The organism is Haloferula chungangensis (assembly GCF_042664875.1).
GTDB lineage: Bacteria > Verrucomicrobiota > Verrucomicrobiia > Verrucomicrobiales > Akkermansiaceae > Haloferula > Haloferula chungangensis.
Genome location: NZ_JBHTBS010000001.1, coordinates 287,398 through 402,740, shown reverse-complemented (window position 1 = coordinate 402,740; position 115,343 = coordinate 287,398). Strand labels below are relative to the sequence as shown.

Here is a 115,343-nt window from a genome sequence, read left to right as displayed (position 1 = left end):
GAGCATCGAGGTGGGTGGCTGCGATGTTTTCCGTGATTCGATCGGCGCTCGCCGCAAAATCGGCTACATGCCCGAGAACGTCCCCCTCTACGACGACATGCGGGTCCGCGAGTATTTGAAATTCCGCGCCCGTCTCAAAGGGCTCTCTAACCGGGATGCCCGGCGTCGTGTTGGCGAGGTGATCGATACCTGTGGTCTCGACAGTGTTCGCCGGAAGATGATCAAGGTCCTGTCGAAGGGCTACCGCCAACGCGTCGGACTGGCCGATGCCCTCGTCCACTCGCCCGAGCTCCTGATCCTCGATGAACCGACCAACGGACTTGATCCCAATCAGATTCGGCAGATCCGCGAACTCATCAAGCGACTTGGGGAAACCCACACCATCCTTCTTTCCACGCACATTCTCAGCGAGGTCGAAATGACCTGCGATCGGGTGATCATCATCGATAGCGGTCAGATCAAAGCCGAAGACACCCCGCAGGCCCTCGTCACCGGCATGCGCGCCGCCGGAAAGGTCGTGGCCGAGATCACCGGTGACCCCGAAGTCATCAGCGGAGCGCTTTCACGCATGGATCACGTCAAGCGAGTGACCCACGAGCCTCTGACAAACGGCCGCTTCCAGTTCGACATCCTCGTTGAGTCCGGCACCGATGCCCGCGAGCGCATCCACGAACTTGTCGCCCAGAACGGCTGGCCCATGCGCAGCCTATACCGCCGGAAAGCCACGCTCGAAGACGTCTTCGTCGAGCTTACCCGCAAGGACTAGGCTCAGTCGTCGAAGCGGAAGTCGGTCTGGCGCTTCTTTTTGAAACGCGTCCGTCCCCCATTGGCTCGGCGCAGTGGATCGAATACCGAATCCATGCCGCACTCCTTGACCTCCCAGATGATCGCCAGCAGTTCACCGAGCCGGCCTTTGGGAAATCCCCGCTCCTTGAACCAGGTCAGGTACTCGAGCGGAAGATCCATGATGGGATAGCCGTGAGGTGGATGCTCGATGCGTCCATACTTCCCGTATGGCATCCGAGTCCGGGCAATCTCCTCAAGCAGATTGCGGAAGTCCTCGCGGTCGATTTCGTTCATTCCCCCATCATGACTCGATCCTCATGGGGATCAAGCAGGAGCCTCTTCATTGGCTGATCGAATCGGCCTGCTCCGTCTCAAAAAAACGGACGATCTTTAGGAAAAAGATCGTCCATCGAAATGATCGGGCCACTCGCTCCCCGCCTCCTGCGTCACGGCAGGAAATCCAGCCGCTGCTCAGCGACTCGCGGTGGCTTGCTGTGGCGTGTTGCGCTTGAGGAACGACTCGGACTCGCCCTTCGCCCACTCGCGGTAAGCGCTGTCGGAGATCACCTCCATCTGGCCAGCCATGTTGCCATGACCTTCGCCGCAGAGCTGACCGCAGACCACGGACGTCTCAAGCTTCTTGTTAGGAGTGAACCACATTGGAATCTCGCGGCCGGGAATCGCGTCCTGCTGGATGCGCATCGGGACAATGGCGTAGTTGTGAATCACGTCGTTGGTCGTGATGTTCAGGATGGCCGGGCGACCTACAGGAATCTTGAGCACCGAACTGGTGAAGTCATCCAGACCATTCGGGTCATCCAAATCGATGCCTGCATCGGTGTTGCCGGTCTTGAGACCGTGATCGATGCGGCCGAAAATGCCATCCTCGCCCGGATAGTGATAGGTCCAGCCGAACTGGTAGCCGATGACGCGCACCCGGACAGGATCGCGCTCTTGAACCGTCTCCCAAGTGTCGGTGCGGTCCTTCCAGAGCGGAAAGGCAAATCCGAGAAGAAGTACGGCTTCCAGAATCACGATACCGATCTCCAAGTGACTCGAGATGTGATTCTTCACACCGGTGTAACAAGCCTTGGGATTCGCCGATTGGCGGAAGCGAACGAGACAAAACAGGAAGAACAGGGTCCAACCGACGAACAAGGCAATCATCAACCAGTGCACCACATCGATGAGGTGATCGACCTGGCCACCGTGGGCGGAGAAGTTTTCGGGAATGCCGAGGAATTTCGAGGGACTCAGAGAGTTCATGGATCGTGAAAAATGGAAATCAGCAGAAAATTTGTCTTAGGCGTCGGCGTCGAAATCGTCGCGCAACTCAGGGTCAAGGGTCGAGCCTTCACGGCGGACCAAGCGGATCATGCAAAACACCACACCGCCCAGCATCGGAACGATCACTCCAAGCATGAAGAGAATCGACCAACCGGCCGCATTTCCGTCACCACGGAAATTGTTCGCGCAGGTCGCGCAGGCGAGGAGTGAATCAAGCATGGGATCAAAGGAGGATATTGCGGGCCTTGCGATAGAAATAGACCCCGTAGATGGGCATACCGAGCGTTCCGATGGCCCCCATCACTCCCAGCGCGGTGATCACGCCGGTGCGGTCCGCTGCAAATCCAAAGACCCACACGGCAAAGAATGCGCAGAGCAAGGTGCAGACGGTAACGAAAACGATGTGGAAGGCGCGAAGTGACATGGCAGCGGAAATTTACAGCCCAATCGACTTGATGCAACCCGGCAGAAGCACCCCACCGGTATTGAACTTATCGTAGTGAATCGGATCGCTCTTGGCGAGGAAGGTCAGGAAAGCGAGGAAGAAGGCCATGATGACGCCAAGCACCAGTGAGCCGTAAACCCAGGCACGCTCGTGATTAAGGTGCATGAAGAAATACATCACCAAGGCAACCTTCACCGATGCGATGCAGAGACCAAGGATCATGTCCGCAGTGTCAAAGCCATGTTTGCCAATATCGAGCCATGGCACGGTCGCAACCGCCACCGTAACGATCGTGCCGATGAAGAGACACAGTCCGACGCCCAGATAGAGTTTCTGCGATTTCTTAATCGCTTCAGGAGTATCAGCCATTTCTTAGGAAGATTAGGGATTGGGGAAATTTAGACGGTTCAGGTAATTCGGAGATTACATCAGGTAGAAGATCGGGAAGGCGAAGATCCAGACAAGGTCCACGAAGTGCCAGAAGAGACCGCCAACCTCCACCCGGTTGGCAAGCCACTCGGGGTTGGAAAGATACATCTTCCGTCCGCAGAACAGGTAGTAGCCGAGGACGACCGCACCGCCGATGACGTGAAGACCGTGAAGACCGGTGATGGTGAAGTAGATCGCGTAGTAGGTGTTCCACTTTGGCTTGAACTTGGAGTCGAGCATGACCTGCTCACGCGGCACGTGGATGTCGGGGAACTTCCGAACATCGTAATCCGGGCCCTTGAAGTGTTCCTTGAGCGTCATCGTCACCTTGCGGGGAGCTCTTTCACTCTCGATAATCGTGACGTCCGCCAGTTCGGTCTCCATGTAGTAGGCGATTTCCTGCCAACCCATGCGGTAGCGATCCTTGTGCGTGGGTTCGCGACCATCCTTCGCGAGCAACTCTTCAAGTTGACCGACGACCTTCTGGTGCTTGACCCACAAATCGGCCACCACAGGATTCTCTTTGATCAGCCAGGTGTTCTCGATCGCAATCAACGGATCCTGACCTTTCTCTTCGGCCTTCATCGCGGTGTGCTGGAAATCAATCCCGTCCACATAGTGGAAGGCAATCGAACTATCCTCGTATTTGCCTCCGATGACCGTGCCGTCGCGCACCGTCACGCTGGTCGCATTCGGATCATACTTGGAAATCACGTCGTGGCTGGTGAAGCGGACGGTGAATGGCTCATCGATTTCAAACGTCGCCGTGCCTTGTTCAGGAAGAACGAGGTCCGCGTAGTGAGCCTTTTTGCCGTCGACCTTGAGAGTGACATTGTTCAAGTCCACGCTGGTAGCCATGCTCGCGCGCTTGCCTGCCTTCCAGCGGGCATAAGCGAGCCTCCGTTCATCCGGTCCCAACTCGAGACCTTTCGGGAAATCGGCGGCAAAGGCTCCTTCACCAAGCTCATCGTTGGCCTTCACTTCGGCCCACTTCAGATCCCAGGCTTCGGAGAGGAATTTGGTCCGCCAGGCAGCGTTGTCGTTGCGGTTCGCGATGTGCGCCTTGCTGATTTTGCTGATCAGATCGTAGCTGAGTTCAGTCCCTGCCTTGAAGATCTTGCTTTCGTCAGACTCACCTTCCGCATTGAGGTCGATGTCCGCACTGAGCGTCACCTTGGTTCCTGCCCTCGCCGCATCACCAACGAGGGTTTCAACCCAAGGTTTGTAGGCACGAAGCACATCGAAGGTCACGGAGCTGGCCGCGATCTTGTAGTGGTTGTCTTCGATCTTGTTGCCATCGGCATCCTTAACAAACTTCGGCTCTTCGTCATGACCGTGACCATGGCCTCCTTCAACCTCATATCCGAGGTGACCTTCCAGGACTGAATAATCGGTCAGGCGGGCTGCCTGGTGATGGAACTTCACGTTGTACTCAAGGCCCTTCAAGACCATGAAGACTGCCGCACACGCGACGGTGATTCCCATGAAGATCTGGAAGCGGCGCCAGTTCCGCATCTTGAGCGAGGCCCAGGCGAAAACGACCGTCACCGACGAGAAAATCAGGATGAAGGTGTTGATCAGACCCGGCAGCACGGGAAGCGTCCGCTCCGGCCATGGGTAGTCCGCGCCGATGCGCAAGAAGACGTAAGCCGAAAAGAAGCCGCCGAAGAGCATGACTTCCGACGCGAGGAACAACCAGATGGCGATCTTCGAGTTGAAGAGACCAGTGTCCTTGCGCGGGGTAACAATATAGGGAATTTCCATTTCCTGAGAAAATAAAGTCGGTGATCAGTGGGAGGCAGGGGTGCCTGGCTGCGTTTCGAGGTCGGGCTTAGGTTTCTTCGGAGCAATCCACTGCGGAAGGTAGTCTTCCTCGCAGTCAGGACGGCTGTATTCGTATGGCCCGCGATAAACGGCGACATCGAAGGTGAAGTTGCCGTGACCCGGAGGTGTTGGCGTCGCCCACTCCAGCGTGGTGGCATTCCATGGGTTGTCGCTCTCGACCTTGCGACCTGCGAAGGTGCTGATCACCAGGTTGATGATGAATGGCAACTGGGCCAGAGCCATCATCCAAGCGGCATTTGACATCAGGATGTTCAGGTCGATGTGCTCGGCAACGGTCGAACTGAAGATGTTGGTGCTGTCGGGCGACTTCGCCAGGTAAGCATCACCACCATTGTACCAACGGCGGTGGAAGCCTGCCATGCCCTGCGTGAGCATCGGGAAGAAGATCAGGTTCATGCACACCAGGCTTGGCCAGAAGTGCAGGTGGCTGAGCCACGAGCTCATGTGACGACCGGTGATCTTCGGGAACCAGTGATAGATGCCGGCGAAGAGACCGAAGAGAATGCCGGGAGCCACCACGTAGTGGAAGTGACCGATCACGTAATAAGTATCGTGGAGGTGAAGGTCGACGAGGTTGAAGGCGAGCGGCAGACCGGTGAGACCACCGATACCGAACATGGGCAGGAATGCGCAGGCCCAGACCATTGCCGGCGTGAAGCGGATCGACCCGCCCCACAGCGAAATGATCAGCGAGGTCAGCAAGACCACCGAGGGCACCGAAATCAGCACCGTCGTGGTCTGGAACCATGTGGAAACCACAGGTCCCATGCCGGTCAGATACATGTGGTGAGCCCAGACGATGAACGAAAGGAAGCCGAGCACGAGCACGCTGTAGACCATTGCCTTGTAGCCCCAGAGCGGCTTGCGGGTGTTGGCAGGAATGATTTCCGCAACACAGGCAATCGCAGGAAGGAGAAGCACGTAGACTTCAGGGTGACCGAGGAACCAGAAAAGGTGCTGGAAGAGCAGTGGCGAACCGCCGCCGGAGAGCTCAAGCAATCCTTCCGCCTTGGTGTAGAGACCCGAAGGCATGAAGAAGGAGGAACCGGAAACACGGTCCATCAGCTGCATGATGCCGGCCGCTTCAAGCGGTGGGAAAGCGAGAAGAAGAAGGAAACCGGTGACGAGCATCGCCCACACGAAGAACGGCAAGCGCATCCAGGTCATACCACGCGCCCGAAGGTTGATGATCGTGGTGATGAAGTTCACCGATCCGAGCAGCGACGATGTGATGAGAAGGACGAGACCGACGAGCCACTGCGTCTGACCTGCGAGCCATTGATTCACGATCTGTGCATCGGCGATGCCGGCCAGTGGCGAGTAGTTCGTCCAACCGGACTTGGCCGCGCCAGACTCCATGAAGAAGGATCCGCACATCACCAAACCACCCACGAGGTAAATCCAGTAGCTCAGCATGTTGAGCTTCGGAAATGCCATATCGGGAGCGCCAATCTGAAGCGGTGTCACGAAGTTACCGAAGGCACCGAAACCAAGCGGCACCACGCCGAGGAACACCATAATCGTTCCGTGCATCGCACCGAACATGTTGTAGGTATCCCCCGTAACCTTGCCGTCCTGAAGCCAGCGCGCCTGCCAGTTTTCACTGAAGAAAAAGCGCATCCACTCGGGAAGTGGCTCATGGGGATAGGCGATGCTCCAGCGCATCACCATCATCAGGAAAAATCCGAAGAGAAGGAAGGCACCGGCGGTGATTCCGTATTGAATACCGATCATCTTGTGATCCGTCGAGAAGACATACTTCTGGATGAATCCCGGATTGTGGTGATCGTGACCGTCGTGGTGATCGGCAGTGGCAGCGTGGGCGCTCATGCTAAATAAAATGGATTGGGTGTTACTCTGCGGCGGCAGTTTCCGCAGGTGCGAGGGTTACGGGATCGACCATGGCGGCCGGATCGATGGGCTCGCCTGGCAGTGCTTTCGCGTGGTCAGCACTCAGTTCATCTGCGGTCACCGGAGATCCGGGATTCGCGCGGGCTTCAGAAATTTTCATGGCTTCGGCAGCCATCTCGGTTGTGACGACGTCACCCGTGGAGTTGCCGAAGGAGTTGCGGACGTAGGTCATCACCGCAGCGAGGTCCGTGGGACTCATGCCGACACCCTGAGCAGGCATCACGCCCCAGGTTTTGCCGGTGCTGCTCGGGCCGCTCAGACCGTTGAGCACGATCATTGCGAACTTCTCGGTATCACCGAGCGCCCATTCGGAGCTGGCAAGCGCCGGGAACGCTCCCCCGCCCTTACCATCAGGTGCGTGGCAACCAATGCACTTACCGTAAATTTTCTCACCCTTGGTCATGTACGCCTTGAGCGCAGGAACCGGCGGCAAGGCACCACCATCATCGGTGTCGAGCGTTTGACGGACGTAGCCCGGACGCACCGTTTCATCATAGTTGAAGAATGTCCCGGCCTTGCCAAGAGCACCGCCGGCAACCAGCGCCACCGCGGCACAAGCACCGAAGATCCAGAGCGACATGGGCTCCTTGCCTCCTTCGTCTACGTGCTTCTCACGCACGACCGCAGCCGCCTCGCGCAGCATCGGGTCGTGAGACGTCGTCACATTGAGTGACTCATCGAGATCAGGCTTGTTGGAATCTTGCATCGAATTATCGGAATCGCGAAATGGTTTCAGCCTTCAGTGTCACCCTTCTTGTCGGCGGGCGAGTAGTCCATGGAGGCAGGCACGGGGTTGTCGTGCTTGAGAGACATCAAATAACTAACGAGGGCACGTGCCTTGTCACCTGGAACAATCTCCATTCCCGGCTCGGTCGCCACTTCAAGGGCATCATCGGAACGCTGACCGGTGATCTCACGTTCTTCGAAAAGGAACGAGTAGGACGGGCAGCTCGACCAGTCGCGCAGCTCAGGACTGAGACGCGGATTGTAAAGGTGGAGGTAGAGCCAGTCGCGGGCAGCACCATCCACTTCACCGGCAGTCGCATCCGGTCCAGCTGCTTCGCGGATTCGTGCCGGGATACGGCGACCGACATTCATCAGGTCCGGACCCAGACGAGCCACCCCGATCGGGGCGAAATCGAGACCCGCGTAGTCAAAGACGTTCGATTCACGACGCGTGTCCTTGCCGGTGTCGGCATCCAGTTTCAAGCCACCCCAATCCGGACGGCCAAGATCATTTCCGGCGTCGGTATTGCGCACCACCTGTGTGTGGCACTGGTAGCAGCCATTGGCGGCATAGACCTCGTAACCATTGGTGACGCGTCCTGCACGCTTTGGATGATAGATCCCTGTATTCTCATCGATTCCTTCAGTGTAGGAAACGGGCGAGGGATTGCGCAGCTTGAAGAATGGCACGACCACCACTGCCAGCCAGGCGATGCCGAAGCTGAGAGTGAGACCAAGGGCGAATTGACGGAAGTTCATCGGGTAAGGAAAAATGTCAGATCAGTGGGCGGCGGCGGGACCGACGTTGTCGATATCACCTTCGGGACCGTGCGGGCTACTGTGGTGAGCCTCGATCAGCAAGGTCGGATGCGAGCTGCGGCGTCCCAAACGGAGCCACATCAGGGTCAGGTGAATGAAGAAGAAGAAGTTGGAAAGCGAGAGGATCGCCCAAGCCATCGTCGTGAAGACAGCGTATGGGAAGGCACGGCCAGCGGCATCCTGCCATGGCTGCGCGAAACTTTCCTGACCCACGCCCTGCATCAGACCACCGAACAAGGCGATCAGAATGATGCCGCCGACACCGTAGACCGAGAGGAAGAAGTGCATCTTGATGAGGCGGCGCGACAGCCACTCGCGACGAGTGATGCGCGGAACGATGAAGTAGATCGCGCCGAAAGCCACGAAGCTGAAGAAGCCGTAGATTGCCAGAAGGTCGAAGCCGTATCCGGAGATGGTGAACTGGGTGATTTTCAGAACGCCAGGGCTATTGAGAAACACGGCTGCGAGTCCAAGAACGAGCAAGCCGATGATACCGGTCACTGTGAAACGCAGCGTGGGACTCTGGGCCACCGTGTCGCCCGCGGCAGCCGCGGTCTTGAGGAGGTTGACGCCGGAAATCGCGGCAGGAATGCCGAAGAGGATCGTCGCGAATGCTCCGAGATAAGGAAGGAAGTTCGGGATTGGAGCTCCGGTGAGGCGCTGAAGACCGGCCCACGGCACGATGATCGCAAGCGTCCAGAAACCCGTCAGGGAGAGTGCGTAGTTGTAGACCGGACGACCCGTGACTTTAGGCACCAGGTAGTAGGCCATGCCGATGGCGACGGGCACGAAGAACATCAGTGGAAGGGCCGAGTGGAACCAGGCGCTGACACCGGCGGCACCCAGTGGGCTTCCCTCAAACCCGTGAATGAGAATGTTGGCGGTGGCAAAAACCCATGGGAACCAGATCATCGCCGCGAGGAGATACCACTGGGAGATGTAGGTGTGACCGACGGGACGAACCTTGAACTGCACCATCGACCAGATGGTGATGCCTGCATAGGCCAGCAGCATCGGGATCCACGCGAAGGATGGCATTTCCATGAAAGGAATCCCCGTTCCACCACCTGCGAGAATTCCGATGATTCCCAGTGAGATCGCGAGATTCCAGATGTGACCCGCGACAAGGATGAAACCGGCCGCGCGGCATTCCTGACGGGAAAGACGAGCCATCAGCCAGATGATCATGCCAAAGGCCGCCTGGCATCCCCAGCCATAGACGAGGGCACTCTGGTGAGCGGCGAAGACACGGCCGTAAGTGAGCCATGAACAACCGGCCAGGAAATCCGGACTGTGCACCTTGGCGGACGATACGATTCCAAGGAGAATCGCCACGGCCAACCAGGCTGCACCACTGGTGAAGAAGAACATCACCGGGTGACGGAGCGAACGGTCGATCGACGCACGCAGCACGTCGTCATGTTCGAGGTATTTATCAGAGTCGCTGGACATTGCGGAAATCAGTTATTTCACAGGAATCAGATCGGCCTCGGTGAGAGCGGGCTTGCCGATTTCACTGCGGAGTGCCTTGACCTGCTCGGGAAGGACGGGAGGAGCGGAGTTACCGAAAGAATTTCGAACGTAGGTGAGAACGGCAGCGACGTCTTCGTCGGAGCTTGCGGCACCCATGGCAGTCATCGGAGCTGCCGGATTGTAAACCTTACCAGCAACCGTGATCGGACCCGTGAGGCCGCGCATCTGGATGCGGATCAGGTTCGAAACCGGACCCGTCACCCACTCCGAGCCGGCAAGTGGAGGACCGACGGTGATGTCACCTGCTTGGACACCCTTGCCATCGGGTCCGTGGCAGGCCGCACACAGGAGGTAACCTTGCTCACCTTTCGCCAGAAGCGCCGCATCCGGAGCGGTTCCTTCCGCAGGCGTCAGGGCATCCACTGCCGCGTAGTCTGCCGATGGTCCGCCCGCGAGCTTCTCAGCGGTCGGCGTGTTCGGAATGACCTGGGCCGGATCTTCGATCTTGCTTGGCTTGGAAGCGATCAACTGAGCGCCGACCATTTCAAAAGCAGCGGTCGGAGGAACCTGAACGGTCGAGCCCTCCTCCACGACTTTCCAGGAATCAAGACTGGCTTTCTGCGCAGCGTCGATGCTGGCACGGACCTCATAGCGCTTGATCGCGGCGGCTTGCTCAAGCGGCTCGATGCCACTGTTGCCGCCACTGCGGAGCCAAAGGATCAGCACAAGCACGCCAAAGAGCGAGATCACGCTGATACCCCACCAGAAGGCGGAGAAGCGGATGAGCGGGTTGTCGCGGGATGGTTCCATTTTTTGGAAAACTGAAATTCTGAAATTTAGAAACTGAAATCCGGGTCAGTTCGAAACGTTGGCGGATTCGAGAAGGCGGGGGTCGCGGTTCGGGTAGAGGTTGTTCTGACCGAGTGCGCGGAGGTAGAAGAAGACGAAGCCGGAGCCAATCGCCACGAAGGCGAGGATGTCACCAATGAAGGCACCGGGAACCGTGGTGGTCACGGGATTTTCCGAACCAGCACCGTAGACATTGGGAAGGATGTTCATCAGCGAGATCGAGCGTTCCGGAGCAACGATCAAGTAGTGATCGAGGATGTGCATCACCAGCGTGTAGATACACATGATGCTGATCATCTTCGGGTTCCGCTTGAGCCAGGCTTGAAGAAGAATCACGAATGGCACGACGAAGTGGCCGAAGACCAGAGCGATCATGCCGGTGTTCCATCCTTCCGTGTTACGGATGAGGAAGTATTTCGTTTCCTCGGTGATGTTTGCATACCAGATCAGGAAGAACTGGGAGAAGGACACGTAGGCCCAGAAGATCGTGAAGGCGAGAAGCAGCTTGCCTTTGATGTGGAAGTGCTCGGGAGTCACCACCTTCTTCATGTAACCAGCCTGGGTCAGCAGGGCGCAGGTGATGATGATCACGGCCATCGAGTTGAGCGCGGAACCGGCGAAGAGGTAGACACCCCACATCGTCGAGAACCAGGTGTAGTCGAGTCCCATCAGCCAGTCGAAGCCGGCAAAGGTGATGGTGATCGCGAAGATGATCAGCGTGTAAGTCGAGTGGTAACGAGCGCGGAAGAGACGCGAGGTTCCAGGATTCGGATCGCTGTCCTGAGCGACCGAAAGCTTGCGGAGACCGCGGATCACCAGGCTGAGTCCGACGAAGTAAAACGCGAAGCGGAAATACCAGAACGGGATGCTCATGTACCAGTATTTCAGGTAAAGCAGGTGGTCGTGAGGATTGTGGCTGTGATGAAGGGCCTCCTTCGCACCAAGACCGAACCATGAACCGGAGATGTCGCGGTGCATCGTCATCCACTCGTAGAGATACTGCTGGACCTGTGGGAAAAGCAGCGGAATCGCGAAGATGAACAGGTAAGGATAAACCGAACCGAGATTCTCCATCACGCGGCGGACCGAGGTCCCCCACCCTGAGTTCGAGACGTTGTGAAGCAGCGTCCAGAAGCACCCGCCGACGGCGAGGGTGAAGAAGAAGAACAGGGCGAAGAGCCATGAGTAGGCGTAGCTACCCGCAATGGCTTCCCCTGCTCCGAAGAGAAGGAAGAAGCTGATCAAGGTGAGGATCAGCGAAAGACCGCCGGCGAGCATTTTGATCTTATCGACCTTGCTGCTCTCGAGACGCTCCCCGTCTGCGGGAATGTCGGCTGAGGTGACAATGTGGGATGCCATGGGAAAATGAAGTTATTGAGCCTGTGCGGGGTTAGCAGCCTGGTGGGCGTCAAAGGCAGCCTTGATCGACGCGTCGGATAGCGGAGCCTTGCGGGCGACCTGCATGGCGCGGACGTAGGCCACCACAGCCCAGCGATCACGGATCGAGAGGTTGTGCTTATAGCCACCCATGTTGCCTTTGCCGTTGGAAATCACATCGAACATCCGACCGTCCGGATAGCTCGCCTGCCCGTAGTTGTCCAAAGTCAGATTCGCCACGCCGGGAACACCGAAGCTGGTGGCGATTCCCATCCCGTCACCCGATGCGCCGTGACATGGCATGCAGTTGATGTTGTAGCGCTCCTGACCGCGATTCAGGAAAGCCTGGACGTTCTCGGCATTCAGTCCGAGTTCCTCAGGCATGCCGTTGGAGTAGTAATCATCGATGCCACCAGTGTAGTAGTAGCCGGTGCCACCGCCGAATTCGTAGACGGGGATGCCGCCAAGTTCGGTCTTGCCGTCCGGCTGGAAACCCAGGGGATGAGTGCCGGTCACAGGATGACGCGAACCGGAACCGTCGGCGAAGAAGTCATCGTGGGCCTGGCCCATGACTTTGTCCTGATCGTCCATGTCCGGGAATAGACGGAGCGGCGTTTCGGCCCGCTTCGCACCGCGGATCGGCATGAGGCCGACAAACAGAACGATGACGATGGCGTATGCTAGAAAGAAGTATTTCACGGGATGAAAAGGAATCAGTCTTCTTCTTCGACGAGTTCGATGCTGGTGCCGCCGATTTCCTCAAGCAGCGCGCGGGTACCTTCCGGGCTGAATTTTGGATCTCTGGCTTCGATGGCGATGAAGAAAGCGTCGTCAGTAGTGCGGTGGAATTGCTTGCTGGCGAAGAGAGGGTGATTGAGGCGTGGCAGCTTCATCAGGGCGAGCAGACCGAAGAGCGTGGTGAATCCTGAGAACAGAATCGTCAACTCGAACATGATCGGAAAGAAGGCCGGAACGGTGAACACGTTCACCGGCTTGGCCTGCACCACCGTCGGGTAAAGAAGCACCTGCGTGCCGTAGGCCAGGGCGAAGGCCGTCGCGGTGCCGGTCGCACCACCACAGAAAACCAACCATGGAAGAATCGAACGCTTGAGGCCCATCGCTCCATCGAGACCGTGGATCGGATACGGCGAGTGACAGTCCCATTTGCGGAAACCGGCATCGCGCACCTTGGCGGCCGCCTTGTAGAGGGCGGAGGCGCTCTTGAACTCGGCCAAGTAGCCGTAAACTCGTTTGCGGGTAGTGCTCACTAATGAAGTTCTGTTAGAGGTAATTAGGCTTTGCTGGCAGCGGGATCCTGAAGCTCCTGTTGGTAGGCGGCTTCGACGACAACTCCCTCATCCGGATGATCCTCGTGATCATCAAAGTGCGGATCGGATTCCAGCAGGGTCCACTTCACCTCGGCAATGTTGATGCAGGGAAGGAAGCGGAGGAAGAGCAGGAAGAGCATCAGGAACATTCCGATGGTGCCGACGAAGAGCAGCTGGTCCTGACCACTCGGTGAGTAGTATTTCCAGTCGCCCGGCAGCCACATGCGGGCCAGCGTGGTGACGATGATGACGAAGCGTTCGAACCACATGCCGATGTTCACGAACATCGCGACGATCATGACGACCCAGAGGTTCTCGCGCATCTTCTTCATCCAGAAGATCTGCGGTGCGATGACGTTGCAGAACATCATGCAGAAGTAAGCCCAGTTATATGGACCGGTGATCCGGTATTTGAAGGCCTCCATTTCATACTTCGCTCCCGAGTAGAAAGCGACGAAGAGCTCCATCAGGTAGGCGTATCCCACGATCGTGCCGGTAAGCAGGATGATCTTCGCCATGTTGTCGATGTGCTTCATCGTGATCAGGTCCTGGAGACCGTAGATGAAACGCGCCGGAATCATGATGGTCAGCACCATCGCAAAGCCACCGAAGATCGCACCTGCCACGAAGTAGGGCGGGAAGATCGTGGTATGCCATCCAGGCACCACCGAGGTGGCGAAGTCGAAGGAAACGACCGAGTGCACCGAGAGCACCAGCGGCGTGGAAAGCGCGGCCAGAAGGAGGTAAGCCATTTCGTAGTGGCTCCACTGACGGTTACCACCGCGCCAACCCATGGCGAAGAGGCCGTAGAGCATCTTGCGAAGGCCGGGCTTGCAGCGATCACGGATCGTTGCGAGGTCGGGAACCATGCCGAGATACCAGAAAATCAGCGAGATGGTGAAGTAAGTCGAGACCGCGAACACGTCCCACAGCAAAGGCGATTTGAAGTTCTGCCAGATCGCATTCGAGTTCGGAATCGGCGCGAGGAACCAGGCCATCCAGACACGACCGACGTGGAAGGCCGGGAAAATGCCGGCGCACATCACGGCGAAGATCGTCATCGCTTCCGCCGCTCGGTTAATCGAGGTCCGCCAATTCTGACGGGTCAGGAAAAGAATCGCGGAAATCAGGGTTCCGGCGTGACCGATACCAATCCAGAACACGAAGTTCACGATCGGCCATCCCCACATCGCGCGGTTGGTGTTTCCCCAGACTCCGACACCGGTCGAGACGAGGTGGAACAATCCGCCACCGACACCGATGGCTGCGATCAAGGCACTTGGGATGAACAGCAACCACCACAAGAATGGCTGACGGTTCTCAAGCACGCCGCAGATCCGATCGGTGATCCAGTGATAGGAGCGACCGTTGAGGATCAGTTTTTCACGCTTGAGGACCGGAAGTTTCGGACCTTGGCGGGTTGGGGCATTTTCAGTGGCTGTGGCCATTTCAAAAAAGAGTCGTTAGATCGCCGGATCAGTGCATGTGGATCGTAGCTCGGCCGATGTGCGGAGCATCAGCCATGGCAGGATTCGGATTCTTCACGCGGGCCAGGTAGCTGGTGCGTGGAGCAGTGCCGATGTATTGAAGGAGATCGTAATTCCGCTCGACACCCTTGGCGCGCATCATGCGGCTCTTGGTCTCGTCGAGCTTGTTACCGAAGGTGATCGCGTCGGCCGGGCAGGCTTCCTGACAGGCGACTTTTACGGAGTCCACCGGGATACGCAGGGTGTGAACGTTCACTGTGTTGGCTGTGGAGTCGCCGCTTTCGAGCGCCTCCTGCTTCTGACCGCGCTTCTGGCGGATCTTGGCATCCTTGAGGCGCTGCACGCAGTAGGTGCACTTTTCCATCACACCACGCATCCGGACGGAAACGTTCGGGTTGCGCTGGAGGTGGGCAGCCGTGCCGACCTGCTTCTCACCGAGGGGACCACGGTAGAGGTTGTGGGCAACGAGCGGGTTGCGCTTGTTGTAGTCGAAGAAGTTGAAGCGACGTGCCTTGTAGGGGCAGTTGTTCGCACAGTAGCGGGTGCCGATGCAGCGGTTGTAAGCCATCGCGTTGAGGCCGTCCTCGGTGTGAACCGTGGCGTTGACCGGGCAAACCGTTTCGCAGGGAGCGGACTCACACTGCACACAGGCGACCGGCTGAGGAATCATCTCAGGATTGTCCTGATCACCGTTCACGGCGGCGAAGTAGCGATCCATGCGGATCCAGTGCATTTCACGGCCCTTGGCGAGCTGTTCCTTGCCGACGATTGGAATGTTGTTCTCCGCCTGGCAGGCCACGAGGCAGGCGTTGCAGCCCATGCAGGACGAAAGATCGATCGACATCGCCCACTGGTGAATCTTGTCGCTGATCAGTGGCTGACCGTCGCGGTCCTCCTGCTTGTAGAGCGAAACGTTCGGAGGCATGTGGGAGTCGATCCCCTGCTTCTTGACGTTGGCGAGTTGAGCGTCGAAATCCTTGTGGGACTTCTCGTCCGTCATCGTCGAAATCTCACGAGCGAGCGAACGGCCATACATCGAGTGGTGCTCCTGGGTCGCGGCGAGCGAGTATTTCACGCCGGTCTTCGCAGGCTTGTCCGCAAGCACGGCGAAGTACGGTGCAGCGGAAGTCCGCAGCGGGTAGGCGTTGAAACCTGAATTAACCCCTACCAGGCTGACATTGGCTTCACCGGAAGTGTCGCGGCCAAGTTCGTCATCCGCATTGTAGCCCTGACCGTAGCCGAGCGAAACGATGATGGTATTTTCAGCCTGACCGAAGCCGATCTGAACTGGAATCTCGAGAGTCTTGTCACCAACCTTGATCGAAATCAGCTTACCGGTGCGGTGCTCGCCTTCTTTATCAGGTGGAACGGCAGCGGTGTCCGTTTCGAGCGGCACGATCTCATTGTAAAGTCCGAGTTCTTTCGCGGTCTTCGGAGCGATGAGGGCGACGTTGTCCCAGGAAATCTTGCTGATCGGATCAGGAGCTTCCTGAAGCCAGCCGTTGTCGATCCAGCGACCATCGTAAACCGAGGCGTCGGTCGCAAAGATCACTTCAAGCTCACCACCTTTCGGCGCAGCCTTGATGGCGGCATCGATGCGGTCGGCGACGTTGATCACATCGTCCTCATACTTCGAGTCCGCGAGGAAACCGTCGTGAAGAAGCTTTTTCCAAGCAGCCTCCCCTTCTCCAGCGATGCCTTCGAAAGTCTTGCGCACGGCGGTGTAAGCAGGAGACGCGGCGCCTTCCTCCCCTTCTCCAGTCAAAAGCGTTCCATCTTCGGAAAGCAGCGCGGTGAGCACTTCGATCTCACTCGCACACTCGGAGTAGAGTGGGAAAATCATCGGCTGGACGATGGTGTAGACACCCGATGCCGTGCGGGCATCAGCCCAACTTTCAAGATAGTGGCTCGCAGGAACGTGCCAGTTGCAGGCGCGCGCCGTCGCATCCGTCCGGAGACCGAAGTGAATGCTGGTCGTGGCCTTGGCAAGAGCATCGCGGAATGCCAAATCCGAAGGTGCGTCGTAAACCGGATTCGACGGCGTGAAAAGAATCAGCGTTTCGATCGAACCCCCATTGAGGTCAGCCACGAGTTGGTCGATTCCAGCCAGAGCGCCGGCATCGGTGCGGGCAACCTTGAGAGGCTTGTCATTACCGACGTTGTCGAGCTTGGCATTGATCGCCGCGACGATGAGATGAATCGCTTCGGGAGCGCGCGAACCGGCGAGCACCAGCGAGCGGCCCGGCTTGAGGTCCGCGACCATCGTCGCAACCCACTTGGCGGTATCGGCATCCGGAGCCTCGACATCACCGACATTGACACCAGCGCCCACCTGACGGGCGATCTCGGCAGCCACGACGAGCTGCTGGCTCGGCTTCACGCGCAAGCGGTGATCGGCCATGCCGCCGGTCAGCGAGAAGGCGCTTTCCACCGCGTAAAGGCGGTTCATCGAGTCGGCGCTTGGCTTCTTGTCGTAGCCGGCACCTTCCGGCTTGCGGCGCGAGAAGAACGGAGTGACCGGCCCCACGGGATCGATCCCGGCAAAGTCACAATCGAGCGAAACGATGCGGTCCGCTTTGGAGAAATCCACGACCAGCTTCTGACCACCGTCGAAAGCTTTCACCGCTTCACCTTCGAGGGCTTCGTAGGCGTAGAACTTGGCATTGCCGTTGAACTTGGCGGTCAACTCCTTGACCAGACGGGCACGCGTCGGTGAGTCATCACGTCCGAAGACGACGCCCACCTTCGCCGAGCTATTCTTCGCAAGCTCCGAGAAAACCTTCTCAAATTCCTTACGCGAAGTCGGCTGGCCATCGCGCAGCACCTGCTTGGAGCGCGCGGGGTTGTAGAGATCAAGGACGCTGGCTTGCGCAAAAGCGTCGGTTCCCGAGTTGTCCGGGTGAAGCGTGTTCGGACCCAGCTTGGTCGGACGACCCTCGAAAGTCGTCACCACCAGTGGCGTCGCGCCTTCCGCACGTGGGAAACTAGAAGCATAGTAGGTCGCCTTTCCTGGAATCACCCACTCGGGAGCGTTCGCATAGGGAAGAATGTAGCTTTCGGGGCGACGGCAGGCGGCCATCCCGAAGCCTGCAAGCGCGGTCGATGCGCCCATCAGCTTCAGGAAGGAACGACGCGATGTCTCGGCGTCCTCATTGTCCGCCATTTCGGCGGCACCTCTTGGGAATTCACGCTCCAGCCAGGTGCGGAACTCAGGTGTATTCTCAAGCTGCCCGACACTGCGCCAGGAGACGGTATTCTCGTCTGCGGGGACTTCGGGGTGTTGCCAAGTGCGTTTGCTCATGGGTCGGCGAAAAATAAATCAGTGGTGGCAGGTGGCGCAGGACTCACGCGGCTGAACCTGCCACATTTCCTTGAGTTTCAGACCGAGGTCTTCCTGAGTTTTGAGGTCCTTGAATTCCTCGCGATTGCTCTGTGCCAGGTAATCCTCGGCATCGAACTTCAAATTGAAGACCTCCTCAAGCGGGCGAAGGTGCTTCTCGGGAGCGCGGTGACACTCAAGGCACCATCCCATCGAAAGATTCTGATCCTGATAGACCACTTCCATCTGGTCGACCCGACCGTGACAGCTCACACAGGAGACGCCACGGTTCACGTGAGCGGAGTGGTCAAAGTAAACGTAGTCCGGCGCCTTGTGGACACGCACCCATTCGATCGGCTTGCCGAAATCAGGATGCTTGAGCGCCGGATCCATTCGGTTGCGCAGCGGCTGAAGCTTCGGGCTGTCCTGCTGCACGTGCTGGTGGCAGTTCCAACAAGTATTCGACGTCGGCACGTTGGAATGACCGGACACGTCCACAAACGAGTGGCAGTATCGGCAATCCAATCCGAGCTGATCGGCGTGAATCTTGTGTGAGAATGGAATCGGCTGTGATGGCTGGTAGCCGACCGCTTGGGTCTTCGGCGTGCCATACCACGTAAAAGCCGCAACCGCACCTGCACCGAGCGCGCCGGCACAAATTGCGATCTTGAAAGGAAGTAGGTTAGTCCAGCGCGGGAAAAAATTGGCCATGACGGTCGGCGTCGGGGTGCTCGGCGGGGTCAAATTGGGTGCTTGTGAAATTTTTCACAAGCTCTTTTACGCTCCCAGCCGAAAGGGTTCCGGCTGGGGCGCCGATGTTGCAAAGACCGCTCGAACTGGCAACCGGAAAAAAGGATTTTCTTTAGATTTTGCGAAAGAATCTTTGCGAAGCACCCCAATCAGGCAGGTTTGTCGCCTGATCGTCCATCTGAGCTCCAATTCAGACCCTTTTCCCGCCGCCATTTTCGAAAGGCCGCGAACTGCTCCTTCTTCGGCAGCTCGCTGCGTGCCGGGTCTTCATCGAGGAATTCCTGAAAGATGAGGTACTGTTCCTTTTCGTCGGCACTTCTCTCGTCCTCACTGCGCTGCGCGCGACTTCTTTGCGCCCCTTCTTTCCTTCCCCCTTCCGCCATCGCCTGCTCGATCCGCTTCAATCGCGCACCGAGACGTAGCTGACCAATGAAAATCAGCAATGCAAAGAACAGCAGGATCCCCAAGAGGATCCACAGATTCATCGGAATTTCCGTTTCAAGAGGCATGGGCGCAAAATAGTTCCCTGCTTCAAGGGGTCGATCAAAATTCCAGCAGCCCTGCAGCCCTCATGGACTCGGCCAACACCGGGCGTTCGGTGCATCAGGCATCCACTTCCCCTGTCAGACCCAGCGAATCTCATCACTTCTCATATCGAAAGCGAAGGAAGCCTTTGGAGTTAGGCAGAACCGGAAGCTGGGCTTCGACCGTCTCCACCCCATTGACACTGCTGAGGATCCGCTCTTCAAAATCGGGAGCCGTCCACTCGGAGAAGCTTCCCCGCGTGGCCTCGCAGACGATTGAATACTCCCCGGACAATCCCGCATTCCGAGTGTAAATGATCGAGTAGTAGCCGCCCCCCATTCCCTGACGGATGATCCCTCTCGATTGGGCACTCTGTGGATCAGAGCCATGCAAATACTCCTTCCAGTTCGCGAGTCCATCATTGTCAGGGTCGGCATCATCACCCGAAACCAGCAGGTCCGGCAGTTCGGCCTCGTCAAAATGCAGTGACTTCCATGAATCCATCGGTAGGACAAAATGCGCCGTCAGACGCTTCGATGAATCCATTGTCACCTGAGCCGAGGGCATCACCCCGTCGGCCGCTCCGCTCCAGTGGGAGAAGTGCCATCCAGCCGCAGGAGAAGCGGTAACCGATGCCGATTCGCCCACTCCATAACTCCCCAGATCAGCCAGCCCTGTCACTTCACCACCTCCGCGCACCAGAACCTGGAGACTGACTCGGGTTGAGAAGAACGCTTGGACGGTTTTGTCACCATCCATCAGGATCGTAATCTGATTCTCTGCTCCAAGCGCATCCCCTCCCCAGCCCGCGAACGCCGCGCCCTTGCCCGCGCTGGCGGCGAGCGAGACGCTTGCCCCATGGGGATAGAACGAGGTGGCGAAATCACGTGCCACCTCACCGTTGCCGGTCGTATCCAGATTCAATCGGTGGCCCTCCACCTGAATGTCCGCCGATCCGCCAATCCACACATTGTTCGCCTTGTTCGTTTCCGTCAGAAGCTGCTGAGTATCGAACTTTATCACCAGATGGCTGCTTCCCACCGGGATCTCCCTGGGCAGTCGGAAGCTCACCGGAATCTCCAGGCCTTCACCCGGCGCGAGCCCGGGCAGGCTTATCACTTGTTCCCCAATCGGAACATCGTTGCCGTCGCCAATGAAGCGATCGGGAGAAAGCCATCCTCCAATCCGGAAATCCCCCGGTGCCGACGCCGTCGAACCACGATTCACCAATCGAAGCAAATGGTGAATTTCCGATTCCACTCCGGCCACGGTCGTCTCCAGCGGATCAGCCTCCACCGCCAGGTCCACACCGGTCCATTCAAAAATCGAATCGATGCCAAACAGGTAGATCCGATCTTCCAATTTCTCGGCGTCCATCACGCCCGTCTGAATCGGCACGATCTCTGCCCATTCGCTTCCTCCCAGCGGAAACAGCCACATGCCATAGCGAGAACCGTTTGCGAACATCGCCAGATAACCTTCAGGTATCTCTACAATCTCCTCATAGTAATTTCCGGACGAATGGCGGGGCGCGCGAGCTCCCATTGGCTGCCAGTTCATGCCGTCGCTGGATTGATGGGGCACCATGTACTTTGACCCGACCACCAACTTGCCATGAGCCTCCCGATAGACCTCTGATCCGAGATCCCCTTTCACTCCATGGCTCATCCATGTCTGTCCATCGGCTGAACTATGCACCGAGCCCTCCGCTGCGATACTGGTCGTTCCGAAGACCACCCAGCGATCCGCAAATCGGGTGATCCCCAAACCCTTCACCAAGGCAGGGCCAGCTTGAGTCTGCCACCTTTCACCACCGTCATCCGAGCGGAAAAGACTGCCTGTTTTGCCGACCGCCATCACCTCATCGGACGAAGCCGCCAGCTCAACAATCCCTTTGTCCGAGAGACCCTCGACCTCAGTCCACTCCAAGCCGTCGAGACTGCTCCATACCTCCTGCGCGTAGGATGATCCATAGCGGGCGAAATTAATCGTCGCAAATACGCGCTCGCCGATGGAAATCAAGTTGGTCACGCGGTCATCCTTGGAAAGATTCGCCTGACTGATCGTAACCTGCCTCCAGGCCGGTGCTCCTTCCGCATGACTGACGTAGAGTCCGGCAAGTCCTCCCGCAATCAGCATATCGCCATGGCGGGCCATGGTCTTGATCGAGCTGACCTTCGGAACTGATGGATTCTTCAAAACCCAGTCCACGCCATTCGTCGACTCCAGCACCCCACCCGAAATCCTATCTTGAAATCTCAGGACTCCATCGATTTTGATGAGAGAACCGCCGTCGACACTGAGGTTTACCCCGGGGATCGCTGTCCATTCCACTCCGTCTTCACTTTGAACGGTGCCTGAGCCAGCACCTAATAATCCCGATCCAGTCGATGAGATCCCATTGCGGGGAAGGTTGCCGGTGGTTGCCGTCCACGAAGAACCATCGAGGGAAACATACCTCATGTAGCCGTTGGGTTCGCTGAGCCAGTAACGTCCTTCGCGATACAGAATCAGCGGATCCACCCAGAAATTCCGCGAAACCGTGGCCACCAGTTCCCAAGCGAAATCCCCGTTCAACGCTCGGTAGACGCGGCCGTCATTGAAGGTCACAAAATACCCGTCGGGGCCCGCGATGGCACTGATCTTGCCCACGCCATTTCCGCTGCCACCGATCTCACCGGAAACACTCCAGGTGCCGTCGTGCAGTAGCGTTGCCACCAGATTCTTTCCATTGCCATCACTCTGATCGGTTCCTAACACGATAAAGCGACCGTCAAACCAATCGATCACCTTCCCGGCTAGTATCCCGGGAACAACGCTCGCCGTCCACGAATCGCCAAAGTCGTCCGAGCTCCAGATCCGCCCGTCCTTGCCGATGGCGATGGCCTTTCCGTCACGGGACTCGAGATCCAGGATCTCGGCTTCGTCCAATTCCCTGATTCTTGTCCAATCCCGACCATCCCTCGACACAAAAACACTGATGCCCGAGACATTAGAGAAGGATATCAGATAAATCGCGCCTTCTCCTGAAACGAGTTGTTGGGTCGACCCACCGATCATCGGTCCACTGCGAAGAGTCGACGCCTTCCACGTCAGTCCATGATCCTCGCTGTATTCCAGATTGGAATCGGTGCGACTCCTAACAAGGAGATCACCAAAGGCCACTGTTTCAATAACCGCCCGATTGGACGGATTCGAAAGTTCAGGAGCCGCGCCCGGCACCAGCAGGTCCCAGGCGACACCATTTCGAGATCTCCAGATTCCTCCATTGATGTCGCCGACCAAGGCAAATCCATCAGTCGACACCAAGGTGTTGGAAACCACATTCAGTGGTCCCTGGCTTGCCCGTTTCCAATCAAGCCCATCCTGACTCCAGACAACGCCACCAAACCCGGAAGCGAGATACCGACCTGCTGAAACCACTACCTGGCCTTCTTGAATCGGTTCCCCGGTAAGCTCCGTCCATACCACTCCATCATCCGAAGTGAAACCCCATGCATCATTTGTGGCGCCGAGGAAGAAGCGTCCCGACAGGTAACTCAGACTCAGGGGCTTCGATTGCGTTCCCCAGCTGCTAGGCAAGCCTTGAAGGGTCGTCGCCAGAACCCAGCTCGCACCATCATCCGCAGTCGTGAAGATCCTGCCATCCGCCAGCGCCACCACCGTGCTGTGTGGACCGGATTCGATATCGATCGCGTAAGCCAGGGACCCCTCGATCTCAGGAACCTCAAACCAGTTGTTGCCGCCATCGACCGATCGCCGGACATCCCGGCCATTATAGATCCCCATCATCACCCCTCCCGGAGTTCTCAACAACGATATCAGTTCCGCATCAGGACTGGAGGCACCTACCACCCAGTTCAATCCATCTCGGGAAAACATCACCCTCGTTTTCGAATAAAATGAATCCCTCAGACTCGAAACGAGCCATCCATTGGATTCCCTGACAGGGGTCCGCGGAGTCCCCACAACCGGATCGAACAGCATCCAGTTCACGCCATCGAGGGTTGTTGCCACCTGTCCATTGCTGAACTGCATCACCAGCGACTCGTCATTGGCCGCCAGCCCGCGGATCTCCCCCCCCACCACCGGGATCTCGACCCTGGTCCATTCACTTCCATCGGTAGTTCTCAGCAAATCACTTGCTCCTGCCGCGTAAACCGCTCCTCTGAATTCGACCCAGTAATTTGAAGGAACAAAGTCCACCCCTGCGATACTGCCAAGCTGGCTCACGGTCGCTGCCGTTGTCGACTGGATCATGATCTCGTCCGAGCCGATCAAGCCTGCATCGTCCGCGACACGGACCACCACCACATGTCCGTCCACGTTTTCCACGGGAAAAGCGAACTCGAAATCCCCGCCAGAGCCGCTTCCCAGCAACTGCCCGTCGAGCAGGAATTCAAGACTCAGAGGTGAGCCTTCAGCATCAAAAGCACTTCCCCTCACCGTCACCGTCGAGCCCGCAAGGTGGGTGCTTTCATCCGGAGGATAGGCGATATCGACCGATGGCGCGGCCCCGCCCGGATGTTGCCGACCCGAATGAACAATCCCGCCGTTGGCGGTCAGGGCCACAAATTGTCCGTTGGCCACTTCGATGTCCCGAATATTGCCAGGAGTTCTTGCCAAATGCCAATCAGAGCCGTCGTTCGAGAATAAGACTGCAGGCCCCTGCCCATGGGTGCCGACACCAAGCGCTACAATGGTGTCTTCGAACAGCTTCACCTTCTGAACCACCCAGCCGAACGACAGCCCGCCTGGTAGGTTTGGGGAGAGGTTCGTCCAGTTCACGCCATCCGAACTGCGGTGAGCGCGCAGGGCATCATCAATCAGATACATCTCCCCTCCCTTTTCAACCATGTGGCTCCCGGAAACTCCGGGAATGAGCGTCCATGTCTGCCCGTCGCTCGATCGACACACCTCCTCTGACCCGAGGTTCTCGCCAGTCAAAAACCACTGGCCGTCGAACCTGTAAACCTTGCTGCGATTAGTCGGGGTCAGGGGAATGACCTCACTCGGAATTTCCGTCCATTCCCACAACTCCTCGTTGACCTTGAATACTTTCGCCGCTTGTCCGGACGATTGCGGCGCGACCGCCATGGTAACCCCCTCACTCATCGCGGAGGAATAGACCTTGCCAGGAACACCGTCGATGACGGGACCTTCAGCGGCCAAATGAGCCACTGACCAGCCCGCAAATGCAGGCTGATGAAGAAGGTTGCTTCCCCCGATGTAGCGTCCTCCAATGAACGCCATCAACGAATACGTGTCCCGATTTCTCGAACGAGTTTCCCGCCAATGAACCCCATCACCGGAAACCACTACTGGAAGTCCTTCGCCAAACCATGAGTAACTGTTCCCCGCCACTCCTGTCGCCACAAATTCGCCATTCAGGAATGAGATACTGCTCAGAGCGGAACTGTTGGACTTTGCCAACCGGAACTCCTCGGGATCGGACACCTGCTGCAGGACACCGTTCTCTGTGCCGTAGATCAATTTCCCGTTAAAAACGGTCGCTGAGGTGAATTTCTGGACATTCTCCGAGCGCAGTTGCCGCCACTTGATCTGATCCACTGAAGATCCCCATCCATAACTTACCGAGTCGATCGGAATCGAGACCGCTTCCCCGGACAGCTCCATGCCGATGCTTTCTGGCGCCCATTGGTTGGCATACTCCGCAAACGACTCCAGCTCCTCCCACGACACCCCATCTGCACTGCGATGGATCCCGTTGATTCCATAGTCGCCCATGACATAGTAGAAGCCGCCGATGTAACTGGCTGCCCCGAGGTAGAAGTCATTGCGCTCGGCAAAGGCTACACTGTTCCACGAGGTGGCATTGCCGGTATAAACGATCATCGGCCCGGATGGAAACAGCAGCTTGTCGGGACCGACCACCATCCGTGATCTGGATGTCAGAGCCTGACCTCCCGCCAGTTTGACCGAACTCCAATCGAAGCCATTGTCAGAGACCAACACGTAGCCAAGCGCACCCCGACCGCTATTCGAATTATCATCCCTGGCCCAGGCCACCAAACGGCCACCGAAGACCTCCATCTGTCTCATCGGAGGCGCGAAACCCGCGTAAATCCTTTCGACGCCGGTCACGTCAGCCGGGGGCTGCCAGATTTCTCCGTCGGTTGAAACCACCATCTTGGCCACTTCCCCCACGGACCCGCTGCAAAACCACTTCGTTCCCAGCTTTGCGATACTCGTGCCCCGGAATCCGGCCGGAAGGAACCACGGCGTCCAGTACTCACCGTCTTCCGACACCAGAATCCGTTCGCCCGCAACGGCATAGACCTTGCCGTCGATCACCTTGAGATCGGTGATGGCATCATTGGGGACTCCTTCCCGCCTCCACTCCCAGCCCTCGAAGGGCGAAGCAACCACGGTCACCCTGATCGTCGCTTGTGCCGATCCAACATCATTCGTAGCCGTAAGGACATAGCGTGCTTCGTCACTCTCGGAAACCTCTGGAAAAGCCAGGTTCGGAGAGGCCTGGTTCTCCATCAACTCGCCATCCTTGGTCCAGGCAAAGCTCATCGGTTCCGACCCGGTGACTGTGGTCACTAGCCTCAAGGGGTCACCGCTCACGACCACCTGATTACCGCTACTCTGCGCAATTGCCGGAGCCGTGCGCAGTTCGGTAAGCGTAACGGCGTCGCTGCGGATACTACTTACCTCGTTGCTCACCTCCACCTCATAGGATCCGAAGTCCGACGACGTGACAGGATCGATGCTCAGACGGCTCTGGGTGGCACCCGGAATTTCCTGGCCCTCAAAAAACCACTGATAGCTCAGACTGCCTCCCGCCAGTGCCACCACTTCAAAGCCAATTCTGTCGCCCAAAGGTGCCGTCACCGAGGACGGTTGGCGGACCAGTTGAATCACATCGCCTCTGAATCCACTCAACGCGATCGTTCCTGCTGCGTCATCTCGAAAGCCATCGACAGCGATCAAATACTGAGTCCCTCCAACCGCCGGGAATTCGACCTGGCTGGTCCAATCCAATCCGCTCCGATCGTCGTTCGACGCGATTTCCGTGAGACTCGCATTCCCCTCGTTGACGTAAACCGCAAGCACGGTGTCGAACGCACTCCCGTAAGTTGTCATCACGAAGTCACCATCAAATTCGGGCGTCCAGTTCCACCACAGGGATTTCCCCTTACCCACTCCCGCGTGCGGGCGATCGAGTTCAAATGGCTCGGCAGTCGCCGTGCGATTGTCAGCAATGGTCTCGAATCGGTCGCCCAAAAGAGCCAACGACTTTGATCGCTGATCATTGACCGGTCTGAGCGCCAGGGTCACCAGAAGATTCTGGCCCGTTGGGTGGGAGCTATCGACAAGCAAGCGGTACTCTTTTCCAACCTCGCTGTAAAACCGTAGCGTCTGCCGCTCTTCCGTCTTCGAGCCTCCTCCATCCCACACCAGCGATAGCTGGCCGTCGGGCCCGGGTGAAAACGCTGCCAGACGAACTCCTTCATCGCTGGATTGCACCTCAAACTCGACCAAGCCCTGATACGGCGCATTCCAAGCGAACCAGAGACTCCTCGATCCTGTGCCTGCCAGCGAAAAGGAGTCCTCATCCGGCTCCCGGCTCGCCTTGCGGTTCGAACCACTCCAGTAACCCTGGACCCCTTCGAACCTGAGCGCATCGGCGAGATCATCGCACACGACCGCAGCTGAGGAGGCACCGAGAAGCTTGTGGAGATTGAGGCGACCACCAGTCGCCACTCTATCAGAAAGCTGGGGGAGCTTGTCGACCGATGAATACAAGCGGGCAATCAGGTCCTCCGCGTCTTCATCGGGGAAATGAGCTTTTGCCAAAGCAAGCGCCCCGCTGACGTGAGGGGTCGCCATCGAAGTTCCATTGAGTGACTTGTAGGAATTGTTCGAGCCGATATACGAGGACCAGATTCCGCTCCCAGGTGCCGCGATATCGACCGAGTAGCGCCCGAAACATGAAAAATACGACAAGTTGTCCAGACTGTTGGTCGACGCCACGGCGACGAGCGATGGGAGATCATAGCTGGACGGATAATGAGGGGTCGAATCGTTGTCCGTGCCGCTGTTTCCTGCGGCAGCTACAAACGGGATGTCGGCATTCCCACATGCCTCGATGGCCTGATAGAGCCCTTTGGAATATCCCCCGCCGCCCCAGCTTGCACTAATGATATGGGCTCCATTCAGACGGGCGTAGTTGATCACTCGGATCGCGTCCGACGTCGTCCCTCCGTTCGGTCCGAGAAACCTCAGTCCCATCAGCTGAACATCCCAGGCGACGCCGCTCAGCCCGACAGCATTATTGCCCTTTGCACCGATTGTCCCGGCACAATGAGTTCCATGCCCGCCCACATCCATCGGATCCTGGTCATCGTCGTAGGCATCGAAGCCATGCTTCCCTGCCTCATTGGTCCAGATGTTCGGCACCAGATCCTCATGATTGTACTGGATGCCAGTATCCGTCACCGCCACCACCACCTGACTGGCATCGTGGCGGATGTCCCAAGCTTCAGGAGCATCGATGTCGGCATCAGCGATACTTCCGGCCTGCACCCCTGGATTGTCCAAACCCCACATCTTGCCATTTGGAAATGAGATATCATTGGGAATCACACTGGGAAAAACCAGATAGTCCGGCTCGGCGTAATCGATGAACTCCTCGAGCCCTTGAAGTTTCGCGATCGCCTCCTCTTGAGCTTCGACCGTGAGAAATTCCGGAATCTCTACGAGGAGATACGCATCGGACTCCACCGCACGCAGCTGGAATCCGGAAGCTTCGATGGCCTCGATCACTTGATCCGAGTCCATTCCTGGCTTCACTCCCACCATCACGTGGTCCGCCACCGAGGCTTTTACCAGCACCACCGACTCCCCATTCCCTGCTCCGTCATCCACCCAGACTTCCTCCTCCAGACGCAGTTTCGGGTACTTGAAGTTGGCCTCGACAATCCGGATCCGGCGGCGGCCTGCCTTTTCAGGAGCAGCATCCTGCCAGGATTCGAATAGAACTTCCCGGACGAGATCCTCACTTGAGATGCCCCCGCTTGAGTCCGCCGGAGCGCCTCCCGGGTCCGCAACAGCTTGTCGAGCCTGGACGGGCGGCATGGGATCGTTCGCATGCTCCGCGGCGGCGTTCTCTGCGGACTCCCGAACCCGGGCTTGCACCGGAGCCGATTGCTCGGTGAGAGGATTGGCGCGGTCGGGCGTTCGAAAAGAAGTGATCCCCTTCCAAGCGATAACCAGAACGAACAGGAATAATCCAAGGATAAGGAGCTTCGGTGATGATCGACGTGGAACCAGCATGCTTCCTTTGACCCTGAAAATTCGGTTTCAGAAAGTCCAGTTGCAAATCCTCGGCAGCGGGTCACCCGAGATATCAACTCGTGCTCTCCGCCGCCCAGGAAACCCGTCAGATCCACCTGCCCTACTCCTCCCAGCAATCCCGCCATTTCGCAGTTTCCGCCGGGGTGACCAAGCGCCGCCTGACCACCCGATTTTCCCGTTGCGGCATTCCATTTCCATCAGGCGGAAAGATCACGTACTTGTAGCCCACGGCCTTCCCAGCGGATTCATCAAAGGGCAGCTCGCCGAACCAGGTATTGGCGTTGATGCACTCGAGATCGTAACATCGCCTGAGGTCCCAGTTCCCCAGCTCCTCGCTGTCCCCAATGATCGCCAGGCGATCTCCAGGTTGCGTGGGCGCTCCGTTGACTTGAATTCTCACGATCGTGGGACTTTCCACCTGCTCACCGCGAATCGAAAGAACGAGGCATTCGTTGAGTCCGAGCTTCACGGAGGTTTTGCCCTCCTCCACCCGGACCTTTCTTCCTGAAATCAGACATTCGTGTTCCCCATCCGGATACTCCAGGTCGGCGACATCCAGCACCCGCTCGGGTCCCTTGTTGAGAAATACCAGACAACGGGCGTCGCGGTAGCGCCGGAGATACACATAACTTTCCGCATCCACCCACTTCGGCCATTGCCCGCCCCACTGAATGGCGCGATTCCGCTTTCGTTCTTCCGAAAGGATTCCAATCAGGCGCGTCGCCGCGGTCGGCTCCCAACTCTCCATCATGGGGCGATTGTATGGGTCATCCCCACCGTCCGTATCGTTGTGAAGATACTGCTCGCAGCCGTAGTAGAGGCAGGGAACGCCACGCGAAGTGATGAGCAAAACCAGCGCCAGCTCCAGAACCTGATCCGGGGCGCCCAGCGATTGCAGTCGGGGCATGTCGTGATTCTCGAAAAAGGTCACCAGCTCGGTGGCCCCGTTGTAAACACCATCCAGATCCAGCAATGACTTGATGCACCCGAATCCCTCGGGATGACCCTCCGCCAGACAGGCTCTAATCGCCTGGCAGAATCCGAAATCCAGCAGAGTCATTCCGGCCTTGTTGGCGAACTCGACGGACTGGCCGTCTTCCGGGTGGTTGTAGATCCACTCGCCGAAGCGGAATACGTCCGGATTGACCAAGCTCATGTCCGACGTGAACTCCTGCCAGAACCAGATGGGCATGTGCTTGACGGTATCGATCCTCAGGGCGTCCACCCCTTTGCGAATCCACATCGAGATCGATTCCTTGATGTGATCCCTGAATAGGATGTTGTTCTCGTTGAAGGTGGCAAGTCCTCCCAACTCGCAATTTTTCACCTGCCACTCGTCATCCCAGTCCAGCGTTTCACCGTAGTGGTGATACCAGTGATCGACGTCGTTATCGAAGTCGGCAATCAGCTCACCGTCGTCGTAGAGCTTGCCTTTTCCCTCCGTGGTGTCCGGCGAGCTGTGGTTGCACACGATATCGAGGACAAACTTCATGTTCCGATCGTGCATCGTGTTGAGAAGAACATCGAAGACCGTGTCATCCCGACTGAACAGCCGCTTCTCCGATGGATCATTCATCCAGCGGGGATTGATGCGTTTGAAGTCGCTTGTCCAGTAGCCGTGGATTGGAGCCCTCGGACTATCATCCCGGGTCATCGCCCTAACCTGCTCGAAAAGTGGAGTCGTCCACACGGCCGAAATGCCGAATGACTGAAGATAATCGAGGCGGTCGAGTACGCCCTGAAGGTCTCCGCCCCAGTACTTCCCCCAATCCTCATGCTCCGCATCGAACATTTCATCGTCCTCCCGCCCCTTTTCGGGATTTCCGGCGTGGAACCTGTCTACTACCAGAAAGTAGATCGTCTCCGCGCGAAATTCCACATCTGATCCCGCGAGAACACCGAGTTCCACTTCATCTCTCCCATTATCTTCACTCATGATTTTTCCAGTTAAATTTTTTACATCTCTCCAAGTTAGGAAATCCTGATCCATCGGATCAATCCGTCGCGCCCTCTTTCGATACGGAATGCCCAGGTGATCAGAGGGGTGCACGAGGGAATCTGGTGGACGGGATCGATCGCGATCTGTCCGGGAATCACAAAATGATGGATGGTTTCCTCAATGTGCCAATCGGGCACCAGCGAGGACTCCAGCCAATCTCCCAGGTCACATTCTTCTGCCGATACTCTCACGCATGGTAGATGGGTTTTCATGGCGATGGTGGGTTTGTTCAGTGTCTTCCGCTTTCTCGAACAAGCCTCGAAACTCTTTCGATTCTCGGCCCATACTTCGGATGACTTTCATACTCCGAAAGCGGGAGATCGAGCCGGTCACTCCATGTCCCCCGACCATAGCTGCCCGGAAGATTGAAGCGCAAGGGAAGGCCAAGCAGGTCGCTGCACATCAGCACGGCCAGACGGGCGCTGGTACCGAAAAGGGCCTTTTGAAACGCTTCAAGATACTCGTCGTCAAGATGCTCAGGCGGCGGCGCATTCTCCAGACCGGCAAACTTTCTGAGTGCCTTCAGATCCGAGGCCTCCGGGCCACCGGGGTCCTTTCGGCTTGCCTCCAGAAGATGCAGATACAGCAGGGACAAGGGCGCATTGTCGTGGTTCGCGTAAGTTACGAGACTCAATTCACGGAACGCTTCCGCCTCAATGATTTCACCGTCAGGACGGCGCAGCAGTTGAGGAAATGACAGGTTGGCAAGTTTGAGGTCCTCCAGGGTTCTCGACATGTATTCCGGCATATCACCCATGATCTCGGCCACGAGATCCATATCTCCAGCGGCGTCGATCAGATGCCCGATGATCTCGCGCCCCTGAACCTCGTTGATGGCTGCCGCGGCCGGATCTTCATCAGGACCCGGCACGAAGCGAGGCAGGCGCCCGCCCGTTCGTTCGAGCGCTTCGGCCTCCGACAGGTTGGCAAATTCGGCATGTCTCGCGCCGCCATCCCACGGAAACATGTAGACCCGAAAATATCCCCGCAAATGGTCGAGCCGACAGCCGTGAAAAAACTCTGCCTCCCAGGCAATCCGACCGCGTAGCCAGGCGAAGGAACTGGATCGGTGGTTCTCCCATCGGTACGGAGGAAAGCCCCAGTTCTGTCCCCACGATTCCGACTCCGGAGTGGTGTCGAAATGAGCCAGAGGACGAGTGCCAATGCTCCATTCAAGATCGAACAACGATGGCTCGGCCCAGACGTCCGCACTGTTCTTTCCCACACCGAAGGACATCTCCCCCATCAGCCGCACTCCCTGCTGGTCGGCGTAGGCTTTCAATTCCTTCCACTGCCTCCACGAGACCCATTGAATGAAGGCGAAGCCCCGTCTCAGCCGCTCGAGATCCTCGCGTGCGGGATGACGCAACAGCCAGTCCTCAGCGGCGGACCAACTCTGGTTCTCCGGTCTCCAATCACTCCACTGTGTGTTCCCCTCGTACTGCCTTAGTAGTAGTCGGAACAGGGTGTAAGGTGCCAGCCACTGATACTGATCTTCCTGGAAGCGATCAAATTCCGCCAGCTCCTCCTTACTTCCGTGCTCCTGAAAGCGAAAATACGCATTGATGAGGATCTGGTTCTTCAGAGGATGCACGACCTCGTTTCGCACGTTTCCTTTCCTCAGCTGAGCAACCCAATCCGCGGGTGCCGCTCGCTCGACCATCTCGCGCGTCAATCCCGGCACCGACTCGGGTGACAGCGAAATCAGGGCTGGTGAGTGAGCCCGCGAACTGATCGGGTTGTATGGACTGTGATCTCCAAACGTTTCATGGATCGGGAGAAGTTGGAGGACTTCGATGCCGTGACGCACGCAAAAATCGATTGCCTCGCGAACCGCCCGGGTGTCTCCGATGCCCAGGTCATGCTGGTGCCGCAGCGCATAAACCGGAGCCAGCATTCCAGATCGTCGATGATTCAAAATCGTACTATTCATATCCGAGGTCGTTCGCCCATTTCAGCGGTCCTTTGGTCCATCAAGGTCCAAGCCGAATCCTCTTCGCAAGAAACGGACCATTTCGATTTCCGCTGGAAATGCCCACTCGAGCTCAAACTCGGTGCCTCAATCCGATGCAGAATGCCGGAAGCAAAATGCATTTTGCTCCGATGGGAGAAGGGCTGCAGCGCCTGGCACCCATCGCCAATCACCCCCCTGCCATGCCCCAAATGGACTTGCCGAATTGCCCTCAAAGCTCCATTTCTAGGTCGTTGAATCCGACCCCTTTCCCATCGAACGAATCAAGCGATATGGACGACTCATGGATCGCTTCCCGCCTTCCCGGCTTCCGGGATCTGGTGGCCGTGATCGACGATTATGCAATCTACACCTTGAGCCCGGACGGTACCGTTCTCGATTGGAACAAGGGAGCCGAGAAAATCACCGGATTTTCCTCAGAAGAGGCCGTCGGCAGAAACTTCGCCACTTTCTTTACCACCAAGGACCAGACATCAGGCCTCCCGGCATCCTGCCTATCCATATCCGCCAGAGATGGCGATTATGTTACCGAGGGTTGGAGACTGCGCAAGGGAGCCCACCTGTTTTGGGCTCATACCACTCTAACCGCACTGCGCTCCCCTTCAGGCCAGTTGCAGGGATATCTCCAGGTAACCCGCGACCTCACCGAGCGAAAGACGACGATGGAAGCCCTGCGTGAAAGCGAGACCCGCTTCAGGCTTCTGGTCGAAAGCGTTCAGGACACCGCCATCTTCCTCCTCGACCCGGAAGGACATATCATCAGCTGGAATTGCGGCGCGAGGAGGATCAAGGGTTACGAGAAAGACGAGGTCATCGGTCGCCACTTCTCCCTATTCTACCCACCTCAAGCCATCGCAGCAGGCCTCCCCTCGCGGATTTTGCAAAGCGCACTCCGGGACGGCCGGGCTCAGCTCGAAGGATGGCGACTGCGCAAGAACGGTGAGCGTTTCTGGGGACATGTAACCATCAGCCCCCTTTACGGCCACGAGGGCGACCTGCAGGGATACGCCAAAATCACACGCGACCTCAGCGTCAGGAAACAAGTCGAATCGCTGCAAGAGTCCGGCAAACGCAAGGACGCGTTCCTCGCCACCCTTGCCCACGAGTTGCGCAATCCATTGGCCCCCATTCTCCCAGGCCTCGAAATTCTGCTGAGCTCTCCCGACGATGCCCAGACTGTCACGAAGATCGCCACCATGATGCGCAGGCAAGTCGACCAATTGGCTCGCCTCATCGAGGACCTTCTCGATGTTTCCAGAATCAGCAGCGGGAAATACAAACTGCGCAAACGCGTGGTCCCTTTCAGCGAAATCCTCGAGCGGGCCCTGGAAGCTGTCGGTCCCATGATCGAGGAAAAACGCCATGACCTGGTGGTCGATTTCAGTCAGTCATCGCTGCAAGTCGAGGCGGACCACCATCGGCTGTCACAAATCATCTCCAACCTGGTCGCCAACGCGGCCAAATACACGCCTGATGCCGGCCGTATCGAAGTCAAGGTCGAGGCCAGCGAGTGCGGAATGCTCAAGGTGACGATCCAAGACAATGGGATCGGAATTCCACCTGCGATCCAGGAATCCATTTTCGAGCTCTTCAATCAGGGAACCTATGGTGAAAGTCAGGGCTTGGGCATTGGTCTCACCCTCGTCAGGTCCCTCACCGAACTCCACGGGGGAACCATCGCCGTTGCGAGCGCAGGGGAAGGAAAAGGAAGCTGCTTCACCCTCCATCTCCCCATCGTCAGCAGCCTGAATGAGAGCGATAAGCAAGTGACAACTGGCGACGAACCCACGAGTTCGGACAGCCATTTGCTCAAGGTGCTGGTTGCCGACGACAGCCGCTCCGTCGCCGATGTGATGGCGATGTTTCTCGAGATGGAAGGGATGAAAACATTCGTCGCTTATGACGGTGTGGAAGCGGTTGAAATTGCGACCAAGGAAAATCCCAATCTGGTGCTTCTGGACCTCGGCATGCCACGGATGGACGGCTTCGCCGCCTGTCTCAAAATCCGCAAGGCTTGCCCGGACACCTACGTCTTTGCCCTCAGTGGTTGGGGCAGCCGTGATGATCGGCGAAGATCGGCCGCCGCAGGCTTCGACGAACATCTCGTGAAGCCCGTCGTTCCTGATGACCTCCGGAGACTCCTCAAGGAATATCTGAAGCACAACCCGACACAGAACGTCGGAGGTTCGTGAGTCAAGCACCGCGAGGAGCGTTGAATCCAAGCAGAGCTATTAATGGACGATGGCCGTCATTTCCGGTCATCAGGCCTTTGCTCCATGCCGAGTAGGGCGCGGTCGGCGGAATCCGGATCCCCATAGAAATATTTGTCATGGGTCATGTCGGCGAAATGCCAATAGGTACCAATGAAGCATCCTATGGCATGAATGATCGCCAGGCCGAAAAGCCAGTAGATGAGCTTTTTCTCATGATTCAAGTGCATGTAGATCAGCGCGACGGCCGACACTTTGACACTGGCGATGGCAAGCCCGAGAATGGCGTCCCACTTGTCGAAGCCGTGCGCTCCCACATCCAGCCAGGGAACCGTGGCGACCGCATAGGTTGCCCCCGTGGCCACGAACAGAAACACGCCAACGTAAAGATAGAGCTTTAGCGATCTTCTAACCGCTTCAATGCTGGCCGCACTTGCCTGATTGTGCGGATGCATCTCACCCGCCATAGGCTCTGAAGCTCTCCCTTGAGAAGCGGCTTCATTCTCTTTCGAGGGAACAGTCGTCTCCATGCTCAGGCTTTTCGCAAGCCGCGTGCCAGATCTGCTTGAGCGCTACGCACGTGATTACCTTTTTCCCGTGCGACCACCATCGAAATGCTCGATGAGCCACAGCAAGCGTCTTTCATCGGCCTTCAACTTCGAGCTATCATCAGATTTTCTCATCCTCGGCGCCGGCTTCGACATTTTGGTTCGCAAGACTCCCGATCGGTAGGCGTCAAAAACAGCCGGATGGATGTAGTATTTACGGCATACCGCCGCAGTGTTGTTGAGGACCTCCGCCGTGTTGCAGATTGCCTGCCGCTCGGTGCGTTTTATCTCCGCAACGGACTCTGGCGGATCCTCCTTGGCAAGCTCCCGGGCGCAATGGAGCGAGGCCCGCCATGTCCTGAAATGCTTCGCCGTGATATCGCCTCCAGACACCTCCTTCAACCAGTGGTTAACGTCCGTAGAGCCGATCGGCCTCCACCGGCCATCGATCTTGTGACAGAAAAGATACTGCCCCGGGAGATCCTGAAGGTCATCGATCAGCTTCGCTATCCGCGAATCATCGACAATGGCCCGATGAAGTTTCCCGGACTTTCCCCGGAAGCGCATTGTCCATCCCTCATCGCCCTTTTTCACGTGCCGGGAAAGGAGCGATGCCAATCCGTAGGTATGGTTCTCGTCGGCGTATCGACGGCTCCCAATCCGAAAGCCCGTGCGATCTAACAGACTGACAATGCCTGCGATGACGCGGCCCCTGGCGTCTCCATCTTCCTCTAGCGCCGCCCTCGCCCTCTTCCTGATCTTCGGCAGCGCCAGAGCGAACTCGGGCAACTGGCTGAATTTCCTCTCGGCGGCGAACCTGTGCCACCGGGGGTGATAACGATACTGCTTCCTCCCCCTTTCGTCCATCCCGGTCGCCTGGAGATGACCGTGAGGCTTCATGCATATCCACACCGAGTCGTAAGCCGGTGGTATGGCCAGGGATTTGATCCGGTCGATCTCAGGCTGGTCCCGCAGAACGGCACCTTTCGGAAGAAGGTAACGAAAGCCGCGACCTGCCCGACGCCGTCGATAACCCGGCATCCCATCATTCGTATAGACCAAACCGGGGACCCGTCGACATCGCGCGGACTTCGCTTTCTTCATCCAGATCGTTTCGCAGGACACGTGCCATGCGTTCCAAACGAAAAGACACCGACCTGACCTGACCACTTGCCCTGATCTCCTAACAGGGTTGTTCCATGATTCTGATAGGATGCTCTCCGGGATCAGGAAGCTCAGTCTCCCGACCTCAAACCACGTCCGTACTTCACCACTCAATTCCCACTCCCTCTTCGGGAATGAGGATCTTTTCACTGATTCCCAGTCGGTCCGCTTCCTGAAGCAAGCGGTTCACCGGTTCTTCCAGCGGTTCATTTCCCAGCGGAAAGGTTCCGTAGTGCATCGGAATCATCACCTTGGCGCCAATCTCGGCAAAGGCTCTGACCGCCTCCTCAGGATTCAAATGCACATCTCGTCCGCTGGGAGCTTCATACGCACCGATCGGCATCAGTGCGACATCGATGCCAGGAAGGCGCCGCCCGATTTCCGAAAAGCCATCGAACCACGCGCTGTCGCCGCAGTGGAACACGCTCTTCCCACCCGCTTCAATCAGGTAGCCCCCGAAATCACGATGCGTATCATGAAGGTAGCGAGCGCCCCAATGGTGGCTCGGCGTGTGGGTCACATGCAGCTCGGCGAACTCCTTGCGATCCCATATCTTCATTTCGTGCACGCTCGGAAATCCAAGCCGCTTCACCAGTGAGCCGCTGCCTTTTGGCACCACGATACCCTCCCGCGCCTGCAGCACACGCAAACTCGGCTTATGCAGGTGATCAAAGTGCGCATGCGTCACCAAAACCAGATCAAGCTCTGGAATATCCCGCAGCGGGAGCCCCGGTCGACGCTGCCGCCGTACAAAGCCATGCCAGTTCGCCCAGTTCGGGTCGACCATCAGCGAGTGATCGGCAAACTGAATGTAAAATCCGGCGTGGCCCACCCAGGTGAGCCTCACCTTGCCCGCCTCCGGCGCATCAAAGATGGGCGCCTGCTCCGCACCATCCGGCCTGCGGAACATTCCGGGAACTATTCGATGACGGAAGAACTTATAATTCCGCTGAGGCCAGCCTTTTTGCGGCTTCAACCCTGAATAGCGGGTTTCTACCCGTTTCTCATTCGATCCTCCGTCCTTCATCATGGTTTCTCCTCAGTGACGAGCCAAAGCTCACTCGTAGGCCTTCGAAATTTTCTCAGCCCAGTCCCTGGCCCGCTCGGAAAAACTCCGCTCATCACCGGCATAAGAAATGCCCCGGGACACATTGATCACATCCGGGGCCTCACGCCCGGCCGAGGCCAAATCCGCAAGATCCCCACCCTGAGCGCCGAGACCCGGCACCAGCAGCGGCGAGTCCGGAATCTTCGCGAGCACACCAGCCGCATTTGTCAGCCCGACGACATAGCCGGCATCGGTCGCCTTCCCTTCCGCCTTCGCGCGTTCGCCAAGCGCGGTCACCAACTCAAATACCGAGCGCCCGTCGGCCAGCTGCTGGCGTTGGAAATCCGCGGAGCCCGTATTCGACGTCACCGCCAACAAGTAGATCCCCTTCCCTTCCCAACCGAGGAAGGGCTCGATCGAATCGTAGCCGAGAAAGGGATTCAGCGTCACTGCATCGACATTCCAGTGACTGAAATAACTATGAGCATAGTACTTCTGCGTCTCCCCGATATCACTGCGCTTGGCATCCAGAATAATTGGCACCTCCTTCGGCATCGCGCCGAGCAGTTCCTCGAGAATTTCAATCCCGCGAAGCCCCATCGCTTCGAAGTAAGCCATATTCGGCTTGAAAGCCGCGGCCTGCTCCCAGGTGCCATCGATGAGGCGTTTGAGAAAATCCGGCACCGCCTCGATCCCGTCGTCTCCGGGCCGCGGGTCGATCCCGACACACAGGCGGGAGCCCGTCTCATCAATCCGTTTCTGAAGTCGTTCTGCGTAGCGCATGGCCGAATAGTGGCGCGTGTTGCCACAGGGAGCAACCCGAGATCCGTGTCAACCCGGAGAAGATGCCGCATCCAGCACCCCGTTCGTCGCATTCTCAGAATTCGACTGCGGCTCAGGACCGAGTGATGACCTCGCATTCAGGTTTCTCACCCCACCCCGGAGCGCAAATCCCGCGCCGACCAGACCGTTCCCGCCAACTCCGCCAGCGCGCCACGCGGTTTTCTTGCTCCATCCATCCGCCGCAATCCAAATCGCTCACGGCATTCTCGGAAAACCTCATCAACGAACTCCCGCCCCCCTATCGCCACACCGTCCGTGAAATACCTCACCCGATGGCAGATCACCCTCGAGATCGCCAAATCGCTTCCCCGCCCCTCCATCGCCGCCAACTCCTTATGCACCCTCTCTTCCTTCATCCCTTTCCGCTTCACTTGGCCGTCGATCCTCACCTCGGCAGCCGCAGCGAGCAACAAAGCCCGATACTCCTTGGCGAGCCCTCCCTGAGCCCAGGCCCGCGCCGTGCCCACGTGGCCATCCCCGAGCTTCAGCGCCCGCACCAATCCACCACGCGCCCGCTTTCCTCCCGCCACCGCTTCCGCATAGCCACTCCAACGGTAGTCCGCCGGATCTTCACAAATCCCTGCCCGCACCGGATTCAAATCGATGTAGGCTGCCATCGTCCGCGACGCAACACCGTTCTCGACCATCACGCTTGTGAATCGCTGCTCCCACAGCCGCCCGGTCCGATCGTGTGCCTTATTGAACCAGTGACTGAAGCGCTGCAGCAGCACCTTCATGAACTCGCTCAAATCCTGCATCCGGTAGCTGTAGGACTTCTTGAGTGCCGCCTCCGCCACCTTGTTCCCGCGCTTCCTCAAATCCGCCAACTCCTCCGCCACCGCCGCCACGCGGCCCTTGGAATACAGCGCCCGAAGCCGCTCGAACAAGAGTTCATCCGATAGCCCCTCTTCCGGCATCGGCGGCACTTCCAGCAGGATGTGAAAGTGGTTGGACATCACGCAGTAAGTCAGCACCCGGCAGCCCGTGAAGTTCTCCGCCATGCGCATGAACATCCGGAACTTCTCCTTCTCCTCCGGCCCGAACGCAAAACGCCGCTCCACCACCCGCGAAACCACATGGTAGACACTCGGCTTCTCTGTCGAATCCTTCCAAGGGCTAATCCACCGCTTCTTCGCCATAACGGGGAAGAGCTTGAACTCCGCAAATCACAGCGTCAATGGGATTCTGATAAAGGGTGTGTCCTTTTCTACGCGAGGGCAAATCCACCGCTTCTTCGCCATAACGGGGAAGAGCTTGAACTCCGCAAATCACAGCGTCAATGGGATTCTGATAAAAGGTGTGTCCTTTTCTACGTGTCCTTTTCTACGGGGAGGCGGGCAAAGCCGCCGCACGCCCGGCCGGGTGGCATGTGCGGGGGAAATTGAGCGCCAGCGAACCAATCGCGTGCTGGCGCGGGGGCTGCCCGGCCGGAGGTGACTTGTGACTGCGCGGTAATGCGGAGCGCGGGCGGCACGGGGGGACCCTTTGGGGGGACCCGTGACGGGGGCGGGCACTCCGCATTACGCCGCGCACGTCACAAGCTCACCGCAGGCCAGCAGCTCGCGTGACAGCACGCCGGTGGGGGCTTTTGCAGCGGCGCGGAGCGTGACCGACATCTACTGGAATTGCCGTAACCACCTCAACGATTGCAAGATTTATCACCGGAAACCTTTTTGCTGCAACCGTAGTAATCATCTCGACGGTCGCGCCGTTCTTGACGTTAAAGCCAGTTACAGAGCCGGATTAGTCTTCATCATCTGAAATTCGACGCACGACTCGCTCTGCCACTATTGAGGGGGCAATCACCGAAATAAGCGATGCCACCAATAGCTCGACCATTGCCAGGACTCCTTTATGCTGAAACTTCTCAAGAACCAACCAAGCCGAGAGAGAAATGAGGCCTATGCAAACAATGGCCAAAACAATCCGAACTACGACGATCATTTGATTAGCTCTTTGCCGATGTCCCGCAGAAGCCGATAGGCACTAGGAATGAGCGTTGGTGCTTTTTCAACCGATTTTGTGGACACCTTGATGCATACCTCAGTGCTTTTTGCGCCCATCCATCTCGCGATTCGGGCGCTGTTAATCGCGCTCACATAGACACCCTTTCCAAAGAGCCCTCGGCCCGCATTGATTACTCCCTGTGTTCGAATTGAAGCTGCCGCCGCACTTGACGTAAAATGATACATCGTATTGGGCGCTAAAGCCACCAATCCCCCTCTTGCTGCAAGGCCTCCATGAATACCCAACGCGAAGGTCACACCCGGACGAGTCATTTCTCGGAACTCGTCATCCTCCCTGACGCATCTCGCAAATGCCTTGGTGTAATGAAAAGGATCCCATTCTTCCCCCCGCCGCTGCGCGGCGTTGTATTGCCCCATCCCCCATGGACTGAACGGATCGTATAAACCTAGCGGATCCATACCATTGATTGGATCATTCCCGACGTAGGCGTAGAGATTCGGCCCCTCGGGAAGCATCTCCGCCATCTCCCCGGTGACGTTTTCAAGCGGATCCGGTGATAGCCACCTACCAAGGTTCGGATCATACGCGCGGTAGTGCGCCAGCACCAACTCCGTCTTGCCAGCAACCAGCGCCGCCCGCGTGAAGTGCCCTGTGTAGCCAAAGTCGCAACCGCCGAGATAGGCGGGAACCTGGGTGATCGTCGTGCGTTTGCCGTAGGCATCGTAGTCGTAGCGGGCTTGCAGACTGCCGTCCTGTTTCACCACTTCACGCACGCTTCCGAGGTGGTCACGCGTGTAGAAGTAACTCCCGGCATCCGCTCCGCCAACCCGCAGCTCACCATCTCCATAGAACTTCTTCTCGATCACTCCAGCCGCGCTTCGCTGGAGCAGCAGCTCAACGCCGTCCCAATGGAACTTCCGGCTCAGAGTCCCATTCACGCTTTCGCTGACCTTCTGGCCCATCGCGCTGTAGGTCCATTCGATCCGCTGGGCACCCCAGTTCACCGCTTTCAGACGATCCGCCCCATCCCATTCAAAGCTTCTAACCACCGTGCCGCCGGGATCCTTCTCCCAAAGCAAGTTGCCGTTCAAATCGTAGCCGTAGGTCGACTGCGTGCCGCCGACCTGAACACTGTAAGTCTGCTCGGTCTTGTTGCCGTTCGCATCGGTGGCGGTGATGCCGAAGGTATTCGCGCCCTCCTGCACCGCGATCTCCCGGCGGAACGTGAAGTCGCCCGTTCCAGGAATGCCTGTCACCGTGGCAGGCTGACCGTCCACATTGACCGTCGCCGCTTCATCCATCTCACCCTCCACCACCGTGCGCCCTGCGCCGCCGATCTTCTGCAAGCGGTTCATCGCATCGTTGGTCCGGTGGGTAGTGCTGCTGGAATCCCCCACCGCATACCAGTTCCCGGCAGGATCATAGCTCCAGCTCCCGCGCTTCGTTTCGCTACCCAGCGCGTTGGTCTCCACCAAGCCCGTTAGTTCACCTGCTCGTGAATAGCCCAGCTTCCAGCTCTTCCCATTCGCTGGGCTCGCATCAAGCTGCCGCGACCATTTGCTGACCCGACCTCCAAGGTCATACTCGTAGCCGAACTTCGATACCGTTGTCCCGGCACGGCTGTGGTGGATTTCCTTCAGCCCAAGCGCGTTCGCTCCCGCGTTTGCCGGATACCAGTCGAACTGCGTGCTCATGCCATTTGGCCGGGACAAAGCGTTCATCTTCCCGGTCAGATTACCCGGATTGTAAGTGGCATTGAAAGTGCCAAGTTCGTTGACCGACTGGGTCAAGCGACCGAGCGAATCAATCGTCACCCCGCTGGAATGAAGCACCGTGCCCGCATCGCTGCGAACTTGGCGGAGATTTCCCCTACCGCGCCAGTCATACGCTTGGCGGATGGTGTCATCGGCAAGCGGACCATTTTGTTCGTAGAGCTGCCCCGCACCATTCGAGCCATTGAGAGCGATGTAGCTGTAACTCGTGGTTCCAATGCTGTCCGTCCACGAGGTCATTCTGCCGAGCGGGTCTGGCTTTCCGCTCCCGTCAAGGTAGCTGAAACTCGCATCCGGGGTATTGGCCGCATGGTAGTCGACCAGCGATGTCATGCCATCCGCTGTGTAAGTGAAGGTCACGGTGGGGTGCCCGCTGCCCTGATCATTCGGCCGGGTGACGCTTTCCAAGCGTCCCGAACGGGGCTGGTAGGAATAGCTCGTCTTGGTCCCGTCATGGGCGATCTTTTCAAGCACTCGGCCATCGGTGGCCCGCTTCCACTGGGTGACGGAACCGCGCGGATCGATCAGCTTTCGCATGTCGCCGCATCGACACCACTCATACGAGGTCACTCGACCCTCCTCCCAGCTGATATGCAACCCGTGAGAGTATAATCTGCACTTGTGACATTGCTGCTTGCACCTCCTAACCACGCTTTTGCCTTAAGCGTTTGTGACTTCGCGATGAAAATGGTGGATCCTGAGATTACTGCTGCATCGGCCGTACTTGGGTCGATACCATTTGTCGTATAAAAAATGTCCGCACCTGGAGTGCCGCAGGTCACTGTAACCTCAAAGCCTACCGCAGACTCTAGGGACCCCGGACTAAATGCAGGCTGATCAACAGCGCTCACTAGGGGCCAAGACAAAAAAAGATAACCGACGATTGGCCATACGAGGCCGGAGGCACTTTTCATTTTTATATGTGTAGCTATCCATTGGAGTTAAGGATCGCCACGTTCAAGAAAATTCTTCAATCCTAACAAAAATATCGCTCCGACCTCTCCTTACTTGAGCGAATTCGGATGCCCCTCATAAACGTGAACAAACCCGTGATCCGTGTCACTTTTAGGGCAGCCGCATTTGCGAACCGCTGAAAATCTTCCGATTCATCCGGCTCTCCGTGGCGATGACGAACACCACTGCCACCAACTGCGCCACCAGCAGTGCCATTTTCGAGCCGTGATCGAGAGTGAAAAGCTTCCCGAAGCAACCGCAATCCGCATCAAGTCCGCGAACCCACGCCTGTCCTGAGACGAAGATGAAAAGGAAGGTCAATGCCGCAGCACCTCGCGACGCCCCACGAGCCAGCCACCCCGTCATCAGGCAGAGCCCGACGATGATCTCAAACCACGGCACAAAGTAGGCGACCGGAAGGTTCCAAGGGTCTTTCAGGATCTCGAACTTGCCCACCTGGCGGGAGAAGGCGGGGATTCCCCCGGCCTGAAACACCTTCAGCGCGCCGAAAACCAGAAACCAGAATCCCAGCCCCACGCGGACGGTGAGAATGGTGTAATCCCATGGGGTCTTCGGCGTCATTGTTCCTGCGAATTTAAGCACCGCTCCCGCCGCTTCCAAGCGCGGAATCCTGTGGATCTTTTCGGTCCTCAGGCTACGCTGTCAGGATGCTTCGATTGCTGCCCCTTTTTGTCGCCGTCATCGGCCTCCTCCCCCTCTCCGCGAGCGCAGGATCGCGCTTAAAGAAGCCTGCACCCGTCCATTATGATCTGCGCGAAGGCGACATCGTCTTCCAAGGCAATGCCGGCCCGCAAAGCGATGCGGTCCGCGCCGCGACCGGTTCTCCCTTCACCCACTGCGGCATCGTTTTCAAAAAAGACGGCCAGTTCCTGGTGATGGAGGCCATCCAGCCGGTGCAGGTCACCCCTCTCGAGCGCTTCATCCAGCGCAGCCTGCCCGGCACCTTCCACGCCATGCGCCTCAAGCAAGCCGTCGATCCCGCCTCGCTGATCAGCGCCCGCAACTGGGCCGCCAAGCAGGCCGGACTGCCCTACGACGTGCACTTTCGCTGGGACGACGAAAAACTCTACTGCTCCGAGTTCGTCTGGAAGGCCTATGAAAAGGCCGGTGTGAAACTCTGCGAGAAGCGCCCCTTCCGCAGCTACGAACTCGAAGCACCCGCCGTGAAGCAGGTCATCGACCAGCGCTACGGCGGCCTCGACAAGCTGCCCCTCGACGAACCTGCCGTCGCTCCCGGCGACCTCGCCGCCTCGCCCTTGCTGGTCGAAGTCCCCCGCTTGACGAAAAAGAACTGAGTGATGGGGAGATTTTGAGGTTTAAAATTACGCGTTTAAGGGTTCCCTGTTCGCGTGACAGTCACCGACCTCCTCCAACAGCTCGTCCGGATTCCTTCGGTCAACCCCGACAACTCGCCGGGAACCGATCGCACGGGCGAAAAGGACATCGCCGATTTCCTCGCGGCCTGGCTGCGCGAGATCGGTGCTGATGTGACGCTCGATGAGATCCGACCCGGTCGCCCGAACCTGATCGCCCGCTTCGCCCCACTCGATGGACGGCCGCGCATCCTCCTCGGTCCGCATCTCGATACCGTCGGGGTCGGCGGCATGACCATCGATCCCTTCGCCGCCGAGATTCGCGATGGCAAGATCTGGGGCCGCGGTACCTCCGACACCAAGGGCCCGATGGCCGCCATGCTCTGGGGACTCAAGCAGAACGCCGCCGCCTTGAAGGACTCCCCGGTCGCCATCGACTTCGTCGGCTTCATGGGAGAGGAGTCCTCGCAGTGGGGTTCGATCCAGTTCGGGAAAACTTACGGGAAGGACTACCAGTTCGCCATCGTCGGCGAGCCGACCTCCCTCGACGTCGTCAACACCACCAAGGGCTCCCTCTGGGCCACCCTGCGGGCCAAGGGCAAAGCCGCCCACTCCTCGCAACCGGAGCGCGGCGAAAACGCCGTCATGAAGCTCGCCCGCTCGCTCGACCAACTGGAGCAGGAGCTCATCCCCAAACTCGCCAGCTTCACCCACCCCATCCTCGGTCACTCGACGATGAACATCGGCGTCTTCCACGGCGGATCACGACCGAACATCGTCCCCGATCACGCCGAAGCCGAAGTCGACATCCGCATTACCCCCTCTCTAACAGAAGCAGGTGGTGCGCTCGCACTTATCCAGAAATCCCTCGCCGGTCAGGACATCGAGATCCTTGCTCCCGTGGAAAAGCCCCCCATGGAAACCCCCGCCGACAATCCATGGATCAAGCGGATTCTAGCGGTGAAGCCCGACTCCAAAACCGTCGGCGCCCCATGGTTCTCAGACGCCTCCCACCTGTCGGAAGTCGGCATCCCCTCCATCTGCATGGGCCCCGGTTCCATCGACCAGGCGCACACCAAAGACGAATTCATCCGGGTTTCCGATCTGGAACAGGGAGCCGACTTTTTTGACAGTCTGATCCGCGATCTCTCCCATCCCATCGTCTCTTAAAGAACGACGAGAGGCTCCCCCTGTTAGCGGCTCACCTACGGAGCGATTCTTCCTACCCAACTTCGCTCGGGTGAGCTCCAACCACGGAATGAGTCCTCCGCTTTCTCCGCCATAAGTGGTCGGAGTCGTGGCGCATGCTCCGCGGTGGTCGGTGTCCTCGCGCTCGGCGTCCTCGCGCTTGGCGGCGAGCGAAACTTTGAGCCCCTACACGACTCCGTTCGCCCCCAAAATCGGTGACGATATTGGAACTCTATTCCAAATCATCCGACGATCCCCTCAACACTCCCCACGGAGCGATTGAATATCAAGTTTTCCCATGTCTTTTGGCACGAGCCGTCTTTCACTGCCGTCGAAGTGCAACATCTCATTTAAACCTTTAAAACCCAATTAACTTAAGGGTTCCAGCAAGCCTCCGAGCCAGTCAATCGCACCAGAAAAGCATTGCCACCGCTAACACTTTTGCACTAGTACGTTGAGTTGTTATGGCATCATATTTACATCCTGGAGTTTACATTGAAGAGATTCCAAGTGGTTCCAAGCCCATTGAGGGCGTATCAACCTCGGTGGCAGCCTTTGTCGGTGTGTCGCCGCAGGGTCCATCGGGCGAAGCGGTTCTGATCCAAAATCTTGAGGACTACAAAACAGACTTTGGCGGTGTGGCTTCGGAGACCGACGAAATGGGCCTGGCCATTCAGGCATTCTACCTCAACGGCGGCCGCTCGGCCTACATTTGTCGGATCGTTGGCGGAGCATCCACCAGCGCGAGCAACTCCGTGACCGGAGAGGGCACCGGCGCGACCCCGACGCTGATCATTTCCGCTCGAAACGAAGGCGACTGGGGTAATTCCGTCTTCTTCCGAATTATCAAGCCAGACACCTTCAGCACGCTCTTCACTCTGGAAGTCGGCCACCGGGAGAACAATGAATTCGTTGCGGACGAGGTATTCCCCAACCTCTCCATGCGTGCTGAGGACAGCAACTACGCCCTGACTCAAGTCAACGACACATCATCTTTAGTCCGATTAAGTGTCGAATCCACCGCCGCAGAGCTTGGCAACACGGCCGCCCAGTATCAGGACGCCGTCATCGTCGGAAGTCAGCCTCCTGCTGACGACGCGCACTTTACCAGCAATGTAAGCATCCCGGCTTCTCTGACTTTGAATATCAACGGCATCGGCGCGCAGATGATCACAGTGAATACCGTGCTCACTGGCAATCAGACGGCCGATGGCAATGCCCTCGCTGCTGACGTCGAGGCAGCCGTCCACGCGCTCGGCGCGGCGGACCACCTCCAGGCCTTCACCTGCACTTACAACGGTGTGACGCGACGCTTCACCCTGACCTCCCCGGAGGATGGGTCGCAAGCGAGCCTCACCATCTTCAACGGCGAGCTCGCCCGCGCCATGGGCATCGATCCGGGCCAACGCGCCACGCTGACCGGTGGTGCCCTTCCGGCAAATGCTGACCATTTTTCCGCCGCCCTCGCGGGATTCTCCCAGCCGATGGACTTGGTCCTGAATATCGACAACCTCGGCAACCGGACCATCTCCCTCAATGCGGCGACCCTGGGTCTCAGCGGCGACAACGCCAATGACGGCGCCATCATCGCCGCTGCCATCCAGACCGCCGTCAGGGCGATCAATCCCGCGTCGCCCACCTATCGCGACTTCACTGCCATCTACAACGGCTCCAACGAGTTCGTGCTGCGTTCGGGTAGTTCCGAGGCGTCGAGCTCCCAGCTCACCGTCAGCGCTGGCGAACTCGCCACCCATCTGGAACTCGATACCGGCACCACCGTCGGCGGTCGCACGGTCAGCCAGGGCAGCTCCGCGGTCATTCCAATCGAAAGCCTCGGCCTGCTGAATCAGGGGACATCGCTTGAAGACGGCTCACTCGCGGCACCCACGCCCGCGGATTTCAGCAGCTTTTTTGAAAACGTTCTCCGCAAAGTCCGCGATGTCAGCATTCTCGTCATGCCCGGCCAGCAGTGGGCCGCCGACGGCTCGGGAAGCGCCGTTCTCTCGGCAGGCCTCGCCCACTGCGAGTCTCTGAAAAATCGCGTTCTCATCATCGATCCCGAAGAAGGACTCGAGCTCGATCAGGGAGCCACGGTCGATGAGATGGGTCTGCCCACCTCCACCTATTCCGTCCTCTACTACCCATGGGTCGCGGTCGCGAATCCCTTCTACAACGTCGACACCAACCCCACGGCCTCGCGCACCCTCAATATCGGCCCGTCCTCCCTCGCCGCAGGCATGTGGGCGAAGATCGATGGCAAGCGTGGCGTCTGGAAGGCTCCGGCCGGAGTCGAAACCCAACTCCTGGGAGTCTCCGGACTTCAGTATGCCGTGGGCGATGGCGAACAGGACCAACTCAACCCCCTCGGCGTAAACTGCATCCGCAGCCTGCCCAGCTACGGCTCCGTCATCTGGGGTGCCCGCACCCGCTCGACCAAGGCGGATCCGGAATGGCGCTATGTGCCGGTTAGACGCACCGCGATCTTCATCGAGCAAAGCATTTTCAACGGCATCCAATGGGCCGTCTTCGAGGGCAATGACACACCCCTCTGGGGTTCCCTCCGCGCCAATATCGGCGGCTTCATGAACGGCCTGTTCCGCGCCGGCGCCTTCCAGGGAAAAACCGCCAACGATGCCTACTTCGTCCGCTGCGGACTCGGCGACACCATGACCCAGGCCGATATCGACCGCGGCCAGGTCATCGTCGTCGTCGGCTTCGCCCCCCTCAAACCGGCGGAGTTCGTCATCGTCCGCATCCAACAGAAGGTCAATCAACAGTAACCATCCAACCCGAATAACAACTCACCAGAACCATGGCTGCACCACTATTTTCCGCAAACGCCCACCGCTACGACCCTTATCGCACCTTCATGTTCCAAGTCGTCATCGACGGTGCCATCGTCGCCGGCCTCAGCAAAATGGGAGCGCTCAAGAAGACCACCGAATCCGTCAAATGGAGGACCGCCGGCGACCCCGCACACGAACGCGTCCTTCCGGGCGGGACTTCCTACGAACCGGTCTCGCTCGAACAGGGCCTCACCCATGATCCCGTTTTCGAAAACTGGGCCAACCTCGTGAACAACATCCAGGGAAGTGCCGCGATGTCCCTCAAGGACTTCCGCAAGGACATCGTGCTCAATGTGCTCAACCTTCAGGGCTCACTCGCCATTTCCTACAAGCTCTACCGCGCCTGGGTCTCGGATTTCCAGGCACTCCCCGACTTTGATGCCGGATCCATGAATGCGGTCGGAATCCAATCCATCACCCTGCAGCACGAGGGCTGGGAGCGCGACACGGCCGTGACAGAACCGACCGAAAGCTAGGCAATCATGATTCTGCCCGGCGGATTGAAGAGAGGCGATGAGTGGTTGCGGGAGTTCACCCTACGCCCTCTCGACGGACATTCCGAAATCATCCTCTCCGAAACTCTAACAACGCACGAATCCTGGCCAAACCGCCTGACCCGAATCCTGGATTGCTGCGTCTCCCACATCGGCGGAGAAGATGCGGACTTCGATCGTTTGCACGACCTCTGCGTGGGCGATCGACACGTCATCGTCCGCGCACTCATTCTCCAACTCGGCAGCGATCTCACCTGGTTCACTCAGGATTGTTCCGACTGCGGTGAGAAATTTGATTTCTCCCTCCGCTACTCGGATCTTCCCCTGAAGCCTGCGGGCAAATCGTTTCCGGAAGTGACCGTCAAGCTGCCGAATCACGACGAGCCATGGACCTTCCGCGTCCCGACCGGCCGTGATCAGGACGCACTCGATGGCTACCTGGACGAAGCCATGGTCAGGAAGAAGATGATCCAGCTCCTTTTGATTTCCGGGTCACGGATCGAATTCACCGACGCTGAAGAAAAGCTGATCGAAAAGGCGATTGAGGAAACCATGCCCGAACTTGGATTCAACGGTCAGGTCACCTGTCCCAACTGCCAATCGGAGACCAGCGTCAGTCTCGACCCCTACGCACGCCTCCGCAGCTTTCAGGCGGATGCCGTCTTCCGGGACGTCGACACCATCGCGCGTCATTACCACTGGAGCGAGCGCGAGATCCTTGGTCTCAGCCGCAGCCGCCGGAAACGCTACCTCGCCATCATCGAATCAACCCATGGGACCTCGCAGGCCACCTCGAGTCACCACGTCGCGTAGACCCCCTATGAGTTTTTTCCAGGACATCTATCGCGATGCGCTCGCCGTTCCGCGAGTCGAACCGAAGCAAACCGGCATCCCGGCGGAGTTGGAAACGCTGGTCCAATCTTCACCTACGCCACCCACAGTAGGCGAGCCGACCGAAAGAACGATCCCATCCAACGATCCTCCTCGCCACCCTACCACCCAGGTCGATCGACCGAGCTCAGCTCTGGATGCTCCGGAGACCGATCCCGAGGAACGCCAAGTTATTGAAACGATTTCAAAGAGATCCGTCATCCGAGATTCAGAGTCGGAAACGGCTCTCCCACCGGAGCCCGAAACCTTGAGCGAAACCATCTACAAGGACCGGGAGATCACTCACGAGATCCCTGTGGAAGTGGCAAAGAATATCATCTCCAAGGAACCGGCCGCGGAAAAAATCAGCACGATCACCGAGGAGAAAGCCCTGCCGACGGAAGCCCATGAGCTCCCCGTCGAGCACATCGACAAGAGCACCATCGAGCCAACGCCCCGCGAGTCCGAGCAGGTGATCCCCACGCACTCCCTTGAAGAAGTGGAACGTCCGGAGACACCAACGAGCATCCCAACGACGCCCTCTCCTGAAGTCATCGAGCGCACGCTGCCTCCCCAGGTGGCGAGTGAAAGAGATGCTCTGAAGGAAGCACCTGCCACCGCCATCGAGCACCTCCCTGCCACGCCAGCCCAAGCCACCCGCCCAGCGCTCCCACCGGCTTCAGAAGCCCCGCAACCGGCCACCCGGAGCCCGCGGGTCACCATCGGTCAGATCGATATCATCATCCAGCCCGACCAGGCCCGCAAGCCGGCCCCCGCCCCAACCACGACTCCCATTCCCTGGCATCAGAAGACCCTGTAGATCATGCCGCTCAAGCCCACATCCCTCTCTCACGCCTGCGCATCCATCCGTTCCTTTTTAAGCGCGAACATGGAGGATGTGCCCGCCGACATCAGCTTGCAGATCGGCTCACCCGGCGAAGTGACCCCGGCCAACGGCAACCAATTGAATCTCTTTTTCTACCGCTTCGAGCCGACGGCCTACGGTCCGATGTCCCGCCCCGGAGATCCCCTTCGCATTCGGCTCTACTGCCTGTTTTCCGCGTTCGGCGTTCCTATCGACAATGTCAGCGGTGGTGAAAATGAAATGCGGATGCTCGGTGAGGTCATGCGGCTTTTCCACGAGTCCCCGATTCTCGCACTGTCCGAGTTCATCCCGCCAGGTGCGAGCCATGGCGACCCCTTCCGCGCCGAAGCCATCTTCCACTCCCTCAGCGAAGATCAGGTCAGCCAATTCTGGAATGTCAGCGGCGATCAGGGAATCCGGCCGTCGATTGCCTACGAATTCTCACTCATCCCTATCGTCCCCGAAACCCGCCGGGTCGAGCCCCCTCGCGTCGGTGCCATCGGTGCCGAAAGCTTGGCAAAAATGGGTGCCCGCCACGCCCCCGTCACCACCCAAGCCAGTCCGCCTGCGGTCCGCGCCAGCCGGGTCGACATCCGGAATCCGCTTTGGGAACCGCAGATCGCCTGGGTCGCGGGTGGGGCCCTCGCACTCAGCCAGATCCTCACCAAAACCGAGGCCGCCGGACCGCCCCCCCAACTCTGGATCGCCGGAGATCCGGCAGGAACCGTCGAGCTCGTCTGGGAAAGCTGGCGACCGGACACCGGCTGGCAGGAACTGGCCATCGCCAACCCAGCCGCCGCCCCGCATTCCGAGGAGATTGATCCCGAAAATCTTCCACCTGCCACAGCCAGCTTTCCCCAGCAGGTCGCTCTTCCCGCCATCTTCGCCGACGTCCCGTCCAGCCAGGTCATGCTCTACGCCCGGAGAACCGTGAACAACCACCAGCTCCGCAGCAATCCACTCCTCATCAGCATCACCGATTCATGACTCCCACGGCCATCCATCCGGAAACGCCCGTTCTCCCCGTCCTCACCGACGAGTGGGCCCGCATGGAAATGCTCGGTGGCTGCCTGCAGGACGCGCGCCAAGGACGCTCGGTGAGTGATGAACGCCTCACCGAACTGCGCGAAAAGCAGGAAGCCATCCTTCAGCTCCGCAGCGATGCCCGGGCTTGGGCAAACCTTCCCGTCGACGGCCTCAGCATGCTGGAAATGGACATCCTCGTCTGTGCCCTCCTCCCGGAAGTCCAGCCCCGCCTGGCATGGATGTATCAATCGCTGCAACCCGGCCTGAACCATCCTCACGCCACCCTCGCACTGGTCCAGGCCATGCTCGCACTCGATCTGGCGGACGCCGCGATGCTCCGCGGCATTCTTCTACCAGACAAGCCGCTGCGTAAACGCCGTCTGATCGAAGTCGAAGGCAGCGGCCCTTTCCAGATTCTCAAACCCGCCCGAGGAGTCGTCGCCCGCCTGCTCAATGTCCCCGACAATGAAGCACCACCCGGTGCCGTGCTCGTCGAGCAGAAGGCCCACTGGGACGACCTGATCCTCTCTGCCGACAGGAAAGCGATTATCCGCGAATACCTGATGTGGATTCACCACGAGAAAGTGGTCGTCGGTGAGTGGGCGGGGCAACCCGTCGGCGGCCCCGTCGCCCTCTTCACCGGCCGCTCCGGCACCGGCAAAACCTTCGCCGCTCTCGCCATCGCCAACGAACTCGGATGGCCACTCTACCGCGTGGATCTCGGAAAACTGGTGAGCAAATACATTGGAGAAACCGAGAAGAACCTCAACCGCCTGTTCGATGCCGCGCACGGCCAGCCCATCATTCTCCAGTTCGATGAGGTCGACAGCATCATGGGCAAGCGCGGCGACCTTCGCGAGGCGCGCGACCGCTACGCAAACATGGAAGTCAGCCACCTCCTCGCCCGCATCGAACAACATCGCGGGCCGTGTATTCTAACAACGAATCTGCGCGACCACCTGGATACGGCCTTTTACCGACGCTTCCAGGCGGTGGTCGAATTCCCCCAACCGGATGCCGATGCCCGCGCCTTGCTGTGGAACAAGCTCCTTCCCTCGCGCGCGCCGCTTGGCGCGGAAATCGATCTCGATGAGATCGCCTCAGCGGTGAGCCTCACCGGCGGAAATATCCGCAACGCCGCACTCCACGCCGCTTATCTCGCTGCCGACGATGGCACGGAAATCCACCTCCGTCACCTCGCTCTCGCGGTCTGGCGCGAACTCACCAAGAGCGGCAAGGCCATCGATACCCACGACCTCGGCATCCTCGCCTCCCACCTTCCCAAAACCACCGCTTTCTGACCCCATGGAAAACCACCAACTCAACGTCGAAAGAATGCGCCTCAGCCTGCCGTCGGAAATGCGCGGAAAGGAGCGCACTTTCGCCCAACATCTGGCAGGCGAATTCGGCCGTCTGCGCGTCAGCGAAGATACGACGATCGAAAAAATCAGCCTTCCACCCATCACCTACCGCCCGGGTGAAAGCGCGGCCCTGCTCGCCAAGCGGGTCGCCCAGGAATTGAGCCATGTCATGACGAAAGACGGAAACCACGAAACCCAGGGAGGTCGATCATGAAGGGCTTTCTCCTCGAATACGCGCTCTCGCTACCGCCTCTCGTTCTGGTCTTTGAGTTCAATCCCGAGACGATCTCGCGCACGAGAACACTCCAACTATCTAACAGCGAAGTCCCGGGCTTCCGCGGTTACGACTTCGTTTCGCCGCTCGATACCCCACGCGTCGCGCAGGGCGTGTCCGTCGCCGCCGAGGAGTTCAGCATGGAAATCCTGTTAGATGCCACCGACCGCATGAATACCGGCGACCCCATCGCCAGCACGCTCGGAGTCGAGCCGGAACTCGATACGCTCCGCAGCATGCTGGAACCAAAAACCCAGGGGCCGGGCGGAATGCAGATACTCTCCAGCCTCGGGCTCGGTGGCGCACGGGCCTTCCAACGCGACGAACATGCCTCGGTCCTCCTGCTGGTCTGGGGAACCCATGTGCTGCCCGTCTTTCTAACCAGCGTCCAGATCGATGAGAGTGCCCACCTTCCCTCGCTGGTGCCCTACCGCGCCAAGGCCGGGCTCAGCTTCCGGGTCATTGAAGGCGACAACCCGTTCTACAAGGTGGAAAAGATCCGTCAGGCCATCGGCGCAGGCATCAACCTCGCATCCTCCGTTTCCGGATCCATCTCACTCGTATTCTAACACGTCATGATCACCAAGAAGAGCCGCTACGCCCGCACCCGTCCCTTCAGCGGAGAGTTCGCCGGACTCCGCCCGCGTGACATCCACACCGTGGAAGGCGTGATCGAGCACGAAGTGAAAGTGGGTGATCGCCTCGATCACCTGGCCAGGCACTACTACAACAATCAACACCTCTGGTATCACATCATGGATGCAAATCCCGAGTTCTTCTACGGTCAGACATTCGCTGAGAGAGCTTCCCTCGGCGTGATGCTGCTGCGGGAGATGGAAGGCAGCGTCATCCTCATCCCCCGCCTCACCAAGACCTGAAATCACGATGCTTCTCGACCTTTTCAGTGGAAAAAACCTTCAGCCAGCCGAGTGCGTCATTCGGATTGGAGGGGAGGAGATTGTCCACCTCTATCCCTACCTCATCGAGGTAGGCGTGACCATGACGCGTCGCGATGGCACCGAAGCCACGCTGCAATTTCAAACCCGCCGCGATCGCGATGGGCAATGGCTCGTTCAGGATGATCCGCTCATCGAGCCGTGGGCGGAAATCGAGATCATCGCCCGATTCGGTGAAGATGATCAGGAGGTGATGCGCGGCTATTTGAAGAAAGTTTCCGCCAGCTACCCCACGGACGCCGGAACTTCCACCGTCATCATCAGCTGCCAGGATGCCTCGATCCTCATGGACCGCAATCACCGCCGCCGTGTCTGGGGAGCCGAAACACCCACCGACGATCTTCTGATTCTCAGCGAAATGCTGGGCGATGTCGGCCTGGCGCTCGACCCCGAGTCCACGGGTGAAAGCGGGGTGACCTTGAATCAGAACCAGACCGATATTCGGTTCCTCCGGACCCGAAGTCAGGAACTCGGATACGACCTCATCTTCCGCGAGGGCCTGCTCTATTTCGGTCCGTGGCGGCTCGACGACAGCCCTCAGGAAACCATCATCGTTCAGGGCGGACCGGATACCCAGTGCATCTCCTTTTCCCTCGATGAAGACGGCCACACGCCCGACCAGGTCACCTTCGACGTCGCTTCGGAAAGTGGCAGCGATGCCGTCGAGCAGAGTGTTACTCCGAATCAGACACTCCTCGGTCCCGAAGCCGCCGGCAGCGAAAGCTCGGGGCTGGCCGATTTCAACTGGCGCCTCAATCAGCAAGGCGAGGCCAACCCGGATCGCCTCCAGCGAATTGCCCAGACGAAGGCGAATGAGAATGCCTTCAAAATCAAGGCAAGTGGCGAGCTCGATGGGAGCCTCTATGGCTACGTTCTCCACGTCGGAAAGACGGTCGGCGTGGACGGCGTGGGCGAGCGCCACAGCGGCATCTACTACGTCGACCGGGTCGAACACAAATTCGACGGCAATGGCTACCGCCAGTCCTTCCAACTCCTCCGCAACGCCTACGGCGACAACCTGGCCGAAAACCTGCCGGGTGTCCTATCCGCCCTCTAACCATGGATCCTAACAAATATTATGGAAAGTACCGCGGCTTCGTGGTCGACAACGAGGACCCGGAGAAACGTGGCCGCCTGCGCCTGCGTGTCCCTTCCGCGCTCGCCGGCGAGGTTACCGCTTGGGCGCTGCCATGTGCGCCATTCGGAGGTTCGAATGATCAGGGATTCTTCATGATGCCGGTCGTCGGTGCCCAGGTCTGGGCCGAGTTCGAGGAAGGCAATCTGGATTATCCGATCTGGAGCGGGACTTTCTGGCAGAGTAGCGGCGAAGCGCCCGTCGAGAATCCCCAAAAGGCGTCGACCACGCGACTTCTCCGCACCCCTTCCGGCCACAGCCTTCAGTTCGACGACGAGGCGGGGGCGGAATCTTTCCTTTTGACCCACCCGAGCGGCACGGAAATCCGCATCGATGAGAAAGGAACCATCGAGATCAAGGGGGCAAACGGCGAACAACTCACTCTTGATGCCGCGGCGAATATTTCGCTGTCCGATTCTAACAACAACGAGCTGTCGATGAATTCTTCTGGCGTGACCGTGAAGGACGCCAGCGGCAATCAGATCGAAATGGCCGGCTCGGGGATCACGATCAAGGGCAGCGCCGTCACCATTGATGCCGGCATGGTCTCGCTCGGAGGAAGCGGCGGCGAACCGCTTATGAAGGGCACCTCGCTGCTCAGCTGGCTCGCCAGCCACACCCACAACTGCACCGCTCCCGGCACGCCCTCCGGGCCTCCCGTGCCACCGCCCACGCCCGCACTGCTCACCACCAAGACCACCGCCAACTGACTTCATCATGAGCCGTCTCAACAACACCCAATACATGCGCTTTCCCTTCACCATCGGCGAGTCCGGTGCTGCGCTGTCGTCACGGCTCGACCACGTGAGGGAGCAGATCGAGCAGGTGCTCTTCACGCTCTACGGCGAGCGCTGGTATCGGCCCGAGTTCGGCGTGGGCGTCATGGCCCTGGTCTTCGAGCCGAACAATCCCGGCCTCTGGGAAGTCACCAAGAAGCGTCTCCTCGCCTCCCTGGCTGATGCTCTCAAGGGCGAGGTCGACCCCAAGACCCTTTCGGTCAATGTGACCGGCGAAGGGGCCGAACTTTCCATCATCATTTCCTACACGCTCGCGACGATCAATCACACCGAGCGCCAGAAATTCCTCATTGGATCACCCCATGGCTGAGACACCCCAAATCCAACTTACCTTTCAGGACGGCTGCCCGGACTGCGCATCACGCGAGGTCAGGCTGCCGCCCATTCTGCCGCAACCCGGCGACGACTTCGACTGGTTGCTTCGGGACTACGATGGCTTCCGCATGTTCATGATGGAAGAGCTGGCCGCCCGCTTTCCCGAGCGCCGCCGCTGGACCGCCGCCGACATGGAGGTGGTGATCGTCGAGACACTATCCGTCGTGCTCGATCAGCTTTCCGACCAGATGGACCGGGTCGCCTCCGAGGCATTTCTGGAAACCGCACGGCGTCCTCAATCGGTCCGACGTTTGCTGAAACTCATCGGCTACGATGCCGTCCGCCATGAACCGGGACTGGAGCAATTCAAGGCCGACTTTCCCTCCACCGACAGCGATGCCGAGCGGCTGGAGCGCTACTGGCAAAAGTACCCGCACCGCATGGAGCTCGCTCGCGAAGCCGGCCCGCGCTCCATCCGCACCCAGCATCGCATGGTCACGGAAAATGATTACGCCGAACGCCTGGAAGACCATCCACTCGTCAGCCGGGCGGTTGCCTGGAGCGAGTGGCGAGGCTCATGGATGGTGATGACGGTGGCCACCCGGCACGTTTCCGACCTCTCCCTGGAGGACCGCTGGAACGACCTGACACTGGCCGACGGAAGGAAAGAGCATCTTGAAAATGACCTGACACGATTCTCCACGGAACGCGGGTTGCCGGTGACCGATCTTACGGAAAATCCAAGCCTCCGCACCATGCTCCGCCCCTATATCGATGCCTACCGCATGGCCGGAAAAGAGGTCTGTCTCACCGATGCGGAAGCGGTTGGAATCCGCATCGATCTCACCATCCAGGTCAGCCCGAACTACTACCAGTCCGAGGTGCGGAGCTCGGTCTTCCAGGCACTGGGAAATGGGCTCGGTGGATTCTTTGAACCGGGTCGACTGAATTTCGGTGAAGACCTCCATGCCTCCGACCTCTTCGAAGTCGTGAACGCCCTCGAAGGCGTGACGGCGGCCTGCCTGAACACCTTCAAACGCGTCGGCCAGCGCTTTCCAAACCAAGCAGACAACGGCGTGATCCGCCTTGATGGACTGGAATACGCCATCTGCGACTCGAACAACCAGCGTCCCGAACGCGGATACCTCACCCTGAAAATGAAAGGAGGACAGCAGGGATGAAGAAGGACCTCACACGCTGGAACCGCGCCGGGCTGGACGAACTGCACTACGTCGAGGGAAATGCCGTGACCCATCTGGAAGCCCTCCGCAAGGGCATGGTCGAGCAATTCACCGAAGACGGAGCGCTGAAATGGGCCGAACTCGAATCCGGCCAACCGGAAGACGAAAGCGAGCGTGAGGCCCACACTCGCATGCTCGCTCAGTACCACCGCGGCGAGCGCGGCGACTACGCCTGGGAAATCCTTCGCAGCTTTTCCCGCTCCGTCCACGTACTCGGCGGCCACCTGAACACCTTTGCGAATGAAAGTTATCTGCGCACCGCGAATGAATGGGAGCACATTCGCAGGCTGGTAAAAATGATCGATTACCACCCCGCCCCTCCCGCATCGGCGACCACCAAGCTGGCGCTGATGGCCAAGCAGGAAAAAGCCGGCGAGGTGCTGGCAGGATTGGCCGTCAAGAACCAGCCCGAGGACGGCAGCAAAGCGGTCACCTTTGAGACACTCGAAGATATCGTGGTCGATCCCGCGCTGAATCGCATGATGGTCCGCGGATGGAATCAATCACAGATCCCTTTCAGCTATGCTGGAAATGATGGCCATCTTGAGCTCGCAGAGCCGTTGAAGGACGTTTCCGTAGGCAGTCATGCCGTGCTCGTGATGAAACAAGACGTGGCCGCAGCCGTCAGAGTCACTTCCCTCTCGGACACCTCTATTTCCATCGCCGGCGCGGACGCCAGCGGCTCGACCAACGGAGTGAAGTTGAGCGATGTCCAACTCCTGCTGGAACCGGAAATCATCCTGAAACCCCGACTGCGCGGCAGTCAGGTTATGGAACTCGATCAAAACTTCTCCCTCAACGCCGGTCAGTTCGTCGCCTGGTTTCAAAACTCCAGGTGGGAGCTACGCAAAGTCGTTTCGGTCGATGGAAAACGCCTGCAGCTCGACGGCGCTCTTCCTCCTACCGGAACCAGCATCCACCTTGTCGGCGAGCTGGAGCGCGAAACCGGATACTCCGTGACACTCCCCTCACAGCGCCGCTCGACCAAGGTCTGGGACGAACACCTCAACGAGCTCTCCGTGTACGGCTACGACGAGGACAATCAGATCACCCACACGCCGTCCGAAGTCATTCGAGAAGCAGTCATCACCTCGTCAGACAAAGTCCTCTTCCTCCACAGCGACGGCTCGACTCTGGGAAAAGTGATGCGATCCAATCTAACGGAGCTTGAGTTCGATGGCAGCCCAGCCGCCGTGAAATCCGGCGACTGGCTGGTCGCCGCTTCCCCCAGCACTTCGGCCGTGGCGCGGGTCACCCGGATCGATGAAGCAGAAGATCACTTCACCCTCACGGTCTCCGGTCAGGCGATTCCCGAGGACGCGGTGATCCATCTCGGATTTGCCCAAAGCATCCGACCCAAGGGCCATGCGGAAAACCATGCTCCACTCAGTGGCTCCAGCCTTCAACTGGATCTAACAGCCGCTCCGGCCGAGCTCAAGCGCGGCAGGCAACTGATCGCCAGCGCAGCGGGAAAAAGCCAGGAACTCACCATCACCCGAGTGATCGCCGCGCCTCACAGCGTCTCGATCGAGGTGGAGCCAGCGCTTGAGAGCGGATTCACCGCCTTTGAGACGATCCTCTTTGGAAACGTGTCCACGGCTGGCCATGGCGAGTCGAAGCCGGAGAAAGTGCTCGGCAGCGGCGATGCCACGCAGATGAACCAGCAGATGATCCTCGCCGTGCCGGATATCTCCTTCATCCGCGATGCCCACCTTCCCTCGGGAGTTGCCGCGGCGGTGGACCTCGCAGTGGAGGGTCAGATCTGGCAGCAGGTCGCCTCGCTGCACGACTCGCGCCCGGAGGACCCGCATTACACGATCCGGCTGACTGAAGACGGGCATTTGCTCTTCTCCTTTGGCGATGGCTACCACGGGCGCCGCCTACCGAGCGGACGCAGCAACGTCCGCGTCAGCTACCGCGTGGGCAATGGCCTCGCTGGAAATGTCGCGGCCGGATCGCTGTTGCATCTCGCAAAACCCCATCCACGCATCGAAGCCGTCCAGCACCCCATCGAATCCATCGGCGGCAACGACCTGGAAAGCCCCGAATCCCTGCGGGAAAACGCTCCGGCCAGCACCCTCGCCATGGAGCGCGCGGTCTCGCTGGCAGACTTCGAGGCGCTCGCCGTCAAGCACAGCGGCATCTGGCAGGCCAAGGCATTCAACCGACCCGCGGAATTCGGTCATCAGGAACATGTCCGCATCGCCGTCGTTCCGGCAGGCGGTGGAAGCCTCGGGAATCTCGGCGAGGAACTCGTCACCTTCCTGGCTAGCCACGCAACTCCTGGAGTTCTGTTAGACGTCGATGCCTACGATCCCATTCCCTTGAACCTGGATATCGAAGTGCAGGTAAAATCCGAGCAATTCGATCCCTTGGACATCGTCGACGCGGTCCGTGCCCACCTGCTCGATCACTTTTCAATCAGCAAACGAAAACTCGGGGCAGGGCTTTATCGCAGCGAAATCTTCGGAGCCGTCGAGTCCATCGTAGGCGTGGAAAACTGCAGCTGTCGCATCCTGCCCGTCGATCTTCCATCCGGCTTGCCGCCGAGGATTCGGACAGGTTCCGATGGCACGATCCGCGCCATCTGGGCCCGGCCGCAGGAACTCATTCACCTCTCGGACACCCAGTCCCTCCTGAGCATCACCCACAGGGAATTCGAACTCTGACAGAACTAATCATGAACTCCCCGAAATCCACCCTCGGCCACGATCTCTATCAGATCCTTCCCGCTGTCTATCGCGAACGCGATGGCGGAGATCTCGCCAAATACCTGGATACCTGCGGCGAGTTGTTGGATCAATTTCAAGCCACCCTGCAGCAGCGCCTGGCCGATCAGTTTCCCGACAACCCGGAGTCGGGGCCCGCCTGCCAGGATTGGTTGCTCCCCTACTTCGCCGATCTGCTGGATGTCCGCTTGCACTCGCCACTGCCGGACGGCCAGCGAGATGAGATTTCCAACGCGATTTCCTGGCGTCAACGAAAGGGCACGCTGGCCGTGATCGAACAAGTGGTGGAGGCCATCTCGCAGGCCGAAGCGGTGATTCATGAAGGCTGGCAGCGGGTCGCAATGACACCCCGCATCGGCAAGCCCCTGCTCTCGGCGACCGTTCACGGTTACGACGACGATGCCCCGGAGGAACTGATCAACCGCCACCCGGACCTCCCAGCGGTCACGATCGATTTCCGCCACCCCTCCGGCGCGGTAAAAGCCGATTCCGACGGCCCGGGAATCCAGAATTCCAACATCGAGGGAATTCCCAGACGCTGGCGTCAGGCGAGCCGCCACGGCACACCCTGCCACCAGGGAAGCTACGAGGATCACAGCCGGCGCAGCGTGGATTTCCGCTCATCCAACTGGAGAACCGGCCACTTCCATCCACGCAAGTTGCTCCTCTACACCGCCCCACCCGCCGGGTTTTTCCCTGAAAACATGGAAGCCGTGCTGTGGACCGACCGGGACAATGAGGACGGTCGTTTCCAACAATGGATCGAAAGAATCGAGCAAGAAGATGGACGGGTCATCTATCGCAACCGGACCTGGGGCACCGATGATTTCGTCCCCGTGCGCATCCGCCGCACCGTTGAGCTCGATACGCACGAAAGCGGTCACGAGCTTCTTTGGCGTTTCGAGGGCATCGTTTTCGAAAACACCTTGTTAGTGCATCACGGGCGGGTCGAGTTGCTGGATTGCGCGGCCCGCAAGGTCGAGCTGCACGGCATCGAGTTCGATCGGCCAATCCTCAGCGCCCGCAACTGCCTATTCAAAAGCATCCAGGCCGCGCGGGGGTTGTGCCGCCTCGAATACTGCACGGTGCTCGCCGATGCGCTCATTGAAATCCCGCAGGCGAGCGACTGCATTTTCCTCGAAGCCATCGACCGTCATCACCGCGACGACACCCCTCCGCAGCGCGGCTGCATCCGCTACTCGCGCATCGCCGCCGACCAGGAGAGCGAAGGCATGAGACTCATCAGAAACACCCGCGATCACCCCGAATTCTTCAGTGAACGTTTCGGAGAACGGGGTGCCGGAGTGCTCCACCCGGCCGTCGCCGAATCCATTTCCCACGGCGCCGAGGACGGCTGGGAAATGGGCGCCTTTCACGATTTCCACCACTGCCGCATCCGCACCGCCACCGTGGAAAAACTCAAAGACTACCTCCCCATCGGCTACCAGGCCGTGCTCATCCCCGACGAACGACTCCCGGACGCGCCGGAAAAATCCATTTCCCAATAACTCACCCCCATTTGCATTTATGAAAACTCAGCGATCCCGCCAAAGTTTCGACCCTTTCAAGCGCTACTCCGGCGTCTATCAACAACAGGGTAGGATGTTCACCGATTCCGATTGGAACGAACTCTCCGATCTCGTCCGGAGCCGCCTCTCCGACGCCCTTCAGGATGTCATTGGATCCGGCACACCGCGCGGAGACGGCCTCGTCGTCCCGGATGGAGCAGGTGGCCTCACCCTGCAATGGGGGCGGGTCTACGTCGATGGGATCGCAGCCGAATGTCTCCCGGCGGAGACGGCGGATCTCTTTCTCTCCTTCGACTACAGCAAGCAAGCCGATTTCCCCGACGCGCCTCCCCTTCCGGAAACGGACTACTTTCTCTACGTCGATGTCTGGGAACGCACGGTCACTTTTTTAGAAGATGATGATCTCCGCGATCCCGGCCTCCACGGCGCGGACACCTGCACACGCACCCAGACGATGGCCCAGGTGAAATGGGCACCGACGCATCTCGACCCGAGGGACGAGCACCTCAACCCACCGATCGGCGACGCACTTCTTACGCTCCAGCTCCGCCAGGGCCAGACCACACCCGACCCGTGTGACCCCTGCGCCCACGAATTCCAACTCGCGGACAAGGTCGGCAACTACCTGTTCCGGGTGGAGATCCACGATGCCGTCTACGACAGCGAAGCGACCCTCACCGAGTTCACCATGAAATGGTCCAGCGAGAATGGCGCGGAGCACTACCAGGCGGGATCGGAACCAAAAGGGTTCAAAGGATCCGACTGGGTTTTCGAATTCTTTCACGGTCCGGATGGTGCCTTCGCGACAGAGAAGCACCTCGGACGTCACCTGTCGGATGCCCCCGCTTGGTCCCCGGCACTTGGCGAACTTTTCCACGGCTACCCTGATGTTTTGCCTGCGGACAAGCCCTTTGTTAGACGCTGGGATGGCGCGGCCACCTTCGTGCGCTCCGGTGACCAATGGGAGCTGAAAGCCGAGAGCGACGGCAGTGATCGCGGCATTTCACTCAGCGAAGGATCCAGCGAATCCGCACCCGGCCACGTGACCTCCGGCCCAGCGATTTCCATCAATCTCGATGCCTTCGATCTGCAGCTCAACCTGGTCGATGCCGTCCTCATCTCCGGCGATTACTGGGAAGCACCTGTCCGGGAAACGATCCACGAATCCGGCGACCTTCTGCTCGAGAATGCCTTGCCACACGGCATCGAACATCACTACTTGCTGCTTGGGGAAATGCGCGATGGCGAATTTCTCCTCGACGACGATGGCGTCTGCCAACGCTTCGAATTTCCGCCGCTGACCGACATCACGGCGGACGATGTCTGCTACGAAAACGGAGCCTGCGAGATGCCCGGAGTCCGGTCGGTGCAGGATGCGCTCGATCACCTTTGTCAGCAGAAAGACCTGCGCTGGCACAACAAGCACCTGCATGGATGGGGAGTGGTCTGTGGCCTCAAGGTTCACTGCGCCCCACCCCTGATCGACGGCGACCCTTCCGAGGAGTCGGTCGAGCTACGTCGCCGCAGCATCCGCGTGCAGAAAGGCTACGCGCTCGATTGCGAAGGCAATGATCTCGTCGTGAATGGCGTGATGCCGCTGGATCTCGTGACTGCGGTCGAGGGTCTGGACGAAGAAAACCCCAACGACCCCATCCTCAAGGAGGGCAATGGCACCGTCTCCCTCTATCTGGAACTCGATCAGGAAACAGGGTCTCCGGCACTGGTCGTCGAGAGGTTCAGGGATGAGGACAGCACCTTTGCATCGATGATGCAGGGCACCCTGCTCTTCGATTTTTACAATGACTGCATCGTCGGACTGCTCGAGGACCTGAAAGAGGAATTCGATTTTTCCGGCGTCACCGACGTCGCGGCCGACACCAATGCGGATATCGAGATCGGCCTTCAGCGTCGGCGTTTTGTGGAACTCATGCACCTCTTCATGCAGTTCGCAGTGCCCACGCATGGACGCTACATCCTCATCGCCCGCAACGATCACCACATCCTCCGGCAGTTCTACGAAACGCTGCGCGCCCGACTTCAAAGCCGGACCTACTGCGGCATGTTCCGTGGAAACGAGTTCCCCCAATACCCCTTCCCGGAGAATGAACGCAGAACCCACACGCTCTTCGGCAAGAATGGACATACCAAACTCATCGTCTCTCCGGATGGTGAGCATATCTTCACCTACGGCGGAGCAAACCGCTTCATCAACATCTTCTCCGCCAAGGAACAGGCATTGGTGAACATCGTCCCGATGCAGGCGGGCGAAGGCGCGGAGATCCAGGCGATCAGCTTCAACCAGGACGGCAGCCGACTCTACGCCGCCGCCACCTTGCGCGAAGATGATACCATTTTCGGCTTCGCCGATGTTCGGGGTTCCCAGCTTGATTGGCGAAGAACGACGATCCTCTGCGACATCGACATTGTGGCGATGGAAATCTCGCCAAAGGAAGAGGGCCTCATCTACGCCATCGGACTGGACACCGGACTCTACCTTCTCCGCCACGATTCGCTATTCGACGATGTCGAGAAACTGGAGATGGCTCCTAAGTTTGCCTTTCCCGCCTCGGGCCACCTCGCCATCAATCACGACGAAGGCGTCGCCTACGCAACCGCCTCCCGCAAAGGCGGCATTGAGGCGATCCACTACGATCACTTCGTAATCCTCAATCTCGCCGATCTTGGTCAGGGCGATCTCCTGCCACCAAGCAGTGAAATCCCGCTGGGCAACGCCAGTGAAAACCAGCCACTCACCGGAGTGGACGGACTGGCCTTGGGTGAGAGCAACGGCCGCCAACGCGCCCTCCACATCGTCGCCAACCCCGCCGTCTCCGGAGGACAAAAAGCGGTCTTCACCTACCAGATCGAAGCTGGCACCAAAGTGTCGGAATCCATCGTCTCAATCGATATCGAAGATAGCCCGGCCAGCCTGCTCTTCCACCCTGGGCACCGCCGGCTTCTCGTGAGCCTCGCTTCCAGCTTCCGCATCATCAGCATCGACCCGACTGGAAAGCAGGAAATCCAGCCGCGTCTTCCCGTGCAGGTCCAACCCGAGGCCATGGCACTGGATCCCAAGGAAAACCTCTACGTGCTGAATTTCCTCAGCAATACTATCACCTCGATCCCCAATGAAGAGATCGTTGTGGATCAATCCTACCTCGATCAACTCGCCCGTTACCGACGAGATGTCATCCTCGCCTTTCTCGCGCTGTTCAGCGGACTGCTCCAGTACTTGAAGGATTGCTTCTGCGAGAAGTTGTTAGTCGACTGCCCGCAGTGTGAGGAGGGCGACAAGGTCTACCTCGGCGTCGTCGAAATCCGGGATCACCGGGTGGACAAAATCTGCAACTTCGCCAAACGCAAAGAGGTCCACACCTTCCCGAAGCGCGATTACTGGTTGTCGCTCATCCCGATCGCGCCACTCATCAAGAAGGCGGTCGAAAAAGTCTGCTGCCTCGCGCTTCCGGATTACTTGATGAAATTCGCGCCCAACATCACCGAGCGACTCTCCATCACCCCTCTGGATCCCCAGTCGGAGAAGCGATCATCCTACCCGGCCCAGTCGATTTCCAACGCCTACACAGGCTACCAAAGAACCGACATCAAAGGTGGTGCCAGCGATTACAGGAAAAGCATTTCCACTTACGGAAAAATGGGAGTCGACGCTGCCATCGCTCAAGGTGCCCTCCTTAAAATCAGCCCATCCGGTATCAAAAAGACCACTCTGGTCAACGCCGAGGCAGCCGTTGCGGAAGTCGAACTGGCAAACCATGGAATCGAAGTCGCCGAAGTTAAACAATACGACCCCCAATCGACCGAGGCACTGAAGAAATTCCGCCAAACCCCGACTCGTATTCCAAAAGGGGCCAAGGTGGATATCTATGAAAAAGACGGTCGAGTCATCTACTACGCACTCGCGGAAACTCCGAAAACCTCCGGATCGATCGAGGGTGTCCCGGTCGAACTGAAGGAGGAGATCGACTCACTGGAACGCCGGAAGAGCGAACTCGCGGATATGCAAAGCCTCCGCGCCGAGATGGAGTCCATGAAAGCGGATTTCACCAAACTCCGCACCGACCGCCAAGCCGAGGAACAGAAACTCATCGAACTCCAAACCAAGAAGTCAAAAGCGGCGGAAGAGTTCACCAAGCTGGATCAGGAAATGGCCCGCATCGCCGCCAGCCACCAGGAACTGAAAGTCGAGATCGCCAAGGACCGCCCGGTGAAGGAAGTCACCACCGTCACCCCGGAGGTCGACGCCCACCTTCGCGAACTCGGCATCCGGCGCGTCGAGGAGCTATCCCTCGCCAAGCCTGCCGACCTCGTCAAATCCGGGGTGCTCACCAAAACCCAGGCCGAAAAAATCATCACCAGTGCCAAGTCCAGCCTGAAGTAGGATCCGGATTTTCGTCGACGCCATGAAAGCGAAAGTGAATGAGGTCAAACCTGCTGCCACGCAGCGGGCAAAGCCTCGTCCGTTTTCGTACCAGAGCGAAAAGGCGCATCAGGCATCGGTAGCCTCAGTCCTTGGGGACCGCTCGGCCACCATGGATAATCTGGGACTGCAGGCCGAACTCAAAGTCAATACCGGAGGCGATCGTTGGGAACGGGAAGCTCAGAGCGTCGCCCGTCAGGTGACTACCCGGTCGCAAGAATCCAATCCGCAAATCTCACCCAAACCAACGTCGCTGCAGAAGGAATCGCAACCGGGAAGCAGCAACGGATCTCCCATCGGAGCCGCCCCCCAGCGGAAGGTCCAGCAAGCGCTCGCCAGACCTGGCACCGGAATGGATCGGGACACCCGGGAAACGATGGAGTCAAAATTTGGACGGGACTTCAGCAATGTCCGCATCCATACCGATTCCACAGCCGCCCGCTCGGCGGACGCGATCCAGGCGAATGCCTACACCAAGGGAGACCACATTTTTTTTGGTGAGAATCAATACCAGCCTGCCTCACGGAAGGGACGAACCCTGCTCGCCCATGAACTGACTCATGTGCTGCAACAGGGCGGCTCGAAAAACACGATGATCCAGCGGGATGATCCGCCGACATCCAGTGAGCGAACTCCGCCACCTCGCGTCGCTCTGGCGTTTTCCCTGTCGGGAATTCATCTGGCGCCATCCGAGGAGGCGGTATTCGAGCAGGGAGTTCCGCTACGCGAGCAGTATATCCGGATGCTTGCCGCTAAATTGGTCCGCCCCGCCGACTTTAGCGAGGACCTGGTCGAACGCCTCCACAGGCATCTACTAGGAAGTCAGTATTTCGTAACCTTCCAGCCGGCGGAAGAGGGAACCACCGCCATCCGCCCCATCAATATCAGTCTGCCGATCAGCTTTGAAGCGCTCAATTGGCTCTACCAGGAGTTGAAATCCTCCGACAACCAGGACCCCTTGGAAGTCCTCCGCATCACCCGTGCCCAGCTTGACCTCATCCTATTGGGCTCTGAAATCGACTTCATCTGGCAGCAGATCCATCAGCCCGAAATCGCCTCGGAGATCGGAGCGATTTTTCCGGATTGGTACACCATTCATTTCTTCAGGCAGGACATGGGACATCGCAACACCGTCCTGCAACAGGCGCGGAGCGAACGTCTCAGCGAAGGGGAAATTTCAAACCTCCTCCTCTTCATCCTGGCCGAGGCTGCGATGGAGTCCGCCTACCTCATGGAGGCCTTCCGGGAATATCAGCCCCTTCATGGCGATCCCCTGTTCCGGAGAATGTGGAATCTTCCCGAACTCGAAAACGAGGATGCAGAGGTAAGCGCCCCCGGGCCGGCACAGACCCCCAATCTGGGAGCGATCGGCCTCTTTGTGAGCTTCGCACACTCGCAACCGGCGCTAATGGAACAAGTGGTGATGGGAGCCGAAGCCGATCCCGACCCCAGATTCGCCCTATGGGAGCGGTTCATCCGATTCAATGGACGCACGAGCGCGACCAGCGGTGAGGTCCGCGACCAGGTGCTGTCCGATGGATTCAGCGACAGAAATGCGGAACCCCTGCCTTCGTCGCTCACTGCCATTCCCGCACTCACTCCCCCCTTCTTCGATCTCGCCACGGACAACGATCATGCGTTCTCCATGGACGTGAGTTTCTCCGACAAATTCGAGGCTCTCTCCCATGCCTTCGGAGGCTTCAACTATATCTTTGAAATTATCCGCGTTGAAAATGATAGCCTCGACAACGTGGAGGAGTCCGCAGCTGCCGGTGAGGGGGATGTCGCGGGCTGGGAAGATGTCTGGGATGCCCGGATGAGGCGCCAGGCGCGGTACTTCGGAGCCGATATGGATACCACGGCCGAGGCCATGATGATCGGCTACAGCGAGGAAGAGAAGGGTGTCACCCAGACCCTCGCCCGGTTGAATTTCCACCTCGGACCACAGGGGTCCGGCGTTACCAACCTCGTCGCCATGGGCGCGGCTCTGCGGACTGTCGGGGAGGTCATCAGCACCGTCTTCCTCATGCTCAGCACTCCACGCTATGAGCGCCGCCTGGTTTTCCCGAACGACGGCCTTTACGTGGTGCGGGCCATCTGCACCCCGTCGCTTGATGATGATTCGGAGTACCGCCGCGCACCCAGCATTGCCTGGCTTCCGGTCTGGGCCAGATCACCTGCCGCGATGTCCCGCCTGAGATCCGAGCAGAATGTGCGTCAGTTGATCGCCCAGGAGCTGGCACTCGCGGACGCTCTGAGCTCAAACGAGTGCACTCCTGACATGCTGAGTCCGGAGGATCTTGGCACCCTTCGGACCAGTCTTTACGGCGATGCCGGCGAACTCCTGACCCTTCAACGAAGCCAGTTGGAAGCGAGACGGACAGAAATCTCCGGAATGGAGGATTCGGAAATGCCATTGGCCGAACGACAGGCGGCCATCCGCCAGATTGACCAGCGGATCACGAGCATCAACAACCGTCTCGGAACCCGCACCAGTCGTGGAAACCACGGGAATTCAACCCGGATAGTCGCCAGTTTCGTCAGCGATACGGGCGTCACTATCCAACCTCTCATCGAAGCGACCGACGTGGACGCTTCCGATGAACGCTATCGATACTACGTATCCGACCTCACCAAAGACGATGCAGGGGATGTCACCGGTTCAACCGCCACGGATCGAAACAGAGCTCTACTGGATGCTCTCGAGAAACTATTCGAGCAATCCACAGGTTATGGTCGTGGTAATCTCACCGTCTACATTCCCGAGGAACCCGACGGATTCTCCCATCCAGATCAGTTCTCGAATGGCAGCACCCACACCATCCGTATCGAAGCCGCCTTCGATGCCATCGTGATGGAATCGGTGGAAAGCGTGACCACCCTCATTTCCGTGGCGGCGATGGTCGCCGCACCATTCACCGGAGGCGCATCCCTCGCGATTCTTCTCCCGGTCGGCATCATTGGATCCGTTCCCGCCGCCTACCGCGTCGGCACCCGCCTGGAATCCTCCACCTTTCGCTGGGACATGCAGACCGCCATGGACCTGGTGGATATCATCGGGTCGTTTCTTTCCGGAGGCGAAGCGGTTTCCGGCGGTCTCAGACTGTTTCGCACCGCGAAGTTCCTGGGTGTCATGGGCAGCGGCCTCGATGGACTCAGCATCCTCGCCGTCAATTGGCAGACCATTCGCGCGCTCCAGTCCCTACCACCCGGCCTGTCAGAGGGAGAACGGCGTCTTGCGATCATGCGCACACTCGGCGGTGCCCTACAGGCAAATGGAATGGCAGTCGGAGGCCGCATGCTTGCCCAGGCGGGTGATGGAGTCCGCGCCGATCTCCCCGATGTCCCCCGCACCGATACCAGCACTCCGGAAGCGAGCACCCGTGCGGCTGATTCACCGCGTGTCGAGGCAGATCTTCCGCCCACCGAAGTCACCCCTGCACCTCAGACAGAAGTACCGACCAGAACATCCGTGGAAGGCGGCTCATCGTCCCCCCGCCCGGAAACCAGCCGCAGGCCGCAGAGAACCCCCGCCCTCGAGAGCCCACGCCCAGCCTCTTCTGCCGAAACCGCAGGTGCCATACCCGGAAGCAACTTCCATGGAAACGGCCGAGCCCAATCCGAACCGGAAGCGGTGGCCGCCCAGGCGCGTGAAGTCATGGGTGAAGTGGCAACCCGTCTGAACATGGAAATTCAACCGGACGGAAGCGTGACCTTCACCAACCCCGAGGGAGTCCGGATCACAATCCATACCGAGACGGAGGCCCCCATTCATGGAAACCAATCGCAGGTCGCCCGATTTATCCGCGAGCGAGAGGGAGCATATGACATTCATCTATCAGACCGCCCCAACAACGAAGATATCGCACGAGCTCTCACCCATGAGTTGGCCGAAATCCGCGCGATCGAGGCAGGGGTACCCATTTCCCACCGGTCGTCACTTGTTCCGGGAAGTTCACGAAGCGAACTCACCGCGAATGATCATGGGCGCTTGGCGGAGATCGCCTTTCTCGATAGTCAGATCCAGGCGGCGGGGAATGATCCCCAGACAAGGCAACGACTTCAGGGTGAGCTGGAAAACCTCCTGCTGGACATGGGAATGGTGTACGGCAGGCATTCCGAGACCAGAAGGGAAATGATGAGCTCCGCCTTGGGAGACCCGGACCTTTCCGCCCGCCTGGCCGCGACCATGGAGCACATCGGCCCGGATCCCCGCTATGCACTCGATCCGGATTCGCCCGTAGGGGATCCATTGACCCAGGCGAGACATCGCCAGCGCTTTGGCGACCGTGAACGCTACATGTCATGGGAAGACTTCCAATTCGCCTACGCAGCCCTCAATAAGAAAACGACCCTCACCCCGGAGCAGCTCTGGGCACACTGGGTCGCCGGCCGCGTCCCCGGGACCAGCGATTCCCAACCGGCAAACGGCCTCTGGCTGAACGGATTCGGCAGCGGCAGGCAGACCGGACAACTCTACAATCCCGATAGTGGCGGTGCGACAACTCCGGGGTACGAGGCAAGTCTGACCGACTACACGCAGGTCGCCGGGGCTCCCGTGCCGGCTGGCACCACCGATCCATTGATCGCCCAACGGGACCGCGCCCAGCAGATCCGGGACCGTTTCCAGCATTCCGCCGAATGGAGCGCTGACAGATTCCCCGAAATCTCCCAACGCCTTGCCGATGCCGGACGTGTCTATGGCGCACTGATGAACCGCGCGTCCGAGGCACTCGGAGAAGCCGCCGCACGGTCCTTCGGCCAGGCTCGTGCCGAAGCACTGGCCCAAAGTCTTGGCGGAAACAGAACCGTCATCGAGGAACCCGCCGTGCGCACCGGCGCGGGATCATTCGACATTGTTTTCCGCGTATCCGGAACCCCCGAGCACTTCATCGTGATCGAGGCAAAGGGAGGAACATCCGACCTGGGAAATCGTGACGGGGTGGGAACCGCCACCGGAGCCCGCGTGCAGCAGGGAAGTCGCGCCTATCTCGATAGCCTGCTGGCCTTCATGACCTCTAGCAGCAGGAGACCGGCCGAGCAAAGCCTGGGAGGCAAAATTCAGGATGCATTGCGAAACTCCAACTTGGAATATTTTGTCGTCACCCAGCCGATCATTCAAAACGGCGGGACAACCACCCTGGGCGCCCCCACTGTCCGTCAGGCGAATATTTACTAAACCGTGAAAATCCTTCCCGCTCACTATTCCCTGCCCGGCCCCTCCGTCGCCGAACGCTACGACCGTATGGCGGCCGACCTCGGAAAGTGGAAGTCGAAACTGGAAACAAGTCCACAGGCGCTCAGCAGCTTTCCAAGCTACGCTTGTCAGATGGCGGCCCTTGCCCACGCACTCGGCAAGCCTGCCGAAGAGATCCGCCACTGGTGCCGCTTCGCACTCGACTCAGGAATTGCCTCGCTCCAGTCGGCGTTCACACCGCAGGGACAGGCCATCGAAGTCAGTCTATCCGGCGATCCGGTTTCCCTCGCCGCCTTGGGAGAACAGAGCCAATTCGCACCCACGGACTGGCGGGCCTGCTTTTACCTCTCCCTGATTCTCCACGACCGGGAATCCAGGTATTTTTTGATAAAGAATGAAGCCGGGATGATCGGGAAAAAGTCACCAACGGTTCCGCACCCATGGTTCGGGCAAATCAGTTCGCTATTGGTCCACTTGACGCTTGATCGCAAAAGAGAGTGGGAGAATGGCTACGACGGGCTTGTCGAAACGCTCAAGAACCAGCCCTCTCTTCCCCCGTTTGTCACAGCCGTGGAAATCCCCGTCCTCAAGCTCGGGGAGGAAATCATCCACACCAGCACGGAAAACTGGGACAGCCTGATTGAGCAGGCCTTGACTGCCCACTCGCACTTTTTCGCCGCCGATCCCACCCGTGCCGAGGACCCCTACGGGTTCATCGCCTGGGGTCCGCTGGCCATGCAGGATTTCGCGGCCACCAAAGGTTTCGGAAATGGGGTTGAAAGCCCCTACCTGCCGGCCAGCCTCCTATAGACCTCTCCCGGCTCACGCCCTACTACCTCTTGGCATTGAGCCCGAGCGCTGCGCTTTCGCGATTCCTCGTCAACCTTCGAATCGGCAATCCCACGCGCTGCCGAGACACCCTCTTTTCTACCAATGATTCGGTGATTGACCCCAAGCATTCTTCGTCGAGCCTCGTGCCCCCAATCATGACGACCGTTCTCGATATCCTAGACAAGGGCACCGCCTACTTGGAAAAACGCGGCATCGAGGAAGCGAGACGGAACATGCAGATGCTCGTCGCCCACCAGCTCGGTTGCAGCCGCGTCGAGCTCTACGTGCGCTTCGATCACCCCATCGACGACAGCGACCTCGAACCCCTGCGGATCGCCCTGAAGAAGCGCGGCGAAGGAATCCCGATCCAGCACTTGTTAGGCACTGTTTATTTTCGAAATCACGAGTTCAAGACCGACGCACGAGGCCTGATCCCGCGTCCCGAGACCGAGGAACTTGCTGAGTGGCTGGCGAAGCACGTGACGCTCTCCGAGGGTGGCCGCATTCTCGACATGGGTTGTGGCTCCGGCGTTCTCGGCCTTTCGCTCGCCGCCGATTTTCCGAAGGCGGAGGTGACCCTCGCCGACGTCTCGCCCGATGCTCTCGCGCTCGCTCGGGAAAACGCCGAATTCACCGAACTCAGCGTCTCATTTCTCCAGAGCGACCTTTTTTCCGAGATCCCCGAGGACCAGAGCTTCGACCTCATCGTCGCCAATCTCCCCTACGTTCCCGATGCCGAGGAGCTCGCCCCGGAAGTCCGCCATGACCCCGCCTTGGCGCTTTTCGGTGGAGCCGATGGCATGGATCTGATCCGCCGCTTCATCCCCGAAGCCGCCAAACGGCTGGCACCCGGCGGCTGGCTGGCCCTTGAAATCGGGCATGACCAATCGGTCGAGACGGAAAAGCTGCTGCACGCCGCTTCCCTCACCGACGTCTTGACACTCAAGGACCTCTCGGGCATCCCCCGATTCCCTATCGCGAAGCGCGGATCAGTTTGATCATGGGTGCTTGATCATTGAAAAATTAAGAAAATGGATAAACTTCTCGTTCACGGCGGCACTCCGATTCACGGAACCATCACCATCTCCGGCTCCAAGAACGCCTCCCTGCCGATTCTCGCCGCCACTCTCCTGACCGAGGAAGACTGCGTCATCCGCCGGGTGCCCGACGTTTCGGACACCAACTACATGGTCCAGATTCTCACCGGTCTTGGCTCCGACGTGGAACGCTTTTCCGGCACCGTGCGCGTCACCGCCGCGGAAATTTCCGATACCGCCCCCTACGACATCGTCCGCCGCATGCGCGCCTCAGTCTGCATGATGGGCCCGCTCCTCGCCCGCAAGAAGCGCTGCGTCGTCGCCCTTCCCGGCGGTTGCGTCATCGGCGATCGCCCGATTGACCTTCACATCCGCGGCCTCGAAGCCCTCGGTGCCACCGCCGAAGTCGAAGGCGGCAACGTGATCCTTTCCGCGCCGAATGGTCTCAAAGGTGCAAACATCGACCTCTGTGGCGACAACGGCCCGACCGTCCTCGGCACCGACAACGTGATGATGGCCGCCACCCTTGCCGAAGGGACCACCACCATCACCTCCGCCGCCTGCGAACCTGAAGTCGTCGACCTCGCCGACTTCCTCAACGCCATGGGCGCCAAGGTCAGCGGAGCCGGCACCCCGGTCATCACCATCGAAGGCGTGGAGAAACTCCATGGCTGCGTGCACAACGTCATCCCGGACCGCATCGAAGCCGGCACCTTCATGGCCGCCGCCGCGCTCGCTGGCGAGGGCGTCACCCTGCGCCGCGTCAACGAAGGCCACCTCGCCGCCATTACCCAAGCACTACGCAAGGCCGGCCATCAGGTTCACTTCAACGACTCCGGTGACGTCTGCACCGTGCACCGCGGAGACACGCCGATGCCCGCCGAGATCGTCACCGAACCCTACCCCGGCTACCCGACCGACATGCAGGCGCAAATGACCGCGCTGTTCGTCACCACCCCGGGTACGAGCGTCGTCGTCGACACCATCTTCCCCCAGCGCTTCATGCACTGCGCCGAGCTCAAGCGCATGGGTGCCGACATCTCGCTCAGCGAGGGCAAAGCCATCATCAAAGGGGTCAAGGGCCTCAGTGCCGCCCCCGTCATGGCCAGCGACCTCCGCGCCTCCGCCGCGCTTGTCCTGGCCGCTCTCACCGCCAAAGGCACCACTGAGATCAACCGCCTCTATCACATCGACCGCGGTTACGAGCACATCGACGAAAAGCTCCTCGCCCTCGGCGCCAACGTCGAACGAGTCAGAGAGTAGGGCAAGCTGGTCACAATCCCGCGGCGCTCAGATCTTCCTAAGCACACCATTCGAATCTCCGAAGTCCTTTTTCTGGACTCCGAACTCGTTGAGCATCCTGACATAGAGATTCGACATCGGTGTGTCCTCTCCGAGATCGACATGCCTGCCCGGATTGAAGACTCCGCCTCCATTCCCCGCGACCACGATCGGAATGTTGTCGTTGTTATGCCGGTTGCCGTCCGCCAGGCAGCTTCCGTAAACGACCATGGAATTGTGTAGCAGGCTCTTGCCGTCGACATCCTCGACCGCCTTCATTTTCTCCATGAAGTAGGCCATCTGCTCCATGTAAAAGCGGTCGATCTTGGCAATTTTCTCGAGATTGTCCTTCTTGCCCTGATGGTGGGAAATGCTGTGGTGGCCCTCGGAAACGCCGAGCTCGCGAAAGCTTCGGTTGCTGCCCTCGTGCTCCAGCAGGAAGGTCGCAATGCGGGTCGAGTCGGTTTTGAATGCCAGCACCATCATGTCCATGAGAAGGCGCACGTGTTCACTGAAAGTCGCCCCCTTCCCTTCGGGAGCATCCACGCCCGGATCAGGCGGCAGCCCCAACGCCTCGACCTTCTCAATCTGCAGCTCAATCTCGCGCACGCCGGTCAGATACTCGTCGACTTTCTGACGATCGTTGCGTCCCAGATGTTTGTGCAGCGCTTTGGCATCTTCCTGAATGAAATCGAGCAGCGATCTCTTCGAGGCGTAGCGCTGGCCAAGACTCGCGATTCGCTCGTTGGCACCACCTCCGCCGAAAAGCCGTTCAAAGACCGCACGTGGGTTGGACTCCGGCGTCATCGGCTGATTCTCGGAGCGCCAGGAAATATTGTAAACATAGGCGCATGAGTAGCCCGAATCACAAACGCCCGACTTCCTCACGCCTGCCGTGGTCAATTCGAGCGAGGGAAACCGCGTCAGATCCTTCGCCGCCATGGCCGCGACCTGGTCGACCGAGACACCCAGGTGGATATCGGAACCTGCGGTCTTCTTGGCGCGCTGGCCGGTGAGGAAAGTCGCGCTCCCCCGGGCATGATCTCCTGCCCCATCACCTCCCGTTGTGGCGTTCTTATGTTCGAAGCCGCTGAATACCTGAAAATCATCCCTGAGGTGCTCGACCGGCGCGAAGGTCTCGCCCAATTTGGCGTTCTCACCCGAGCCCGAAGGCCTCCATTTCTTCACGTTTACCCCGTTGGGAACATAGAGATAGGCCATCCGCAGCGGCGCACCACTCGCCGTCGTGCCAAGTGCCCTCGCGCTTGCCTCCGCTGCAAGCAGCGGCCGGAACGCTTCCAGGCCCGGCAAAGCCATGGAAACCCCCAAGCCACGAAGGAAACTCCGACGGGAAAGATTGCTGAAGTCCTGTCTCATGCTGCGATAGATACCTGAATTCCAGAGATAATCATTCAAACTTTTGGGAGAAGCCCTCAATCACTGCCACGACGCTTTTGAAACGGAGCACTTTCGATGATGCCCATGATCAACTCCTCCAGCTTTCCGTCCTTCTTCTTCAGTCGATCCACCAGCAGATCGATCGTCGGCGCATCGAAATACTCGACCCCGCGACCAATCGCGAAAGTCAGGAGTTTTTCAGATAGGCAGCGGTAAAAGTCATCCCTCCGATCGGTCGCGAGAATTTCCTTCAGCTCCGCCACATTGGCGAACTTCTCGCCGGTCAGCAGCTCACCGGCGGCATCGATCGGCTTGCCGTGCTCAGTCACCCGGTAGCGGCCAAGCGCATCAAAATTTTCCAAGCCAAGCCCGATCGGGTCCATCCGCGCATGGCATCCACGGCAGTCCGGCTTGTCGCGGTGGATCTGCATCATCTCGCGCATCGTCGGATTGCTCCCGGCCTCCCTGGACGCTTCCTCCAACTCGGGAGTATTCGGTGGAGGCGGCGGCGCGGGGGTGCCAAGGAGGTTGTCCAACACGAAAAGTCCCCTCTTCACGGGCGAAGTGCGGGTCGGGTTCGAAGATACGATCAGATACGAACCGTGGGTCAGCACCCCGCCGCGTTCGGGATGCGCCGTCAGATCCACCGGCACGAAATCCTCTCCCGCCACTCCTTCAATCCCATAGAACTTCGCCAGCCGCTCATTGAGAAAAGAGTAACGGGCCGAGATCATCTCCTCCACCGGCCGACCATTCATCAGAATGAACTCGAAGAGCATCTCTGTCTCGATGCGCATGTCGTCCAGCAGGCGGACGTTGAAGATCCGGGACGCATCATCCCGTCTCCGCAACCCGAGGATGCGATGCGGCTCAAGCGGCACCGTGGTCACATCCCGGGTTTGCAGCCACTGCCCGACGAAATCCATTACCAGCCTCTTCGCCTTGGGATCCCCCAGCATGCGCTTCACCTGCTCCTTGAGGTTCGCACGCAGCTTCTTGTTGAAGGCCAGGCTAAGCAACTCATCGTCGGGAACGGATCCCCACAGAAAAAACGAGAGCCGCGACGCGAGCGCGTATTCATCTAACAAAACCACTTTTTCCGGATTGTCAGGTTCCGGCTGGATCTCGACGCGGAAAAGGAAGCGAGGCGAACAAAGGCAGGTCGTGATCGCTTCCCTGATGCCGTCTTCGAAGGATTTCCCAGCCTGAGCATCGACTTCTTTCACAATTGCCACCAATCGATCAATCGTCGGATCCTCGATCGGACGTCGAAACGCCCGGCTCACGAAGCTCCGCATGATTTTGCGCGCATAGCGTTCCTTGTCCGCGGCATTCCCGGAAGGCTCTCCATCCACGAAAATCATCCGGTAGCCCTTGGAATATTCGCGATGCTCGCCTCCCAAGGGCCCCTTGATCACGACCCGATGAACCACGAGCGCCTGCTCCTCCTGACCGTCGCCAGCCGGTTTCTCGGGAGTCACCTCGACTTCAAAAGCCGATCGACCCTTTTTCAGGGGAACCGTGCCTTGAAGCTTGATGATCTCACGCTGGTCCCAGCCCATCACTTCCTCCCCCAGTTCCTTTCCTCCACATTTCACCTTCAGCACCGCCTCCTGATCCGTCGCCTCCGCAGCACCGCGAATCTGGTACTCCACCGTCACCTCATACTCCCCGTCCCACTTGATCTCCGGGTGCGCCACTACCCTCGACTTTTCCTTAAACGGAATCCACCGGCCGGTCTCGTTTTCATCTTCCGACTGTTGGAATTTATTTCCCTCGATCACCTTCACCGGCACCTGACGACTGCTTCCTTTCGGGAGCGCCCTCATCACCACCTCTTCCGCAGCGGAAATGTACTTCTCCATCAGCAGCGGCGAGATCGAGAGAACATCGCCGTTGTTGTCGAAGCCGTAACCGGAATCATCCGGAGGAAAATAATCCTCCGTCTCAAACTCCACCCCGAGCAGATCTTTCACCGCGTATCGATACTCGTTCCGGTTGAGCCGACGAATCGTCACTCGACCAGGATCAGGATGCTCGGGATCCAGCCTGAAGACCGATCTCTCGATCCACTCCAGCACCTTCTTTTTCTCGACGATCTCGAGCTGGTCCTCATCGGAGGGCGGCATGATCTGACTGCGGATATTCCGCCACACCGGAAGCCAGTGGTTCATGTCGTCGAGGTGCGAGGAGAGGCTCTCGAACTCGTCCATCGCAAAGTCGCCCTTGGAGGTCCCGTCCCCATGGCAGCTGTAGCAGTAAATATCGAGAAGCGGTTCAATCTCCTTCTTATAGTCCTCGCCAGTATCGGCGATGGCCGAAACCGTTGAGATCAAAAGCACAAGAAATCCGCGAATCATTCGAGCCCTACGTTCCATCCTGGAAGTCCTTTCGTCAAACCGCGCAACCATGCTCCCCCTTTCGGGGGAAAATATGAATACCCCGACGGACATCCCCGTCGGACCTGAAGCTCAGCATCTGGAATGAAAGCGACCCTCCTTCTGATCTACCTGCTCGCCTCCGCAGCCATCGCCACGGCCAAGCCCAGCGAGATGGAACGCCGCCTCCAAGAGCAAGAGCGCCAGATCGCCCAGCTCGAAACCGAGAACTCCCAACTCCGGTGGCTCATTGAACGCCGCGGCATCGAGATTCATGACCCATCGCTGACCCGGCCCGTCACAACCAGCCCCGGGAGGCAGAAGAGCGACCCCGCTCGGTCCCACGTCGTGAAAAAGGGAGACACCTTGAGTGCCATCGCCCGCAAGGCCCACACCACTCCCGAGCATCTTGCCTCCCTGAATCAAATCGAAGACCCCGGGCTGCTCCAAATCGGCCAGCGCATTCTCCTCCCCGAAGCCGAGCCTCCCGGTCAGCCCCCATCACCACTCGGACCTCAGACAACAGCCAAGCACATCGTTGCCCCCGGTGAGACACTCTACCGCATCTCCCTGCGCTATGGCATGCCCTTGGATGAGCTCTACCAAGTGAATCCCGGCATCCAAGCCGAGACCCTGCAAGTCGGTCAGGAAATCCAAATCGCCCCCCAAGCGATGCAAGCCTCCGAGTCCAGCAAGCAGCCCGAGCCGCCATTCTCCTGAAATTGGCCGCTCTTTCGACAAGCCCCACCTTCCTGTGCCCTCGGTCACCCAACCTCAAATATCCATCCCTTGGAACTCGCCCTTCGTGAACTAACCCTACGCCCTTTTTCATCGACCAGAAAGCCTACGAATGTTAGTTGTAGGGCACGAACGAATCACTGTCGTTACCTAAATCCATATCAATTGTTAGCTGTGGACGGTCCAAACTATAGATCTCAGCCTACCATTCCGTCATCTCCCCCGTTTCTGACAGACATACTGGTCCCTTTACGACGACGAATTGATCATCTCCAGCGACTGGATGAAGCGTGGTCTGAAACGATGCGGAGCTGGATGATCGAAGGGCGTAATCGGGCAGCGAGCTCAGAGTGTTCTGCGCTGAGTTCACGCGAACGTGAAGTGATGGCCTGGCAGCGGGCTGGAAAAAGTATCGAAGAAACAGCCACGATTCTTGGGATCTCGCCGCGCACCGTCGAAAAACACCGTCAGAATTTGAGCAAGAAACTACGCTCTTGGGAAAGTGGCTCCATCTGAGTCAATCCGAGTATCCCGCCCCTCACCGTGATCCCCCGCGATGTCTTCGTCCTTCCATCTTCTCAGTGCCCGATCCCTGAAGAAAGCACGACATTATCTTGAGACTGCTGCAACTTGTCGGGACTTTTACTCCCTTCAACAGCAGTACCTCAACGAACTTCCGGAACTTCTACCCTCCGAGTCCTCCTGCTGGGATACTTGGGCCCCCGATCGGAGGACGGTTTACGGTCTGACCTGTCCCGACCAGTGGGCTGCTGCAGTGTCGCCGATGATCGATGCAATTCAGTCGACGATCGAGACTCATCCTGTGGTTAGAGCCGGCGAGTGGGTCTCGGGCAAACACTCACCAGCCCGCCTCTCTGACTACTCCAGCCGGCGGCAACTCCGGGAGATTCCGCTCTATCGTGAGGTCTACCGGAAAGTCGACATTGAGTTCCAAATTCTTGCTTCATTTGGCAACCTACCCAGCATGAGTTTTATCGTTTCGCTGAACCGCAAGTCCTCTGACTTCACCAGCGAAGAATTTCAATTGTTGGACTTCGTATCGACTGGGATGGAAGAAATCGCAGGTTTGCTTGATCGCACCCAAACATTCGAGCGACTGGCCAAGAGAACGACCTCCCTGCTTTCACATCGGAGTGGACTATCCGGATGGTCAGAACTGACTCTTAAGGAAATCGAAACCCTCGGTCGGCTAGCCTCTCACTCCAGCCTTACCAATCTTGCAGCGAATGAAGGGGTGAGCCGTTATACCCTCAACGAGCGGCTCGCATCGATTCGCAACAAGATCGGACTTGAAAGCACCGCCCAACTTCGTGCGACTCTCCGCGAGATTTCAGGAACTCCTTCAACCGGGCGAAAATGTGGATCGGCAGAGAGCCCTCCCGGGATATCCTAATGTGAGAAAACCAGTCGCGATTCAAAACACGCCTGGAGACCAACGAAGGCTAAACGCCGGAACAAGCCGCCTCAAGGAAAGGTAACCGGACCGAATGCCACTACTTTAGGAGGACCGTTTGCCGGTGACATGACCGTCTCAGCAATGAGCCTTGGACGGACTGAAGAATACCCCGGCGTAGGCACTTTGGAACCCAACCCGCCTCATGCCGATACGGTCATGCCACACCCTTTTCCCGATTCCCGTGCTAAAGCAGTGCCATTCGTTACAGCCCCCCCTGATCCTTTCCGCCGCCGGGCAGATCGGACCCTGCCATTTCCGTGAGGCGGCGCGCCTCACCTTTGCCAACGAGCTTCTGCATGATTCCGTTGAGTGTCTCCCCCGCACCCTCCTGGATTGCTCTACTGTCACATTTTGGTTTTCAGTGAGTTCTTAGTCGTGACTGAATGGAGCATTAGCAACCTTCCTTTGATGACTGAGTGAGCCTCTCTTTCTGAACTTTCGAGACTTTGTCATGCTGTCCGTCAAGAGATGCAGGCTCAGAACCTCAAAGGCCTGGTCGGCGTAGGACCTTGAAGGCGAACTTACATCATCAAGTAGAACTACGTAGTTTGTGGGGTAGGCAGCCTTCAACCGATACAGATACTTCGCGCAATGGCTGACGCGAGTCAAGATTGGTTCCTTATCCCTCACGCGACGTGGCAGACGGCTTCACCCGCAACCGCCCGTATCGGATCGAGTACTGATCTCTCATCAAGAAGCCAAGACCAACACTAACGTTTCCTCGAACTGAACTGACCTTTTCAAACTTATGAAAGAAAATCTACTATTCATCATTTTCGCGACTGCAGCTTCCCCTGGCGTGGCATGGGCAGGCGATCTAAGCTACCCGTCGGCCGGAACGACCTCGACGATATCATCCGTAGACAGCGAATCTGAGCATTGTTTTGGGCTTGGTATACAAGCCGGCATTCAGGGCATCGGCTTGCACGCCCGCTATGATATTAATCCTTGGCTCTACATGAAGATCGAGGGCAATTATTTCAAATATGACGACACTTTTGATGTCGACGGCACGGATTATCATGGTGACCTTGATCTCAGCAATATCGGCCTGACCGCCAATTTCCTCCCCTTCAACAATGGCTTCCGCGTCACGTTGGGAGGCTATTTCGGCAATAACGAAGCGAGCGGAGTCGCCAATGGAAACGGCCAAACCGTCAGCATCGGGAACAGCGTTTACACCCTCACACAGGGCGATCAGCTTCAAGGTTCAGTTGAGTACAATCAGTTCGCTCCTTATCTGGGCATCGGATGGGATTTTGGCTTCGGTTCGACCTCGTCGTGGGTGTTTGGAATTGATCTCGGGGTCCTTTATCTCGGTGAACCCGACACCCTCGTCAGCGCTTCAGGCCCCATCACAAGCGTCCCAGGATTCGGTGCGGATTTGGCAGCCGAACAGGCCATCTTCGCAGATGACATCAACGACTATCAGTTTCTACCGGTGCTGAAGCTGTCACTTACCTATCGATTCTAGAGACCGCTTCATTCTCGAGTCAGGGATCGGCACCTGGATGCTCATGGACGTCCATCCCCCCACCCACTCCCGACCCTGACGCGACGAGACGAACATTTCTCAAACGGCGTCCAAGCAGGCACAACAACCTGAATTTAAGAACGTCCATCACGTCCCCGACACCTATAGGCATCTTCGCCCCCCCCAACACAGGAAGCCATCGCACGCCTCCGAAAGCAATAGATTTCCATAACATGAGAACGACTATTTTCGCCTTCGCCAGCCTTTCCCTTTCATGTCTAGCCCTTCCCTACAACGACTCCATTGAGAACGCTGCGGATTTGGGAAGTCAGCCAAGATTGCATCGAATGGCCGACCCCCGACTCGGAACGCTCGAGGATTTCGAGTTCTCTTTGGAACCCTCCGATCCGTTCTTTCCCCATTTCTTCAGGTCAGGGTCCCTGTGGTATCGCTGGCAAGCACCTCAGGACGGCACCTATCACGTCGCGGGAACCGATGGCGGAGATCTGGTGGATGTCTATGACTCCACGCCCGAGGGATTGGGTTCGGTTCTGGCGTATGACGAAGACCAGATCGCAATCCCGATCCATGCGGTGGCGGGACAGGAGTTTTTCATTCGGCTGACCTCGATTACGCTTCCCGCCACCGATCCATTCGGCTTCCCCATGCCTCTCGCTGAACCATCGGGTTTCATCCTCCGTCACGAGGGAACGGGCCACGTCACCGATCTTGGACCCCGCAGTGGCTTCGCTGCCTACCTGAGTTCGTTCGGTCCTGGCAATGCCGAAAGCTACACATGGACCGCCGCGGGGACCGGTGAACACCAGCTTCTTCTCCATTCCTTTTCCGGAGACCCAAGCGCGACCATCTCCCTGGACGTAAATAGTACGCCCATTGACGATCCTGCGGACTTCATGACGCTCCCTCTCTCCGCAGGAGATCAGGTAACACTCACTCTCACTGGCTCCCATGGCTTCGTTAACGCCGTCCTCCTTCCCCCCAATCCCGCCTCGTCCGATCTGGGTTCGGTCGGCGAAGCCGTCATTCCTTCGACAGACTTTTCGCTGGGATTTCCCGGCGAATGGTCGTGGACAGCCCCCGAGGATGGCTTTGTCAGGATCGATCTGGAAACGAGCTATCAGAGCTGGCTGTCATTCTTCCATCTGGCAAGTTTCTCGGGACAGTTCGTCACCCTTTCAGCAAGGGACACTGATTGTCTCACCCTCGCTTACCGAGGATGCATTCTCGCGCCGGTTCAGAAGGGTGAATCGTATTCGTTCGCAGAATATGGCGACTCTCCCGAAAGCGTTGCAAGTGGCTGCATCACGTTGAAGTTCACTTCCCACCCGACGAGTTTGGACGAACTCGTCGACGCTGCGACGATCGCTCTCGAGGCCGACCCCGCGGATCCCACCACCGCTGACCTGCATCTTGCAGCGGCGCTTGCCATTGATCCTGACGATCCACGGGCAAATGCCCTGCGTGCGTTCACCCGTCTGGCACTCCTTCAGGAAGAACCCTCATTTGCGGCCTTTCTTCAGAGCCTCGGCATCACGGATTCAGGGGGCGCCTCCCTGGGACTCCGGCTTACGATGACAGAGGCGCTTGACGGGCGACCGGAATTCCCTGCGTCGGCCAACGCCTCAGAACGAGTCGCCGCACTCCGGGATCTGGTCTCGCCGCGACTCGATGAAATCCACGATTATCTCAACGCCGCAGTCGCGGAAGCCGACAGACTCCTTCCGATTGCCAGCTTCAAACAATCCTACGTCATCGATGACGCCGACCTGCTTGCAATGAAAGGCTCCGTGCGCATCGTTCAAGCACTCCTCGATCTGCTTTCCATCTATGATCTCGGAGGAGCGATGAATGCCATCGTCGAATTTGAACGGGAAGGCCAACTCGATCTTGAGGTCGCTCTTGAGGAACTTCCCACTCTACTTGAGGTCGCCAAATCGAGCGCGATCGAGGATTTCAAGTCGCACATCTCTGAGGCCAACACGCTCCTATGCGCCGCTTTGGTTCTTGCCGGCGGTGAACGGACTCTTTGTGGCTACCATCTGTTTCCCCTCGTCAGCGATGCCGATGAAGGAGAGGCCTTTGTCGAATACTTCGAGGGCTTGGAAGAACTGGCAAAGGCGCTTGAAGCGCCAGTCGATATCGACGGCGTCACCCTCGACCTGACGGCATGGAACAGCTCCACGCCAGGCCTCCGCGGCCTATTGCCCAAATTCAGCGGGAACCGACCACTTGGATTCACCGCGGGTGATCCGACCATGGGAGGAGTTTTGCCGGGGAACGATCAGGGCGGAATTGCCAGAATTCTGGAGGACAGTGGCATTCTTGCCGAGCCCGCGGGATTCTCGTTCTGGATCCAAACTTACCTCTCCGAATCGCTTCCACCCGGCCTCGAGGGATTTCTCGATGACATGGACGGAGACGGTTATCAGAACGGTGAGGAATACTATTTCGCATCCAATCCCGCTGATCCTTCGATCCGGGTTCAGAGTCCCATCGCCGCACTCGACTCGAGCCAAGCCGGGTCAGGTCTCCAGGTTTCCTTCGTCCGGCGAATCGGCGGCAGCGACATCCGGTATCTTGTAGCCGTCTCTTCAGACCTTGAAAACTGGGACTACTCGGAGGCGAAGGTCACCGTCCTCGGCTCTCCCATGCCGGTCGGCGACGGAGAAGGTGAAGTCGTCACCGTCTCGATCGAGGCCGACGGCCTTGGGAAAGGACAATACGTGAGAATCCATGCGGTGGCTCGTTGACCAACTGCTCGCAGTATCGCTCGGCCTTGCTTCCGCAAGCGCCGGGGATTCGACACGCTTGAACTTTGAGTGCCGGGGAGCCGATTTCAATGTTCACCGGGGCAAGGGACGACTCAGCGGTCCCGTGCGGGTGCAGATAGGCGATTGGATCATTGAATGCAGCCGTGAAGCCTTGGTGACCGCTCGAAGCACCCTTGTTCGCAACCAGACAACAGGCGCCATCGGGGTGGAAGGCGTCAATCGACGGATCATCTTTCTCGGTCAATGTCGCGCCAGTCACGGCCTCACGTGTTTGGAGGCTCCCGCTCTTGTTCTGGACCTTGAGAAGCTGACGGTCACCGGATCAGGTCTGGGAATGACTCTAACAGGCATGACGGACGAGCCCTCCCATTCCACCCACTCGGATGCCCGCGCGACCATTGACCTTGAGAGTGGCCAGATGAGTCGGACCGACCTGTCGTGGAGCCCAGCTCATCCGTCCTCTCACTGAAAGCAAGCTTCACCGATCATCCATCAGGGGACGATTCGTCCCGCCCCTTTCCCCCCCGTGCCAACGACAAAAAAATGGCCGCTATCTCGAGTGAGATAGCGGCCGATTTTTAGATTTCGCTTGTTGCTTGTCGCAAGTCTTACTTGCCGGCGCGGCGCTCTTCCTCGCGCTTCTTGGCAGCGGCGATGACTTCTTCCGCAACGTTCTTAGGACATGCCGCGTAGTGGCTGAATTCCATCGAGAACTGACCACGACCGGAAGTCATGGTGCGGAGGTCACCGATGTACCCGAACATCGCGGAAAGCGGAGCTTCGGCCTTCACGCGAACACCGCCGGGTGTCGGCTCCTGGCCTTGGATCATTCCCCGGCGGCGGTTGAGGTCTCCGATCACGTCACCGATCTTCTCCTCTGGCGAGAAGACGTCGAGCTTCATCATCGGCTCAAGCAGCTGAGGACCGGCCTTCGGCATCGACTGGCGATACGCAGCCTTGGCCGCAATTTCGAAGGCGATCGCCGAGGAGTCCACGGCGTGGAAGCCACCATCGGTCAGCGTGACCTTGAAGTCCAAACATGGGTAACCCGCAAGCGGTCCCTTGTCGACGGAGGTCTTGAAGCCTTTGTCGACGGCCGGGATGTATTCCTTAGGCACGTTACCACCGACCACTGAGGATTCGAACACGAAGCCTGAACCGGGCTCACCTGGTTCGATGGTGTAGTCGATCTTCGCGAACTGACCGGAACCACCCGACTGCTTCTTGTGAGTGTAGCTGTCGGAAACCGGCTTGGTGATGGTTTCACGGTAAGCCACCTGTGGCGCGCCCACTTCGACCTCGATCTTGTGAGTACGCTTCAGGATGTCGATCTTGATGTCGAGGTGAAGCTCACCCATTCCCTTGAGGATCATTTCGTTGGTCTCCTCGTCGGTCTCCACGCGGAAGGATGGGTCTTCCTGAACCATCTTGCCGATCGCATTGCCGAGCTTCTCAGCGTTGACCTTGTCCTTGGCGGCCACGGCGATCGAGATCACCGGATCCGGGAAGACCATCGGCTCGAGCGTGGCGGGATTCTTCTCGTCGCAAAGCGTGTGACCGGTCTGGACGTTCTTCATGCCCACGATGGCAACGATGTCGCCTGCCTGAGCACTTTCGATTTCGTTGCGGTCATCCGCGTGCATCTCGACCATGCGGCTGATGCGCTCGGTCTTACCTGTGAAGGAGTTCAGCACGGTGTCACCCTTCTTGATCGTGCCCGAGTAGATGCGGGTGAAAGTCAGGGCTCCGAACTTGTCGTCCATGATCTTGAATGCAAGGCCACGGAACGGGGCGCTGGCATCCGGCTTGGCAAAGCTGCCGGTCTCGTTGCCTTCCTCGTCCACTTCGGGAAGAGGCTTCACTTCGAGGGGGCTTGGAAGGTAGTCCACCACCGCATCAAGGATCAGCTGCAGACCCTTGTTCTTGAAGCTCGATCCACAATAGGTCGGGAAGAACGCGAGATCGATGGTGCCCTTGCGGATGCACTTCTTGAGAGTGTCGATGTCAGGCTCGTTGCCTTCAAGGTAGGCTTCCATGACCGCATCGTCCTGTTCCACGGCAGACTCGACCATTTGCGCACGGAATTCCTCGGCCTTGGCGACCATGTCTTCAGGAATATCGGTGATTTCGAAATTCTCAGGCTGACCGGAGTCATCCCAGATGTAGGCCTTCATCGTGAGAAGGTCCACCACGCCCTTGAAGTCACTTTCCGCGCCGATCGGCAGCACCATCACGAGCGGATGCGCACCGAGCACTCTCTTGACCTGATCCACCACGCGGTAGAAATCAGCGCCGATCCGGTCGAGCTTGTTGACGTAAATGATACGGGAAACCTTTGAGTCGTTGGCGTAGCGCCAGTTCGTTTCCGACTGAGGCTCCACACCACCCGATCCGCAGAACACACCCACACCACCGTCGAGAACCTTCAGCGAGCGGTAAACCTCGATGGTGAAGTCAACGTGACCTGGAGTATCGATCACGTTGAACTGGTGATCTTTCCAGAAACAGGTCGTCGCCGCGGACTGAATGGTGATACCACGCTCCGCCTCCTGCTCCATGAAGTCCATGGTGGACTCACCGTCGTGAACCTCACCGAGTTTGTGAATCTTTCCGGTCAGCTTGAGAATCCGCTCGGTGGTCGTCGTTTTTCCGGCGTCCACGTGGGCGAAAATGCCGATATTCCGATAATTGGTTAGGTCCTTCATGTCTTGAGTCTTGCGTAGAGGTGATCCGCGACCGGGTCGCGAAGCGGCGAATTGCTAGCGGACCGCACGAATTTGGCAACCCTTGACTCGCTAAAAATCAGGCTTTCCGAGTTCCGACGCAGTCTTTTCAGTCGATTGCGCCCATTTTCACCCCTCCGTCTCCGAATGACGCCCGTCTCGCCACACGGTGGCGATTCCGAAAGCCGTTGCCGGCGACCGCGAATTCGTCACCGAGCCCTCTCCTCCAGCGCTTGATGACTTGCCCGGCCGCTCCCACTGGGATTCCCTCCCCACGTGCCTGATCCCCTTCTGGAAATTGACTCCATCGAGAAGCGATTCGACGACTTCGTCGCGGTCGACTGCGTTTCCCTGTCTGTAGCCCCGGGAGAAACGGTCGGGCTTCTCGGGGTCAACGGCGCTGGCAAAACCACGCTGATGAACATGATTCTCGGCCTGATTTCACCGACCTCCGGTTCGATCCGCGCCTTCGGTCTGGACCTCGCCACCCACCGCATCCCGATCCTCGAGAGGACCAATTTCTGCACCACCTACGCCACGCTTCCCGGCAATATCAAGGTCCGCCACAACCTCGAGATTTTCGCCCGCCTCTACTCGGTGCCGAAGCCCAAGGAAAAAGTCGCCGAGCTTCTTGAGCTTCTCGAGATCACCCGGCTTTCCGAAAAAATCACCGGCCAACTCTCCGCCGGGGAGTCAACCCGCGTCAATCTCGCCAAAGCCCTTCTCAACGACCCCCAACTTCTCTTGCTGGATGAACCCACCGCCTCGCTCGATCCGGACATCGCGGATAAAGTCCGCAAGCTCGTCCGCCGGGTGCAAAGTGAGCGTCATCCGGCAATCCTCTACACCTCCCACAACATGCGCGACATCCACGAGGTTTGCGATCGAGTCCTGTTCCTTCACCAAGGCAGGATCCTCGCCTCCGGCACCGCTGACGAGATCACCGCTCAATTTGAAGGCAAAGACCTTGATGAGGTCTTTATCAAGATCGCCCGCAACGAGCTCAAAGCCCCCAGCCCGCCCACGCGGTGACGGTATCCTTTTGGCGCAAGCTGCTGGCCCAAGTCCAAAGCGAACCTATTTTTCCATACCCAAATCACGGCTTCCTCTGATAGGACACTCCGCGACGCATGGTTCGCTACCCTTCACGTTTTCAAATCCGCACTCTCTGGAATGCGGCGACTGGTGTCTCCATCTTTATTCTCGGAGCACTCATCGTCGGATTCTTCTGGCTGTTTGGCCAAGTGTTCGGCTTCCTGCAACCGGTCCTCGTCCCTCTCGCGGTCGCCGCCATCATCGCCTACCTGCTTGATCCCATCGTCCGCTGGTTTCAGAAACGCGGCATGAGCCGAGGCAAGGCGGTGGTCATGACCTTTGGCTCCGCCACCGGCCTGACGCTGCTGCTCATCGCCATCATGATCCCTCTCGTGGGAAATCAGATCGATCAATTCAAACAGCGCCAGATTGAAACGAATGGCGCCGAGAGCAGCCAGGCCGGTGATGCGACAGCCCCTGAGACAAAAACTTTCGACGAAAAAATCATCGACCGGCTCATCGAAGAGCGCAACACCCACAAATGGACCCGGCCTGCCATCGATTGGGCACTATCGGCCCCCGAGTCCTTGATCATGGCCGAGGCAAAGCTCGAGCAAGTGGCCGATAACAGCGACTTGGAACGAGTGGTCCTGCTCCGCGGTGATGAGCTCAGTGAACGGCTTGACGAACTCGCCGACAATGAGAGCGAAACCCGCCAACCTGAAATTCATCTGCGAGAAACCGAACTCTGGTACTCGCTCAAGGGCTTTCAGGACGAAGCTGTTGGCTGGGCGCGCGGAGGCACCTCGAAAATCCTCGGCTTCCTCGGCCTCGTCATCGGCTTCTTCATGGTGCCGATCTACCTCTACTACTTTCTCCGCGAAAGCGCCGCGATCAAGGAACACTGGCATGACTTCGTCCCGCTCAAAGCCTCCCGCTTCAAAACCGAGCTGATCGAGACCCTGACCGAGGTCAACCAGTACCTCATCTCGTTCTTTCGCGGCCAGGTTCTCGTGGCCTTCATCGATGGCTTCCTCGTCGGGATCGCCCTCACCATCTTCGGTCTGCCGCTCGGACTCCTCATTGGAATCATGATGGCCCTGTTAGGCATCATTCCCTACATCGGCAACATCATCACCCTCATTCCCGCCTGCATCCTTGCCTACTTCCATTTCTCGGCGGAACCGTCCTTCCTCGGCGACAATCCCTGGTCCTACGTCATCGCGGTGATCGCGATTTTCATCATCGTCCAGCAAATCAACTCACTGGTGACCGCGCCCAAGATCGTGGGCGACTCGGTCGGACTGCACCCGATGACGGTGATCTTCTCAATGTTGTTCTGGTCCCTGATCCTCGGCGGATTTGTCGGAGCCCTGCTCGCCGTGCCGCTCTCGGCCTCGGTGAAAGTCCTGTTCCGCCGCTACATCTGGGAACGACAACTCAAAGAAGGCCCAAGCAAGCCAGATGACGAATGGTCGCCTGCCGAAGCGGGGGCCTGAAAATGTCAACCACGTCTGATTCCACTCCTATTTTGAAAAACGTTCTCATCATCTCCAGCGCTCTCGTCACGGCGGCAACCGCCGACCTCATCGCCAACGTCGAAACGGACAAGGGAATCATTCTGGTAAAACTCGAATATCAGAAGGCTCCGCAAGCCGTCGCCAACTTCATCACCCTCGCCCAGGGAACCAGGAGTTCGATCGATCCTTCGACAGGAGCAGTCCGAAACGCCCCCTACTATGTTGGCGAAAAATTCTTCCGGATCGTCAACGAGAGCACCTTCAAAATTGCTCAAACGGGTTCAGGAACAGGAACGAACGTCGGCGGCCCGGGTTACACCTTCAAGGACGAGTTCGATGAGACTCTGACCCATGAGCCCTACATCCTCTCGATGGCGAACAGCGGTCCCAACACCAACGGCAGCCAGATCTTTTTTACCGGTTCGGTTGGCGCCAGCCATCTCGACAATGTTCATACCGTCTTCGGCACGGTCAGCGACAGCAGCAGCCAGCAGGTCATCGATCAAATCCATGCGGCCGGCAGCGATGGCAGTTCAATCCTCGCAGTCACCTTCGACCGAACCGATGCGGCGGCCCAAGCCTTTGACGAACACGCCCAGAATTTGCCGACGGTCTCCGTGCCCGAAGGCGAGCTGGTGGTCTCACGCAACCAGTTCTGCCGATTCGATCTTCTTTCTCCAGCGACGACTGGTGACATTTTGAGCGCGTCCCGATCAAGCGGGCTCACCGATTGGACAGCACTTACAAGTCAGCACGTCGGCATCAGTCCGGACCCTCTCGAAACCCCTGCCGTCGACACTCTGGAACTCGACGACGCCTCATCCACATCGGCCTTCTATCATCTTGCCATCGCCCGACACCCGGATGCCGTCGCTCCCTCCGACTTTAAATCTCGCACGGTATCGTTTCCCGTAACTGGAGGCACCTACACCCTTGAGTTTGATGCTTCGGGCTTGGGTGGAACCACCACCTTCACGCCGTCCACCGGCAGTCCTTTTGGAGGCGCGTTCACGGTGCTTAGTGATCAGGTAAACACGGGAGCCTACCATTTCTCATTCGCCGTGGACACTCCTTCGATCAATCCGAGAGGATTGAGAATCCAAGCTGGTGCAGAGACCGCCACCGACTCGCTTGTAAACTGTCGGCTGAGTCTCTCCTACTGGAATGGCGCCAACTGGATTCCCTATCCACAGGGAACCTGCACCGTCACTCGGTGAAGTCTCAAAACACAAACCACTGCGGCACCACCAGCCACGTGCAGTAGATCAGGTAGCCGACGACCAGAATACCGCCCTCTATCCGGTTGATCTTCTGCCCCCAGGCGAGGAAGGGCACGAGAATCAGGGTGACGCCGCCCATCACCCACAGATTCACCGGATTGACCGGATTCATGGCCTCGACCTCGATCGGTTTAGCCGCCGCTGTGATGCCCATCACTGCGAGAATGTTGAATAAGTTGGAGCCGATGATGTTGCCGGCCACCAGATCCATCTGACCTCGCTTGACCGCCGCGATGGTGGTCGCCAGCTCCGGAAGTGACGTTCCCAAGGCGACCAGTGTTAGACCGATCACCAGTTCGGGAACGCCCATCTGCTTGGCCAGCACCACACCGCTGGTCACCAGCTTATCCGCCCCGAACAGCAGGGCGGCCAGACCGAGCAGAACCCAGCCGACACTTTTTAGAAGCCCCTTGAGACTATGGTCCGCAGCTGCCGCGAGAGCCTCTTCGGGAATGTCATGCTCCGCGGGATCACCGCGATGCTGGCGGGAAATCCGAATGCTCGTCACCACATAGGCCACGATGGCTACGACCATCAGGGAACCCTCAAGCCGGGACAGCTGACCATTCCAGATCATGGCGATGAAGGCCCCGGTCACCACCAGCAGGATCGGCAGTTCCCGCCTGACCACCTGGCTCCCCACCACAAAAGGCCGCATCAGCGCAGCCAGCCCCAGCATCAAGGCAATGTTGCAAATGTTAGAGCCCACCACATTCCCGATCGCGATGTCCGCCTTGGTATTCGGATCCAGGTTCGCTTTGAGACTGACGATCAGCTCGGGTGCGCTCGTTCCGAAAGCCACCACGGTGAGACCGATGACCAATGGCTTCAGCCCCGACTTCAGTGCCAATTCAGAAGCTCCCCTCACCAACCAGTCGGCGCCAAACGAAAGCAGAACCAGCCCCCCAATCAGCCACGCCAAGTGCACCAGCATTTCCATGCGCGCAGCCTGCCCTGATTCCCCCGCTTGCCAACTGGAAATATCCTCTTCAATTCCAATCGTAGATCTGAGCCGCAGATGAACGGGATCGACGCGGATAAAATGGGAAACTCTGCCAAAATTTTGCCGACACCTCGATGGCGAGAGACGCAGTTGAGCACACCAACCCCAAAATCTTCATCGCCGTCCATCCCGCTCCTCTGCGTTTGGAAAACACCTTTCTCCCCATTTGGGCCACCCAGCAATCTTTCCTCAATTTTGCAGTTTAAAATCCTGCCGTTTGCGTTTCACCTCCCCGCATGTCTCGCACCCACCGCATCGCAGTCCTCGCCGGAGACGGCATTGGCCCCGAAGTCATGACCGACGCCCTCCGCGTCCTCGACGCCGTTGAAAGCAAATTCGGCTTCAGCACCGAGCGCAACGTCCAACTCGTCGGCGGCGCCGCCCTCGATGCCACCAACAACGAGACTCCGCTTCCTGCCGAGACCATCGCCGCCTGCGAAAACAGCGACGCCATCCTCTTCGGCTCCGTCGGCGGACCAAAATGGGAAAACCTCCCGCCCGACATCCAGCCCGAGCGCGGTGCCCTGCTTCCCCTGCGCAAGCATTTCGGCCTTTTCGCCAACCTGCGTCCCGGCGTCTGCCTTCCCTCGCTCACCCACGCCTCACCCGTCAAAAACGAGCTCATCCCGAATGGCTTCGACGTCCTCTGCGTCCGCGAGCTCACCGGCGGCGTCTACTTTGGCAGCCCGAAAGGCCGCGAGGAACGCGATGGCGAAACCGTCGCCTTCGACACCATGATCTACAAGCGCAGCGAGATCGACCGCATCCTGCGCGTCGCCTTCACCGCCGCCATGGGCCGTGGCAAGAAGCTCGTCTCCGTCGACAAAGCCAACGTCCTCGCCTCTTCCGTGCTCTGGCGCGAAGTCGCCAACGAAGTCGCCAAGGACTACCCTGAAGTCGAACTCTCCCACCTCTACGTCGACAACGCCGCCATGCAGCTTTGCCGCCGCCCCGACAGCTTCGACGTGCTCGTCACCGAGAACCTCTTCGGCGACATCCTCTCCGATGAAATGGCGATGATCTCCGGTTCCCTCGGCATGCTCCCCTCCGCCTCCCTCGGCGGAAAGAAGGAAGGCAGCGAACTCTACTTCGGCATGTATGAACCTTCCGGCGGCAGCGCCCCCGACATCGCCGGCCAAGGCATCGCCAACCCCATCGCCCAGATCCTCTCCGTCGCCATGCTGCTGCGTTTTTCCCTCGGAGAAAACGACGCCGCCGACGCCATCGAGAAAGCCGTCTCCGCCGCCATCGACAAGGGTTTCCGCACCGGCGACATCGCCACCGGCGCCGCCACCGAGAAAAAGGTCGGCACCAGCGAAATGACCGATGCGATCCTGGCGGGGATCTAAGCATTCGATCTCCCCACCCCGAACCATGAAGATCTCCAGTCCAAGATCTCTCTGGTTCGGGCTTCTCGGGACCGCCTTCTTCGTGTGGTTGATGATTGACAGCATCACGCACACCAGCGCGTTCCGATTCATCTATCCTGATACGAAATCCTCAGAAGCAGGATCCGTCATGATTGTTCTCGGGAATGCGCGTCTCGCGATTTCCATTCTCGATCAGCTACGAGCTGACGCCGACTACTCAAACTCCGACTCACGCGAGCCGCGAGACGCCCGAGCCAAACTGAAGTGGTGGCCCAAGTTGGAGAGCTCTCGTGACAGTGTCATGAGAACCCGCAGCCTTTCGCTCCCGACCTGGATCCTCCTCGTCCTCTGGCTCGGCACTTGGTTTGTCTTTCATCGACGTTCCTTAAGGGCCGAGCAACCCCAAAAGCAGCCGACAAGATCCTAACGAAAATCTTCACTGTCAGGCCCAAGCGGTGCACCTCGAACCCTGAATCGAAGGCGAGTCATTCTTCAAATGCAAATTCCAAAGCCTGACCCCAGCTACAGCCGCGGCCTTCCGGAGCATCGACCTTAATGTCGCTGGACAAGCCCGTGCCTTTCCCTCGCCACTTCTAGATCTATTTCCGACGAGCGCCATAGCTCGTTCTCCTAGAATTGTGCCGCAGCACCAGAAATCGTCGGCAAGCCGCCCAGAAACCCCTTCGTAGTAATCAAGAACCTCACCTAGTTCTCTACGGATCGCTGAATGAAAGAGGATCTCCCTCATCATCTCCCAACTGACTTGCGAAGCTGATCGAAGCTGATGAACTCCGCCGTTCCTGCGTCGACTTCAGCCTCACGTCGGGCGAGTTCCTCATTGTCGGGTCCTAGGGGCGCACCCCGAAGCTTCGAGAGGAGATGAGCAATCAATCCAGCTTGATCCTCCTCCGAAAGCTGATCCACATCCGGCAGCATCTCTGTCAGCGTCTTCATACTAGCAGTCTCCACGATACTCAAGACGGTGTCAATTTTGGAGCAAGCACCAACTGGAGCAAAGAGGAGCTTGCTAATCTCCAATCGACCTTTCGATAAGCTCCGTCGAATCTAGGGCTAGGATCAAGTTGGAGCTTGAGTTTACGTTTCGGGTTCGAACTCAACCACATCTAGTCCCCCCTCGGGTGTCACTCTCAAAATGCAAATTCAAGGACTGACCCCAGCTATGGAGATCCACCGGCGATTGACGGGCTGGGCTCGGTACTACCCGGCCTTCAAACGCGATTCCAATGCCAGCAGGTTTTCATCAAGGTTCTGGGCATACTCATCGTGCGTGACGCCGTCCCGGACCAACACCTATGACAACGCATGGACCGAGTCCGTCATCGGCACGCTCAGGTCCGAGATGCTTCAAGGCGGAAGTTTCAGCAACGAGCATGATGCCCGCACCGAGCTCTTTGCCTACATCGAGAGCTACTACAATACTCACCGAAAACACTCAGCCCTCGACTACCGAACCCCGGCCCAATTCGAGGCCGATTTCACCTCCCAAAACTAGACCACAAACGGTCCAAAAATCCGTTGCATCTCATGGCTCGGCGCACAACGTTTGAGGACAGGCGGCGCCGGTGAATTGAGGCGGCCCTCCGATCCAGTTGGGTGAATTGAATCACCAGAAAGAAAATTCAACAAGATTAGATGAGAAGGCAGGAGAGCGCTGAAACGCCTCATGGGTTATACGTCCTGATCCGTTTTGTTCTGCTTGATTTCTGAATCGCCTTCGCTTCAAAGATTAAATTGAATCCCGTCGGCTGATGGCCTGTCAGGATCCTCGCCGCAATACTCATCGAGCAATCGGTCGTAGCGGGTGCCGTCAGTGATCGCACGTGGTTTGTCGTAGAACCTGATCTTGTGCCCCTCGATGTAAAACTTTGGAGCGGACTTGATTGCTGCGATTGCCCTATCGGCTACAGCTGACCGAACGTAGCATTCATATCCTCTCGCCATTGTGCCCTCTGCTCCAAAGGAGAACTCATCATCACTGAGTATCACTTCGAGCAAATGAATGGTATCCGAGGAATGGGTCACCCCGATCGCAACGTAGTCGGTAAGATTAATGCTCATTTTCCAGCAGAATGTCGAAGGCCTGGCAACCGCTACCGTGAGCGCCCCTCCGATTCTGGTTGAGGTTCGTCGCAACCCTCCGAATCCGACTCGGAGCGAGTAGCGGGTAGTCCAGCGCCGCCTTGTTGTGCTTCTTTGTCTTGCTGGATGAGGGCCGTTGGATTATTCAGCGCTTGATCGAATGTCACTCCGTTTATCGTGGCGGAGCTAAGATCGAGTTGAGCAGCCTCCGCTTCAGGGCCTGCGTAGTCGGTCGGCCCATACAGTCGGACCATCTCAGCTCCCGCTGCGCCTCCTGCCGCCACGAACTCCTCAAGCCACTTGGTGACCTCTGCATCCCGGCTCTCAATCGAGATCAAGCTCAGCATGTCTTCACCCGTCGGTTCAGTTGCACGATGTCCTTCAGCGATCGACTCACGAAGCTCCACCTGCAGATCCTCAGAAGGAGGCTCAAGTTCGCCAAGCACAGTTGCAACCTCGCGCCAATCGGACACTACCTTCTCTAAGCCCGGCTTCGCAGCATCAAAACTCTTCTCGTCTCTGACCGTCGCGATCAATTCCTTGAAGCGCCTCTGTCCATCCTGAAACTTAGCAATAGCCTCCCGATGGCTGTCAGACGGGGATGCTTTGGCATCGCTACTCTTCTCACGCTGGTCACAACCCGTGGCGAAAAGAACGGCGATGGCCAGAATGGGGAGGAGGCTTCTCATTTTCAGCACAACGTCGAAGCGCTGCCGACCCGACCTTCATGGCGGCCAGCGCGATTCATTGAGGACGTTCTAGCACCTGAAAGGAAACGTAACAAGGCCGCTTAAAGGGGTCGGTCAGTCGCGCTTTGTTCGACAATCTTATTCCTCTTTTGCGACCCGGTCTGAGATGACGACTTGAGTTGGTGAAGTGATCTCAAAAGCCAATCCAAATCGTGGGAGAATAGCCTCCAATGCCTGTTCTACCGTCACGTCTTTGGCATTGTAGTTGAGCTTCGAGTGAAGCTTCGCTCCAAGATTGTCAATCATGGGATCGAATCGATACTCGAAGACAAAAACAGCTGGATCACTAGGGATTTCGTCACGAAGAAATTCGGTCGCCTTCGCGCGGAGAAATTCCAAGACGTCGCTGTAGGAAGCTTCTTCGAGCATTACGACCTGCATCGAACTCTTGAATGCTTCACCCGTTGGCTCTTTTACGTCCAGCTTCGCCCCAAGCAATGTAGCAGAGAGCAAGAAGCTGGTGAGGATGGCTTTCATGGCATTTTTTGAGTCGAACAGGTTATATTCTCATCACCTCAGATCTCGATATCCACGGTGTTAAGTTAGACGATCATAGGACAGGAAATCCCCGTAGCTCAAGGACTTCTTCTGCGCAGGCTGGTGATATCAACGGGATAATAGAGCCGACATTCAGCAGGATTCTCAATACCTGATATAAACAGCCCGAGACTCGAACTCCAAACGATCGAGGGTAAGCTGCCAAATCTCATTTGAGCTCTCTTTGGGCGATCACCCGCCTCAAGATTGCGGCACGGGGGCATGCCGCCTCCCTTCAAGCCTTCAACACCTGTTCAACGAATCCTAGAATCTCACTTCTCCCCTTCCCGGTCTTCGTCGAGCTCATGAAGTAGCGCGGCTCGCCTTCAACCCGCTCCTTCAGCGCGTCGAGGAACAACTCCACGTTCGCCTTCACCTTCGTCGCCTTCGACTTGTCGGTCTTGGTGAAGATCAGCACGAAGGGGATGCTTCCCGTCGCCAGCCAATCGCAAAACTCCAGGTCGATCGCCTGAGGTGTGAGCCGTGAATCGATCAGCACGAACACGCAGCGCAATTGCTCGCGCTGTGAAAGGTAATCCGACACCGCCTTCTGAAACTCCGCCCGGCTTTCCTTCCTCACCTTCGCATAGCCGTAGCCCGGAAGGTCGACCAACATCCAATCCTTGTTCATCAGGAAGAAATTGATCAGCCGCGTGGCCCCGGGGGTCGACGACACCTTCGCCAGATCCTTGCGCCCTGCCAGCAGGTTGAGTAGCGATGATTTTCCGACATTCGAGCGTCCAATGAAGGCAAACTCCTGAAGGACGGAATCAGGGCACAACTCCAGATCAGGAGAACTGGTCAGAAAGGTGGCGGAGGTGATTTTCATCGCTGGGAACGAGCACTATCGGCAACGGATGCCTTCAACAAGCCCCACGCAGGATCATTTCGATACTCTTGCGCCGTTTTGGGCAATCGAAAGGTCCAATTTTGCGGGCCGACCGTGCCCGGCTGGTTGATCCGATCCGTCATCCCGAACAAATCGTTCACCATGATCGCCGCGTAGCGTGACTTGGAGGCCATCAGGGCATTGATCAGCTTCCATAGAATCTCGTCCGTGAAAGGCTCGAGCCTCTTGATCCCCGCGAATTCCATCATCAAGCGCAACTGCTCGGCCGCATCCACGCGCTCCTTCTTTTCCAGCGACTCATCCACCGATTGGGCACGCAGATCCTCCCACATGGCGGGAATCGGGTGGTGATCGTGGGTCGCGTAGGTCGCGAAGGAACACTCGGGTAGTTCATCACCCGGAATCACCTTCCCCTCCTCATCAAAGTCCCAGTGAGGGATCCGGAAGCCTGCGATTTCCAGCGATGCCAGATGCGGACGCACGTAATCCGGCACACAGCCAAGGTCTTCACCCACCACTTCCGCATCGCCCGCCGCTTCCAGAATCACCTTCAGACGCAGATCACCATCCGCACAGTTGGCCGCCTTGTTAGATACCGTATCGTCGGGACGCGGAGACCAACCGGGCAGCTCTCCGCCGGTCCTCTTCGCCGCCTCCTTCTTGTCCAACTCAAGGAACTCCCCATTCTGCTGAGGCCTCCAGGGAAAGGCATAGATGCGATAGAACCCGAGAATGTGATCGATGCGGAAGATCCGGAAGATATCAGTCAACTTATCGATCCGCTGACGCCACCATGGGAAACCTTCTTCCTCCATCCTGTCCCAGCGATAGAGCGGAATGCCCCAGTTCTGACCCCACTTCTGGATGAAGCGATCATGTTTGAACATCGTCTCCGGAGGGGCTCCACCGCACCAATTCAGGTCGAAATCCTTACGTCCGAAAAATACATCTGCCGAATATCGGCTCACGCCGATGGGTATATCTCCCATCAGCTTGACGCCTTTCGAGTCGCCGTATCTCCTCACATCCCTCCATTGCTGAAAACAGAGCCACTGCACCCAGGCAAAGAAACTCAAGCGCGAGTCGACCATCGCCTCATCCATCTCGCGTTGCATCTCCAGAAACTGCCGTGCGCCGGTCACCGAATGCCAAGCTCTCGGCCACAGGTCCCACGCTTCCGTGCCGCCCGCGCGATCCATCAACCATCGATAAGCGCAGTAATCACCAAGCCAGTCCGACTCCTTTCTGCGAAACGCTTCAAATGCTTCGTGCAAGGCGGATCCGGCCTGATCCCAGCGGGCCCACGCCAATTCAAGAAGCGCCCGCTTCACCCGCCTGACCTGATGATAATCCACCGCTGAGGCACTCGGCTTCACTCCTTCTCCCAAATCACCCACCGCCTCTACCCGCTCGCGCGCATCATTCAACTCGGCATCCGTCAGCCCCGGCACCTCCTCCATCGTCAAATAGAGTGGCTCCAGAGCGACGGATGAAATCGCATTGTAGGGACTATCATCCGAACCTGTCTCGTTGATCGGCAGCAATTGCACGAAACCCATCCCGTTCTCAGCCGCCAGGTCGATCCACTCACGCATCGCGCGTGTGTCCCCAATTCCGAGATCTCCCTCACGGCGCGGTGAAAATGCAGGTAAAAGCAGCCCAGCCAATCGTTCTGACATGGCCGCGAGACTGCCATTCCAATCCAACGATACGAGCCAGAAGAACGCGAAATCCAAGCTTGAATTTGAGGACCCCGCGAATTAAACTTTGACTATTCAAAGTCTGTCACTATTTCTCCTCTCATGAGTCTCCTCCGTGTTCTGACGATCTCGCTGCTTATCCCTCTCTCGCTTGGCATGTCGGGCTGTGGAGAAAAGGAGCCGGCGAGCGGCTCCTACCGCAGCGTGGCCACTGTCGGCATGATCGCCGATGTGGTCCGCCAAATTGCCGGAGACAAGACGGAAGTCGAAGGACTCATCGGCGAAGGCGTCGATCCCCACCTCTACAAGCCCACCGCCTCAGACGTGAAGAAACTGCAGGCGGCCGACATCGTTTTCTACAACGGTCTGATGCTCGAAGGGAAAATGGGGGACGTCCTTGTGCGCGTCGCGGCGAACGGCAAGCCCGTCCACGCCGTCACCGAGAAGATCCTCGAGAGCAAGGATTACGTGATGAGCGACGAGCAGAACCACTACGACCCCCATGTCTGGATGGACGTCAGCGGCTGGATGAAGGCGAGCTCAGTGATCGGCGAGGCACTTTCCGCCTTCGACCCTAACAACGCCGCCTACTATCAGGAGAATACCGAGGCCTACCTCGCCGAGCTGGCGAAGCTCGACGACTACGCCCGCAAGTCGATCACCTCGATCCCGGAAGACCAGCGAGTTCTGGTCACGGCTCACGATGCCTTCAACTACCTCAGCCGTGCCTACGGTCTCGAAGTCCGTGGCATTCAGGGCCTGAGCACCGAGTCCGAAGCCGGGCTCAAGGACATCAGCGGACTGGTGGACTTCCTCGTTGAAAAAAGGATTCCCGCCGTCTTCGTTGAGAGCTCCGTTTCCCAAAAGAACATCAAGGCGCTCATCGAAGGTGCCAAATCCAAAGGCCACCAAGTCGAAATCGGCGGTGAACTCTACTCCGACGCCATGGGCCCCGCCGGAACCTATGAAGGTAGCTACATCGGCATGATCGATCACAACATCACCACCATCACCCGCGCCCTCGGCGGCGACGCTCCCGAAAAAGGACTAAACGGCAAACTCACGAAGTGAGCCAAGGAGTGGGGACTTCAGTCCCCGAACACCCTTCACCCCCCGACCCCTTTCCCATCATGCCCAGCACATCCAGCGTCGACATTGCCACCGGTGTTCACCACGAGCATCCCCCGGACTGTCCCTTGGCCATCCACGACCTGACCGTCGCCTATCAGCGCAAGCCGGTCATCTGGGACATCGAGCTCAACATTCCCGAAGGCAAGCTCGTCGGTGTCGTCGGCCCTAACGGAGCCGGCAAAAGCACGCTCATCAAAGCCTGCCTCGACCTCATTCCCTCAACCTCCGGTTGGGCCCACATCTACGGTGAGCCCTACAAAAAGCAGCGCCACCTCGTCGGCTACGTGCCGCAGCGCGAAAGCGTCGACTGGGACTTCCCGGTCAGCGCGCTGGATGTCGTTGCGATGGGCACCTACCGCAAGCTCGGCTGGCTGCGTCGCGTGGGAAAAAAGGAAAAAGTCCAGGCGCTCGAAGCGCTCGAGAAGGTCGGGATCGCCCATCTCGCCAAACGCCAGATCAGCCAGCTCTCCGGGGGGCAGCAGCAACGTGTCTTCCTCGCTCGCGCACTCGTGCAGGACGCCAAACTCTACTTCATGGACGAGCCCTTTGCCGCCGTCGATGCCGCCACCGAACAGGCCATCGTCACCCTGCTCAAGGAACTCCGCGAACAAGGCAAGACCTGCATTGTCGTCCACCACGACCTCGCGACCGTCTCCCAATACTTCGACTGGCTCATCCTGCTCAACATGCGCGTTGTCGCCGCCGGCCCCACCGATGAAGTTTTCACCCAGGAAAACCTCAAAAAGACCTACGGCGGAAAGCTTGACCTGTTAGACAATGCCGCCGTGGCACTCAGGCAGCGTTGAACCTGTTAACGGACCACCGACCACCCACGTGCCCTTCACCCTCCAGGACCTGTTCGATGTCGTTTTGCTGAAAAGCTACAACGTGCGACTCGTCGTGATCAGCACCATGCTGCTGGGCATTACTTCCGGGCTGATCGGATCATTTTTATTGATGCGCAAGCGCTCTCTGATGGGAGACGCCCTTTCGCACGCCACTCTTCCCGGAATCGGCATTGCCTTCGCCCTGATGATCATGATGGGCGGCACGGGAAAGTACCTTCCCGGCCTTCTGTTAGGCGCCACGATTTCCGGCATCGCCGGCGTGCTAGTGATGCTCGCCATCACCAAGACCACACGCCTTCGCGATGATGTCGCGATGGGCTATGTGCTCAGTGTCTTCTTCGGCATCGGCGTCGCCATCCTCGGGCTCGTCCAGAAAATGCCCCAGGGCAATGCCGCCGGACTCGAGTCCTTCATCTATGGAAAGGCTGCTTCCATCGTCTGGCAGGACTCCGTCCTCATCGCCTCCATCGCCCTCATCACCGCCATTTCCGCCATCCTCCTGAGGAAAGAATTCACCCTGCTTTGTTTTGACGACACCTATGCCGCCGCCCAAGGCTGGCCGGTTCTTGTCCTCGATGTGCTGATGCTTGGACTTGTCACAGCCGTCACGGTCATCGGCCTTCAAGCCGTCGGGCTGATCCTCGTCATCGCCTTCCTCATCATTCCCGCCGCTTCCGCCCGCTTCTGGACTCATCGGCTTGGCGTGATGCTGCTGCTCGCCGCCATCGTTGGAGGCATTAGCGGCTGGCTCGGAGCCTCGCTGAGCGCGCTTCTCCCCAAGCTCCCCACCGGCGCCGTGATCGTCATCGTCGCCGCCAGCATCTTCCTGGCCAGCATGCTGTTCGGCACCGCGCGCGGCGTCATCCCACGCTACCTGGATCAGCTTCGTCTCAAGCGCCGCGTCGGCCGTCAGCATCTACTTCGCGCTGCCTACGAAATCCTCGAACACCACAACCGCCCTGCTCTCAACCTTCCCATCAGCCGCGACTCCATGCTGGAACACCGCGCCTGGACCCCTCGGCAGTTCAACAGTCTGCTCGCCCACGCAAGGCGCGAAGACCACCTCGAAGCCTCCCAGCCCGGCACCATTCGTCTCTCGGAATCCGGATTCGGAGAAGCCGCCCGCATCACCCGAAACCACCGCCTCTGGGAACTCTACCTGATCCGCTATGCCGACATCGCCCCTAGCCACGTCGACCGCGATGCCGACATGGTCGAGCACATCCTCGGCGCCGAAATCGTGCGCCAACTCGAAGCCGAGCTCGACCCCAACGCCGAAGTCCCTCCGAGCCCGCATATTATCTAATTTCCAATGATCAAGCACCCATGCCAAAGCCCATGTGTCGCACTCATCAGGCCCGGCAGGCTTCTTCTTTCATCATTTGGCATTGGAAAATTGAGCATTGAAAATTTCTGAATGAACTGGACCTCCTTCGATACTTGGATCGCCGTCACCGCCATGCTGTGTGCGGTCTCATGCGCCCTACCCGGATGTTTTCTGGTCTTGCGGAAAATGAGCATGATGGGAGATGCGATCAGTCACGCGGTCTTGCCGGGACTGGCGGTAGCCTTTTTCGTCACCGGCAGCCGCGCGAGCATCCCGATGTTTATCGGCGCCGCCGCCGTTGGCATTCTAACCGCTCTTTTCACGCAGTGGATCAGCCGTTTCGGGCAGGTCGATCGTGGGGCCGCGATGGGCATCGTCTTCACCACCCTCTTTGCCATTGGTCTCGTGCTCATTGTGAACGCAGCCGACCATGTGGACCTCGATCCCGGCTGTGTGCTCTACGGCGCCATCGAGCTGACTCCGCTCGATACCGTCAAAATCGGTTCCATGATGATCCCTCGTGCCGCGCTGGTGAACGGGCTCATTCTCGCCATCAACCTTGGAATCATCGCGCTGCTCTACAAAGAGTTGCGCCTCAGTTCCTTCGACCCACAGCTCGCCGACACCCTCGGGTTCTCCTCCGGCTTCCTCCACTACCTGCTGATGACGATGGTCGCCATCACCACCGTCGCGGCCTTCGAATCGGTCGGAAGCATCATTGTGATCGCCATGCTCATCGTCCCGCCTGCGGCGGCGCTTCTTCTAACAAGACGACTGCTTCCGATGCTGCTGATCAGTTCCACCCTCGCCGCGATCTCAGCCTGGCTCGGTCACCTTTTTTCGATGACCCTTCCCCGTCTCATCGGTTTCGAGGACACCACGACATCCGGCATGATTGCCTTCTCGTCCGGACTCCTTTTCCTCCTCGCCTGGCTCTTCGCCCCTACTGAGGGCCTGATTTCCCGGCGTCTCAAGCCGGCGGACTGATGCGGATGCAGTCCGTATCCACTTCGACCTTCCAGTCCGGGCGATGCTTCGCCACGAAAGCGCGAACCTCGTCCATGGTCGGGTAGCTCTGCTCGCTTTTCCCTTCGAAGCAGCGGGCGTCGTCGATCAGGATCACGCAGCGCAGATCCTCTCGCGAGAAAATGTGGCCGAGTTCCTCCATCACCGGCGTGTCCTTGTCGCCGCGCGCGGTGTTGCCGGCGGAATAGTGACCATCGAGCCAGAAGAGCGCGGGACCGTCGAGCTTCGGGACCAGCTCCGACATCACCTTGCCACTGTCGCCGTGAAGAATCTCGATGCTCGAATCGCCACCAAACCGCTTCACGGCCGCTTCGTAGAAGTGATCCGCAAGTTCGATCGAATAGAGCTTCCGGAAGTCCTTGCGCATCGCCTGGATCATGTCGCCTTTGAAGGTTCCCGTCTCAATCAGCACTTCGAGCCCGAAGCGTTCGCGGTAGTCGCGGATGTTCTTCTGCTTGATCGCATGGGGCGGAGGTGAAGGACGGCCGGCAGCTTCCCATTTCGCGACAGCGCGTTTGTCCTTCCAGTTTGAAATCAGGCTCATGAATTGTTAATCGGTAGTATTGCTGAGATCCTCAAACACGTATCCGTGCATCTCGATCTCCTTTCGGAAAACCCGGTCGATGATTTCAAGGTGCCGCTTTTCGAGCACCTTGCTGTAGTGGGTGCGATCCTTGCGGTAGTCACCCTTCGCCCGCACTCCCAGTGATCCTTCGAATGGAATGCCAAAGCGATCACAGATGCGCCCCATGCCTTCGGCCAGCTCCTCATACTTGATGATCTCATCGACCATGCAGTCGCCGTTTTCATCCAGATAGAAGCCGGTGTTCTGACAAAATACACCCTCTTCAAAATACTCGTCCAGCGTCAGCTTCCCATCACGGTAGGCGCGCTGCATGTGGTAGTGCGAAAGCGTTTTGTCCCAGGGATTCCGCTCGACTGAGAACTTGTAGTAGCTGTCCCAGATTTCCGGATCGATGCGCTGCTTGGCGATTCGCGCCGGAATGTGCTCATGGAACTTTCGCTGCTTGCGCATGTCGTCGAAGGTCCGCCTTGGCGTGAAGAATCGGCGTTCGACGAAGACGCTTTTGTCCACCGGGTAATTGAAGCTGAAGAACTCCTTCAGAGGGAAAAACGGGACCTTCCAATTCCGCGGCTCGTGGCCATCAACGGGTGGACGCGTCGTCGTAAAAACGTCGTCAGGACCGCAATGCGGCGAAAGAAACGCCTCAATGCTCGTTCCGGCCGTCTTTGCGGTTTTGATGAAAATAAAGCGATGCTGATGGGAAATGACCATTCGCGCCCCCAGCGATAGCCCAGCCGGACAATGAGGGGCAAGCGGTTTCGCCTCCGGTGGGCAGCGATGTCCCAATCAAGCGCCGATCACTCGCCCTCGAGCACCGCCGCAGCGGTTAGCTCGGCAAAGGGACCGAGAGCTCCGAAGTAGTGAATCTTGCGCTCACCATCGAGCACATAAGCCAGCGGCCAGGAACCGACGCGGAATTCGTGGCCCAGTTTGTTCCCCGGATCGGAGAAATTCGGCCAATCCACGGGATTCGAGCCCCGCATTTCGAGCTTCCGCAAAACATCCTTGGGGTCGCTGTTCACGCCGACGACTTCAAAAGGCTTCCCGGAGAATCGCTCGTCGGCCCTCACGGCGCGCAGCATGTCGATCACCGCATCCGGTCCCTCACCACCTGAATTCCAAAACACCAGCAGGACGACCTTTCCGGAGTAATCCGAAAGCGACATGGGCTGACCTCCAGAGCCGACCCCGACCAAATCCGGTGCGACCCGCCCCTTGCTGAGCTTCATGATGATGTAGAGTTCGTCCTCAGCCATTTCAGCCACCGAAGACCCGTCGACCACCACGTCCGCGGCATCGATGATCGCCTTGCGCAGCATCGTCAGGCGCTCAGCCATCACCCGGGCATCGTCACCCAGATTCTTATCGAGCATCGCAATTCCCAGAGCGGCGACACCTCTGACCGTCTTGTCCGGATTCTCCTTCTCGATGCGGCGCAGCAGATTCATCGACTGATTGTCACCACAGGCCACCAACGCCATGCACATGGGTGCCAACTTCGCACTCATGATGTGACTCCGGCTCACGGCATCGCGCACCGCATTGATTTCCTCCGCCATCATGGGTCGACGAATCCCGTCATCTCCAATGCTCGCCAAAGGATTGGCGATTCTCAGGAACCAGGCCGCAGGCTCCAGCACCCACTCCTTATCGAGGTCGTTCTTGATTTCCTCCCACAGTCTTTTCGCCGCAACCGCCTGATCCGGCCCGTTCTGTGCAAGCTCCTTACGTTCCTGCTCGGTCTTCGCGAGCTTCATTTTCAGCTGCCATGCCTCGACCGAACGCTCGTAGCCCGCCCTTACCGCCGCCGCCTGCTGAGGCGTTCCGGCACTGGCCACGAGGCTGAAACCAACAAAAAGGAAGGAGATGATCGGCGAAATCCGCATGCCCCACGCTACCAAGCCCGACTCGCCTGACAAGCCCACCGTTCGATGCTTTCCAACGCTTGCCCCCAGCCCGGTCCTCCCTTTAACTCCCCGCCCGATGGCCACCGAACATATCGACGTCCGCTACGTCGCCGACCTCGCCAGACTCGAATTGAGCGACGAGGAATGCGCAACCTTCCAGCCGCAGCTGGACTCCATTCTCCGTTACGCCGAGAGCCTCAGCCGCCTCGACGTCGATGGCATTGAGCCCACCGCCCACGCGGTGCCTGTCTACGACGTCATGCGCGAAGACGTCCCCGGCACCAGCCTCTCCCAGGAAGCCGTCCTTCAAAACGCGCCCGATCAAGCCCAGCAGCAGATCCGGGTGCCCAAAGTCATCGCCGACGCCTGAATTCCCATGTCCCTCGCTTCATCCTCCATTTCCGAGCTTCGCAAAAAGCTCACCGCCGGTGAGATCAGCTCCGCCGACATTCTCGACGATCTCGCTTCCGCCATCGCCGCGCGTGATCCCGAAGTCGGTGCCTACCTTTCGCATGATCTCGATGCGGCCAAAGTCGCAGCGGCGGACGCCGACCTTTCGCTGCCGCTCGGCGGCATCCCGATCGGCATCAAGGACAACATCAACGTCCTCGGCCAGCCTTGCACCTGTGGCTCACGCTACTTGGAAAAGGGCTACACTTCGCCCTATGACGCCACCGTTACCAGCAAGCTGAAAGCCGCCGGAGCCATCCCCTTCGGCCGCCTGAACATGGACGAATTTGCGATGGGCTCCTCGACGGAAAACTCCGCGCTGGGGCGCACTCTCAACCCCCACGATCTCAGCCGCATCCCCGGTGGATCATCCGGAGGCTCCGCCGCCGCCGTCGCTGCGAACCTGGCCATCGCCACCCTTGGATCCGACACCGGTGGCTCGATCCGCCAGCCAGCATCCCACTGCGGCGTCGTCGGCCTCAAGCCTTCCTACGGCCGCGTTTCCCGCTACGGACTCGTCGCCTTCGCTTCATCGCTCGATCAGATCGGTCCGCTTACCCGTAGTGTCGAGGACTCCGCGCTCGTTCTCCAAGCCATCGCCGGTCACGACTCACGCGACTCGACCTCCTTGAACGCCGAAGTCCCCGACTTCCTCTCGGGTCTCAATGATGGCGTCGCCGGCCTGAAGCTCGGGCTTCCCAACGAATACTTCGGCGAAGGCATCGATCCCGCCGTGCGCGAGAAGGTCGAAGCCGCCACCAAGAAGCTCGAAGCCGCCGGTGCCGAGCTTGTCGAAATCTCGCTCCCTCACACCGAGTACGCCGTCGCAACCTACTACATCATCGCCCCCGCCGAAGCCTCCTCGAACCTCTCGCGCTTCGATGGCATTCGCTACGGTCATCGTAGTAGCAATCCCGACGACCTCCTCGACCTCTACCGTCGCTCCCGCGAGGAAGGTTTCGGAGCCGAGGTGAAGCGCCGCATCATTCTCGGCACCTACGTGCTCTCATCCGGCTACTACGACGCCTACTATAGCCGCGCCCAGAAAGTCCGCACGCTGATCCGTCGCGACTTCGAGCAGGCCTTTGAGAAGGTCGACGCCATCCTCTCGCCCGTCACCCCATCGCCTGCCCGCAAGCTCGGCGAGAACAGCGACGATCCTCTAACCGAGTATCTTTCCGACATTTACACCATCGCTGCCAACCTAGCCGGCATCTGTGCGATCTCCGTTCCCTGCGGCACAGTACCTGCCGATGGCGACAAACAACTCCCCGTGGGCCTGCAAATCCTCGGTCCTCACCTTGGCGAAGCGAAACTCCTGCGCATCGCCAAGTCCGCTGAGTAAAGCGGGGCACATGGAAACGAGGCGCTTCCCCCAAGCGCCATGTGTCGGAGATGCACCTTCCAGGCGCTGATCTCTTCACACAAACGGGCTCTTCTTTTTTCCATAGAGAGCCCGGAGTACCCACGCGACGCCACAGACCCCGCCGATACAGAATCTCAGCGAAGCGCTTAAAAGGGACTCATTCACAACCAGGTTTGCGGTCAAGCGATGGAAAGCGGCGATGTAGGCCAGGCCTCCACAGACCGCGAAGACCATCACCAGCAAAAGGAATAGCATCGTCCAGTGGAACCATTTCTCGAAACCACTCGATTCCCCATCCTGCGGATCTCTGTCCACTTGGAGGGATTTCCAACCTGTCTTTCTCAGACCCCTCATCGGTGACGTCGACTTGATCTAACGGCTTGTCGGCCTCGGTTCATCGCAGCGCGACCCGCTCCATGACCACCACCCACTTCAACCTCGAGGCTTCCGGGGATCATCGACTTGTTGGGGACCAAAATGCCGCCGTAAAACCCGATCAAAGCCCCATCACGATTTCACAGTTGGGCATCTCCTTACGAAGCTCCTCGGCACCCGCCTCGTCCACCTGGGTTTGCCAGAGATAGAGGCGTTTGAGATTGGGAAGTGTCGCGAGTTTCAACACACCTTCGGTCGTCACTTTCGTTCCATAGAGATTCAGAGACTCCAACTCAGCCAAAACCGCGAGCTTGTCGAGCGAGGCATCGGTGACTTCCGTCTCGGACAAGCGCAGCATCTTCAGCTTCGTCGCCTTGGCAATTTCATCCACGCCCCTGTCGCTCACCTTGGTGGCGGACAGATCGAGCGAAACCATTCCCTCCATCACGGGAGCCAGCTTGGCCAATTCCTCGTCTGTGAAATTCTTGCGCATGCTGACCGCCGTGAAAGTCAGGCCACTCGAATCCTGTGACTCGAAGTTCAATGCCGACGGGAAGTCCACACGAAGTTTCTCGACCTCAACGGCCAGCAACTTCTTCACTTCCTCCTCCCTGCTTGCCTCCTCGACCTTGGCGCTCTCCTCGGCCACCATCTCCTCGACCGGGACGATGTTTCCCAAGGCAGCTTTCACCACCTCGGGCATCTCAACTTCGGAAATCTTGGCATCGGGTGAAGCGCCACTATTGATCCACCACTCAATGATCGCGAGTTCATGCGGCTCAATCTGCTTCTTGTCCTCCGGCGGCATGTGCTCGTCGTCATCAAGAGGAAGGTGAATCCGGAAGATGATGTTGCTGTCCTCGGCATTACCGGGCTCGAAGCCGTCACCCTCCTTGCCACCGGCAAGCAGCACCTCGTAATTATCCATCCGCAACTTGCCCTTCTGCTTGTCCTCGCCGTGGCAGGACACGCATTTTTGATCGAAGATCGGCTGCACGAGATCGGTGAAAATAACCTGATCCTCGACCGCCACCACCGGAGCGACTGAAGCAACAGCTTCGTCGTCCGTCTCCGGAAGTTCCTTCGAATCCTCTTTGGGCTCTGTGGCCTTGATCTTCTCCTCAAGTGGCAGTTGCTCCGCACCTGGAATCTGATTGATCAACTCGCGCACTTCCGCCGGCTCCTCCTTCCGCAGGTAGCCCTTTCCATGGACGCTCTCACCACCGTCGTGACTGGCCACTCCCATGACTCCGGCACTCGCCAGTAAGGTGAGGAGATAGAAAAAATTCCCCCTTCCACCTGCCAGATCGACCCAATTTTTCAGGATGAATGCGGCGACTGTTGCGGAGGCAAATCCGATTCCCCACCACATGTGATCGCGGATGAGCTCCGAGTTATCGTCGCCACTCTGATAAAGGAGGAAGCCTATGACCACTGCTACCACCGCCGAAGTCGCGGTAAAGAACATGGGCACAAGGGTCGAACTCCCCTTGTCTTTGCGGAAGAGCTTTCCAAGTTCCATCAGGATCACCAGCAGGAGCATTCCGATGGGCAGATGCAGCACCACGAAATGGAAGCGTCCCAAATAAGTCACCCATTGGGACACCTGATCGTCCTTGGGAGGCCCTGCAAGAATCGGCATGACGAACATCCCAATGATGGTCGCCAAGCCAAAGGCCGTTAGAAACCAACCGTAGGTCCGTGAGGGACGGGGCTGCGGGGCGTGAGCACTTTCGGGAGCTCCATCGGTCTCGGCATCGGCGACTTCAGTCATGTTGATCGAAGATTACGTAGGAAACCCGGCAATATTTCGGCATGACAAAAACTTGTCATACATCCACCACCGGGGCGTCCTTTTCGGCACCCTTAGGTTTCTTTTTACCGATGAATGGCAAAAATCGCGAAATGTCGATTCCCAAGGCCGACATCGATTTCACGAAAATCAGGAGCGCCGTCGCCTCGTCAATGATAGGGATCGGATCCAGCGGGCCCACCATCGGACCCCAGATGAGAAGATAGAGACCCGACAGGAGCGCAAAGAGAAAGGCGAATGCTTTTTTCACAATGCTCAAGGATACGCGAGATCCCTGCGAAATCAATCAGCCGCTTGGCGCACCGTCAGCCCCCTTTCGACCCGCCTCCTTTCAGGATCCGGATCTCAGGGGCGCAGGCCGACCGTCCTGGGGAGATTTCTCCCTGGGAATGCTCAGTCCTTTTCTTTAGCGGCCTTCTTAGCAGTCTTGATGGCCGTCTTCTTGGCAGCCTTCTTTGCCGGCTTCGGCATGTCCTCTTCATCATCGCCCCCGTGGTTGAGGATGAATTGAAGGTCGTCGAGACCGAGGTTCGATGCAAAGCCTTCGTCGCCGAGCACGTTGGTGACGAGCTGGGTCTTCTGGTGCTGCAGGATCCGGATCTTTTCTTCCACCGTGTCGCGAGTGAGCAAACGGTAGGCGATGACCTTGTTCTTCTGACCGATCCGGTGCGTTCGGTCGATCGCCTGGTTCTCCACCGCAGGGTTCCACCATGGATCGTAGAGGATGACGTAAGATGCGGAGGTCAGGTTCAGACCAGCACCGCCCGCCTTGAGCGAAAGCATGAACACCGAGGCATCCTTGGTCGTCTGGAAGCTCTCGATCTCGCCTTTCCGGTCCTTGGTTTGACCCGTGAGGTAGTGGAAGGGACGAGCTTCAAGTTCGAGACGCGCCTTGATGAGATCGAGCATCGAAACGAACTGCGAGAAGACGAGCACCTTGTGACCTTCCTCGTAAAGCTGGTCGAGCAGGTAGAAGAGCGACTCCATCTTGGCGCTTTCCTCCTTGAGGTACTTCGGATCGATCAGGCCCGGGTGACAGCAGATCTGACGCAAGCGCATCAGGCCCTGAAGAATCGCGAACGAGTTCTTCTTCACCGCCTCGTCGGAATCCAGTCCGAGCAAGGCCTTCTGAATGCGCTTCAGCTCGGCCTTGTAGAGCTCCTGTTGGATGCCATCCATCTTCGAGTAGACTTCCTCTTCCGTTCTTGGCGGAAGATCCTGGGCCACCTGGAGCTTGGTCCGGCGGAGAAGGAACGGACGCAGACGTGCCGCGAGGCGGTTCTGCGAAAGCGGATCCTTGCGCTTGTCGAAGCGCTTCTTGAAGTAGGCACGACTGCCGAGCACGCCGGGCATCGCGAAGGCCATCAGCGACCACATGTCGAGGAGGCGGTTCTCGATCGGCGTTCCTGTTAGAACAAGCCGGTTGGCGGAATCCAGTTCGCGCGCGCACTTGGCGGCCTTCGAATCCGGGTTCTTGATCTGCTGACCTTCGTCGAGAATGACGGTCAGCCACTTGATCTCGTTGAGCAGGTCACCGCAGACACGAAGCTGAGCGTAGTTCAGGATCAGCATGTCGATGTTCTCCTGAATGTGGGCCACGTCGAGATCGTCGCGGTTGCGCAGGATCTTCGAGCGGATGCTCTTGGCAAACTTGGCGCCCTCGCTTTCCCACACGTCGAGCACGGACTTCGGGCAGACAATCAGCGCCGGACGGTGGGACTCGCCCGCCTTCTTGCGCTCTTCGAGCAACCACAGAATGTAAGTCAGCGACTGGATGGTTTTACCCAGTCCCATATCGTCCGCGAGGATGCCGCCAAAGCGGTTCGTCGCGAGATAGGCGAGGAATTGATAACCTTCGACCTGGTAAGGACGCAGCGTTGCATCAAGACCTTCCGGCACGGGCGGCTTGACCTCGATGGTGATTTCGCCGGCGCTGTCCTTGATGCGCTTCCAGGCTTTCGGATCGAAGACCTCGGCGGCCTTAGGATCGGCAAGCTGAAGGGCGTGCATCCGGTGGGTTTCTCCGGAAAGATCGAAAGGATCGAGACCCAGTCGGGTAACCGCATCGCGCTGTTCCGGATCGAGCTTGATCTCCAGACGCATCCACGAGCCATCCTCCATCCGCACGTAGCCACCACGGGCGGCCACGAGCTGACGGATCTGAGCTTTGGAAAGATTCACCCCTTCCACGTCGATGACGATCTTCAGGTCGAACCAGTCGATGTCCTGATTGACCACTTCGAAGCGAACGGCTGCGGTGACCGGGTCGGCAAGGATCGACTTGAGTCGCGTATCGATGTCGAGCTCAAGCGAGTCCGGCATCGCCCCGATCCACTCGGCAAATTTCTCAGGGAACTGCTTGGTGATGCGCGATTTGAAAGCATCAAGCTTCTCGTCGTAGGTCAGCCCCATCTCGTCGAGAATCCCGGGAACCGCGTAAAGTTCTTCACGGGCAAAGCGCAGCAGCTGCTTCCCTTTCAGGGTCTTCTGCTCGACGAGTTCCCAGCCCTCCTTGACCAGCTTTTCGGTCCGGCGGTCCTTTGCTTCGATCGCCGTCACCTCGATCACAAGGTGCTCGGTTTCAGCAGCTGTTAGACCGGCAACCAACTTCAGTTCGAAGCGCGGCTTGAGCTCGAGATCGACCACGCGCTTCTTCAGCGACTCAGGCAGTGTGGCGCCGATCTTACGGAGGAACTCCACGCCTTCCAGCGAATCGATCACCTTCTTTGGAATATCATAACGAGGCATCACCTCGGTGTCCTCAAGCCAACGCGGTGGTCCCGGGAAAACGGTCTCGTCCGATTGATACAACTCCTGACGTCCGGGGAGCATCCGCACCGAGTGGGAAACATGCTCGCCCTCGGCCGTCACCAGCTGGATTGCAAAACTGCTGGGATCGTATGGATTGTCCACACAGATCCAGCGAAGGGCCTGATCGACCACTTTGAATTCCCGTTCGTCGAGGTTGACCAGATAGCCCTTCAGCGCAGGCTGACGGAAGACCCGGTTCATAAAGCGGCAGGCGTCTTCGGAATCGAAGTCGAAGGTGGTGTCACCGTTTTCACGGTAGTAGGCGAGGAAGTGCTCCCAGAGCACCTGGCTCGGAGCATCCATCCGCAAGGCGGCTTCGGCGAAGAGCGGAAGCAAGCGCTCAATGTCAGCCTTTTCACGAAGCTGCAGCCACTCACCCTCACCTTCCTTGCACTCGAGGCGCGCCTCATTGATCGTCGCGACAAGGCGGAAAGCGATGTTCACCGGCTTGCCGACCGGAGGACTTTCGTTGACCTGCTCAATGCGGTCATACCAGGCTGCGACTTCGCGCTCCTGTTCCCAATCCGCCATCTTCTTCTGAACGTAGTTCAGATCAGTCACGACATTCATGAACTCCGGATAAGGGAGCTTCTTCTTGTAGAAGGCGTAGCCGAGATAGTTCCAGAACTCGAGGATGTCGCCCGGAGGCATTGGCCAGAGTTCCAGTGGCTCGTAAGTGGTGATTTCCCACCGCGGCGTCAGGCGCACCATGTCGTGATCGTGAATTTCGCCTTCGATCACGTAGCGGCGGTAACGCTTCTCCACCTTGGAAACGAAGTCCGCCTCCTTGTCGTCGAGCTCGCGACCCAGCTTGTCTTCGATGATGTCGAGAATTGGCGTGTCATCAAACTCGTTAGGAGACTCCGGCAGATCTTCGCCGCGGTGCATCCGCTCCATCATCGTCGCGTACTGGCACGCTCCGGCGATGATTTCATCTTCGGCCGTACAAGAACCGAACCAGCGGTTGCCCTGAAGTCTCAGGCTGGTGCGAAAAGTGCCGGTCTCATCCTCGACTCGGCCTTGGATGAAGAGATGGTTTCCGAAGATTTGTGTAACAGTCCCCTCTTTCTGGAGCATCTCGCCCCGGATTCGGGATTCTTCGGGAAAGCTATTGAGGAAATTCAGAGTCGCGCGGTCCGGATTCATGGCCTTGGGTACAGAAAAGACGCATCCATTATCGATACTCACTTACATGGAGCATCAATGGGGAAGCGGGCTGCGACTCTACGCCTCCCTAGTGAAATCCCGCAACAAAAACCTGATGCAGGATTCTGCGTAATCTCCGAGCCTCAACGATTCCACCTCCTGAGCGTGCCATGCTTCATCATTCGCTCAGCGACGAGATCCCGGAAAAATCACCCGGCGACCTAGCAGCATGATGGCCAATGCGAGGCCGGCAGCCATTCCCCAGACGACAGGACCCTTACCCTGTTCGACGGCCGTCCTGAAAAGCATCACCATGCCATATCCCGTGGCGACTGGAATCAGCAGAATCCCCATCATGCCATGGAATGAAGCCGCCGCACTCGAGTCGCTTCGCCTATCAGGATCACCCAAGCCTTCTCGAAGCATCGCCACCACACCAAGCGCCAACAAACCGGCGAACAGCACGATGGCAAATCCGCTCAGCGCTTCGAGAATGGTTTCCGAGTTCATCCTCAAGAAGGCTAGCCCAGG

At 58.4% G+C, this 115,343-nt stretch carries 89 protein-coding genes (1 of these 89 running past the window's edge); 42 read left to right on the top strand and 47 right to left on the bottom strand.

What is annotated here, in order from left to right; genetic code table 11:
* Window positions 1-766, top strand: the 3' portion of a protein-coding gene (locus ACFQY0_RS01705) for an ABC transporter ATP-binding protein (protein ID WP_379708424.1). 167 nt of this gene lie to the left of the window's left edge; the window shows 766 of its 933 coding nt (coding positions 168-933); its start codon lies off the left edge, out of view; it ends in the stop codon at window positions 764-766.
* A 2-nt stretch (window positions 767-768) separates the two neighbouring features.
* On the opposite strand, the gene ACFQY0_RS01700 is transcribed toward ACFQY0_RS01705, so the two are convergent.
* From ACFQY0_RS01700 to ACFQY0_RS01595, 22 genes are all read right to left on the bottom strand, one after another.
* Complete coding sequence (locus ACFQY0_RS01700; protein ID WP_379708422.1) at window positions 769-1,080, bottom strand: DUF3820 family protein; 312 nt, start codon at window positions 1,078-1,080, stop codon at window positions 769-771.
* A 177-nt stretch (window positions 1,081-1,257) separates the two neighbouring features.
* Entirely contained in the window at window positions 1,258-2,052 is a 795-nt protein-coding gene (locus ACFQY0_RS01695; protein WP_379708420.1) for a cytochrome c oxidase subunit II, read from the bottom strand.
* Between the two features lie 36 nt (window positions 2,053-2,088).
* Window positions 2,089-2,292, bottom strand: coding sequence for a hypothetical protein (locus ACFQY0_RS01690; RefSeq protein WP_379708418.1), 204 nt, complete (start codon window positions 2,290-2,292; stop codon window positions 2,089-2,091).
* A gap of 4 nt (window positions 2,293-2,296) precedes the next feature.
* On the bottom strand, window positions 2,297-2,497 hold the full coding sequence (locus ACFQY0_RS01685) for a hypothetical protein (protein WP_379708416.1): 201 nt from the start codon (window positions 2,495-2,497) through the stop codon (window positions 2,297-2,299).
* Window positions 2,498-2,509: 12 nt separating this feature from the next.
* Window positions 2,510-2,887, bottom strand: a complete 378-nt coding sequence (locus tag ACFQY0_RS01680) for a cytochrome C oxidase subunit IV family protein (protein ID WP_379708414.1) — start codon at window positions 2,885-2,887, stop codon at window positions 2,510-2,512.
* Between the two features lie 54 nt (window positions 2,888-2,941).
* On the bottom strand, window positions 2,942-4,711 hold the full coding sequence (locus ACFQY0_RS01675; RefSeq protein ID WP_379708412.1) for a cytochrome c oxidase subunit 3: 1,770 nt from the start codon (window positions 4,709-4,711) through the stop codon (window positions 2,942-2,944).
* 24 nt (window positions 4,712-4,735) lie between these two features.
* Complete coding sequence (locus ACFQY0_RS01670; protein ID WP_379708410.1) at window positions 4,736-6,622, bottom strand: cytochrome c oxidase subunit I; 1,887 nt, start codon at window positions 6,620-6,622, stop codon at window positions 4,736-4,738.
* A gap of 22 nt (window positions 6,623-6,644) precedes the next feature.
* A complete protein-coding gene (locus ACFQY0_RS01665) occupies window positions 6,645-7,409 on the bottom strand; it encodes a c-type cytochrome (protein WP_379708408.1) in 765 nt (254 codons plus the stop codon).
* Between the two features lie 26 nt (window positions 7,410-7,435).
* Window positions 7,436-8,188: a hypothetical protein gene (locus ACFQY0_RS01660; RefSeq protein ID WP_379708406.1), complete on the bottom strand. Its 753-nt coding sequence runs from the start codon at window positions 8,186-8,188 to the stop codon at window positions 7,436-7,438.
* A 21-nt stretch (window positions 8,189-8,209) separates the two neighbouring features.
* Window positions 8,210-9,700, bottom strand: coding sequence for a cbb3-type cytochrome c oxidase subunit I (locus tag ACFQY0_RS01655; RefSeq protein WP_379708404.1), 1,491 nt, complete (start codon window positions 9,698-9,700; stop codon window positions 8,210-8,212).
* A 12-nt stretch (window positions 9,701-9,712) separates the two neighbouring features.
* Window positions 9,713-10,531: a c-type cytochrome gene (locus ACFQY0_RS01650; RefSeq protein WP_379708402.1), complete on the bottom strand. Its 819-nt coding sequence runs from the start codon at window positions 10,529-10,531 to the stop codon at window positions 9,713-9,715.
* Between the two features lie 45 nt (window positions 10,532-10,576).
* Entirely contained in the window at window positions 10,577-11,929 is a 1,353-nt protein-coding gene (locus tag ACFQY0_RS01645) for a hypothetical protein (protein WP_379708400.1), read from the bottom strand.
* Window positions 11,930-11,941: 12 nt separating this feature from the next.
* Window positions 11,942-12,646 carry a c-type cytochrome gene (locus ACFQY0_RS01640; RefSeq protein ID WP_379708398.1) on the bottom strand — a complete coding sequence of 235 codons (705 nt, stop codon included), beginning with the start codon at window positions 12,644-12,646 and terminating at the stop codon, window positions 11,942-11,944.
* A 14-nt stretch (window positions 12,647-12,660) separates the two neighbouring features.
* Complete coding sequence (locus ACFQY0_RS01635; RefSeq protein ID WP_379708396.1) at window positions 12,661-13,215, bottom strand: DUF3341 domain-containing protein; 555 nt, start codon at window positions 13,213-13,215, stop codon at window positions 12,661-12,663.
* A 23-nt stretch (window positions 13,216-13,238) separates the two neighbouring features.
* Window positions 13,239-14,723, bottom strand: a complete 1,485-nt coding sequence (gene nrfD, locus ACFQY0_RS01630) for an NrfD/PsrC family molybdoenzyme membrane anchor subunit (protein WP_379708394.1) — start codon at window positions 14,721-14,723, stop codon at window positions 13,239-13,241.
* Between the two features lie 28 nt (window positions 14,724-14,751).
* Window positions 14,752-18,063 (bottom strand): TAT-variant-translocated molybdopterin oxidoreductase, encoded by a 3,312-nt coding sequence (locus ACFQY0_RS01625; RefSeq protein WP_379708392.1) that lies wholly within the window; start codon window positions 18,061-18,063, stop codon window positions 14,752-14,754.
* A gap of 18 nt (window positions 18,064-18,081) precedes the next feature.
* Window positions 18,082-18,792, bottom strand: a complete 711-nt coding sequence (locus tag ACFQY0_RS01620; RefSeq protein WP_379708390.1) for a cytochrome c3 family protein — start codon at window positions 18,790-18,792, stop codon at window positions 18,082-18,084.
* Between the two features lie 188 nt (window positions 18,793-18,980).
* Entirely contained in the window at window positions 18,981-19,340 is a 360-nt protein-coding gene (locus ACFQY0_RS01615; protein WP_379708388.1) for a hypothetical protein, read from the bottom strand.
* A 133-nt stretch (window positions 19,341-19,473) separates the two neighbouring features.
* Window positions 19,474-28,464, bottom strand: coding sequence for a S8 family serine peptidase (locus ACFQY0_RS01610; protein WP_379708386.1), 8,991 nt, complete (start codon window positions 28,462-28,464; stop codon window positions 19,474-19,476).
* 319 nt (window positions 28,465-28,783) lie between these two features.
* Window positions 28,784-30,619, bottom strand: coding sequence for an alpha-amylase family glycosyl hydrolase (locus tag ACFQY0_RS01605; protein ID WP_379708384.1), 1,836 nt, complete (start codon window positions 30,617-30,619; stop codon window positions 28,784-28,786).
* A gap of 35 nt (window positions 30,620-30,654) precedes the next feature.
* Window positions 30,655-30,894: a hypothetical protein gene (locus ACFQY0_RS01600; RefSeq protein WP_379708382.1), complete on the bottom strand. Its 240-nt coding sequence runs from the start codon at window positions 30,892-30,894 to the stop codon at window positions 30,655-30,657.
* Between the two features lie 17 nt (window positions 30,895-30,911).
* Window positions 30,912-32,579 carry a 4-alpha-glucanotransferase gene (locus tag ACFQY0_RS01595; RefSeq protein WP_379708380.1) on the bottom strand — a complete coding sequence of 556 codons (1,668 nt, stop codon included), beginning with the start codon at window positions 32,577-32,579 and terminating at the stop codon, window positions 30,912-30,914.
* Between the two features lie 347 nt (window positions 32,580-32,926).
* Between ACFQY0_RS01595 and ACFQY0_RS01590 the strand changes: the two genes are divergently transcribed.
* Window positions 32,927-34,846, top strand: coding sequence for a hybrid sensor histidine kinase/response regulator (locus ACFQY0_RS01590; protein ID WP_379708378.1), 1,920 nt, complete (start codon window positions 32,927-32,929; stop codon window positions 34,844-34,846).
* A gap of 56 nt (window positions 34,847-34,902) precedes the next feature.
* Here the strand turns inward: ACFQY0_RS01590 and ACFQY0_RS01585 are convergent, their stop codons facing one another.
* The 8 genes from ACFQY0_RS01585 to ACFQY0_RS01550 all read right to left on the bottom strand — a co-directional run bounded on the left by ACFQY0_RS01585 (window position 34,903) and on the right by ACFQY0_RS01550 (window position 43,743).
* Window positions 34,903-35,394 (bottom strand): cytochrome C oxidase subunit IV family protein, encoded by a 492-nt coding sequence (locus ACFQY0_RS01585; protein WP_379708376.1) that lies wholly within the window; start codon window positions 35,392-35,394, stop codon window positions 34,903-34,905.
* 54 nt (window positions 35,395-35,448) lie between these two features.
* Window positions 35,449-36,516, bottom strand: coding sequence for a DNA topoisomerase IB (locus ACFQY0_RS01580; protein ID WP_379708374.1), 1,068 nt, complete (start codon window positions 36,514-36,516; stop codon window positions 35,449-35,451).
* 163 nt (window positions 36,517-36,679) lie between these two features.
* On the bottom strand, window positions 36,680-37,486 hold the full coding sequence (locus ACFQY0_RS01575; RefSeq protein ID WP_379708372.1) for an MBL fold metallo-hydrolase: 807 nt from the start codon (window positions 37,484-37,486) through the stop codon (window positions 36,680-36,682).
* A 147-nt stretch (window positions 37,487-37,633) separates the two neighbouring features.
* Window positions 37,634-38,407, bottom strand: coding sequence for an orotidine-5'-phosphate decarboxylase (gene pyrF / locus ACFQY0_RS01570; RefSeq protein WP_379708370.1), 774 nt, complete (start codon window positions 38,405-38,407; stop codon window positions 37,634-37,636).
* Window positions 38,408-38,553: 146 nt separating this feature from the next.
* The gene (locus ACFQY0_RS01565) at window positions 38,554-39,606 is read right to left on the bottom strand and encodes a transposase (protein WP_379708368.1); all 1,053 of its coding nucleotides are present in this window, start codon (window positions 39,604-39,606) and stop codon (window positions 38,554-38,556) included.
* Between the two features lie 801 nt (window positions 39,607-40,407).
* On the bottom strand, window positions 40,408-42,744 hold the full coding sequence (locus ACFQY0_RS01560) for an RHS repeat domain-containing protein (protein WP_379708366.1): 2,337 nt from the start codon (window positions 42,742-42,744) through the stop codon (window positions 40,408-40,410).
* A gap of 29 nt (window positions 42,745-42,773) precedes the next feature.
* Entirely contained in the window at window positions 42,774-43,121 is a 348-nt protein-coding gene (locus ACFQY0_RS01555; RefSeq protein WP_379708364.1) for a chitobiase/beta-hexosaminidase C-terminal domain-containing protein, read from the bottom strand.
* Window positions 43,122-43,272: 151 nt separating this feature from the next.
* On the bottom strand, window positions 43,273-43,743 hold the full coding sequence (locus tag ACFQY0_RS01550) for a MauE/DoxX family redox-associated membrane protein (RefSeq protein WP_379708362.1): 471 nt from the start codon (window positions 43,741-43,743) through the stop codon (window positions 43,273-43,275).
* A gap of 86 nt (window positions 43,744-43,829) precedes the next feature.
* Between ACFQY0_RS01550 and ACFQY0_RS01545 the strand changes: the two genes are divergently transcribed.
* From ACFQY0_RS01545 to murA, 22 genes are all read left to right on the top strand, one after another.
* Window positions 43,830-44,477 (top strand): YiiX/YebB-like N1pC/P60 family cysteine hydrolase, encoded by a 648-nt coding sequence (locus ACFQY0_RS01545; RefSeq protein WP_379708360.1) that lies wholly within the window; start codon window positions 43,830-43,832, stop codon window positions 44,475-44,477.
* Window positions 44,478-44,531: 54 nt separating this feature from the next.
* Window positions 44,532-45,665, top strand: coding sequence for a M20 family metallopeptidase (locus ACFQY0_RS01540; protein ID WP_379708358.1), 1,134 nt, complete (start codon window positions 44,532-44,534; stop codon window positions 45,663-45,665).
* A gap of 482 nt (window positions 45,666-46,147) precedes the next feature.
* Entirely contained in the window at window positions 46,148-48,463 is a 2,316-nt protein-coding gene (locus ACFQY0_RS01535; RefSeq protein ID WP_379708356.1) for a phage tail sheath family protein, read from the top strand.
* A 32-nt stretch (window positions 48,464-48,495) separates the two neighbouring features.
* Window positions 48,496-49,005 carry a phage tail protein gene (locus ACFQY0_RS01530; RefSeq protein WP_379708354.1) on the top strand — a complete coding sequence of 170 codons (510 nt, stop codon included), beginning with the start codon at window positions 48,496-48,498 and terminating at the stop codon, window positions 49,003-49,005.
* 6 nt (window positions 49,006-49,011) lie between these two features.
* On the top strand, window positions 49,012-49,836 hold the full coding sequence (locus ACFQY0_RS01525) for a hypothetical protein (RefSeq protein WP_379708352.1): 825 nt from the start codon (window positions 49,012-49,014) through the stop codon (window positions 49,834-49,836).
* A 7-nt stretch (window positions 49,837-49,843) separates the two neighbouring features.
* A complete protein-coding gene (locus ACFQY0_RS01520) occupies window positions 49,844-50,713 on the top strand; it encodes a hypothetical protein (RefSeq protein ID WP_379708350.1) in 870 nt (289 codons plus the stop codon).
* Window positions 50,714-50,716: 3 nt separating this feature from the next.
* Window positions 50,717-51,745 (top strand): Pvc16 family protein, encoded by a 1,029-nt coding sequence (locus tag ACFQY0_RS01515; protein ID WP_379708348.1) that lies wholly within the window; start codon window positions 50,717-50,719, stop codon window positions 51,743-51,745.
* The gene (locus ACFQY0_RS01510; protein ID WP_379708346.1) at window positions 51,742-53,085 is read left to right on the top strand and encodes an ATP-binding protein; all 1,344 of its coding nucleotides are present in this window, start codon (window positions 51,742-51,744) and stop codon (window positions 53,083-53,085) included. The genes ACFQY0_RS01515 and ACFQY0_RS01510 overlap by 4 nt, the downstream gene beginning before the upstream one ends.
* Before the next feature lie 4 nt (window positions 53,086-53,089).
* Window positions 53,090-53,359 carry a hypothetical protein gene (locus tag ACFQY0_RS01505; protein WP_379708344.1) on the top strand — a complete coding sequence of 90 codons (270 nt, stop codon included), beginning with the start codon at window positions 53,090-53,092 and terminating at the stop codon, window positions 53,357-53,359.
* Window positions 53,356-53,988, top strand: coding sequence for a hypothetical protein (locus ACFQY0_RS01500; RefSeq protein WP_379708342.1), 633 nt, complete (start codon window positions 53,356-53,358; stop codon window positions 53,986-53,988). The genes ACFQY0_RS01505 and ACFQY0_RS01500 overlap by 4 nt, the downstream gene beginning before the upstream one ends.
* Before the next feature lie 6 nt (window positions 53,989-53,994).
* Window positions 53,995-54,297, top strand: a complete 303-nt coding sequence (locus ACFQY0_RS01495; RefSeq protein ID WP_379708340.1) for a hypothetical protein — start codon at window positions 53,995-53,997, stop codon at window positions 54,295-54,297.
* A 7-nt stretch (window positions 54,298-54,304) separates the two neighbouring features.
* Window positions 54,305-55,432 (top strand): phage late control D family protein, encoded by a 1,128-nt coding sequence (locus ACFQY0_RS01490; RefSeq protein ID WP_379708338.1) that lies wholly within the window; start codon window positions 54,305-54,307, stop codon window positions 55,430-55,432.
* Between the two features lie 2 nt (window positions 55,433-55,434).
* The gene (locus ACFQY0_RS01485; protein WP_379708336.1) at window positions 55,435-56,220 is read left to right on the top strand and encodes a phage baseplate assembly protein V; all 786 of its coding nucleotides are present in this window, start codon (window positions 55,435-55,437) and stop codon (window positions 56,218-56,220) included.
* A gap of 7 nt (window positions 56,221-56,227) precedes the next feature.
* Window positions 56,228-56,617: a GPW/gp25 family protein gene (locus ACFQY0_RS01480; protein WP_379708334.1), complete on the top strand. Its 390-nt coding sequence runs from the start codon at window positions 56,228-56,230 to the stop codon at window positions 56,615-56,617.
* Window positions 56,610-57,803 (top strand): baseplate J/gp47 family protein, encoded by a 1,194-nt coding sequence (locus ACFQY0_RS01475; protein ID WP_379708332.1) that lies wholly within the window; start codon window positions 56,610-56,612, stop codon window positions 57,801-57,803. The genes ACFQY0_RS01480 and ACFQY0_RS01475 overlap by 8 nt, the downstream gene beginning before the upstream one ends.
* Window positions 57,800-60,532 carry a baseplate J/gp47 family protein gene (locus ACFQY0_RS01470; protein WP_379708330.1) on the top strand — a complete coding sequence of 911 codons (2,733 nt, stop codon included), beginning with the start codon at window positions 57,800-57,802 and terminating at the stop codon, window positions 60,530-60,532. The genes ACFQY0_RS01475 and ACFQY0_RS01470 overlap by 4 nt, the downstream gene beginning before the upstream one ends.
* A gap of 11 nt (window positions 60,533-60,543) precedes the next feature.
* Window positions 60,544-62,100 carry a phage tail protein gene (locus ACFQY0_RS01465; protein WP_379708328.1) on the top strand — a complete coding sequence of 519 codons (1,557 nt, stop codon included), beginning with the start codon at window positions 60,544-60,546 and terminating at the stop codon, window positions 62,098-62,100.
* A gap of 19 nt (window positions 62,101-62,119) precedes the next feature.
* Complete coding sequence (locus tag ACFQY0_RS01460; protein WP_379708326.1) at window positions 62,120-66,517, top strand: DUF6519 domain-containing protein; 4,398 nt, start codon at window positions 62,120-62,122, stop codon at window positions 66,515-66,517.
* Between the two features lie 22 nt (window positions 66,518-66,539).
* Window positions 66,540-71,735 (top strand): eCIS core domain-containing protein, encoded by a 5,196-nt coding sequence (locus ACFQY0_RS01455; protein ID WP_379708324.1) that lies wholly within the window; start codon window positions 66,540-66,542, stop codon window positions 71,733-71,735.
* Window positions 71,736-71,738: 3 nt separating this feature from the next.
* A complete protein-coding gene (locus ACFQY0_RS01450) occupies window positions 71,739-72,563 on the top strand; it encodes an Imm49 family immunity protein (RefSeq protein WP_379708322.1) in 825 nt (274 codons plus the stop codon).
* A 176-nt stretch (window positions 72,564-72,739) separates the two neighbouring features.
* Complete coding sequence (gene prmC / locus ACFQY0_RS01445) at window positions 72,740-73,582, top strand: peptide chain release factor N(5)-glutamine methyltransferase (RefSeq protein ID WP_379708320.1); 843 nt, start codon at window positions 72,740-72,742, stop codon at window positions 73,580-73,582.
* A 33-nt stretch (window positions 73,583-73,615) separates the two neighbouring features.
* The gene (gene murA / locus ACFQY0_RS01440; RefSeq protein WP_379708318.1) at window positions 73,616-74,884 is read left to right on the top strand and encodes a UDP-N-acetylglucosamine 1-carboxyvinyltransferase; all 1,269 of its coding nucleotides are present in this window, start codon (window positions 73,616-73,618) and stop codon (window positions 74,882-74,884) included.
* A 27-nt stretch (window positions 74,885-74,911) separates the two neighbouring features.
* Here murA and ACFQY0_RS01435 read toward each other — a convergent pair whose 3' ends face one another.
* A complete protein-coding gene (locus ACFQY0_RS01435) occupies window positions 74,912-76,279 on the bottom strand; it encodes a DUF1552 domain-containing protein (RefSeq protein ID WP_379708316.1) in 1,368 nt (455 codons plus the stop codon).
* 56 nt (window positions 76,280-76,335) lie between these two features.
* A complete protein-coding gene (locus ACFQY0_RS01430) occupies window positions 76,336-78,660 on the bottom strand; it encodes a DUF1592 domain-containing protein (RefSeq protein WP_379708314.1) in 2,325 nt (774 codons plus the stop codon).
* A 123-nt stretch (window positions 78,661-78,783) separates the two neighbouring features.
* On the opposite strand from ACFQY0_RS01430, the gene ACFQY0_RS01425 reads away from it, so the two are divergent.
* The 6 genes from ACFQY0_RS01425 (at window position 78,784) to ACFQY0_RS01400 (ending at window position 85,628) form a co-directional block, all read left to right on the top strand.
* A complete protein-coding gene (locus ACFQY0_RS01425; protein ID WP_379708312.1) occupies window positions 78,784-79,398 on the top strand; it encodes a LysM peptidoglycan-binding domain-containing protein in 615 nt (204 codons plus the stop codon).
* A gap of 321 nt (window positions 79,399-79,719) precedes the next feature.
* Window positions 79,720-79,932 (top strand): LuxR C-terminal-related transcriptional regulator, encoded by a 213-nt coding sequence (locus tag ACFQY0_RS01420; protein WP_379708310.1) that lies wholly within the window; start codon window positions 79,720-79,722, stop codon window positions 79,930-79,932.
* 40 nt (window positions 79,933-79,972) lie between these two features.
* Window positions 79,973-80,830, top strand: a complete 858-nt coding sequence (locus tag ACFQY0_RS01415; RefSeq protein WP_379708308.1) for a helix-turn-helix transcriptional regulator — start codon at window positions 79,973-79,975, stop codon at window positions 80,828-80,830.
* An 811-nt stretch (window positions 80,831-81,641) separates the two neighbouring features.
* Entirely contained in the window at window positions 81,642-82,367 is a 726-nt protein-coding gene (locus ACFQY0_RS01410; RefSeq protein ID WP_379708306.1) for a hypothetical protein, read from the top strand.
* A 233-nt stretch (window positions 82,368-82,600) separates the two neighbouring features.
* Window positions 82,601-85,138, top strand: a complete 2,538-nt coding sequence (locus tag ACFQY0_RS01405) for a hypothetical protein (protein WP_379708304.1) — start codon at window positions 82,601-82,603, stop codon at window positions 85,136-85,138.
* Entirely contained in the window at window positions 85,122-85,628 is a 507-nt protein-coding gene (locus ACFQY0_RS01400; RefSeq protein ID WP_379708302.1) for a hypothetical protein, read from the top strand. Before ACFQY0_RS01405 ends, ACFQY0_RS01400 begins: the two co-directional genes overlap by 17 nt.
* A gap of 139 nt (window positions 85,629-85,767) precedes the next feature.
* Here ACFQY0_RS01400 and fusA read toward each other — a convergent pair whose 3' ends face one another.
* Window positions 85,768-87,864, bottom strand: a complete 2,097-nt coding sequence (gene fusA / locus ACFQY0_RS01395) for an elongation factor G (protein ID WP_379708300.1) — start codon at window positions 87,862-87,864, stop codon at window positions 85,768-85,770.
* Between the two features lie 294 nt (window positions 87,865-88,158).
* On the opposite strand from fusA, the gene ACFQY0_RS01390 reads away from it, so the two are divergent.
* The 3 genes from ACFQY0_RS01390 to ACFQY0_RS01380 all read left to right on the top strand — a co-directional run bounded on the left by ACFQY0_RS01390 (window position 88,159) and on the right by ACFQY0_RS01380 (window position 91,654).
* The gene (locus ACFQY0_RS01390; protein ID WP_379708298.1) at window positions 88,159-88,914 is read left to right on the top strand and encodes an ABC transporter ATP-binding protein; all 756 of its coding nucleotides are present in this window, start codon (window positions 88,159-88,161) and stop codon (window positions 88,912-88,914) included.
* 98 nt (window positions 88,915-89,012) lie between these two features.
* Window positions 89,013-90,416, top strand: coding sequence for an AI-2E family transporter (locus ACFQY0_RS01385; protein WP_379708296.1), 1,404 nt, complete (start codon window positions 89,013-89,015; stop codon window positions 90,414-90,416).
* 32 nt (window positions 90,417-90,448) lie between these two features.
* The gene (locus ACFQY0_RS01380; RefSeq protein ID WP_379708294.1) at window positions 90,449-91,654 is read left to right on the top strand and encodes a peptidylprolyl isomerase; all 1,206 of its coding nucleotides are present in this window, start codon (window positions 90,449-90,451) and stop codon (window positions 91,652-91,654) included.
* 4 nt (window positions 91,655-91,658) lie between these two features.
* Here the strand turns inward: ACFQY0_RS01380 and ACFQY0_RS01375 are convergent, their stop codons facing one another.
* The gene (locus ACFQY0_RS01375) at window positions 91,659-92,657 is read right to left on the bottom strand and encodes a calcium/sodium antiporter (RefSeq protein WP_379708292.1); all 999 of its coding nucleotides are present in this window, start codon (window positions 92,655-92,657) and stop codon (window positions 91,659-91,661) included.
* Window positions 92,658-92,956: 299 nt separating this feature from the next.
* Here ACFQY0_RS01375 and leuB point away from each other — a divergent pair, with 299 nt between their 5' ends.
* Window positions 92,957-94,069: a 3-isopropylmalate dehydrogenase gene (gene leuB, locus ACFQY0_RS01370; RefSeq protein ID WP_379708290.1), complete on the top strand. Its 1,113-nt coding sequence runs from the start codon at window positions 92,957-92,959 to the stop codon at window positions 94,067-94,069.
* A gap of 25 nt (window positions 94,070-94,094) precedes the next feature.
* Window positions 94,095-94,517, top strand: a complete 423-nt coding sequence (locus ACFQY0_RS01365; RefSeq protein ID WP_379708288.1) for a hypothetical protein — start codon at window positions 94,095-94,097, stop codon at window positions 94,515-94,517.
* Window positions 94,518-94,837: 320 nt separating this feature from the next.
* On the opposite strand, the gene ACFQY0_RS01360 is transcribed toward ACFQY0_RS01365, so the two are convergent.
* Window positions 94,838-95,044, bottom strand: a complete 207-nt coding sequence (locus tag ACFQY0_RS01360) for an addiction module protein (RefSeq protein WP_379708286.1) — start codon at window positions 95,042-95,044, stop codon at window positions 94,838-94,840.
* Between the two features lie 334 nt (window positions 95,045-95,378).
* Here ACFQY0_RS01360 and ACFQY0_RS01355 point away from each other — a divergent pair, with 334 nt between their 5' ends.
* Window positions 95,379-95,603, top strand: a complete 225-nt coding sequence (locus ACFQY0_RS01355) for an integrase core domain-containing protein (protein WP_379708284.1) — start codon at window positions 95,379-95,381, stop codon at window positions 95,601-95,603.
* A 227-nt stretch (window positions 95,604-95,830) separates the two neighbouring features.
* Here ACFQY0_RS01355 and ACFQY0_RS01350 read toward each other — a convergent pair whose 3' ends face one another.
* The 5 genes from ACFQY0_RS01350 to ACFQY0_RS01330 all read right to left on the bottom strand — a co-directional run bounded on the left by ACFQY0_RS01350 (window position 95,831) and on the right by ACFQY0_RS01330 (window position 100,005).
* Window positions 95,831-96,169, bottom strand: a complete 339-nt coding sequence (locus tag ACFQY0_RS01350) for a hypothetical protein (RefSeq protein WP_379708282.1) — start codon at window positions 96,167-96,169, stop codon at window positions 95,831-95,833.
* A 32-nt stretch (window positions 96,170-96,201) separates the two neighbouring features.
* Window positions 96,202-96,879, bottom strand: a complete 678-nt coding sequence (locus ACFQY0_RS01345; RefSeq protein ID WP_379708280.1) for a hypothetical protein — start codon at window positions 96,877-96,879, stop codon at window positions 96,202-96,204.
* A gap of 138 nt (window positions 96,880-97,017) precedes the next feature.
* The gene (locus ACFQY0_RS01340; RefSeq protein WP_379708279.1) at window positions 97,018-97,416 is read right to left on the bottom strand and encodes a hypothetical protein; all 399 of its coding nucleotides are present in this window, start codon (window positions 97,414-97,416) and stop codon (window positions 97,018-97,020) included.
* Between the two features lie 295 nt (window positions 97,417-97,711).
* Complete coding sequence (gene yihA / locus ACFQY0_RS01335; RefSeq protein WP_379708278.1) at window positions 97,712-98,305, bottom strand: ribosome biogenesis GTP-binding protein YihA/YsxC; 594 nt, start codon at window positions 98,303-98,305, stop codon at window positions 97,712-97,714.
* On the bottom strand, window positions 98,302-100,005 hold the full coding sequence (locus ACFQY0_RS01330; protein ID WP_379708277.1) for a 4-alpha-glucanotransferase: 1,704 nt from the start codon (window positions 100,003-100,005) through the stop codon (window positions 98,302-98,304). Before ACFQY0_RS01330 ends, yihA begins: the two co-directional genes overlap by 4 nt.
* A 123-nt stretch (window positions 100,006-100,128) precedes the next feature.
* Between ACFQY0_RS01330 and ACFQY0_RS01325 the strand changes: the two genes are divergently transcribed.
* From ACFQY0_RS01325 to ACFQY0_RS01310, 4 genes are all read left to right on the top strand, one after another.
* Entirely contained in the window at window positions 100,129-101,097 is a 969-nt protein-coding gene (locus ACFQY0_RS01325) for a metal ABC transporter solute-binding protein, Zn/Mn family (protein WP_379708276.1), read from the top strand.
* A gap of 59 nt (window positions 101,098-101,156) precedes the next feature.
* Complete coding sequence (locus ACFQY0_RS01320; RefSeq protein WP_379708275.1) at window positions 101,157-101,963, top strand: metal ABC transporter ATP-binding protein; 807 nt, start codon at window positions 101,157-101,159, stop codon at window positions 101,961-101,963.
* Between the two features lie 28 nt (window positions 101,964-101,991).
* Entirely contained in the window at window positions 101,992-103,311 is a 1,320-nt protein-coding gene (locus tag ACFQY0_RS01315; RefSeq protein WP_379708274.1) for a metal ABC transporter permease, read from the top strand.
* Between the two features lie 111 nt (window positions 103,312-103,422).
* Window positions 103,423-104,319: a metal ABC transporter permease gene (locus ACFQY0_RS01310; RefSeq protein WP_379708273.1), complete on the top strand. Its 897-nt coding sequence runs from the start codon at window positions 103,423-103,425 to the stop codon at window positions 104,317-104,319.
* Here the strand turns inward: ACFQY0_RS01310 and ACFQY0_RS01305 are convergent.
* The 3 genes from ACFQY0_RS01305 to ACFQY0_RS01295 all read right to left on the bottom strand — a co-directional run bounded on the left by ACFQY0_RS01305 (window position 104,303) and on the right by ACFQY0_RS01295 (window position 106,830).
* Entirely contained in the window at window positions 104,303-104,902 is a 600-nt protein-coding gene (locus ACFQY0_RS01305; RefSeq protein WP_379708272.1) for an O-methyltransferase, read from the bottom strand. The genes ACFQY0_RS01310 and ACFQY0_RS01305 overlap by 17 nt on opposite strands.
* Before the next feature lie 6 nt (window positions 104,903-104,908).
* Window positions 104,909-105,655 carry a hypothetical protein gene (locus tag ACFQY0_RS01300; protein WP_379708270.1) on the bottom strand — a complete coding sequence of 249 codons (747 nt, stop codon included), beginning with the start codon at window positions 105,653-105,655 and terminating at the stop codon, window positions 104,909-104,911.
* A gap of 86 nt (window positions 105,656-105,741) precedes the next feature.
* Entirely contained in the window at window positions 105,742-106,830 is a 1,089-nt protein-coding gene (locus ACFQY0_RS01295) for a peroxiredoxin family protein (RefSeq protein WP_379708268.1), read from the bottom strand.
* A gap of 97 nt (window positions 106,831-106,927) precedes the next feature.
* Here ACFQY0_RS01295 and gatC point away from each other — a divergent pair, with 97 nt between their 5' ends.
* Window positions 106,928-107,221, top strand: coding sequence for an Asp-tRNA(Asn)/Glu-tRNA(Gln) amidotransferase subunit GatC (gene gatC / locus ACFQY0_RS01290; RefSeq protein WP_379708266.1), 294 nt, complete (start codon window positions 106,928-106,930; stop codon window positions 107,219-107,221).
* A gap of 6 nt (window positions 107,222-107,227) precedes the next feature.
* Entirely contained in the window at window positions 107,228-108,646 is a 1,419-nt protein-coding gene (gatA, locus tag ACFQY0_RS01285) for an Asp-tRNA(Asn)/Glu-tRNA(Gln) amidotransferase subunit GatA (RefSeq protein WP_379708264.1), read from the top strand.
* Window positions 108,647-109,163: 517 nt separating this feature from the next.
* Here the strand turns inward: gatA and ACFQY0_RS01280 are convergent.
* The 4 genes from ACFQY0_RS01280 to ACFQY0_RS01265 all read right to left on the bottom strand — a co-directional run bounded on the left by ACFQY0_RS01280 (window position 109,164) and on the right by ACFQY0_RS01265 (window position 115,322).
* The gene (locus ACFQY0_RS01280) at window positions 109,164-110,816 is read right to left on the bottom strand and encodes a c-type cytochrome domain-containing protein (protein WP_379708262.1); all 1,653 of its coding nucleotides are present in this window, start codon (window positions 110,814-110,816) and stop codon (window positions 109,164-109,166) included.
* 55 nt (window positions 110,817-110,871) lie between these two features.
* The gene (locus ACFQY0_RS01275) at window positions 110,872-111,105 is read right to left on the bottom strand and encodes a hypothetical protein (protein WP_379708260.1); all 234 of its coding nucleotides are present in this window, start codon (window positions 111,103-111,105) and stop codon (window positions 110,872-110,874) included.
* A gap of 143 nt (window positions 111,106-111,248) precedes the next feature.
* Window positions 111,249-114,812 (bottom strand): DEAD/DEAH box helicase, encoded by a 3,564-nt coding sequence (locus ACFQY0_RS01270; protein WP_379708258.1) that lies wholly within the window; start codon window positions 114,810-114,812, stop codon window positions 111,249-111,251.
* Window positions 114,813-114,998: 186 nt separating this feature from the next.
* Window positions 114,999-115,322 (bottom strand): hypothetical protein, encoded by a 324-nt coding sequence (locus ACFQY0_RS01265; RefSeq protein WP_379708256.1) that lies wholly within the window; start codon window positions 115,320-115,322, stop codon window positions 114,999-115,001.
* Between the last annotated feature and the right edge of the window lie 21 nt (window positions 115,323-115,343).

What these genes read in the sequence shown, in the direction of transcription:
- ACFQY0_RS01700 (WP_379708422.1), bottom strand. Translation starts at nt 1,080, where the DNA reads ATGAACGAAATCGACCGCGAGGACTTCCGCAATCTGCTTGAGGAGATT.
- ACFQY0_RS01695 (WP_379708420.1), bottom strand. Translation starts at nt 2,052, where the DNA reads ATGAACTCTCTGAGTCCCTCGAAATTCCTCGGCATTCCCGAAAACTTC.
- ACFQY0_RS01690 (WP_379708418.1), bottom strand. Translation starts at nt 2,292, where the DNA reads ATGCTTGATTCACTCCTCGCCTGCGCGACCTGCGCGAACAATTTCCGT.
- ACFQY0_RS01685 (WP_379708416.1), bottom strand. Translation starts at nt 2,497, where the DNA reads ATGTCACTTCGCGCCTTCCACATCGTTTTCGTTACCGTCTGCACCTTG.
- ACFQY0_RS01680 (WP_379708414.1), bottom strand. Translation starts at nt 2,887, where the DNA reads ATGGCTGATACTCCTGAAGCGATTAAGAAATCGCAGAAACTCTATCTG.
- ACFQY0_RS01675 (WP_379708412.1), bottom strand. Translation starts at nt 4,711, where the DNA reads ATGGAAATTCCCTATATTGTTACCCCGCGCAAGGACACTGGTCTCTTC.
- ACFQY0_RS01670 (WP_379708410.1), bottom strand. Translation starts at nt 6,622, where the DNA reads ATGAGCGCCCACGCTGCCACTGCCGATCACCACGACGGTCACGATCAC.
- ACFQY0_RS01665 (WP_379708408.1), bottom strand. Translation starts at nt 7,409, where the DNA reads ATGCAAGATTCCAACAAGCCTGATCTCGATGAGTCACTCAATGTGACG.
- ACFQY0_RS01660 (WP_379708406.1), bottom strand. Translation starts at nt 8,188, where the DNA reads ATGAACTTCCGTCAATTCGCCCTTGGTCTCACTCTCAGCTTCGGCATC.
- ACFQY0_RS01655 (WP_379708404.1), bottom strand. Translation starts at nt 9,700, where the DNA reads ATGTCCAGCGACTCTGATAAATACCTCGAACATGACGACGTGCTGCGT.
- ACFQY0_RS01650 (WP_379708402.1), bottom strand. Translation starts at nt 10,531, where the DNA reads ATGGAACCATCCCGCGACAACCCGCTCATCCGCTTCTCCGCCTTCTGG.
- ACFQY0_RS01645 (WP_379708400.1), bottom strand. Translation starts at nt 11,929, where the DNA reads ATGGCATCCCACATTGTCACCTCAGCCGACATTCCCGCAGACGGGGAG.
- nrfD (WP_379708394.1), bottom strand. Translation starts at nt 14,723, where the DNA reads ATGGCCACAGCCACTGAAAATGCCCCAACCCGCCAAGGTCCGAAACTT.
- ACFQY0_RS01625 (WP_379708392.1), bottom strand. Translation starts at nt 18,063, where the DNA reads ATGAGCAAACGCACTTGGCAACACCCCGAAGTCCCCGCAGACGAGAAT.
- ACFQY0_RS01620 (WP_379708390.1), bottom strand. Translation starts at nt 18,792, where the DNA reads ATGGCCAATTTTTTCCCGCGCTGGACTAACCTACTTCCTTTCAAGATC.
- ACFQY0_RS01615 (WP_379708388.1), bottom strand. Translation starts at nt 19,340, where the DNA reads ATGCCTCTTGAAACGGAAATTCCGATGAATCTGTGGATCCTCTTGGGG.
- ACFQY0_RS01610 (WP_379708386.1), bottom strand. Translation starts at nt 28,464, where the DNA reads ATGCCGCCCGTCCAGGCTCGACAAGCTGTTGCGGACCCGGGAGGCGCT.
- ACFQY0_RS01605 (WP_379708384.1), bottom strand. Translation starts at nt 30,619, where the DNA reads ATGAGTGAAGATAATGGGAGAGATGAAGTGGAACTCGGTGTTCTCGCG.
- ACFQY0_RS01600 (WP_379708382.1), bottom strand. Translation starts at nt 30,894, where the DNA reads ATGAAAACCCATCTACCATGCGTGAGAGTATCGGCAGAAGAATGTGAC.
- ACFQY0_RS01595 (WP_379708380.1), bottom strand. Translation starts at nt 32,579, where the DNA reads ATGCTGGCTCCGGTTTATGCGCTGCGGCACCAGCATGACCTGGGCATC.
- ACFQY0_RS01590 (WP_379708378.1), top strand. Translation starts at nt 32,927, where the DNA reads ATGGACGACTCATGGATCGCTTCCCGCCTTCCCGGCTTCCGGGATCTG.
- ACFQY0_RS01585 (WP_379708376.1), bottom strand. Translation starts at nt 35,394, where the DNA reads ATGGAGACGACTGTTCCCTCGAAAGAGAATGAAGCCGCTTCTCAAGGG.
- ACFQY0_RS01580 (WP_379708374.1), bottom strand. Translation starts at nt 36,516, where the DNA reads ATGAAGAAAGCGAAGTCCGCGCGATGTCGACGGGTCCCCGGTTTGGTC.
- ACFQY0_RS01575 (WP_379708372.1), bottom strand. Translation starts at nt 37,486, where the DNA reads ATGTTCCGCAGGCCGGATGGTGCGGAGCAGGCGCCCATCTTTGATGCG.
- pyrF (WP_379708370.1), bottom strand. Translation starts at nt 38,407, where the DNA reads ATGCGCTACGCAGAACGACTTCAGAAACGGATTGATGAGACGGGCTCC.
- ACFQY0_RS01565 (WP_379708368.1), bottom strand. Translation starts at nt 39,606, where the DNA reads ATGGCGAAGAAGCGGTGGATTAGCCCTTGGAAGGATTCGACAGAGAAG.
- ACFQY0_RS01560 (WP_379708366.1), bottom strand. Translation starts at nt 42,744, where the DNA reads ATGCGAAAGCTGATCGATCCGCGCGGTTCCGTCACCCAGTGGAAGCGG.
- ACFQY0_RS01555 (WP_379708364.1), bottom strand. Translation starts at nt 43,121, where the DNA reads ATGAAAAGTGCCTCCGGCCTCGTATGGCCAATCGTCGGTTATCTTTTT.
- ACFQY0_RS01550 (WP_379708362.1), bottom strand. Translation starts at nt 43,743, where the DNA reads ATGACGCCGAAGACCCCATGGGATTACACCATTCTCACCGTCCGCGTG.
- ACFQY0_RS01545 (WP_379708360.1), top strand. Translation starts at nt 43,830, where the DNA reads ATGCTTCGATTGCTGCCCCTTTTTGTCGCCGTCATCGGCCTCCTCCCC.
- ACFQY0_RS01535 (WP_379708356.1), top strand. Translation starts at nt 46,148, where the DNA reads ATGGCATCATATTTACATCCTGGAGTTTACATTGAAGAGATTCCAAGT.
- ACFQY0_RS01530 (WP_379708354.1), top strand. Translation starts at nt 48,496, where the DNA reads ATGGCTGCACCACTATTTTCCGCAAACGCCCACCGCTACGACCCTTAT.
- ACFQY0_RS01525 (WP_379708352.1), top strand. Translation starts at nt 49,012, where the DNA reads ATGATTCTGCCCGGCGGATTGAAGAGAGGCGATGAGTGGTTGCGGGAG.
- ACFQY0_RS01520 (WP_379708350.1), top strand. Translation starts at nt 49,844, where the DNA reads ATGAGTTTTTTCCAGGACATCTATCGCGATGCGCTCGCCGTTCCGCGA.
- ACFQY0_RS01515 (WP_379708348.1), top strand. Translation starts at nt 50,717, where the DNA reads ATGCCGCTCAAGCCCACATCCCTCTCTCACGCCTGCGCATCCATCCGT.
- ACFQY0_RS01510 (WP_379708346.1), top strand. Translation starts at nt 51,742, where the DNA reads ATGACTCCCACGGCCATCCATCCGGAAACGCCCGTTCTCCCCGTCCTC.
- ACFQY0_RS01505 (WP_379708344.1), top strand. Translation starts at nt 53,090, where the DNA reads ATGGAAAACCACCAACTCAACGTCGAAAGAATGCGCCTCAGCCTGCCG.
- ACFQY0_RS01500 (WP_379708342.1), top strand. Translation starts at nt 53,356, where the DNA reads ATGAAGGGCTTTCTCCTCGAATACGCGCTCTCGCTACCGCCTCTCGTT.
- ACFQY0_RS01495 (WP_379708340.1), top strand. Translation starts at nt 53,995, where the DNA reads ATGATCACCAAGAAGAGCCGCTACGCCCGCACCCGTCCCTTCAGCGGA.
- ACFQY0_RS01490 (WP_379708338.1), top strand. Translation starts at nt 54,305, where the DNA reads ATGCTTCTCGACCTTTTCAGTGGAAAAAACCTTCAGCCAGCCGAGTGC.
- ACFQY0_RS01485 (WP_379708336.1), top strand. Translation starts at nt 55,435, where the DNA reads ATGGATCCTAACAAATATTATGGAAAGTACCGCGGCTTCGTGGTCGAC.
- ACFQY0_RS01480 (WP_379708334.1), top strand. Translation starts at nt 56,228, where the DNA reads ATGAGCCGTCTCAACAACACCCAATACATGCGCTTTCCCTTCACCATC.
- ACFQY0_RS01475 (WP_379708332.1), top strand. Translation starts at nt 56,610, where the DNA reads ATGGCTGAGACACCCCAAATCCAACTTACCTTTCAGGACGGCTGCCCG.
- ACFQY0_RS01470 (WP_379708330.1), top strand. Translation starts at nt 57,800, where the DNA reads ATGAAGAAGGACCTCACACGCTGGAACCGCGCCGGGCTGGACGAACTG.
- ACFQY0_RS01465 (WP_379708328.1), top strand. Translation starts at nt 60,544, where the DNA reads ATGAACTCCCCGAAATCCACCCTCGGCCACGATCTCTATCAGATCCTT.
- ACFQY0_RS01460 (WP_379708326.1), top strand. Translation starts at nt 62,120, where the DNA reads ATGAAAACTCAGCGATCCCGCCAAAGTTTCGACCCTTTCAAGCGCTAC.
- ACFQY0_RS01455 (WP_379708324.1), top strand. Translation starts at nt 66,540, where the DNA reads ATGAAAGCGAAAGTGAATGAGGTCAAACCTGCTGCCACGCAGCGGGCA.
- prmC (WP_379708320.1), top strand. Translation starts at nt 72,740, where the DNA reads ATGACGACCGTTCTCGATATCCTAGACAAGGGCACCGCCTACTTGGAA.
- murA (WP_379708318.1), top strand. Translation starts at nt 73,616, where the DNA reads ATGGATAAACTTCTCGTTCACGGCGGCACTCCGATTCACGGAACCATC.
- ACFQY0_RS01435 (WP_379708316.1), bottom strand. Translation starts at nt 76,279, where the DNA reads ATGAGACAGGACTTCAGCAATCTTTCCCGTCGGAGTTTCCTTCGTGGC.
- ACFQY0_RS01430 (WP_379708314.1), bottom strand. Translation starts at nt 78,660, where the DNA reads ATGATTCGCGGATTTCTTGTGCTTTTGATCTCAACGGTTTCGGCCATC.
- ACFQY0_RS01425 (WP_379708312.1), top strand. Translation starts at nt 78,784, where the DNA reads ATGAAAGCGACCCTCCTTCTGATCTACCTGCTCGCCTCCGCAGCCATC.
- ACFQY0_RS01420 (WP_379708310.1), top strand. Translation starts at nt 79,720, where the DNA reads ATGCGGAGCTGGATGATCGAAGGGCGTAATCGGGCAGCGAGCTCAGAG.
- ACFQY0_RS01415 (WP_379708308.1), top strand. Translation starts at nt 79,973, where the DNA reads ATGTCTTCGTCCTTCCATCTTCTCAGTGCCCGATCCCTGAAGAAAGCA.
- ACFQY0_RS01410 (WP_379708306.1), top strand. Translation starts at nt 81,642, where the DNA reads ATGAAAGAAAATCTACTATTCATCATTTTCGCGACTGCAGCTTCCCCT.
- ACFQY0_RS01405 (WP_379708304.1), top strand. Translation starts at nt 82,601, where the DNA reads ATGAGAACGACTATTTTCGCCTTCGCCAGCCTTTCCCTTTCATGTCTA.
- ACFQY0_RS01400 (WP_379708302.1), top strand. Translation starts at nt 85,122, where the DNA reads ATGCGGTGGCTCGTTGACCAACTGCTCGCAGTATCGCTCGGCCTTGCT.
- fusA (WP_379708300.1), bottom strand. Translation starts at nt 87,864, where the DNA reads ATGAAGGACCTAACCAATTATCGGAATATCGGCATTTTCGCCCACGTG.
- ACFQY0_RS01385 (WP_379708296.1), top strand. Translation starts at nt 89,013, where the DNA reads ATGGTTCGCTACCCTTCACGTTTTCAAATCCGCACTCTCTGGAATGCG.
- ACFQY0_RS01375 (WP_379708292.1), bottom strand. Translation starts at nt 92,657, where the DNA reads ATGGAAATGCTGGTGCACTTGGCGTGGCTGATTGGGGGGCTGGTTCTG.
- leuB (WP_379708290.1), top strand. Translation starts at nt 92,957, where the DNA reads ATGTCTCGCACCCACCGCATCGCAGTCCTCGCCGGAGACGGCATTGGC.
- ACFQY0_RS01365 (WP_379708288.1), top strand. Translation starts at nt 94,095, where the DNA reads ATGAAGATCTCCAGTCCAAGATCTCTCTGGTTCGGGCTTCTCGGGACC.
- ACFQY0_RS01360 (WP_379708286.1), bottom strand. Translation starts at nt 95,044, where the DNA reads ATGAAGACGCTGACAGAGATGCTGCCGGATGTGGATCAGCTTTCGGAG.
- ACFQY0_RS01350 (WP_379708282.1), bottom strand. Translation starts at nt 96,169, where the DNA reads ATGAGCATTAATCTTACCGACTACGTTGCGATCGGGGTGACCCATTCC.
- ACFQY0_RS01345 (WP_379708280.1), bottom strand. Translation starts at nt 96,879, where the DNA reads ATGAGAAGCCTCCTCCCCATTCTGGCCATCGCCGTTCTTTTCGCCACG.
- ACFQY0_RS01340 (WP_379708279.1), bottom strand. Translation starts at nt 97,416, where the DNA reads ATGAAAGCCATCCTCACCAGCTTCTTGCTCTCTGCTACATTGCTTGGG.
- yihA (WP_379708278.1), bottom strand. Translation starts at nt 98,305, where the DNA reads ATGAAAATCACCTCCGCCACCTTTCTGACCAGTTCTCCTGATCTGGAG.
- ACFQY0_RS01330 (WP_379708277.1), bottom strand. Translation starts at nt 100,005, where the DNA reads ATGTCAGAACGATTGGCTGGGCTGCTTTTACCTGCATTTTCACCGCGC.
- ACFQY0_RS01325 (WP_379708276.1), top strand. Translation starts at nt 100,129, where the DNA reads ATGAGTCTCCTCCGTGTTCTGACGATCTCGCTGCTTATCCCTCTCTCG.
- ACFQY0_RS01320 (WP_379708275.1), top strand. Translation starts at nt 101,157, where the DNA reads ATGCCCAGCACATCCAGCGTCGACATTGCCACCGGTGTTCACCACGAG.
- ACFQY0_RS01310 (WP_379708273.1), top strand. Translation starts at nt 103,423, where the DNA reads ATGAACTGGACCTCCTTCGATACTTGGATCGCCGTCACCGCCATGCTG.
- ACFQY0_RS01305 (WP_379708272.1), bottom strand. Translation starts at nt 104,902, where the DNA reads ATGAGCCTGATTTCAAACTGGAAGGACAAACGCGCTGTCGCGAAATGG.
- ACFQY0_RS01300 (WP_379708270.1), bottom strand. Translation starts at nt 105,655, where the DNA reads ATGGTCATTTCCCATCAGCATCGCTTTATTTTCATCAAAACCGCAAAG.
- ACFQY0_RS01295 (WP_379708268.1), bottom strand. Translation starts at nt 106,830, where the DNA reads ATGCGGATTTCGCCGATCATCTCCTTCCTTTTTGTTGGTTTCAGCCTC.
- gatC (WP_379708266.1), top strand. Translation starts at nt 106,928, where the DNA reads ATGGCCACCGAACATATCGACGTCCGCTACGTCGCCGACCTCGCCAGA.
- gatA (WP_379708264.1), top strand. Translation starts at nt 107,228, where the DNA reads ATGTCCCTCGCTTCATCCTCCATTTCCGAGCTTCGCAAAAAGCTCACC.
- ACFQY0_RS01280 (WP_379708262.1), bottom strand. Translation starts at nt 110,816, where the DNA reads ATGACTGAAGTCGCCGATGCCGAGACCGATGGAGCTCCCGAAAGTGCT.
- ACFQY0_RS01270 (WP_379708258.1), bottom strand. Translation starts at nt 114,812, where the DNA reads ATGAATCCGGACCGCGCGACTCTGAATTTCCTCAATAGCTTTCCCGAA.
- ACFQY0_RS01265 (WP_379708256.1), bottom strand. Translation starts at nt 115,322, where the DNA reads ATGAACTCGGAAACCATTCTCGAAGCGCTGAGCGGATTTGCCATCGTG.